Here is a 115343-nt window from a genome sequence, read left to right on the forward strand (position 1 = left end):
TGGCTGCTCTGGCTGCTCTGGCTGCTCTGGCTGCTCTGGCTGCTCTGGCTGCTCTGGCTGCTCTGGCTGCTCTGGCTGCTCTGGCTGCTCTGGCTGCTCTGGCTGCTCTGGCTGCTCTGGCTGCTCTGGCTGCTCTTCAGCGTGCAGTCCCTCCACTAATTCCGCATAGCCTTTTTTGATGAGTTCGCGACCGTGTTGCTCTCGGGTTTCGAAAGTCTCTCCGTCGTTGATCACCCGGCTACCGAACAAGATTTGCACCAATGCCTTAATTTTCATGGCATAACTCCATTGGAAAGCGGCCCGCAGGCCGCCAGGGGAAGGATTAACCGCCAGAAGCTGGCGCAGTGAATGGGCCAGTTACGAAGGCTTCAGGACGTTTCACCGCCAGGGCAAGACGCTCTTCGCAACGGATGGTGACCATGTTCTTTTCGAAGTCGTCGGTGTTCTCGGTACTGATCACCACGTTCGTTTCTTCACGGTCGAAGATCTGAGCGCCAGCATTGAATGCGCCCGTCAGGAATTTACCCTGGAAAGCGGCAGATTCGGTTGCCACAACCGGTAAGCCCCACAGAGTCGGGCCGGTCAATGCCGCTGGGTTTGACAAGATGTAACGGCCCAAGGTGTCCTTGATCAGTTCAATCTTCGCCCAATCGATAAAGTGCAGCACATGCCCGGATGAAGGGTAGCGAGCCAGCTGCGCTTGCAGCATGGCCAGGCGTAAATCATCAATGCCGTTTTGTTTATCGACGGTGAAGGCCGGGCTATAGCGTGAAGCCTGCGGCATGATGCCTTCCAGGTGAACGCCGGTACCATCGCCAAACAGGATTTCCAGCTCTTCAACGTACTTCAGGCCATAGCGCATCTCTGCATCGACCTGAGATTGCAGTTGGGAAAAGTCATCCAGGATCTGTTTGGACGCCTTAAACAGGTGCGCAATGGTACGGACTGGGGTGATCTTCTCTTCAAATTCAATGCTGCTGTAGGGTTTTTGGGTGTTTTCCGCCACAACCGACGCTTTATTGGTAAAACCGGTCTGTTGCACCCAATAAATGGTGTTTGAACCGGTAGTGCCCGGAGCAATCAGATCGCGGATGAAAAGACGCTGCTTTGGCGCAACATCAATACCTGGCTGGCGATCCGGGGCAATAATTTGCCCAGGAACATCCGAGGAGATCATCGCCGCCTTCACAGGTGCGGTAAATCGCTTTCCGCTTTCAAGACTGGCTGAGAAATCTTTCAGCCCTTCGGACGAAATAACCTGCTGGCCAACCGACTGCACAACCTGAATGGCATTATTGAAAGGCATCTGAGCAACATGCTGTTCCAGGTCTCCCACTGCTGCCTTCAGCGTTTTCTCTGCCGCGACCAGGGCGTTGAACTCGGTCGCCATCTTATCTACTGCCGCCTTGGTTTCCTCTGAGAGGGCTCCAGACTTCTTAGCCTCTTTCAGCGCATCCTCTGCCTTGGCGTTAAATTTGCTGGTTGCCTCTTCGATAGAAGCGGTTACTTTCTTAAGAACTTCATTAACTTCTGACATAAATACTCCAGATTATTGGCACGCCGAAACCAGCCCGTTCAATGCGGCATCCAGTTTGGCTAAGGTTTCAGGGGTTGCTTCTTTGGCAGCGCTCGGCGTACCGTCGGGATCGGTAACAGCGCTTGGCGTATTACCTTTTAATGCTTGGATCAGTTTCCTGCGCTCAGAGCGTGGTGTATTGGTTTTCGCCAGCAGGGCATCCAGTTTGCGTAGCGCCGCAGCGGGTGAATCATCGTCGCCGGCTACCGCATCAGCGGAAAGCAAACGATCGGCCAGCCCCTGATCAACGGCATCGCTGCCACCAATGTAGGTTTCACCGTCCATCATGCTCTGAACTGTCTCAATATCGAGGCCAGAACGGGCGGCGTAAATATCCGCCATGGCCTTGTCGAACGGCTCCAGATAATCGGCCAGGGAGGCGAAATCGTGGCGGTTGCCCATCGATACCACCCAGCAGTTATGGATCATAAGGAAAGCCCCGCGCCCGATTTGTATCTCATCGCCACCCATGGTGATAATTGAGGCTGCACTGGCGGCAATGCCCAGGACTTTAACGGTAACCTTGCCAGGGTGCTCCCGCAGCAGGTTATAGATCGCCAGCCCTTCAAACATGTCTCCGCCAGGGGAATTGATGTTTACGGTAACGTCGGCACCGTTCATTGATCGCAAGGCACCGGCGATCCGTTTGGCACTGACACCTTCGCCCCAGTAGTCCTGCCCAATAACGTCAAATATGGAAATGCTGTTATCGTCGGTGGTGGATGCTTTGATGCCACCATTCCAGCGCTCGAGCGCCGAAGGCATGGGCTCACTGGAAACACCCGCGCAGGGGCGGCCCACCGGCGCTGCCGGAAGTTGTTTCTTTGTCATGGGGTATTGCTCCTACGCCGCTCGTTTCAGCGGTGATTGCTCGATCGGGACATCGGGGAATAGATAGTTATGCAGTTGCGTAATATTGGCGGTCTGTGCGCCGAGGTTGTTTTGCTTCAGATCTTCCAGCGGCGTCAGGTTCAACTGAACCGTGTAGATCTCGCCCCCTGGGATCGGCGGCATGTTTTCCAGCTTGCGCACATCGTTGCGACTCATCCAACCGTTTTGCAGCGCGGTGGTGTAGTACGCAGAACGGCCCACACTGTCAGCACGCAAAAGCCCTTCAACAGAGAACTCCGCAAAATAATCCTCATCGCCATCAAGCAGACAACGGGCGATTTCTTGCTCGATGTTCACCAGCAGCGGGCGCAGCGTGTTGGTAAGGAATATCAGGTTCATCCCCTCAACACTGGAGGCCCAGCTGCTTTGCTTCGTGACATGTCCCACCATAAACGGGGGAACTCTGAACCAACGGCAGACCTCTTCAATACTGAACGCTCTGCTTTCCAGAAGCTGCGCGGCTTCCGGGTTCATGGTCACGTTCTGGTAGGTAAGCTCATTTTCCAGCACCATCAGCTTTCCGGCATTTTTGGAGCCGATAAACGATTGCAGACTTTTGCGAAGGCGATCACGTTGCTCTTTGTTCAACGCCGTTTTTGAAGACAGAAAACCAGTGCTCTGCAAGCCATTTTCGAAGATCTTGGCTGCGGCTTCATCCACCGCCATCGCCGCCCCGATCACATCCCGGCCGGAACTCAGTGGCATCATGCCGCAAACACCATCAAGGCCAAAGCCGCGGATATGCATCATACGGTCAACGGGGATCACCCGCTTAGCTCCATTCTCCGTATAAGTGTATTCAAGCCTGCCACTGGGCAACCGCTTCACCACCATGTTCTGCGGCAGCAAAGGATCGAGTGCCACCAGCTTGCGCCCTATCATTTTCTTCTCAACGAAGGCATTACCCCGCAAGCAGATGCTGGCCACCACTAGCAACATAAAGCGCGAAGGTGTCATTTCCATATTGGGACGGCGGCACAATACCTGGTATGCCGGATGCGCCTGCGCCAGCTTGCGGGAGCCGTCAGCCTCCCTACTGTATACCTTCAATGGCAGCGTAGAGATCGACTCACTGAGCAGACGAATACAGGCCCACACGGCAGAAAGCTGGATCGCCTTGTCGGCGGTTACCACCTTGCCGCTGCTGCTGGTACCAAACCATTCCTGCCAGAATGTCCCGGTGGTGAGACTGATCGGCACTCCCAGCCAATTTAAAAGGGCGCTTTTTACGCGCCCCGGTTGTTTGTTTTTGTCCATCAGATACCCACTATGATCGGATCATCAAAAAAGCCTTCTAAATCGCCGTCGTCTTCCTGTATGTCCTCCGCTGCTCCGACTGACATGGCCAGAGAGACAACACCATCTATTCGACCGTTACTACGGCGCTTGCTGAATACTCGGTTTTCGCTCTTGTCCGTCTCAGTCACGGCGTTTGCCGCATTCCAACGCAGGCAGGGATTGAAAAGAATGGTGATTTTCTTATCAATAATGAGTTTTTCTAACAACTCGATAGAGTGTGGCATCCAAAGGCCGGATTCTTTGGATTTACCGAAACCCTGGCCATGAGGCACCAGCGGGACAGTAACCCCTTCATCCACCAGCTCCGGTTCCAAGTAATCTATGTGATAACGGTCGAACGCTATGGACTGGATATCGAACAGCGCGGCCAATTGGGCGATCCGTTTAGATACAAAACCGTAATCAATGACACTGCCCACTGGCGCATGCATGTATTTTTCACGCACCCAAGAATCATAAGGAACACGGTCATTCCTGGCTCTGTCCATCAGGGTGTCTTTCGGTGTCCAGAACTCCACCAGCGCAGTTCTGATATCGGGGAAATACAGCGCAAGTGAAGTCAAATCCCGCTTACCTGACAAATCCAGGCCGCCATAGCACTTCTGCCCTTGTAACTCGCCAATGTCGAATTCCTTCTCGCAGGCCATCCAGACATCACCACCGATCCATGGGTTTTCAGCATCTACCCACTCGCAAAAGTTGAGACGACGCACCAGGCTTTCTTTCGATGGCATGCCCCGCGCATCCTCAACCTGTTCGCGCAAATATTCCGCATCAAAGGTATGCCCCATAGAGGGGTTAGCCTTTGGCCAGCAAGATTCATCCTTGAAAGGATCGTCGCCTTCGTCCAACGAACAGATGAAAGCAAAGAAGGCATCATTGGTTTTTTGTTCGGATGCCAGCTGCTGGCCGTACTGGTGATACTCGTAGCAAACGCTGGTTTTATCGTGGCCACTGTTAGTGATCATGAAAATCAGCGCCTGGCGGCGGCCCTTGGTACCGGCGCGCATCATCTCTACGGCCTTGTTATCTTTATGCTCGTGAACCTCGTCAATGAGAGCACAATGAGGGCGCGGGCCTGACTGGCCATCGTCAGAACTGATAGGCCGGAAGAAAGAACCGGTTTGGAGGAAAGCCAGGTTCCATTCTTTGCCTGCCCCGCCAGAGGTCGAAATTCGCTGCGATAGTGCCGGGGATTGGTTGACCATCGCCACCGCATCACGGAACAGCACCATTGCCTGGTCTTTTTTCGTCGCTGCCGCATACACCTCAGCACGAGGCTCTTTGTCAGCCATCAGGCAATACAGACCTATACCCGCAGAAAGCGGGGATTTGCCTGATCCCTTGCCAGACTCTACATAAGCCGTACGGAATCGCCGGGAACCGTTGGCCCTCTTCCAGCCAAATATGGAGCCAACAACGAAAGCCTGCCAGGGCAAAAGGATGAAAGGTGCGCCTTCATGCTCCCCGCCGTTCAGTTTGAGGACTTTGGCAAAGAAATCGATAGCACGCTTGACCGATTCAACATCCCAGAAAAGCCCCCTGCTTTCCCCTTGCTCCAGATCGTTGAGATGACGCCTGCAGGCGTTACGAATATCAGGACCAGCGATAATGCGCCCTTCGGTAACATCGAGCGCGTACTGTGTTGCCGGATCAGGTGCCGAAGAACTCGGCGAGCGGATCCGCTTCTTTTTCTCCACCATTTACATTCACCTTTGACCTGGCCGCAGGTGTCAGGCCAAATTCCACCAGGTAGCTTTTAAAGCGCCGATCGGCATCGGCCAACATAGCTACTGCCGGGTTGGCTTTAATCAGGAAATCACCCATCTGGGTTTTAGTTGTGTAAGTGCGCCCTTCGATATCCACGATCTGGCGCAGCTGTAAAATCTCCGCATACAGATCACAAAGACGTTCCAGGGCAAAAGTATCTGCAACTGTCAGAATGCCCATGCCATCGAGCAAGACGGTCATTCGGCCCCAGGCCGTTTTTCCCCAATCAGTAAGATGAGCTGGCGGGCTGGGGATCTCCCTCGAGGGTTGAGGTTCTTTGTCGTTGAGTTTGCGTTTGCCCGGATTGCCTGTGACCACTTTCAAATGGGTGGGCTTTGGGCGTCTTCCGGCCATGTTTTGCCTCCAGAAAAAAACTTTTCATTTCGCGGTTGTGCACAGAAATGACTAGCGGCGGTCTTTCAAAGAAAAAAATGGGAACTTTCCACCCGCCCCACCTGATAATGGTTATTATTCACAATAATATGATTTCAATTTGAAATCATTGCAAAATAAATGATTTTATTATCATTTAAACCAGTGAGAGTTGGGATCAAGTGGTAGACCATCAGTTGAACAGCCCGCCACCTTGCCGGTCTTCTCCATGCGCTGCTTAGTCGAGTTGTGGTGTGGGGTGCATAGCCCTTGCCAATTCCTGCGCCCCCAGAACAGTCGCTGTGCTGCCTTCATCTCTTCCGGCGTCTTCGCCTCTTTCATCCGATGGGGAACGATATGGTCCACTACTGTGGCCGGTTCTATGCGCCCCATCTGCTTACACATCACGCACAAGGGATTAGCCCGCAAGAACTCCAGACGGGCGGCCTGCCACTTGCTGCCGTAGGGTTTAGGTTTGGTCATGGCCACCTCAAATAGAAAAGCCCCGGACTATGCCGAGGCTCTTGGTTGACCCGCCGCTGCGGGTTAGTGTTTGGTAGCTGGGGTGGGATTCGAACCCACGGTCGATACTGTATAGGCCACGTGCACCACAGTTCGATCTAGCTCATGTCACGCTTAGTCCCGTCAGAAGCAAAAGCTTCGGCCATCTCGCGCACCCAACCATATTAGAAAGCATCTTACAACATTATCGAGCGCCCACGTATAGACACTCTGTGATGGACAACAAAAAACTACCCGGAGGCGATTAGAGTTCCTTAATGGTATAGATTAATCGGTCACCGCTGGGGGTTTCTCTGAAAAGAACTGTAATAAACATCTGGTACGAAGTTCCTCTTTGTATTACCGATGCCGATGTGAAGTGATAAGCCCCACGCTCATAATGAATCTTGGCAGGTTCATCAAATTGCACTGACCATGTACCGTTTGCAGCATGTCCATCGTTTGTACGTTCAACGTTCGCATCTGGGCCGTGTATGAACCAATAAATAGAATCCATTCTTTCGCCATCACCATCAATAAACGTTGTTTTGATGGATGAGCCGAAAGGTAATGCTGCATTTCTGAATGTCAGTTTCATTTAAATCTCCTTATAAAGATAAAGAGATTGTATCTCATGCCACTATACGTGGCACTCTGTGAATGCCACCTGCAATGCTTGCGTAGCAGTTAAAAATGATTAATATTTACACTTTGCGCAAACGAAAAGGATTTCCTATGAGTAAAGCGAATTTGATCCGCACCTGGTTTGCTGGTGCCACCGTTTATACCTGCATCGACCTCAGCAATCGGATAACAGATCAGTATTGCTGTGGTGCGCAATGGCCCAACTTCGTAGGAATGGCCATCATGATTGCTATCTGTTGGGCTGCACGCTCAAAACTTAAAGAGTTAAGTTAAGCATTATCGAGCGCCCACGCATAGACGCTCTGTAATGCTAACGATGCTACCCATCAGATTGAGCACCATTAGCCACATCAGTAGTAGTTTCTAATCGCCTTTTCTACTTTATGCTCGGGGACATCAGCATCCCAACGAGCAAAGTGATATGTTTTACCATCTAAAACATATTCCTCGATCGGTAAGCTTAAACGGGCATGCTTTTCATCGGTGAAAGTGACTGAAGTAAGGTCATCAGCAACAGCCACATGATCTAATTTATCGTTAGGTAAGATTACAACAACATTTTTTGACATTTTCCACATCTCCATATGATGAAAGATAACATTACCATAGGATTTAAGTGGATTCCCGCTGTAATGCTACTCACCAGAATTATCTCTCTGCCACTTAATCAGCCCCTCGATCCGAGAAGCGCACACGTCCAGCTCGCTCTGAGCTACCTGTAGCGATATCACCGCATCACCAAACGTCGAGCCGGTGAACGGGGTTTGCTCGCACTTTTGAAGCAGTACAGCAGGCGGGTATACGTAGATAAGCTTAGGGGGCGCTGGCGGGGGTTGTATCCTCTCGGCGCAGGATACGCTTAACATCATCAGGCAAAGGCTGGTTGCCAGCGTCACTACGCTCCAGAACCTTGCGTAACGTTCGGTTTTCAACATCAGCCTTTTCCCTTTTCTGCTGTTCAATCTTGAGTTGCTCTTCCGTGGCGCGCCGGTCAGCGGCGATGGAATCTTTCAGCGCAGAGATCGTTTCGTCACGTTCGACCACCGCCTTGTTGAGGTCTTTGTTAGCCTTACTCAGCACCTGGTTTGCTTTGTCGGCTTGATCTAGCCGGTAGGTCAGCACTCCGTTAGTGCCACCAAGAGCTATAGCCACCAGCAGCGCACCGATTAACCCGTATTTGTTCAGCGCTATCATGCGGGGATCTCCACATGCGGCGCGTCCAAGAACTTGGCGGGCTTATCGTGCGGGTTTCCCGTCCAAGTGATACCGAAGCGCAGCTTAATACCCAGCTCGGCACCAGCTTGGTTCATGGCGTCGAGCACCGGCAGCCAGCACTTATAGTTATTCCAGTCACCACCAACGGGGAACAGATCAACCGCGTGACCGGTTAGGTGTCGGCTATCAAGCGTTTTACTGGCACCCGCAGCCTTCAGCGCCTTTTGCCGTTCAACCGTGCGGAACCCTTCAATAACGATAAAATCGACGGCGGTGATCTCCAGGGCTCGGCGTACCACTTTGACCAGGGTGGGATTTACACCTACGAGGTTTCCCTCACTGCGTTTGCTGAAACGGAAATTATTTGTCTGCATTTGAATTACCTCCGCCGAATCGATTACCCACGTAACCGGATAAAAACGAACCCAGCTTCTTCACACCGACGAAACCAATGAAGCCGCCGATCCCTACCGTTAAAGCCCTTGGAACGTCGAAGAAGTCCAGAGCGGAATAGATGGTCAAGGCAACGGCACCGCACATCAGCCCTTCAAAGAGTGTTTCCCTTCCACTGCTGCCTGAATAAGCCATCCTTAATACGGCCATCACGATAGCCATTAGGACGCCGCCGATCGGCACATCACCGCGCCACCATGAAGCCAGGATCTCGCTAATGTCTGCCCAGCTATGGGGATTGTTTGGCATTCTCATTACCTCCCCCTGTCGGGGCTTTGCCCGATCATCGGGTGATAGAAATAGAAAAGGCCACATTTTGTGTGGCCTCGGTCTAGGTCACGACGAAATATTCATCGCGCCCTTATAATGTGTTTTTCCCCTTACCAAGGAGTTCTCAATGTATTTACAAACCGCTTACTGCCCGGCCTGCCTCAGTTCAAATGTCACCGTCGTTAACAAAGCTGCTGGAGATTCTGCGGGGAAAGTCATTGTGTGTAAGGACTGCCCAGAAGCAAGTAGTATCATTCAGGAAACAAATAACCCTGAAGGGAACTGGCTTGTGGTGAATAAGTTAGAGTCTTAACCAGCTTCGTCTAATCGACAACAAACCACATCTAAGGTGAGCTTTAGGGTACATCTGTGGGGTAAACAGTTTGGCGTAGCGCTGAGATGAAACAATCACAGTTCATACCTAGGCTCGTTTATCCCTCTGGGTTTATCTCCCTGAAGGTTTGATCGAATCGTTCCTTTTCCAGCTCCACGCCCAGGCCAATACGGCCCAGCTTGATCGCCTCTTTGATGGTGGAGCCAGATCCCATAAAGAAATCGGCCACCACATCACCAGGACGACTGCTGGCACTGATAATGTGCGCCATCATAGCTGCTGGCTTTTCACAGGGGTGTTTTCCTGGGTAATACTGCACTGGTGGGTATGTCCATACGTCGGTATACGGTACATCTACCGATACGGAGAAAGATCGCCGCAACTGTTTGTACTCCCGGCAAAGCTCCTTATATTCCCGGTTCAGTGAGGCATACTCACGAACAAGAGCATGATGCGGCTTTTCAAGTCCGGCAGCCTGGTGCCGCTCGGCTGCCTTACGCCGGAGAAGGTGCTGTAACGTCAGATACTGATCTTCGCTGGGCAGTTGCCATTGGCTTTCGCTAAACCAGTGGCTGGCCATCTGGCGACCTGTGGCAGCGTTGATTTCTTTGGCCGATACGTTCAGTGCCTGCCGTGCCGATCTGAAATAGTCGATCAGCGGCTTGAAGACGTTTTGCTTCAACTCGGAGCACTTGGCGGCGTGGCCGGTATCTTTTGGCTGATATGGCCCGGCGTAATGCCCTGCAAAGATGATCCGCTCGGTGGCCGGGAAGAAAGCACGTAAGCTCTCTTTGTTCTGCCGCTTCCATGGGCCTGATGGTTTTGCCCATACGATGTGGCTCAGCACGTCGAACCGCTGGCGCACTAGCAGCTCAGTATCTGACGCCAACCGGCTACCGCAGAAAATGTACATGCTGCCATTCGGCTTGAGTACCCGCCAAAACTCAAGCAGTAGCGCATCTAGCCAGGCTAGATAGTCTGCCTCTGTCTTCCATTGGTTATCCCAATCACAGCTCTTTACCCGGTAATACGGTGGGTCAGTCGCGATCAGGTCGATGCAGTTATCAGGCAGAGTTTTGATGTATTCGATTGTGTCAGCGTTGACAAGACTGGTATCTGAGATCATGAGCGCCCTCTTTGATAGGCTCATACCGCTGTTATGCAGCATGGGCAAAGGTTCGCTTGTGACCAAAAAGCATGAGCAACTGGCGGTTAGTGTGGTGATGACATGCTAACCGTCGCCCAATTCACAAACTCTTAAAGTAGCAAAACCCCGCCTTAGCGAGGTTTTTAACAAGGTAAGCTACTGACTGCGTACTACTCTTATCACAATACAACAATATTTGCGTACGCATTAATGAAATTTAATTGTTTTTTTTGTACTCTGGTGACACACAGCATACAAAGGAATAAATATGTCTATCTCTGCTTTCTCTTTTGAAGGTCTAATGATCGAGCGTGTTATCGCTCACAAGATCTTACCTAAAACAGCCGACAAACAGATGACACCAGCTAAGCTGAGCAATAAGATCATTCACTTTAAGCAGGATGCAATGGACACACTGCAGCTTCGTATCACCGAGGCATTGGCCAACAAATCACATGGGTTAGAAATGTCCATTCGTGATAGTGATACTGGTAGCTTCTTCTCATTGGCTTCATCAATACTTCACTCTGATGAGCAAACGTTCATTGCAGTGACTCAGCGTTTGGCTGACAAGCTTACCTCTAGTCAGTTTAGCTCGAATGCTCCAGGAGGTTTACTTGCAGTAATAAGTGGTAGGGTGGGAGATGACGCGTTGCCATTCATTGCTGCAATTAAAGCAGAAACCCAAAATGGGTTTAGAACGAATGAAACCAACGAGCAAATAACAATAGAATATATTGCAGAGCTTTTACTGACTCCCTCACAACGGTTTTATAAAATCGGTTTCCTTGCACAAGTTGCATCTAGTAGCACAGGCGTGGCTGTTGAAAATCATAGAGCGTTCTTATTTGATCATTTAATGTCGTCAACTGAAAGCAGTAAAGCAGCTGGATATTTTTATTCAACATTCCTTGGAATGAGCATTGAAAAATCATCCAAAAAATTAACTCAGGATTTTTTTGAAAATACTAGGAAATTTATCAACACGGCTCTATTAGACGAAGACTCAAAATTAGAATTACATGAGTCACTAAGAAGCGAGTTACGCTCTAAGAAAGCAATAATAAGCACATCCGATTTTTCAAAGGAACACTTACCAGAAGATCTTAAGGATAAATACTTAGATTTCATGAGGTTGGTAAACTTCCCTCAGCATGCAGTATCAAAAGATATTGAGTATATTCAAGCAAAATTGAAAAGAAGAAATAAATTGGTATTCAGTAGCGATGTATGGGTATCTGTGCCACCTGATAAAATGAAAGACCTTGTTCAATTTGAAGAATCAGACGATAATAATTTTACTATATTGAAAATCAAAGGCAAATTGAAGAGTCAAGAATGATGGGACAAGATGAGTTCGAAAGGTATTTAATTGAAAACCAAGTAGCTTTTGCTGCTTGGGGTACCTTTGTTAGCTCAAAAATCAAAGAGGAAATCTCTCAAAAACTAGGGGAAGGTGAGGCTCTTATGTTTTTGAAGGTACCTCCAACGCCCAGAGTCAAGGCAGTTTCGTCAGCACTTGGTAAAGTAAGCCGGAAGGGTTACGAAGATCCGATTAGTCAAATGACTGATCTTGTTGGGGTTAGATTTGTTGTATTGCTTTCTAGCCATATTGAAGAAATTAGTTCAATAGTCGAATCATCTTTAGAGTGGAAAGCTTCATTATCAAAAGATTACCTTTCTGAGATCGATAAAAACCCCAAACTTTTTGACTATCAGTCAAAACATTATGAAATTCGGCCTAACAGCGACTTTGTTTATGATGAGATAATGATAAACAAAAATATCTGCTGTGAAGTCCAAATCAGAACTCTTTTGCAGCATGCTTATGCTGAGTTAGTTCATGATAGTGTTTACAAACCAGTAGGAGAGGTTCCAAAAGCAGCTGAGAGACAAATTGCAAGAAGCATGGCTCTTATGGAAACCACTGATGAATTATTCTGTAATACGATGGCAATTTTATCAAATGTGAATAAATTCAGAAATGATTTCCTTGATGATTTAGTAAAATTATTCAAGGAAAAAGTCGGTAGCCACTACTTAAAATGCGATTTGAAAATAAACTATCTTTTACTAGATGAATTCAGGGATTATTATGACGATAAGTCTATAAATCAAATATCCACGTATATTGACAGTAAGAAGTATATAGTAATAAAAGTAAAGCAAAGAGCAGAAACAAGGCATACTTTCGCTCAGCCATGCATACTTTTTCTATACTGGTTAACTACGATTACAAATACCGATACAATAAAGTCACGCTGGCCTTTACCTGGGAGTATTGAGGATCTTGAGATTATATTGAGCGATACTGGGAACAGTACCGCCCATTGAGTACTTATCTAATCAATCGAAGCTGAATTTCACATCTAAAATTGCCAAGCATCCCCCAATAAATCCTTCTGCCGCCTGCATCATCTTGCGTATTGTTCCATCTGAACACTTCAACTCTCTTGCAATTGACCGTAGAGATTGGCCGTAAAAATGGTGTCTTATGATAAGTTCATGCTCAACCGGCTCAAATTTAAGTAGGCGAGCGATGCATCCATCAATCATTAAGCCATCATCATCACTGCAGGCTTGCTTTCCACTGGATTGCGGCGGCAAAAGCCCTTTAAACCCGGCTGCTATGCTAGAATAGCCAACACCTTTGTTATCGCGAGCCCACACACCCCAGCGCGACAAAACTTCGTACATATCTCTCATGCTTATTCTCCAGGTGTCTGGCCCGCATGCCAGCCCACCAATTACTCCACGTTAAGAAATTGCGCCCAGCGCAACAGACAAATCGAAAAACTCGTACCACAGATCCACCTGGCTTCCGTGCTTTGCTTCCCATCGTGACATGTCACGATGTAAATCATCATGATGCTGGCGGCATAGCGGAATCGTGAGAAGGTCATGAGCCTTGGTTCCCATACCGCCCTGCCCGTGTCCTATGATGTGGTGTGGATCGTCGGCCCTGGCCCCACAGCAGACGCATGGCTGCGATTTAACCCACTGCAGATACTTCGGGTTCACCCAGCGGTGACGCTTCGGGATCTTCATGAAAGCCTGTGGCGGCTCAGGGTCTATCTTCATCACCTTGATTGCCTTGCTGGCCCTTGCCGCCACAATCTCCTGCGCCGCTGGCGTATGGGTGATATCAGCCTCCCTTTTGATTCCTGCTGGTACCGTGTAGGGCTTCACACGTAAAGAGGCGGCTGATACATCCTCTGGCAGAAGATCGGCCAGGTCATGGAGTGCAGCCCACCAGCACAATTCAGGTAAGGTTAGCTGGTGGCCTTCCGGCAGCAGGAAATGGCCGCGCACCCGATCGACAATCCAAGCGGCCCTGTTCGCGTCGGCTATTACATCAAGCTTTGGTAGTGTTTGCCCAGTATAGAGGTTGTCGTGGCTCTGACAGAGACACAAAGCGCTGCTGCCATAGCGGAGGGTTACCGTATGCCGAGAATGTTCACCATCAACCTGGCAGGCTGATTTCTGAGATACCCAGTATTCCAGGGCGTTAATGCCACCAGCAGCGCCGATCACTCTGTCTTGCTGGTAGAACGGCTGGAAGCGTGGATCGTTCGCTATCAGTTGATCGACAACAGGCAACGCGCCAGATGGCAACTGACTGAATTCGTGCGGTTCGGTTGATATTAAGACACGCCCACCGAACATAGGCAGTAGCGCCTTGCCTGGCTTGAGGAAAACCAGCCCTAACTCGGGCTGGATGATTGGTTTCAGGAGTGCCCTCACGCTGCCACCTCTTTACGCCTTACGCATAGTTCGGGCAGATTGGCACGAACTATAGCCTCGGCGAATGGAGGAGGTACCGCATTGCCACAACGGGCTACCTGCTTATCTTTCGCGTATTTCTTGCCCTTATAGTCCTGGTCGATGATGTACCAAGCCGGGAAGCCCTGGGCGGCGTAAAGCTCATGCGGTTGCAGCATGCGCATGCCGATATCAATGATCTGGTAATCCACACCTTCGACAGTGACCAGGCCAAAGCGATGTTTAGTGGTGACCGTCTGTAATGGCTCGTCAGCAGCATGCCCAATGTTTGTGCCGTAGTATTTCAACAGGAAGGCGCGAACTTCACCAAAGTGATTGCCACCGGCGGTTACCGTCTGCAGAGGTGCGGTAACTTCTTGCCCAATATTGGTGCCGCGCATCTTGATGAGGTTGGACGTAACCAGGGCATGGTGATCTACAGTCGTCACGGTGTGGGCTGGTTCAGCCAGATCAGCGCCGGGGCCGGTATAGTTACCGCCAAAGTGTTTGGCCAGGAATGCGGATACGAGTTGGCTCTTGCCACCGCCGCCTGCAGTGATCGTGCCGTTTGGCTCATCTACAGCATGCCCTACGCTGTTACCGAACTGGCGAGCAATGACTGGAGCCACCACCAGGTGTTCAGCTTTAGTCGTGACGGTTGTCAGCGGTTTATCTGCCTCATAGGCCAGGCGATCACCACCAAAGCCGGTCTGGCCAATACGGGCGATAATCGGCGTTAACTTGGCTTCGACCATTCCCAAAGCATGCCCGTTGCCGCCTGGGCGTTCTGAACTGCCCGCCGTGATAGTAGAAAGAGGCTCGTCGCATTCCTGGCCGGTGGCCCCGGTGCGAAACTTGGTGATGTGTGGCGAAACCAAAGCATAACCAGGTGATTTAGTGATCGTCTGCAAAGGTTCATCAAGCGGCTGCCCGCGGAAACAGTTGTAAACCGTTTTGGTGCTGGTGTGGTTGCACTTCACGATAAACGGCGTCGGATTATCGATCACAAAGCGATGAATGCCACGAGCAATGCGGCGCAGGGTGTTCTCCGCCAGCGGGCGCTTACGCTCGAAGATGCTCGGGCACGGGATAGACCAGTCAATGCACTCTGCCGCTGTGCGCCATGGCTTCAACTTGCCGCTTTGCACTTCCAGCGATTTCGGATCCCCATGGGTAGGCTCTGGCCAGACAATTGGCTGCCCGTCGCAGCGCATCAGCATGAAGAAGCGTTTACGGATGGTTGGCGCACCATAGTCACAGGCCCGCAGTTCACGGTAATCAACAACATACCCCAGACCAGCAATCAGCCGGTGGTGATCGTCACTACCCTCTTCAATGCCCAAAATGTCGCAGCATTCGGCAAGCGCCGGGTGATCTGCTGCTATGCCGGTGGTCAGCATTGCCACAAACCCTGCGAAAGTTTCCCCTACACGGTCAGGACATGGGTAATCACTGCCGCTTTCGTCGGTGACCAGCGGCCCCCACGTCTTGAATTCTTCCACGTTTTCCAGCGGGATCACCCGAGGGCGGGCCTTTAATATCCAGCGGATAACGATCCAGGCAAGTCCGCGAATTTCTTTCTTAACCGGCGCACTGCCTTTAGCCTTGCTGAAATGGCGGCAATCCGGGCTAAACCATGCCAGGCCAACTGGCTGCCCGGCGGTCGCCGCTACCGGATCGATATCAAAGACCGATTCACAGTAATGCAGGGTTTCTGGATGGTTGGTCTCATGCATAGCTATGGCGTTTTCATCGTGATTAATAGCAATGTCAACGCTGCGGCCAGTGGCCATCTCAATCCCTGTGGAAGCACCGCCGCCACCTGCAAAGTTATCTACAATCAGTTCGCGGATCATGCTGCTACTCCCATGGCGTGTGACAAAGTGGTAATGGTGTGAACGATCACCGGCTCAGGCATCCCTTCAAGCTTCAGACGGTTGATGTGCTGACATAGCTTCTGTTGCAGGTGATCGGGTAACTGGCTGGCACCCTCCACTTTTTGGAGAAGGAAATTCACTTCTTTTGGCCAGACGGTTCCAGGGGGAACTTGCAACTCGATTTGCGGGACAAACCGTGATGCCTCGCGGCGGATTTGAGCCATGAATGCTTCGCCCTGAGCCTCCAACTGAGCGCGGCTGATATAGCTGAATGCAGGCCCGTTCCACGCTTTATCGAACACAGCAACAGCGCCAGCGAAGAAAGCACCGGAAGGAACCTGTTTTTCATCGGCTGGCACGAACCAGACTGGAAGATCGAAACCTACGCGACCACGGATAAAGGCGATGTGATCGGCTTGTTCTGGCCACCATGTTTCAGATGTCGCTGCTTTGATCAAGAAAACATACCGGCCACCCCGCTCACGCATCTCCATCACGTAAGACATGATGTGCAGCATGCCGGTGATGTGCTGGCCCTCATGCTGTTGGGCGCGGGAATAAGGCGGGTTGCCGAATGCAGCACCATTGAGAGCGTCAAGCTTTTCTGACCAGTCCTGTGTAAGGGCGTTGTCTTCTGCCGTGTAGAACGCAGGGCATTTACTATTTTCGCCATCGCTGAACAGATCCAGCACCAACGGGCCAAACATTGCATTGATGCCCCACCACAGCGGATCAGGTGTACGCCATTGATCGCCGACCTCTTTCAACATGTGTGCTGGCTTGGCGCGCAACGCGGCGAGATTCTCACTGTAGAAATTCACGCGGCCTCCTGCTCTACAGCTACCAGGCGGTAGAAATAAACCATCTTCCCGGATTCAGCTCTTACCATCTGGCGCTCTTTGATCAGGCCGTTACGTGGCTTGCTGAATTCACGCAACCGGGCGCTGATTGCTGACTGGGTATCTGCCACGCCGTACATCTGCAAAACCAGCAGCTCCAAATCACGCAGAGTGCGCCACGTTGCCCCAGCGGCGGCAAGCATTACCCTGGCCTGTTGGCTGTCTGGGTTGTCTTTGAGCATACCAGCGCGAACCAAGCCACGAATGCCGGTGTTGATGCGGTCGCTTTCGAATACGTCCACAGGGATCGTTAATTTTTTCATGATGATGTCCTCCCGGTTTTCGCCCGGATACGTGCCAGCATTTCTGAGCCAATGCGCTGATAATCGCCGTTGGTGTCCAGTAACTGTGCTGGAGCTGGCGGGCGCTGTTTATTGGCGATCTGGATAACGGGCGTGGGAATGGGTTCACCTGCTGCCAGTTTCTTGGCCCACAGATTGAGTTGGGTTTGTGCCGCTTTACGGGTTTCGGCCTCGGTGTGGTTGTAGCGGTGCATGGCTTTGCGTACATCAAGCACGATCCAGTACATGACAGGATGTGACCAGGGGAAAGCCTCAGCTGACTCATGGAGATCATGCTGGGCGCTGTATCGGTCAAACTCTGCTATCACATCGTCAATCGACGGCAACCCGGCAACAGCCGCGGCCCCTTCCCTGCACCAGCCGATGAACTTGCCACAGCTTGGCCAGAAGTCTGTAGCCTGCTGCCGCGCCATACGCATACCGGCCTTGACCTGCTCCAGTGAAGTGATCCCGTTCTCGGCGAACGCCAGGATCCATTGGCGCTTGGCGGCGGCAACATCTTCCGGTGTGCTGAGTGCGGTCTGTCGGGCTGCAGGGAATATCTGCATCAAGTTGGTGAATAGCGCATCAACCAGCTTTTCAGCCTGATCGTTCACCACGCGGCGCTGTGGCTCTTTTGGCATCATGCTGGCCAGTGCGCCACCATCGCGGTTTTGAACAACTACCATAAGTTTATTCATAGGGTGTTCTCCCAGGCTTCAGCGCTGTTCCAGTGGCCGCCAGTCACTGCGCCGCCTTGGGGGTTGGCTCGCAATTTGAGGGTCAGTTCATCCCATTTTTCCCGCAGTTTTGACGGGCTAAGGACGTTCTTGCACCAGAAGGCATCCCGATTAACCAGGCCGTAGAGTTCGCAGATCTGGCGGTGGGTGCGGTTGTCGATCGAGCACATCAGGCGGATCTCGTTTGCCCATGACACCCAGCTAGGTTCTTTGGGGCGGGAAATCTCGCCATCGCTCTCGGCAGCCTGTTCGTACATCCGGATGATGCGGCCCCAAATCCACTCAGCGCAGCGTAGGTCTTCAACGCTGCCCCACTGGCGTTTCTTGGCACTGAATACGGCGGACTCTGGGTGGAGAGCCAGGAAAGCATCAGCCTCTGGTTCGTCGGGTTGCTCGGCAACCGGACAAGAAAGGTTTAATGGTGGATCTGTTTTAACTGATGGATCGGCTGTACCGGGTACAGGCTCACTCTGCGTTTTTTGGCCGTTCTGTGCAGGGTCACCGTGTGAGCCCTCACCCTGTGAGCCGTCATGCGGTGAGCCTTCACCACGTACAGGCTGAGCGGGTTTCTTTGAGCCTGTATACTGTGCAGGCTGAATATTCCCCTCTGCGTAAAGCTTCGCCAGATTCAGCTGGTACATGTTCGTATCCTGCTGGTGTTTGCCTTTTCGCTCTTTGCTAGGACGCTCAATTTTAGTGAGCCACCCCAGCTCAACCAGTTCGTTAATGGCTCTGCGGGTACCGCTATCAGAACGGAGGCTACACTTGCGCATCAGTGTTTTTACGGCAGGCCAGGCTAACCCCTCATCACTTGCATGGTCAGCGATCGAAAGGAGTAGCATTTTTCTGGGCTGAGTCAGGCTCTGTAGCTCCCAGACCATCGACATCAACTTAATGCTCATCCTGCACCTTCTTGAATTTTTTACCGAAGTCCCGGCGCGGGCAGGCGCAATCATGCTCATAGCCCGGACGCCGGAAAATGACTCGGTGGTTAAGTTGATCAACCCCAATCACGCGAACTATCACACCGTGACTGTCACGACAGAGCATCTCAAACGGCACGATTACCTCGTTTTCCATTCGATCCTCCTTTGGGCTTTTTCGGGGTTTGAAAGCGGCAGTGCTGGCGCGCTTGAGCAAGGCAGTCGTCGAAGCAACGCCCTTTGCGGCTGGCTTGTGACATGCGGCGGTAGAGATCCACGCCCTCTTCTGCCCCCCCCCTGGCGACATCTTCGGGAAAGCCCTCGCCAACGAGCTGCGTCACGATGTTTTTACGGATGAATTCGATCGGGTTCATAAACCCTCCGGAACCGGCAATCCGAGGTAACGACTACGAACCACAACATCAGCGAGGGTCTTGTGGGTGACAACCCAGACACAGCCCGGTAATTTGATTGCATAACGCAGCGGCTGAAGTGGCTTAGTACAGCTCGCAGGCATGCAGCGAAATTGCCCTTTTAGGCACGATTCTGTTAATCTGACCATGCGTTAATTACTCCACACGTTTAATTGATGCGACCGACGCCCGGGACCGCATATCCTGGGCGTCACCCTCTCCAAACATCATCACTGTCACGGCATAGATTTCTGCCACCAGTGATTGCACTCGGTACCCTTTGGCCTTAAGCCGCTTACTCTCGCTTTTATCCAGGACCCCATCGGATGTGAATTCGTTATGTGCCTGGGCAAACTGCCCCAGCGCCGCCATCAACTCGTTGAACTTGATCAGCAGCTCTTCGTTATCCACTTGGCCGACTTCCGGCAGCTTCACGAACACGCCACCAGCACGACGACACATTGCTTCGGTGATATCAGTCCGGCCCGAGATCGATTCCATCTCGACAGCCATACCCAACGGCACTACCTGGCCAGCGATCTGGCGTACCCGGTTACGCAGCGCGTTTTCGGTACCAGTTAGCGGATCCAACTGCTTGGCCATGGCGCTGTATTTGCCAGGCGTCAGGGTGATCAGCTTGTGTATGGCTTCGCTTATATCGTCCTGAGTTGGAAAATCTCTGTTGTCCACAAGGTTTCTCCCCTTCTGTGGTTTTGATTAAGCCGCAGGGGCGGTAAGGTGATTACCACTGAGGTCGCCAGGTGATTGCTCTTGCAGAGATGCAAGGATTTCCGCTGCTGTGAGCTGGTCATTTGTAGCTGCTACAATTGCTGGAATGTACTGCGAGCGAATTCCTCCGCCGTTTAACCATTTACTGACTGCCGACTGATCTACGCCAACCTTACGCGCGAGTTCTTTCTGAGAGCCGGCAAGGGTTATGGCTTTTTGAATGACGCCGTTCATCGTTAGCTCCTATTACCTATGGAAATCAAAATATGACTCAAGTAATAGATAAAGTCAATTACGGTGGTCATTTGACTAGCGATTACTTAGGGAATATTTTCAACGCATGAAAACACTATGCGAACGACTTCAGATAGCTATGCAGAAGACAGGGATCACTTCTCAGAGTGAGCTCTCGCGACTGTCTGGCGTAAACCAATCCATAATTTCCAAGATTCTTACGGGGAAAAATGAAACCTCAAAGTTTTCAGGGAAGATAGCTGCGGCCCTTGGCATAAGTGCTGACTGGCTAATCAATGGCTCTGGTAGCATGGAAGGGGACGATGCCCCTCTACAAATGGTAGATGTTTCGCGGTTGGTGTCGGTTTGGGATGAGTCGGGAAAGACGAACGATGTAATCTCTTGGCATGAAAGAATGCCTGATTATTACCGGGCATACATCATGCGTAAAAATACCGGCATCAGTAAGGTCCCATTGGGGGCTATAACGCTGGTTGATCCAACCATAGCGCCAGGTAATGATGATCTAGTGGTGACAAACATCCGCGGTGAAATCTCTACCTATCGCTTCCTTGAGGGTGGTGCAAGCCATGGATTCTTAGCTGTTGATGATGATAGGGTGCCTCTTTTTGAGGTAACTGACCCATCCTGCATCATTGGCGTTGTTGAGCAAATTCTGATCCGGAAGTTGCGGTAATAGACTATGTCCCTTTCATCAATAATGATTGCTTCGTAACTTCCTCGGCCTTGTCTTTTGAGTAACACCCCCATAACCGTCTCTCCATCTCCTGCCACTACGGGCATTTGAGCCCGTTGCTGCGCTCAAAACTACTGTATAAATAAACAGTATATTAATCACAAGATTAAAGATAACGCTTTTTTTAGTGCCATCCCTCAGTAACATATTACTCAAGTAATAATTTTAATTACCTCCCCTTGACTTTAATTATTACTCAAGTCATAGTCATTACATCAACAGCGAACAGGCAGGACGACCACGAAGTAGCCGCCCGAGGCGTATGAAGGTCGGGATGATTCGCTCAGTGGTGGTACTCGGTAAGGAAAGCAGAGTATGAGTAAAAACGGATGTAGAGCAGTGGTGTTGAGCGTTTTGGCGGGGTCTGTATTTTGGGGCGCGCTTATTGTCGCAGTGATGCGCATAGCTGGATAAAGGGGGATCTTAACGATGAAACCAACAGCACTTAAGCCCGGTATGCGGGTACTGATTCAGTCACATTATGCCCCTGGTGAGAAATATCACGGTACGTTTATAGAACGCGTACCACGCCATTACACTCGAGCCGCTTACAGCATCATTCGGGTTGATGAGTTTGCGGGGGCTAAGGGCTCTGATGATCTGGGTGATACACCATATGGTGATTACGACGTTTCGCGCAGAGTGTCACCGCTGAAATAGAATGCGCCGTGTCGGCGGCACCGTAGCGAAAGCGAGCGCGGATATCCGACGAAATTACATATCAGGTGGCGTACTGTCCGGTCCCTTAAACCTGGATAGTCTAAGAACCACCGGAACGGTGCGCCACCTGATGTGTGAGTAATTAACCGGGAGGATCTGCGCTATGCGGGCGCCCTCCCATCTTTAAACCCGATTTTCCCTCAGCGAAAAGCTGCCAATCCTGGCGGGGCTTCGCTTTGCCGAAAATCAGTGTGGGGGTAATTAGCGATGTTCAACACAATCACGATTGATACAGAAACAATGGATGTAAAGCCGTCGGCAGTGATCCTTTCTATCGGTGGGTTTGCTTTCGATATTCAGGATGTTAGTGGCGTCCAAGCGTCGATCCTTGAAATAGCCCGTAACCCCGAACTGGCGAACTACTGCCCCGCCGCTTTTTATGGATTGGTTGATACCTTCGGACAGTTGATGCAGGGCAGGACAGTTAGCGCCCAAACGCAGCAATGGTGGCAAAAGCAGGAAGAGGAAGCGCATGAAGCGCTTGCCGGCCAACGTGAACCGCTAAGTCAGGCACTGGTTAGCCTTACCGCATGGATCCAGCAACATCCCGATGCGCGAATATTCTTCCGCGGTACCGACTTTGATGGATCGATCCTCGAAAATGCTTACCGTACCTGCGGCCTAACCTGCCCTTGGCATTTTGCCGGTAAGCGCGACGTGCGCACGTACATTGATGCCATGGTGAAAGGCACTAAGGGCTACCTGCCTAAAACCCACCAGCCATGCTTTGCCATGGTTAAGCACCACTCCCTGCATGATGCCATGAATGATGCAGAGCAGATGGCTATCGCCTACCAGGTGAATTCTCAACAGGTAGGTGCAGCATGAACAAAGCTCCGACCAAATCCAGCATGACGCACTTTTTTGAATTCCCTGCATCGTTCGGCTTCCAGGGTGATACGCAGATCCTGCTGATGAGCGTTCCGGGTAGAACGCTTACCCGTGTCTTGGCATCGGATAACTTTGGACATGCTCTCGAGCGTTCTCAGCGGGAGATTAACAAGGCCCGGGTGAAAAAATTCTACAACTACTTGGTCGAATCTACTGAGAAAGGTTTGCCTTTCATCATTCCTCCGCTCGTTGGCAACTGCGATAGCGATATTGAGTTTGAACCATTCGGCAATACAAACGTGGGTGTTGTGCGCTTCCCTATGGATGCCGAGATCCTACTGTTCGATGGTCAGCATAGAGCTGCTGGTATAGAAGAGTTCTGCCATAGCTATAGCTCGTTATTAGCTGTGCCTTTGATGCTTACGCAGAAATTACCGCTGAAAATCAGGCAGCAATTCTTCTCTGATATCAACAACAACGTTTCCAAGCCGGCGGCTGCGATCAACATGGTATACGACGGTCGCGACGACGTGGCGCAAACAATGGTGTCGTTCCTCCGCAAAAATGACACCTTTGCACGAATCACTGACTTTGAGCACAACGTTGTCCCTTCCAAAAGTTCTTACTGGGTCAGCTTTAAAGCGCTGTGTGATGCCACATCCAAGTTTATTGGTGAGGGTGACAATAAGCTGGCCACTGAAGACATTGAGTCAATCTGGCAATCGTGGGTAAACCTTACTGCGATCAATGACGTTCGTGTGGGCACAAACCAGAGCGATTACAAAAAGGATTATCTTCAGTTCCACGCTGTAATGATCAACGCGTTCGGCTTCGCGGTGCAGCGACTTCTGCAGGACCGTACTGTCAGCGACATTACCCAGTTAATAGATAACCTCTCCATCAACACAGATACCGGCGATAGGGAAGATTTCTTCCTGATCAGCAACTGGGGCGGCATTTGCGCGAATGTTGATAAAGAGCGCCCTACTGTTGTGGCCAGTGTCGCAGCCCAAAAAGCAGCTGCAGAACGCCTCGTTGAAGTCATTACAAGCCAGTCATTACCGCAAGGGGAAAAAGCATGACCACTTTAATCAAAGCAATGGAACCGCAGCGCGATGGGTGCGGCTTCTGGACCCACCCAGATTTCTTTGAACCGGCAGACGGCCGAGAGTACGGCTACCCCGGTGAATTTGCAGCGTGGCTAGATGCTAACCGCGTTACCGGTCTTCTTCAGTGGATGGAAAACGATGTCACCGATGAACAGCTTAAAGCCCTGGAAGCTGGTGATGGCGATATCAGTAAATGGATCCCTACCCCACCAGCAGGTGAAGGCTGGTTTATCGGTTCTATACACGATACCGAGGACGGCCCGGTATGTCACTGGCTAAGGCCCGTTGAGGGTAAACCGACTGCCCTGGCAGACCTCATCAGCAGGTGCCACGTTGAGGCGCTAAAGCTCGAGTTACTCCGACAGCACCAGGCATGCACAAAAGCAGCTTACGCATATTTCTGCGCCTGCGATCTAGGTGAAGAACGTATAGCAGCAGATGAAATATATCAGCAGATCAGATGTGCCACTAGGCGCGGAGGATATTGATGGCTAAACCATCTGCTGAACGTAAAGCAGAACAGCGCGCCCGGCAACGGGCCGCTGGTGATGTGGTTCGGGAATTGCGCCTGGATGCGCAGGAAAATCAAATGGTCGAGGAGGCTTGCGTGATCCGCCGTCCAGGCCGGGAGCCGTATGACTTCAATGAGTACGTTTCCATGCTGATCCGTAAAGACCATGCGGAACTGAAAGAAAGGCTCACTGAGCTGAATGGTAAGAAGTGCCAGCGGTGCGGCGAACAACTGCCGGTCGGTAAGTGCTGTCTCGATACTGAGGCGGCATGCTGGGTAAATCTCGGCTGGCATGACCTTAAATTAATGTGACGTGTCACACCCGTATGCGGCGGGCTATTTGTGGAGATAATTATGGCCAAAGAAGCAAAGCTGATGAAGGCAAGCGCTTGGGGCAAAAGAGAGTTTGAAGTTGGCTCAATACCTGATAATCGAACTATCAGGCGTTGGATAGAAATAGGTGAACTGCAAGGCAGAATTGTTGATGGCGCAGCCTGGGTGATCTCTACCGAGAAATGGGGCGTTAGTGCTGCAGTTTCTCAGCGCGTCCACCAGCTTATTAACGAGGTTTGATTATGGCCGCTCGCCCTAGGAAACGTGAAAATAGGCATCTGCCGGATCAGCTTTACTATGATCTTTCCTCTAAGGTTTACCGGTTTACACTTGTTACCGGCAAGCGGAAATCTCTGGGATCTGATAGAGCAGTAGCCATTGCGATCGCTCGCGAATACAACATCCGCATGCGGCCAGAAAGTGCGATATCTATCGACTCTCTGATACGTGACTCTGGAGGGATCCAAGGCGAGGCGCTTCCGTTTGCTGAACATGTTGATCATATTATGGAGCGAGCAATAACCGATGAACAGCCGTCTGAAAGTACCCGTGACGACTGGAATAATGACGCGATCCGTGTGAAAGCCTTTTTCAGCAATATTCCGGCATGCGATATAGAGCTGGAACACGTTAACGCCTATATCAAGGAATATCATGCTGAAGCATCGGCAAACGTGCAAAACCGCAAAGTTAGCTTCCTGAAGAAGTTATTCAGCTATGCTGTCGATGAATCTCTTATGTTGGATAACCCAGCAACACGCAAGAAAATGCGCCGAATCGATGAGAAAAAGCGGCAGCGTTTATCTATCGATACATTCATGGCCATCCGCCGTGCTGCGGCTCCTTGGCTGAGAACGGCTATGGACTTAGCACTACAAACGACGCATGCCAGGTTAGAGGTATCCCGGATCCGTTACTCCATTAAGGAGCCTAAGAATGGTATATGTGGCTGCGTGTGGCTGGAGCAGCCAGAGAATGGGATCTATGGCACACTGTATATCCACCGCCAGAAAGTGCAAAAAAAAGAAGCATCACACGTCGCAATACCGATCGGCGCAGAGTTGAAGCGGATTATTGACGACAGTCGCGACAACGTGGCCAGCCCGTATGTTGTGCACAGGATCCCGCAACGAAGTGTGAAACGCAGCAAAGAGGTGGCTCACCCGACACAAGTAGCCCCAGACTATCTCAGCCGGTCATTTTCAACCCTACGGGATAAGCTCGGGCTATGCGATCATTTAGAAATGGACGAGCGGCCAACGTTCCACGAGATCCGCGCTCTGGCCGCACATCTATTTGATAACCAAGGGATCGATCCCCAAGGTCGTATGGCACATAGTGATGCGAAATCTACAAAGGTGTATACTAAAAATCATATTGAATGGGTCGAAGTACCTCATGGCGAAATCGCTATTTAACTTATGTTGCGTGCAAAAATAGTTCATAGAGGAAACTTCTCTTTGTACATTTTTATAATTATGACACATTATTAAATAGTATTATTTATCATAAACTTAATTCACAAATCAAAGTCAAAAGATCCCTTTTAGCACATCTTCGACTGTTCTGGTTTGCGAAGCATTCTCCATAGCGACTTCATAACTATACACATCAAACCAGCCGGAGTTGACGACAGTGAATCAACAAGTATCCCAAAGCCCATCCAAGCCAGAAACAGTTTTATATCTCCCAGATATGGACAAACGTTACCTGCTCACACCGTATAAATTTTATCTTGAAGAAGCCCGAAAACGCATTTTTCCACCATTTGCGGACATTGAAGGGGAAATGAAAGCACACAGTGAAGAGTGGTGCCAGAAAGCCGGGCAGTGGTTTAATCCAGAAACAGATGATGAAGGTTCCTTTACGGAGCGCGCATATGATGAAGGAATTGCCTATGGCTTAATGCTCGATGAAATGAGTATGAATGTCAGGCTAGCTGTCCTCGCAGGGCTGCTTCATAGGTGGGAAAAGGACTTGCGTGAATGGATGGTGAAAGAGTTGAGGCACACAGTGCGGCACAAAAATCTGAAACGGGAAATCTGGCGGGCGACAATACCGAGCCTTACGGGACTTCTGGACGCTCTAGGGGCAGAAGTGACAACACAGCCCCACTGGCCACGCCTAGAAGCTTATTGCCGCGTGGTGAATGTGTATAAGCATGGTGATGGCCGGTCATTGGATGCACTGAAGGAAGCAAACCCGGAATACTTTGGCCGATGGGAACTCCCATTAAAGCGTGACTGGAGATATGTGGACCACAGTGACATGCATATCACAGAAGAACAATTCGACGAATTGGCAGATACAGTTACGGACTTCTGGAAAAACATTCCTGAACGCATAACAAAGGATGATCAAAAAAGTAAGTTGCCGGATTGGTTTGCCAAGTTGAACGAATAATACAGCTATCTAGGGGACAGCCTCACAGCTATCCCCCTTGCTTCCCTCTAATGAGATAGCTCAGTAAAGTGAAGACGAATCAACTCTTCGCCTTCACAGACTCACTTGATAATCAGTGAGTACGAAGATTTTAAGGATAGAAGCAAAGACATAAGAAATTCTGTCCTAATCTTCTGAATCAAAGTTAAATTCCCAATGGTAAAACTCGACCTAAGTCATTGATGTATATATGTTGGATTTAGCGCAAAATGCACTGTATGTATATACAGTTAAATTCAATGAAGGCCAGAGCTGGAGCGGCTTACAGAGGATTTTAAACGGTGACATGGGGTGTCGGGGGTCGGAGGTTCGAATCCTCTCATGCCGACCAACTATTTATAGAGAAACCAACCACTTACGGTTGGTTTTTTTATGCCTGGAATTTGGCAATGGTACCGCCTACCAAAACCCCCGTATCAATGGATTAGCTAACGAACCTCAACGCTGTGGGCATGCAACCAGATACAGATCGTGAACAGGCATGCTCGCATCAAAACCACGCACTCTTTCTGGATCATCAATAGCCGGTTCTGCAAGTTGCTTAGCTATATCGTCCACACTGACCTCTTCGACATATAAAGTCGCATCGGTCATTTTATTACAGTTAAAATACGTGCCCATTAATACCATTTTCCCTGGCGTCGTATAGCTCTCCTGTTTGTTAACCAGGGCAACAACCCCATCCGCCCGCTTGGCTGCAACAACATAGCTTTCCTCTGAGCGATCAAAAACATAGGCGTCATTTGCTGGATAATCCGTCCAAAGATTGGATTTTTCAGCAAACAGTTCTTCCAGTTTCACCAGCGGCTTTAATGCATTTGTTTTGTCCGCGTCCTGGGCCAATGCTGAAGTCACCACACCAATGTAGCCGACCGATAACACACCGAAAAAGAGTAATGATTTTTTCACGGTTTTAATTCCCTTTTGCAAAAGTTTAAACAATAACCTTATGAGATGTAAAAAGAAGGTTTGAACAAACGAGCATCTTGGCGCCCAATTATGATGGGGGCATTCAGACAGACATGCATATATCAGTATGCAGAATAAATACCGACGATGAATACCTTGACAGCTCGTGTGTAATGGCGATATCGGCATCCATGCTGTGCGCCTCTGCTGGCAGAGGTCACTATAAAATTTTCCGCCTGCCCTCTTGCACTTACCCCGCCCCTTCGGTCAGAATAACTGTATACATAAACAGTAACGTTAAGGTTGGGCTATGTTCGTTGAATTGGTGTTTGATAAGCGCAATGTCGCAGGGATCCCGGGTGCCGATGAAATCATCAAGGCCGAGCTGACCAAACGGGTGCATCGCCTCTTCCCGGATGCCGAGGTGAAGGTAAAACCGATGCAGGCCAACGGCCTCAACTCGGACGCCAGCAAAAGCGATCGTGAAAAGTTAAACCGTATGCTGGAAGAGATGTTCGAAGAGTCTGACCAATGGCTGGCCAGCGATATTTAAAGGGCCAAGGCGCAGTACGAACGCTGCGCCACAGCATAGTTGCCCAAAGACAAAAAACCCCAGCATTTCTGCTGGGGTTTCTTATATGGTGCCGGCTACCGGAATCGAACTGGTGACCTACTGATTACAAGTCAGTTGCTCTACCTACTGAGCTAAGCCGGCGAAATCTGTCGGAACAGGTACTGTTTCCGTGGAGCGCAATATAATACAGCCAAGCGGGAACAATCAAGCGTAATCAACAGATTATTTATCCCATTGATTAAAAAACAGCTTATGTGCCGATTTTGTCATCGATGGCCTGTTGTTGACGACTTAACGTCTGATTAATAAAGTCCACAAACAGCTCTAAAGCCGTGCTCCGCTGCCGCCCCAGAGGCAATTGCAGTTGCAGGGTACGCGGGCTTTGCTGCTCGACAGCAAAAGATTTAAGGATCAAGCCTTGAGGCTGTAACAGCGGCATCGCGGTAAACTGGCTACAGATAGTAACCGCCAGCGGAGAACCCTGTAAAAAATAGTACAGCGTGGAGAAGTTATCACAGGTTAGCACTGGTTCAATGAAGGTGCCATTCATCTGACAGGCAATATCAAACAGTTGCCTTATCGTAGAACCAGGTTCCGGCAAACACACCGGATACTGGCAGAGATCTGCCAATACTACCTGCCTGTCAGCTAATGGATGATCCTTACGCATCAACAGCAATACCGGCGCTGGCCATGAAGCCGCTACCTCAACACCCCGCTCAGGGTACAAACTAAACTGTAGCACCATGTCACACTCGCCATTACGTACCAAACGCGCCAACGTTTTGCTATCTGCTACCGTCAGCGTAAAGGTGACCGCCGGGTACTGCGCGCGAAAATTTGCCATCAGTTGCGGCATCAACATAAAAGCGATCCCGTTGCTACAGGCCACGCGCAACGCGGTACGCCGCACGGCCTTTAAGCCTTTGATTTCTGCCACCGCCTGCTCAATATTCAGCAGGCTCTTACGGATGTGATTTTCAAAAATCTGCCCGGCCTCGGTCAGCACCATCCCCCGCGCGTGGCGTTCGAATAAGGGTGTCCCTACCTGCGTTTCCAAGCGCTGGATCTGTCGGCTGATCGCCGATACCGCCACAAAAAGTTGTTCGCTGGCCGCGCTCAGTGAACCGCAGCTGGCGACCACCAGAAAAAAGCGAACTTCGCTGCTCAACATACGGTGCCTCTCCTTGGTGCATTGCTTCGCATCAGAGCAAACAACCGTTGCTTTTATAGCAAAGCTTGTTTGTTAAATGGACAATTGTGACAAACCCCGATTTTAGCTTAGATAACCAACACAACAAGTAAAACAACACAATGCAAACACAATGGGGAAAATACTCATGACGGGTGAACAGGCCGTCGCTTTGGCGACAGCGTATTTTGACAGTGGCGAATTCCGCCGGATATTGGCACGCCGTATAGCTCTGGCCACGGAAAGCCAACGGCATGAGGACGATGCCGCCATTTTGCTTTACCTCGAACAGGAAATCATGCCGCCGTTACGGGCGTTGGGTTTCGAACTACAGCTGTTCGACAATCCGCAAGCGACCAACCGCCCATTTCTGATTGCCGTGCGTATTGAAGATCCTTCATTACCCACCCTGCTAAGCTATGGCCACGGCGATGTGGTCTTCGGTGATGACGAGAACTGGCGTCCAGGCCTTTCGCCCTGGGAACTGAGCGAAGAAGGCGACCGTTGGTATGGCCGTGGCAGCGCGGATAACAAGGGGCAGCACAGTATCAATCTGGCGGCGCTGGAGCAGGTATTCCAGGCACGCGGTGGCAAGCTGGGGTTCAACTGCAAGCTGATATTCGAAATGGGTGAAGAGATCGGTTCCCCAGGGCTGGCGGCTATTTGCCAGCAGCACCGTGAATTACTGCAAGCCGACCTGTTTATCGCCTCCGATGGCCCACGGCTGAACGCCACACAGCCGACGCTGTTCCTTGGCTCGCGCGGTTGTATCAATTTCCGTCTCAGTATCCACGCCAGGGACAATGCCTACCACTCGGGAAACTGGGGAGGATTGCTCAGCAACCCCGGAACCCAACTGGCTAACGCTATCGCCTCACTGGTCAATCAACATGGGCAATTGCAAGTTGCCGCACTGAAACCCGCGCCTCTGAATGACAATCTGCGATCTATCTTGCGCGAACTCAGCGTGGGTGGCCAAACGGGTGATCCAGAGATCGATGAAAACTGGGGGGAAGCCGGTCTGACCCCTAGTGAGCGGTTGTATGGCTGGAATACGCTTGAGGTGCTGGCTTACCAAACCGGCAATCCAGCCCGGCCAATGAACGCCATCCCTGGCAACGCAACGGCGGTGTGCCAGCTACGTTTCGTCGTAGGTACCGACTGGCAAAATCTGGTCAGCCATATCCAACAGCATCTGCAACTGCACGGCTTTGGCAATGTCGAGGTGGAGTGGCTGCACGGCTCACCGGCCACCAGGCTCAACCCACAGGATCCGCTGGTTCCTTGGGCGCTGGAGATCCTGCAACAAACCAGCGGCGAAAAACCCGCTTTGCTGCCCAACCTGGGCGGTTCGCTGCCAAATGACGTTTTCGCCGATATTCTGGGATTACCAACGCTGTGGATCCCCCACTCCTACCCGGCATGTGGTCAACACGGGGTCAATGAGCATATGTTGCAATCCATCGCCCGCGAAGGATTGCAGATCATGACTCGCCTGTTCTGGGAGTTAGGAGAAAGTGGCAGCTCTATCCTGGCACAACGCCGGGCAGGAGAGATCTCATGAGCGCGATAGCCCAACAGGACAGCGTCGCTGCCAAGCCCAATCTATATAAGACGCTGTTCGCCACCTGCATCGGCAACGCGCTGGAATGGTTCGATATCGCGGTTTATGGCTTTTTCGCCAGCTATATCGCCCATGCTTTCTTCCCGACGGAAGATCCGGCCGTGTCGTTACTGCTGACCTTCGGCAGCTTTGGCGTCTCGTTCCTGATCCGCCCATTGGGTGCCGTGGTGCTCGGAGCCTACGCCGATCGCGTTGGCCGCAAAAAAGCCTTATTAATGTCCATCAGCCTGATGCTACTCGGCGGCGCGATTATCACCTTTATGCCGTCCTACGCCACCATTGGGCTGACAGCTCCGTTGATGACCCTGGTTGCCCGGTTGATCCAGGGGTTTTCCGCCGGAGGAGAATTTGGCAGTTCAACCGCCTTTTTGGTCGAACACTTCCCGGAGCGCAAGGCGTTTATCGCCAGTTGGCAGTTCGCCACGCAGGGAGCTAGCACCCTGATGGCCTCGGCCTTCGGGTTAGGCATGACCCACTGGCTGACGGAAACACAAATCCAGGACTGGGGATGGCGTATTCCCTTTGCTTTTGGGTTGCTGATTGGCCCGGTGGGGCTGTATATCCGCCGTCACGTGCATGAGCCAGCCAGCTTTGTGCAACAGCAGAAACCCGTAGCACCGCTGAAAATGTTGGTCGGTAAACAGAAAAACCTGCTATTGCTGGCAATCGGGTTGATGGTGATTTCCACCGCCATCAATTACATGCTCAATTATGTGCCAACCTATGCCACCAAGAACCTGAATCTGTCAGGATCTGCCGCGTTTAGCGCCACTCTGCTGGCCGGCGTGATTTTAACGGTCGTGACGCCGATAATGGGATTGTGGGCGGAAAAAGTTGGCCGATTGCCGCTGATGTGGGGCTCGCTGCTGCTGTTGCTGCTGACGATTTACCCGGCATTCCTGCTGGTGGTGAACCACACCTCACCCATGATGCTGATGTTGATGGTTGGCTGGCTGGCCTTGTTGAAATCCATCTACTTCTCGACGGTGCCTTCGGTGATGGCCGATCTGTTCCCGATGGCAACCCGCGCCAGCGGCATGGCGATCAGTTACAACGTGGCCGTCACGGTCTTCGGTGGCTTTGCACCGCTGATCTGCACCTTGCTGATCACCGCAACCGGCACCAGCCTCGCACCAAGCTATTACCTGATGATGATGGCACTGCTGAGCGGCTGGGCATTGTTAGGCAGTAGAAAGCATTTGCGAACCCATTGATGTTCCAAGCGACCCTGCGTTAAAAACCGGTGAGGACAATCTCAGGCCATCAAACGATGGCCTCTTGATTACATCATGGGAGAAGCCAGGCATATCGACTGCGAATACCTGCAAACCAACAACTTTGCCTTTGGTGGTATCAACACCTTGATTGTGATCAAACGCTGGGCTGAATAGCGGTGACACACCTGGGAGGCGGGTTCCTTGAATTCGCCTCCCATCTTTTCCTGTGCAGTTAATTCTAAAACATTCTCATGCTCCGGCACACAGAACTTATTAATAAATTTCCTTTAACTTTAGCGTCATCACGCGCTGTCGTTGTAAGTAATTTGTTGTTTAGAAGGCCTGACACTGCACTAATGAACAACATATCACCCCATAAGTTAACACTAAAGTTAATATAAAAGTGTATTTGCTGTGACCCTACTCAATATCTAACCGCACGGAATAGCATATAATTAACTAATAACATTCATTAGTTAATCCTGTAAATACATAAAATGAATAACAAATACAAATTACATGAGTTCCTTGATGTAACCAGACTCCAAACTTTGCAGGATAATTTCAGCAAATCAATGATGATTGCTTTGGTCGTGGTAGATCAGAATGGCGTGCCCGTCACCAGACCCAGTGGTTTTTCCGACTTTTGTGCTCGTTCCCGTCTTAACACAACCTTGGCCAAACACTGTTATGAATGCGATAACGCCGGTGGACGGGCTGCCATGCAAGCTTGTAAACCGGTGGTTTATCGCTGTTATTGTGGATTTGTCGAGTTTGCGGTACCCATTATGATTAACGACCATTATCTTGGGGCGTTCATTTCCGGGCAGGCAAAGGTCGAAGAGGAAAAAGAAAAAACCATACCTTACATATTGAATAATAGTCAGGTATGGCAGGAAAACCCCTGGCTGATAAATTTGCATCATAACACCCGGCGTGTTCCTTACGAACGTTTTGAATCTACGGCCTTTACCTTGTTACATGTTGCATCCTATCTGGTTGAGCAGGCGCATACTAATAATATTCAACGTGAGCTGCGTAAAAAAGACCTTGAATTAACCAATGAACTGCGCAAACGCGTTGAAATAGAGCGCTCACTCCACGAAGCCGAATTTAAAGCCTTGTCCTACCAAATCAACCCTCATTTTTTATTTAATGTACTGAATACCATTGGTCGGTTAGCTTATCTGGAAGGTGCCCAACGTACCGAGACGATGGTGCATGATTTTTCTGACATGATGCGCTATTTATTACGTAAAAACAATCATGGTTTAATCACTTTGATCCAGGAAATAAACTATGTAAATAGTTATATGTCGATTCAAAAAGTCAGAATGAGGGATCGTTTCGACTACCTTTGTGACATCCCAGAGAAATACCATGATGTCGTATGCCCGTTCCTGATTTTGCAGCCGTTGGTTGAGAACTTCTTCAACTATGTTGTCGAGCCGCGTGACACCAGTAGCCACCTGCTAATCCGCGCCACCGATGATGGTCATGACGTCATCCTGGAAGTGACCGATAATGGTGACGGCATTTCTAAAGAGGAAATTGCCAACATTTTGTCCGGCGATGAAAATCGCCAGAAAGGCGGGATTGGTATTAATAATATAAAAAAACGCCTCCAGTTGTTATTTGGTGAAAGTTATGGCTTGGATATCTCCAGCCCTTGCAAACCCAGAATGGGCACCACAATCAAACTGAGATTTCCCATGCTGGAAGCCTGATAATACGGAGAGTTAGCATGTACAACATTGTTATTGTAGAAGATGAACTGATTGAGTCCGAAGCGTTGCGTCGGATCATTTGCCAATGTGTAGAAAATGCGGTGGTTCACGAAGCGGCCACCGGTAAAAAAGCGATCCAGTTAATCGATAATCTTGAACGCATTGATATGATTTTTGTTGATATCAATATCCCACTACCCAATGGGAATCAGGTGATCCAGTACCTGAAAAAAAAGAATACCGATACCAAAGTGATTGTCACCACAGCCAATGACGACTTCGACATCGTACGCAATATGTTGAGCCTCAAGGTAGATGACTACCTGCTAAAACCGGTAAAGCAAAGCATTTTGACCGACACGATAAAGAAGACATTGGACTTTAACGAAGCGGATATTGTGGCATCCAAGGCCCTTAAGCAGCAGATCGGAGGGATGATAGAACGCTGCGATTATGCCCAATGGCACAGCTTTTTGTTTACCACGTTGGATGAAGCTTACGCATCCCCGCAATGCTCGGTCGAGCGGTATAAAAACGTCACGGAAGTGCTGGAGTTGTTAAACCAGCATGTTGCAGCCCAAGGGGAAAAGCTGGCCCCAACCAGTAAAAAGATCAGCGTATTAATTCAGGATATTGCTCAATCTAGCCTCAACGGTAATGCCTACTTCCGCATCATGACCAACCTGCTCGCCATCAGCGAAGAAGTGTTTGACCAAGCGTTGAAAAACTTTAACGGCAGCATGGATTTCATTGACCGAGCCAAGTTTCATATTGAAAAAAACATCCTGAACAACCTCACTCTTGACGATATTGCGACTAAATCCTTCGTTAGTTCCTGTTACCTGAGCCGGGCGTTTAAAAAAATCACCGGTACCGGTTTCTCAAACTACATCGCCAACAGAAAGATCGGTATTGCCAAATCACTGCTGCAGTTCAGCGATCTCAAGGTCAATACCATCGCGCTGGAGTTATCTTATCAAGATGCCAACTATTTCTGCCGTATCTTCAAAAAAGAGACGGGTCTGGCCCCTTCAGATTTTCGCTGTCGGGTTTGCGCACCGCGATCCTAGCGGCTTTTCAGCCCGCCCTGTCAATTTTGCGCTAGCGGCGGCGGGTAAGGCAAAAAAGTCCACCATGCCAGCAAGATAGTTTACTCGCCGGGTCAGGATCACCCCCTAAGATGAGGGTAATCTCTCAAAAAAGTGACGTGACCTTGGACGATTATCTGTTTACCTCTGAGTCGGTTGCCGAGGGGCACCCGGATAAAATGGCCGACCAGATTTCCGATGCCATTTTGGATGCTTTCCTGTTACAGGATCCATGGGCGAAAGTCGCCTGTGAATGCCTGGTCAAAACTGGCGTTGCTATTGTTGCGGGTGAAATAACTTCCCACGCCAGTGTCGATATTGAATCTATTGTTCGCAGTACCATAAACGCCATCGGCTACAACAATTCCAATCTGGGCTTCGACGCCAATACCTGCGCGGTACTCAATATCCTTGGCAAGCAGTCTGCCGATATCGCCCGTGGAGTCTGCGGTTCCTCACCCCAACAACTTGGTGCAGGCGATCAAGGCATCACCTTCGGTTACGCCTGTAATGAAACAGCGGAAAGGATGCCGGCCCCTCTGCTCTATGCACACCGAATGATGGAGCGGCAGGCAGCGCTACGTAAAACGGGACAGTTGCCCTTTCTATTACCGGATGCCAAAAGCCAGCTAACGCTGCGTTACTACCGTAATCAGGTGCAGTATGCCGACAGCATTGTGGTGTCCACCCAACATCGCCCAGAGATTTCACAGGCCGAGTTGCGGGAGGCGGTGATCGAAGAAATCATCAAACCGGTGATCCCGAGATGCTGGATCACGCCACAGACCCGCTTTCTGATTAACCCTGCTGGCCCCTTTGTTATCGGGGGCCCCGTTGGCGATTGTGGACTGACAGGAAGAAAAATTATCGTGGACACCTACGGCGGGACCGCGCCTCACGGCGGTGGAGCATTCTCCGGTAAAGATCCATCAAAAGTCGATCGTTCGGCTGCCTATGCGGCACGCTATGTGGCAAAAAATATCGTCGCTGCGGGGCTGGCCGATCGTTGTGAAGTACAACTCGCATGGGCCATCGGAGTGGCACGCCCGATTTCAATTCGTATCAATACCTTCGGTGGTGGCAGGCTTGCACCTGAGCGGCTCCAGCAGTTGGTTGAGTCCCATTTTGATCTCAGCGTATTCGGCATCATTCAACGGCTGGATCTGCTGGCCCCACGCTATCGTCAAACCGCCTGCTACGGCCATTTTGGCCGCGATATCTTCCCATGGGAAAAAACAGATAAGGCAGCGGCACTGCGCGAAGAGGCTAACGTTTGAAATCGTAGCCAACGCAACGCTCACAAGATCATGAACACATCAACAGGAGATAATTATGTCAGGGCAGAGTTTAGGATTGATTGAAACCGTCGGTATGGTCGCGGCGGTAGAAGCCGCTGACGCAGCGGTGAAATCCGCTAATGTGCACCTCATCGGCTATGAGTTAACCAAAGGCGGTGGGATGGTCACGGTCAAGCTGGAAGGTGAAGTCGGCGCCATCAATGCCGCCGTTGCCGCTGCGGTCGGGGCTGCTAACAGGATTGGCCAGGTATATGCCTACAAAGTCATTGCCCGCACCGCACAATATATTGAGGGTATAGTTCACTCGGCCGAAACCGTTGGGGCGAAACCCGAAGTACAAGCTATGCCTGACCTCACTATTCCACTGGTGCAATTGGAAGAGCCGCTATCGGTATCTTGCATGGGTAGCTCCGAACAACCTCAAGAGCAGGTAAAAGAAGCGGTTCCCCCAGTACAGCAGGCCGCCAGCGAAACAACCGTTACCGAGCCAAAACCAGCAATGCCGAAACCTGCAGCAGTAAAAAAAGAGCAGCGCACAGGCGGAAATAAAAGGCGGTCATAAATAACTCTGCCGTGTTGATAAGGACGCGGCATGTGTGAACGAAGCGGTTGAGATGTAGGCCAGCAGAGACTCTGCTGGCCTATAGCACTTACATTAGCGGGAGCAAGGTAAAGAAGCCAAGGGTCGCCAACAGATTAACCATGGTTGTCATCACCGCAATAGTCAGCGCAGGAGGGTCGATATGTGTATCGCCGTGGATCAGGAACAGGCGTGAGACCAACTCTCCCAACAGGGCACAAATTATCCCCACCAACGCAGCCCAAATCAGGCTATGCGACAATACCGCCACCAGCGCCGCCGGCAGGGCAATATGGTGCGATACGGGGACTTGGGTGTTGAAATGCAAAAATATCAGGGAGAATGCCGCTAGGCCAAATGCTAACAGTGCGCCATCCCCACCAAATTTTTGTCCAAGAAAACCCGCCAGCAACCCAATACCAAGACCGAGTACGGTCAACTGCGGAATGCGGCTGTGATAAGGCATCCAGCATTTATCCTGGGGTGGATAGCAGTGACGTATCCCCCTTTCTGGCTTTCCGAACAAACCGGTGTTGCCGAACATCAACCGGCTGATCACACCTGAAATAACCACCGTGAGTGCGACGGTATCCGTCCAGGCAAAGCCGGAAGAAAAAGCAGGTATCAGGTTAAGCCCCCAGGCAATCAGATAGCCAAGAGCACCAAATATGCCCCCCACTAGCAATACATCATATTCCCCCAGGCCACTCAGCCCAGCGGTAATATCACGTCCAGAGCCCAGTTTGCCTCTTTTGGCGGCGTAAGCGGTGGCAGCCACCCCGGCGGCAAATCCACCGGTATGCGGCCCAAACAGGCCAAAGGGGAACATAATAAAATCAGATGGCGTACCCGTAATAATTTGTACCACAGCCATAACAATAACCAATAGACCAACAAATTCAAATGCGGCCAGTGCTCCAACCGCTGCACCAAAAATCCCCCCGCCAAATGCCACTAGAATATCAAAGCCACTCATATAGCTCACCTCTGTAATGATGGAAGTCAATAATATTTTTATGTTATGGGATGAAAGACGATCGCAGAATGGCCCCGTTAGAGACGGCACCTGTTATTATGGTATTGATATAAAAATGCTACGACCTAGGTATTACTATCAGCCGCCAATCTGGCAATTAAAACCTAATGACTCAACTTCACGCTTCAGTAATGCCATTTTGCTATCCGCCATCTCCTGAGTCTGCCCCATCGGATAGTCACGACCCAATAGGCCATATTTATTTTCACCATACGAATGATAGGGCAACAAATGAATAGTATCGACATTTAACATTAAAAGTGCGAATTCAGCGATGCCATGAATTTCCTCCACATTATCATTGATGCCAGGGATCACCGGAATACGTACGATCGCTTTCGTCAGGAAAGAAATCCGTATCAGGTTTTCAAGGATCTGCCGGTTTTCCACCCCCGTATTATGCAGATGCAGGCCAGGAGTGATGGCTTTGATATCGGTGAGCGCCAGGTCCACATAGGGAAACACTTCATCAATCACCGCCGCCGTAGCCAAGCCGGTGGTTTCGATGGCCGTGTGCCATCCCTTTTCCTTGCAGGCTTTTAGTAATTCACGGGCAAATACCGGTTGCGCCAAGGGTTCTCCCCCTGACAGGGTAATGCCACCACCAGAGCGCCGATAGAGGTTTTCCTCCTTCTGTAACTCGTGCATCACCTCGGCCACCGTCATACGCTTGCCTTTCATTTCCAGCGCCTGAGTTGGGCACACCCTGGTACACTCACCACACTGAATGCAACGCTCGCGGTCAATAAAGAAACGATGCTCAGCCGATAACGCATTCTGCTGACAAGCATCGATACATTTGCCGCACCGAATACAGTCATTCTTTTTGAAAATCAACTCGGGTTGCGGGCGCTGTGACTCCGGGTTACTACACCATTTACAGGATAATGGGCATCCTTTAAAAAAAGGGATAGTACGAATGCCTGGGCCATCATGCAAAGAATAGCGCTGAATATTAAATAATACGCCTTGCGTACCGTAATCGACTTTATTCATGAAATTACTCACAATCAATGCTGAAGATAATCCTTCTCAACCGCAGAGAAATCACCCGAAGAATAGTTTTGTCATTTATCCAACCAAGAGGATAACCGTTAACACACGTTATTTTAATAATGAGCCATGCACCAAGGCATGGCCCATTAACGGAGATAACTCCGTTATAGCGTTTGAATTAATTAAAGTTGCTGCTCGGTACGGCTGATAATGTCATCCTGAACCTCTTTCGCCAGCACCACAAACTGGGCGCTGTACCCAGCCACTCGCACCACTAAATCCTGGTGCTGCTGTGGGTTTTTTTGTGCCTCAAGCAGGATATCGCGATCGATGACGTTAAACTGAACATGCATCCCTTTTTTGTCGAAGTAGTTTCTGACCAGGCCACTGAAGTGACGTAGTCCATTTTCGCCAGCTAACGAAGATGGCAGGAATTTCTGGTTGTAAAGCGTGCCATTGGAAGCAATAAAGTGGTCGAGTTTTGCCACTGAGTTGGCCGCTGCAGTCGGCCCAAGCGTATCTTTACCCTGGCGCGGTGACACACCATCGGCCAACGGTTCTTTCGCCAAACGCCCATCAGGCAGTGCTCCAACATCCTTACCAAACAGCACGTTAGCAGATACCGGGTAGATCCCGGCCTGGAACTGACCGCCACGTGGGTTGGTGTACTTTTCGACTTCCTGGCAATAAATCAGTGCACAACGGCGTGCGACCAGATCGACATCATCGATATCGTTACCGAAACAAGGGGTGTTTTCCAGAATATGACGGATCTCTTCATGGTGAGAAATTTTCTCCGCCGAAGCGGTAACCGCCCCACCATTTGAAAGTTGACGATAGACTTCATTCTTGATGGCCGCAGGATCCAGAGAACCATGCTGGTCAATAATCCGCTTGACCACGTCATAAACATCTTGCTCGCCCAGCGAGGATTTCCCGGCAACGGCTTGAGGTGCTGCACTACCCACCGAGTAACCGAAGTTCGCATCAAGGGCACCTTTGAGATCATTGAGCGTCAGCTTGCGATCCTCAAACACCTGTTTCTGGATGGCGTAAACAGAATCCCCAGTATCGGCGATGCCAAAGGCCTGTGGACCGGTGAAGTTATAGATTGCACCGCCTTCCTGTAGTGATTTGCCGCGACCAATACAATCATCCACCAGAGCCGACAAGAATGGCAGCGGGCAACGCTCGCCATGGGCAATATCCACGCTGTTGCAGGCTTCTACCAGTTGATGTACAAAATGTGCCATCTGTTGCTTGAAGGCCACATAGAAATCATCCATCCCGGTGTATTGCGTCAACTCTCCCGTTACCGGCCCCAGCTGTTTATTCCCTACTCGCCCGCCATTAAGCGTGATCTCCAACACTTTGGCCACGTTGAAAAATGCCGCATCGTGCCAACCTTCGGTACGATGCGGTGCCTGCGGTTCCACACAGCCGATAATGCAATAATCACGAGCATCACGCAGTGTGACCCCCCGGTTTTGCAGCGCGGGAATGATCACTTCGTCGTTATACATTGCCGGAACGCCCAGCCCCATGCGCACCAGTTCGCAGGCACGATACAGGAACTCGTCAGGTGTCCCTTGCCAGACACGGATAGAGAATGACGGTTGCGGCAGGCGTACGTGTGCTGTCGCTTCCATGCACATGTAGCTCAGAGGGTTAGTCGCATCACGCCCGTCCTCTGTTTGCCCGCCCACGCACAGGTTTTGGAATACCGCATACCCTGCAAAAGCTTGCGCCGACACTTCATCACGCGTTTTATTGATGTCGTTGAGTTTGATCCAGCAACAATCGACCAGTTCCTGAGCAAACTCTTTGGAGATCGACTTATCCGCCGCCAGGTACGGATACATATATTGGTCAAAACGCCCTGGGGAAATGGAGTGACCGCTGGATTCAATTTGCAGCATGCTCTGGATAAACCAGAAGGTTTGGCAGGCTTGCCAGAAGGTTGTAGCGCCGTTCTCAGGCACGCTGGAACAGTTTTGTGCAATCTGTTCCAGTTCACGTTTACGCACCAGGTCACTTTCCTGTTGGGCCAGGCGGGTAGCCTCTTGAGCGTAGCGGTGCGCAAATTTAATCGCGGCGTTATAGCTGATCAGCACCGCTTTATAGAACTGCTCTTTCTTGATATAGCCCGGCTCGTTGCGATCCAGCGCTTCCAACGCTCTGGTGACTTCGTTAATAATGCCACGAAAGCCGATTTTCAATACTTTGCCATAATCCACGCTGACATGGCCGACCCCACCAAAGAAGTAGTTCCCAACGGTGAATACCCCGCTGGCCATACTCTCTTTGGTACCTTCCGACATATAGGATGCCGCAAGCGAGCTGGTGGTTTTACCCGGCCAATATTTAAACGCTTCGTGCAGCTCCTGCGCGGTTTTCTTTGGAATAATAAACGGATCGGCAACACGGTGCTCCATGCTGTCGAACTCTTTCTCTACCCAGTCGTAGGAGAATTCAGGGCAAATTTCGGTCGAACGTGGATTAATGGTGACCGCGCCCACAATCAGCTCATCCGGGCGGATGGTTATCGGCAATTGGTTAAAAATCTTCTCGACCACTTTTGCCCGGCGCATAATGGCTGGCAGTTGTTCGCTTTCTTTATAAGCTTCGGTAGCCAGCACTGCACGCTCAGATTCAACATAAGGCTTGGCCTGTAAAATCATGTTTTTGAGTCTTACAACACGTTCGGTCGGATTAGAAAAACCTTTCTCTAACATACAATAACTCCCGAAATTAATGATTTAACCTTGCGGCAGTGCAGGGCTTAATGGATAATTCTGGTACCCATCAGATTAATAAAACTGCGTAATATGGCAGGATGAGCCATCCAGGTTGGTGCGGTGATCAAGTTGCCATCCATCACCGCCTCATCGTCAGCGGTGGCAACCCAAATGCCACCCGCCAACTCAACCTCGGGTTTCACCGTGAAATACCCCGTCAGTTTTTTTCCTTTTAAAATTCCCGCGGCGACTAATATCTGCGGGCCATGACAAATAGCGGCGACAGGTAATGATAGACTCATGGCTTGGCAAACAAGACTCAGTACGGATTTATTGAGACGCAGATATTCTGATGAGCGCCCACCTGAAATATAAAAACCGCAGTAGTCCTGTAGCCTTATTTCATTGAAAGAGGCCGTCAGCCGAAATAAATGGCCGGGCTTTTCACTATAAGTCTGATCGCCTTCAAAATCGTGGATCGCCGTCTTGATATATTCACCTTCCCCCTTTCCTGGGCAAACTACATCGACTCTGAAACCTAACATGGTTAACGCCTGCCAAGGCACCATGACTTCATAGTCTTCAGAGAAGTCGCCTGCAAGCAATAAGATCTTCTTCATCAGCGAACTCTCAGAATATGTTAGTATCGTCCTCGATAACTCGCATGGCCTCATTAACCGCGGAGACCTCACCAAATATCGCCAAGGTAGTAATATGCTGTGGGCAACTGCCAAAGATTTCCGATACCACCACATGGGCACTTTTACTGGCGGCATCCGCATAAAAATAGAGATCGGGCACCGGCAACATCACCAGACCAATGGCATCAACACGAATCAAATCAAGCCTGGTGCGAAACTCGCCAGGCATCCGGCGTTTTAGCATTGCCACAATGTCTAGAGTCGGTGCGTTTATGATGCGTTTTTTCATCTTCAGGTTACCCTCAGCCTTGCTCAACGAATATGTAGCGCTTCGACCATGACACAGCGGCGATTTCTTGCGAACGCCCGTGCGGATGTCAGCCCTTCACCGGTTGGCCCTGCGATGGTAAAGGTGGCATATCCCTCGCCCCCTACGCCCAATCCTGCATAGGACGGTCCATTCTTCACAAAAATGGTGGTCTGGATCTGACGAGCCATCTTGGTGAGCTTTTCGACATTGGTTGAGTGCATAACGGCAGTATGGCGATTGCCATGTTCTACCTTCACCGCCAGATCGATCGCTTCATCCACGTTGTCCACACGGACGACGGGCAGCACCGGCATCATCAACTCATGCACCACAAAAGGATGATCCTTCTCGGTTTCAACCAGGATAACCTTGGTCTCCTCCGGCGCACGTACCCCCAGTTGTTGCAGGATATACAGTGCATCTTTACCGACCAGGGCGGTGTTCGGACCACTTCCCTTTTCGTTCAACACCAGCGTTTGCAATTGCTGGATCAGTTTTTTATCGCACAATAGATAGCCGCCACTCTTCTTCATGCAATGAATCAAATAGTCCGCGACCTGATTGACCACAATGACTTCTTTTTCGGCTACGCAGGGAAGATTGTTATCGAAACTGCATCCCTTGATAATGTCCTGGGCCGCCTTTTCGATATTGGCCGTTTCATCCACCACGACAGGGGGATTGCCAGCCCCGGCTCCGATAGCCTTTTTGCCAGAAGACATCACGGTTTTCACAATCGCCGGGCCCCCGGTAGCCACCAGCATATTGATCCGCGGATCATTGATTAACGCATTGGTGTTTTCAATGGAAGGCGTGGTTACCGTCACCACCATATTGGCTGGCGCCCCCAAACTGGCGAGCTTGTTATTAATTAACTCGACAGCATATAAAGAGACCTGTCGCGAACGAGGGTGCGGACTGAACACCACGGTGTTACCCGCAGCCAACATGCCAATGCTGTTATTGATGATGGTTTCCGTCGGGTTGGTTGTTGGCGTAATAGAACCAATGACCCCATAAGCGGAATACTCCATTAACGTTAAACCGCTATCGCCACTTAGCGCGCTGGTGGTCAAGTCTTCCAGACCCGGAGTTTTCAGCGCCGCTACGCGGTTTTTTATCAGCTTATCGTGATAGTTTCCCATCCCGGTTTCTTCTACCGCCATGCGGGAGATGGCCTGCAACACCGCCTCCTGCAGAAAGACTTCGCGAATACCGTTAATAAAAGTCCCGCGATCCTGCATGGAACAATGACGATACTGGATTTGTGCCTGCACGGCTGCGGTAATCGCTTCATCCATGGTGGCAAATGCACCGTTACCCGTAAAGGAGGTAGCGGTTGCGGTTTGCTTGGCCAGCACCCTGGCAATAATAGCGTCCAGGCTGTCAGTCTCATTCCCTTGGCTGACAGCGGACGCGACCGCTGAAGTAACCTCTGGCTTCGCCTTGGTGTACTTGCTCAGAACAGTCGAGACGGCTTGAGCAATTTCAATATCATTCATGCTGTTGATTCCTTACTTCACATCGCTTCGCACACACAATAAGCCCGAAGAGTCAGATATAAGGCTTGGTCGTGGATTTAATCGGTGTCGGATCCAGCGTGGAAAGCAATTGTAGCCCCACTTCACGCGCAGCGATCACAGCCTGGCGAACCGCACCGGAATCACCAGCAAAGGTAAAGATCACCTCATTGCTGAAACTGGTACCTTTAGCCGGGCTGGCATAGCCAATAGGCTCAATCACCGCTGACTTAGCGGCGGTATCGGCAATAACCACGCCAATCGCCGCCGGGGAAGCACAGGTCATGCCAAAGGATTTGCCGATGGGTGCGCCAAACGCTTTATTCAGGGCATTACTGGCACGGGCGGTATACTGGAATTCAAGGTGGCCCGCCGGGGAGCCGTACACATCGCCCATGGTACGGTCAATTTCGGACAGAGCCACCTCAACGGCACGGCGCACATCGGAAACATCTTCGGCACCAAAGATAATCAAACAACCGTGGCCACCACCTCCCTCAGTATCGCGAGCCAACTCGATGGTCAAAATTTCGCTGTTAGTCGCTTTAACGGCTTCATCAGCAGCAAAAATATGTGGCCCGGCACCGGTGCGTGCGCCCAGAATACCGATAGAACGATATTTTTTGTCGATATTCATAACTTCATGCAACTGATGATCGACATTGGCAATTACCAGACCAATAGTATGCCCCAGAGCCGTGCCCACAAACTCCGTTAAACCACACCCGTTAAAACGATCGGCAGTCTTGTTATTGGCACTGTCATCGGTCTGTCTATTCATTACTTCAGATATAATCTGCTCGACAAGATTATCTTTCATGATCGGTATCCTCTGGCGTTATTAACCGACGGCTTTCGGCAGAATTTTTTCCACTTCAATATGAGGGCGCGGAATAACGTGTACGGAGACCAGTTCACCCACTTTGGTGGCAGCCGCAGAACCCGCATCTGTAGCAGCCTTAACCGCCCCTACATCGCCACGCACCATGACGGTAACCAGGCCAGAGCCTATCTTCTCGTAACCCACCAGAGTCACGTTGGCGGATTTCACCATGGTATCTGCGGCTTCAATTGCAGAGACCAGGCCTTTAGTTTCAACCATACCTAACGCTTCTTGTTGCATAACGACCTCATTTATTCCATTGGGATAATAAATGCAGAGGAATAGCCGATACGGTTCTTTCCCTGCACGTCATCTATTCACGCAAGATAATATTATGGATATCAAGACAAAATGTTTTGCCCGTCTGCGAGACTATCTTGTTATCTCAACAACCGGCTGGACAATAAAATCCACCTGAAGTTAAACCGCCATCTCTCTATGCTTACCCTGAATAACGGCCAGCACTAAGCACGGGTATTCATTGCCCTAATCTCGTAAGGTTTAAAGAATTAAAGCGCGCCAGCAATCGCAGCAGCATCCCGGGCGATCATTTTCTCTTCATTAGTAGGAATAACGGCGACGATAGGGGTATCTGGTAGAGAAATCACCTCGTGGAGGCCACCATAGGTTTGCTGGTTTTTCGTCTCATCAAGTTGCAGGCCAAACACGCCGAGCCGTTTGATGGTCAACTCCCTGACCAGGGCTGAGTTCTCACCGATGCCGCCGGTGAATATCAGCGCATCCAACCGTGGGAGAGAAGTGAGATGTGCGCCCAGATGGCGGGCCAAACGGTGCACCATCACATCGATGGCCAGGGAAGCACGCGGGTGACCTTGGCTACGCGCTTCCTGCAACGTGCGGCAATCGCTGGACAACCCCGACAAACCATACAATCCAGATTGGTTATTCACCATCTGGTAAAGCGACTCGATCGACTGCCCTGTACAGGTTGCGATATAAGCCGCTGCACCAAAATCCAGATCGCCACAACGCGTGCCCATTACCAGGCCTTCCAGCGGCGTCATCCCCATCGATGTGTCCACACTTTGACCATTTTTGACCGCACATACCGATGAACCATTACCCAAATGGGCAATAAGGATGCCGTGATCGGTGGGATCCAGGCCGAGCACCGTAATGGCCTGTGCGGCAATATAACGATGGGAAGTACCATGAAAACCATAACGCCTGACCTTATAACGCTCCAGATATTCGTGTGGGATCGCGTAGGTATAGGCCTCTGGCGGCAGCGTCTGGTGATAAGCCGTATCAAAAACAGCCACCTGCGGTAGTGTAGGCAACAGCGCTATCGTAGCTTCAATGCCAATCAGGTTGGCCGGATTATGTAACGGAGCCAACGCCGAGAGCGCGCTGATTTTCTCCATCACTTCACGGTTGATCAACGCAGAGTGGCTGAACTCACTGCCACCATGAGCAACCCGATGACCAATGGCACCGATCGAAGGCAACCATTGCCGCTGATCCAATTCGCCAAACAGGATTTTTAGCGCAAAATGATGGCTGGTTTCCGCCAACATCCGCGTAGATTTAGTACCAGCCTGATCCTTAAATGTGATGCTGGCATTATCTGATCCCAATCTTTCAGCCAGCCCGGAAAATACCGGTTCTCCTTCTGCCAAGGGGAGCAGTGAAAACTTCAGCGAGGACGAACCACAATTAATAACCAGAATCAGTGAAGCTAAGGACATGTTGACCCCTGTCAGTAAAAACCAATTTAAAAAAATCGTTATGTTCTAGAAGCCGTGAGCGCATAGTATTTTGCGCTAAACCGTTCAAGCGCCTTACAGGCGATGTTAAGATCTTGTTCGACGTTGCCACCGCTAATGCCAATAGCACCCAATAACTGCCCTTGCGACCAGCAGGGCAGACCACCGCCAATACAACAAATCCCATTCTCATTTTGCAGGCCATAAAGTTCAGCTCCGGGTTGCACTTGAAGAGCGAGTTCATGGGTGGGAATTCTGAGCGCCGCGGCGGTCCAAGCTTTTTGATAAGCCAGGCTATGACTTACCAGCAAGACGTTATCCATGCTGAAGAAATAGCGCTGGTATCCACAGGCATCCACCAGGCTAAACACCACTGCAACATCACAAGCCTGCGCCTCCTGGCTGGCAAAATATGCCAAGGCAGAGGCGTCTTCCAGGCTTAGAGAGAGCTGCCGTTCCGGCAATTGATTGGCAATGGCCGAACTAATCCAACGATCAAGCCGGGGATCAGGAAAACTACCGTGTGCAGGCATATCTGTTTCTCCTAAAATATATCGCTCAGCACCCGCTATCTGTGGTTAAACTCCAGAGCGTCCACAATGCCTACGACGGCAGCATCGATAACAGAGTGCTCTTTGCTGTTGCTCATACGTGCCGAACTGCCGGTAGTGACAATAACAATCTCGTCATTACCCGCCCCGACGAAGTCCACCGCCACCTGGGCGGTACCGGTTGGTTGATAATGTTCATCGAGTCTTGCTACAAACAGTAATTTGCAGCCATTTAATGAAGCATGCTTGGTGGTTGAGACCAGCGCGCCTGTGACCTTTGCCAGATACATAACTCCCCCTATGAACCACGAATTACGGTGATGTTCTGGTCGCGGATCTCATCCTGCGCGGCAGGTGTCACCAATGTGTGGCGAGCGATAAACAACGTTTCCCCTACCGCAAGCAGGCGAACATCCTTTAGTGTGATCAGTTGATCCCTCTTGCCGGTTAATACCTCACCGTTAGCCACCGATCTGGACGAACTGGTCATTTCCTTACCGGAAATCACAATGCCAAACTGAACCAACGTAGCAACATACTTGGCAATTGTTGCCAATAACGGTGCCGGTAGCACAGTGGTGCCGCTGTGACATTCAGGGTTTAAAGTAACAATGATCTGTTTTTGCCTGCTGAGCGCATGAAATGCCCACATGCTGGCAATGTTATCTCTGATCCCCAATGCAATTTTCGTCAGGCTATTGGTGGAAAGTGCCGGTAAAAACAGGCTGCAATAATCTTCATCATCTGGCTGGGGCCCTCGCTCAGTAAACAACGCCCCAGCGCATTGTGCTGCCACCGCCTTGATACAGGCGCCTTGCAGTCCTGAAAGACTGGCACTATGGGAAAACGTTACCAGTAGCTGATAACCCGCCTTATCCAAGGCCAACAGACTGGTCAGGGTAACGGGCAAAGCACTGAGATCTTCCCCGGTAATGACAACCCGAACCTTTTTACGCCCGGCGTTAAGCGAACGATGTTTCTCGGCCAGCAGTTGGGAGATAGCCTTGTCCAGCAACCGTGATAACGTCAGACTGTCCATAAATGTCCTCTTTTCACTCCACATTCATGGCCATGTGCCAGCGCTGAGTGGCGTGGCTTGCCTCAGCCATGGCTGATATCCGCAAACACCCGATGCACGACATCCCCATTGCGCAAGCCGAACCCATTGGCCTCCTCCACATCAATATGCAGTTCCAGCACCGCATCCGCGCTGACACGCACCACCACATGACTCAGCATCCCGGCGCGCAGTCCTTCAGCCTGGATAGTGATTTCCATCCCATCACGTAGACCATGCCGCTCTGCCTCTTGCGGTGATATATGAATGTGGCGCCAGGCAACGATCGCCCCCTGTGGCTTCACCACACTGCCGTGCGGGCCAATAATTTCAATCCCCGGGGAGTCCTCCAGATCGCCTGACATACGCACCGGAGCCTTGATTCCCAATACGAAGCTATCTGCAACCGAGAGCTCCACCTGAGTCACCTTGCGCAACGGCCCCAGCACTCGTACTTTGGCTATCTCCCCTTTGCAGCTGCGCAGCGTTACCGTCTCTTGAGCAGCAAACTGGCCCGGTTGTTTGACCGCCTTCATCCGCGTAAGCGTAGAGCCATAGCCGAACAGTGCATCCATATCTTCACGACACAGGTGAACATGGCGGTTAGAGATGCCAACAGGGATCGCCAACCGTTGATTGATATCAACGGATGTTGAACGTAGCTGGCTTTTCCCGGCCGCCAGTTCCTGCATAATTTGTTGCGTGATCCATTCAGCCTGTTGTTGTTGGTAATTCATAACGTGAAACCTGATAAATAAGTGATAAAACGGTGCCATTCCGCGGGTGTATTTCAGGATATTCAGACTCGCAAAACGCTTTTTGCCTTTAGACTGGATTTTTTTTACCCGCTGCGTCCACAGGGACAATCTTGTCCAGACTAGCCAACGATCAGGGACAGCAGTTGGTTGATGTCCTGCGGTGAAGCCTGCCGAGGATTTGAGGCAGTGCACCCATCCGCCAGCGCGGCATCAATGAGTTGCTCACGCAACCGTTCGAAGGCGGCAATATCAATACCTAGCTTTTTCAATGTTGCGGGAATGGCAAACTGCTGGTTGAGATTACGGATCTGCTGCACCAACTGAGCAATACTCTGACGCGGGCAGTCATGCTGTATTCCCATAATAAAAGCGCATTTCAGATAACGCTCGAGCGTCTGTGGCGAGGCTTGCTCAGCATTAAACTCAATCAATAAAGGAAGCAGCATAGCGTTAATTTTGCCATGAGGAATATGCAACATACCGCCAATAGCATGAGCCATACCGTGAACCAGCCCCAGCCCTGCGGAATTAAAGGCCATTCCAGCCATGCAGGAGGCATTGTGCATATGCATGCGCGCCTGAATATTTTTCTCGTCGTTGTAGATCAATGGCAAATTACGCCACGTCAAATCGATCGCCTTTTCCGCCAACGCATCGCTAAAATCATTAGCTCCGGTAGAGACCAGCGCTTCGATCGCATGGGTTAATACGTCCATCCCCGTATCCACCGCGATATGACGCGGCACGCTCAATACCAGGTGCGGATCCAGAATGGCCACATCTGGCATAAGAGCCTGAGCAATCAATGGGTATTTACGGCCATTTTCCGGTTCGGAAATAATGGCGTAGGACGTCACCTCGGAGCCTGAACCGCTGGTGGTGGGAATGGCAATCAACTCAATCCGATGGTTTTGATCGAGGGCTTCAAGGGTCACCTTAATGCCTTTGGCGGCATCCAGTGACGATCCTCCCCCCAAAGCAACAATGGCATCGGGCTTAAAGGATTTAAATTGTGCAGCACCGGCCTTTAGAATATCGACGTTTGGATCGGGTTTTACCTCCCCAAAAACGGACACCGAGGCATGGGGCATCGCATCGATCAGATAGCGAGTTTTGCCCGAGCTCACCATAAAATCATCGGTAACGATCGCCACTTTTTTATGATTCAGATGACTTAAAAACGTAATTGAATCTTCACCAAAATAAACTTTAGGGCTGAAAAAAGAAGAAGTTGCCATTATTGAAATACCTTGGTTTTATTGCCTGTATTGCGAATATACGGCTCACAATGAGATGCAATTAACCTAGCATGGCGATATCTTATAAAGGCTACCCATGGTTGTGCAGCTGAAGGATTTTTTTGCGCAGTTGGTTTGCCGTGAGCAAAAAAGTGCGGTTCGGTGAGTTCAGGTAATTCTGACTTGGTTACACAAAGCGTTTGTCGCTTTCACACCTCCCCTTGCTGTGTGTAGTGGCCCATGACCTCCAAGCAGCCAATCCGGTTGCGCTTACGCGTAACGCGCCGTGCCCGGTGCACAAACAAAAAACCCCAAGCTCTTGCGAGCTTGGGGTCAGTATTTGGCGGAAGGACAGAGATTCGAACTCTGGGAGCTGTTACACTCGACGGTTTTCAAGACCGTTGCCTTAAACCACTCGGCCATCCTTCCAATGGGCGCAGATATTAACGATACCGTTATGAAATGTCTATCGTTTTCGCGTAAAAAAATGCGTCAACAGGTTCGTTCGCTTAAATTTCAGGCCGATTGTGGTTAAAAAAACCAAAAACCCCGCACTGGCGAGGTTCTTTTGCACGAAAAACATTCAATTACTTGGGTTGAGTATCATACTCTGAACAACTCTGATAACCCTTGTTCATCACGTGGCCAGTATCGTTGTAGCTGACAAAATAGGTCTGCGCTTTGCCGTCTCGTGGTGCCACGGCGTAAGTATCACAGGTACCCTGTGCATGGATCAGGGATGCAGAGGTCGATGGTGGCCCGGCAATGGCGCGTACTTGCTGCTTGGTCATCCCGACTTTAACATCGCTTACCACAGGCTCGTTCACATAGCTCGCGGCCCTGTCATAAGTGGTACACCCAGCCAGTACGGTAAATGCCGCCGCAGTGCATACGGCCAAAATCAGTTTCTTTGTCATAGCTTATCCTCTTAGCATGCTTATTGTTCTCTAAGTGTAGAAGCTAAAAGGCTTTTCTGCCAATATTGCATCACTGCGGCTAATAGTTGGCCCAGATGCCCGGCGTAACCAGCTCCAACAGGTGGCCATCCGGGTCGCGGAAGTAAATACTCTCCGCGCCTTGTTCCCAGCGCATGCGCCCTTCTATCTCAATGCCATGTTCAGCCAATTGCAGCTCCCACAAAGGTAATTGGGCCTTGCTCACGGCCAGGCCAAGATGCTGTGGACCACTGCCGTCATGAGGGGGGATATAGCCTTCAGGATAATAAGCGCCGTTCAACGAATCCCCCGCGACAAACAACAACAGCACGCTTTGCTCGGCGATGTTATAGGCCCGGAAACGCTCATTGGCTACCATCGCTGGCAGTTTCAACACTTGCTGGTAAAAAGCCGCAGCACGCTCAATATCGCCAACATAGAGTACCGTTTCAATCACACGTTCAATCTTAAGTTCCATACCACCCCCTGATTTATCGACTTATAACCAGGATAGGTAGCTACGGGTTCAGTTGAATAGCAATCAGTGCCGCATAAAGATCAATCCGTGCGGCTGGCGAACAGGCAAAAAAAACGCGGCCCAAAGGCCGCGCTGTCACATTCACGGTGTGGCTTAGAACTGGTAAACCAGGCCTACAGCAACCACGTCGTCGGTATTGATACCGGCTCTGTCGGTAAATGTGCTGTCGTCCAGCAGGTTGATTTTGTAGTCAACGTAGGTGGACATGTTTTTGTTGAAGTAGTAGGTCGCGCCCACATCAACATATTTCAGCAGATCTTCGTCGCCATAACCGCCGCCAATGTCCTTGCCTTTAGACTGCAGGTAAGCCACGGATGGACGCAGGCCGAAGTCGAACTGGTACTGGGCAACCACTTCGAAGTTCTGTGCCTTGTTGGCGTAACCATACACAGAACTATTGCTGCTACCGAAACGGGTAGCATTGTAAGACTGGGTATACATTGCCGCCAGGTAGACGTTGTTAGCGTCGTATTTCAGACCGCCACTATAGGCTTCGGCTTTATCACCACGACCCAGGATAGAGGAGTTACCGTTAGGACCCCCGTTCTGATCGTTGGTACGATCTGAACTGAAGTAGGCAGCGGCAGCGCTGACGCCATAACCGATATCGTAGGATACGGACATACCGTAGCCGTCACCGTTCTGGTTCAGGACATCACGGCCATTGTTGCTTTCTTCGCCGTTGCCATTTTTACCCTGGTACTGCAGGGCAAAATTCAGGCCATCAACCATACCGAAGAAGTTATTGTTACGGTAGGTCACTACACCGTTGGTACGCTGGAACAGGAAGTTGTCCGCACCATAGGTATCGCCACCGAACTCAGGTAACACGTCGGTCCATGCGCCGATGTCATACATCACACCGTAGTTACGGCCGTAATCCAGTGAGCCGTAATCGCCGAATTTCAGACCAGCGAAGCCCACACGGGTGAAGGCATCATTTTCAGCTTCGGTTTGATTCAGTTGAACCTGATATTCCCACTCACCATAACCGGTCAGTTGATCGTTGATCTGAGTTTCGCCACGCAGGCCAAAACGCATGTAAGACTGATCGCCGTCGGTTTTATCGTTGTCGGAAAAATAGTGAAGACCATCGATTTTACCGAACAAATCCAGTTTATTGCCGTCTTTGTTGTAGATTTCTGCTGCACCTGCTGTGCCTGCCATCAACAGAGCTGGGACGATCAGGGAGAGTACTCGAAGTTTCATCGTTATTATCCTCTATAATTATGTCGAGCTACGGCCACTGCTCTTCTGAGCATTATTAGCGCGACTGTGCATTACCATTCTGGTAACAAGGGCTATATTAATCCAGAAAGAAAATGATACCAAGTATCCGATAGTGTTTCATTTCAATAATAAAAGGTATCGAAATGTAAATCTGGGCGAACTTTAACAAAAGTTTACCGACAATAGCAATAAGGCACCGAAAGATAAAAAAATAAATTAAACCATATAAAACAACAATATATACAAATCTTTATAAAAATAGAGATAACGGTACAAAAGTATTAATCAATAAGCACGTTGTGCCAAAAACCCGGCGTGAGCCAGGCGCTATAATCACCCCGCTATCATCATTATTTTCATTATTACCTTCATTTATCCGTATGATAATTTTTGTAGTTACAACCGGCCTCTGGCCGGTTTTTTTATAGCCAAAATCAGGCCGAATATGGAACATAAAAAGCATTTTATGCACAAATATAATCACGCGCCGATATCATAAACATATTCAACCACAGCACTAATAGCTAAATTAATAGGTAAAAACTCGCCCTAAAATTAACCAGCGGATAATTCCTCATCATTAAACGCTTAAATACCCCACCATCACATACAAAATAAGTATCTATAGTAATCAAATACTCATTTCAATAAATTTGTTACCTATGGAAATTATCTCCCTCCCCCGTCCGGAATGATTTAACACCCCCACCTCCTCCTGACAGGCTAGATAGTTAACGCGAATCCTTTCGACCCCGATCGCAGATTGTGATAAAAACAGGGGTCAATTTTAGCCACCACCCAGAGCCGATCCCGATACCTACATGACAGTGACTTGCAACGAACAAAGTAAGCCCGGTGTACCCGAGCAGAATGCCACCCGCCTGGCCTTTTTTATCGCCGGCCTTGCCATGGCTACCTGGGCACCGCTGGTGCCTTTTGCCAAAACGCGTATCGGTATTGATGACGGCTCGTTAGGCCTGTTGCTACTGTGCATCGGGGTGGGGTCAATCATGGCAATGCCCCTCACTGGACTGTTGACCGGCAAATTTGGCTGCCGACGCGTGATCCTGTTGGCGGGTGTTGCCCTGTGTATCGATTTGCCACTGCTGGTGCTGATGGATTCCACCTTGGGAATGGCATTGGCGTTGCTGCTGTTCGGGGCGGCGATTGGCATGATTGATGTTGCCATGAACATTCAGGCCGTGGTGGTCGAGCGCGCCAGCCATCGTGCCATGATGTCAGGCTTTCACGGTTTCTTCAGCGTTGGCGGGATCGCGGGGGCTGGTGGAGTCAGCGCACTATTATGGCTGGGGCTAGGGCCGCTGCAAGCTACGTTGATTGCCGTCGTGGCGATCCTGGCCCTGCTGTCGCTTGCCAGCAAAAACCTGCTGCGTGAAAGCGGCGGTGATAAGGAAGGCCCGATGTTCGTTCTGCCACGCGGATGGGTGATGTTCATTGGCCTGCTGTGCTTTATCATGTTCCTGGCGGAAGGTTCGATGCTCGACTGGAGCGCCCTGTTCCTGACCACCTCGCGCGGAATGGATCATAATCAGGCAGGATTGGGTTACGCGCTGTTCTCTATCGCCATGACCATCGGCAGACTAAATGGCGATCGCGTGGTGAATGCCATGGGTAGATATCGGGTGTTGCTGCTGGGCAGCCTGTGTGCGGCCATCGGCCTGGCGTTGGCCATCGCCATCGATAGCGTCATGGCCTCTTTGATCGGTTTTATGCTGGTTGGCGTCGGAGCATCGAATGTGGTGCCTATTCTGTTTAGCGCTGCCGGGAACCAACGCATCATGCCTGCCAACCTGGCCATCGCTTCGGTCACGACGGTGGGCTATGCCGGTATTCTGGCCGGCCCGGCAGTGATCGGGCTCATCGCCCAGATCTCCAGCCTGACGTTTGCCCTGGCCTGTGTTGCTGCATTACTGCTGATCGTCACTGCCAGCGCCAAAGCGGTCACCCGCTAATTTCAGGAATACCTAGCCATGTTGCAAGAGAGACAGCTGACCATAAACTCCCGCTACATCACCCGCAGCTTCTGGCTGTTTATCGTGTTGCTGGCCACGGCGATAGGGTTATACAGCTACAACTACACCAACGCCTACCTGACCGAGAAAAAACACGCCGTCAGCACCATTGCCAGTGTGCTGCAAAAGCGTATCGACAGCTACCGCTCGCTGACCTACCAAATCTACGATAAATTTGGTAACAGCGCATCGCTCCCTAGCGAGAGCAACCTGCAGGAAACCCGCCTGCGCCCGGATGTGTATTACGTCGAGAAGCCGCGCAGCAAAACCGATGCGGTCATTTTTGGCAATCACGACAACGCCACACTGGCGACGATTGCCAATATCTCGGAGTTCCTGGATAACCGCTGGGGAACCGAGACCGAAAACTATGCGATGTACTTTCTCAACGGGCAAGATAACAGCCTTAGTCTGGTGACGACCCAGTCGCTGAAAGAGCTGACCTCGCGATTGAAAGAAAACTACCTGACCACCTCGGTGTCGGATCGCCGCACCGAAATGCTGCAACAGGCCAATATGCTGGACGAGCGCGAAAGCTTCTCCGGCCTGCGCAAACAGCGCTTTCAGAACGCCTATTCGTTTTCTATCCGTACCACCTTTAACCAGCCTGGGCATTTGGCCACGGTGATCGCCTTCGATCTGCCGGTTAACGATATCATTCCGCTGAATATGGCCCGCGCCAATTTCCTGCTGCTGCCCGATAATGAAGAAATCGACGACAGCGTGGCGCCAAGCGAAACGGCAGTCAACGCCCAGGCCGCCTTGAAAGGCAGTTGGGTCGAATTCAGTGTTGCATTGCCCAACTCACCGTTGCAGCTGATTTACCGCGTTTCAGCTTTCAATCTGGCTATCGACCTGCTGCGTAATAATATCTGGCTACTGGCGGTCAATCTGCTGTTGCTGACGCTGTCGATGGTGGGCATTTATTTCCTCCGCCAGCAATACATCCGTCCCAGCGAAAACATTGCCGCCGAGCTGGAGTTGCAACGTTCGCTCAACCAGGAAATCATCGCCAGCCTGCCTTGCGGGCTGCTGGTTTACGACTTTGCCGATAACAGCGTGATCGCCAGCAACAAGATCGCCGAACATCTGATGCCACACCTCAGCCTGCCCAAAATTGCCCATATGGCGGAGCAGCACCATGGCGTGATCCAGGCTACGGTCAATAACGAAGTGTATGAGATCCGCATCTTCCGCAGCCAGCGAACGGCTGAAACCTATCTGTTCCTGCTCAACGATCAGGATAAAGAAGTGATGGTGAACAAACGGCTGCAACAGGCTCGGCGCGAATACGATAAAAACGTGCAGGCCCGTAAGCTGATGCTGCATAACCTGGGGATCGAGCTTAATCAGCCGGTGCGCCAAATGCATGAGTTGGCCGTGAGCCTTCACCACCCCTCAGATAGCGAGCAGCAACAGAGGTTACTCAAACAGCTCAATCTGGCCTCTGCCTCGGTATTGGAGCTGATCGACAATATCACCCTGCTCACCAGGCTGGAGACGCAGGATTGGCAACCGGTGCGCCAACCGTTCAACCCTTCGGCCCTGCTGGATGAACTGCTGCTGGACGTTCTGCCCGCCATTAATCAGAAAGGGCTGGCGCTGTTCAACCACGTTAATCTGGATGTTAACCAACAGTACATTGGCGATGCCGGTGCGCTGCGCAAAATCCTTTCATTGCTGCTGCGCTATGCCATCATCACCACGGCCTACGGTAAAATCACCCTGGAGGTGGAACAGGAAGCCGATCGCCCTGAACACCTGGTATTCCATATCAATGACACCGGAACCGGCATCTCCAATGAGGAAATCAGTAATCTGACCTACCCGTTCCTCAGCCAAACGCTGGTCGATCGCTTCGATCACGGGTCAGGGCTGACGTTTTTCCTGTGCAATCAACTGTGCAAAAAGCTCAATGGCCAGTTGGATATCCGCAGCAAGATCGATATTGGCACCCGCTATACCATTCGTGTAACGATGGAACGGGAAAAAGCAGAGGAAGAGGCGACGGAGAAACTGCTCGATGGGGTGACGGCACTGCTGGATATCACCTCCGACGAGATCCGCCGTATCGTGACTCAGCTACTGGCAGGCTACGGGGCCAACTGCATCGTGGCCGAGGAGCACCAGAACAACCGGGAATACGACGTATTGCTGACCGATAATCCGCAGCAGGCCGATGACTACACGCTACTGCTTGCCAGTGATGAAGCGGGCTGGCAGCAGCTTGATAATGGCTACATTCGCGTCAACTATAACCTGCACAGTGCCATGATTGACGCTATTCTGATCCTGATAGAACACCAGATGGCGGCACAAGAGCAGCAGGAAAACCCTGTAGAATCATTGACCGATAACGTTCAACTGTATGAAAAACAATTGAGATCAAGTGATTACTATGGTTTGTTTATTGATACAGTACCCGATGATATCAAAAAACTGTATACTGAGGCGGGCAGCGGTGATTTTGCAGCGCTGTCTCAAACTGCACACCGCCTGAAGGGCGTGTTTGCTATGTTAAATCTGCTTCCCGGCAAGCAACTGTGTGAATCGTTAGAACAGCACATCGCGGACGGTGATGCGCTCAAGATCGAGAATAACATCAGTCAGATTGATTTTTTCGTCAGTAGACTGCTGCAGCAAGGTAGCCAACAACATGAATAACCTGAACGTAATAATTGCCGATGACCATCCTATCGTACTGTTTGGCATTCGGAAGTCACTTGAGCAAATTGAGTGGGTGAATGTCGTTGGGGAGTTCGAGGACTCGACAGCACTGATCAACAATCTGTCCAAGCTGGACGCCAACGTACTGATCACCGATCTTTCGATGCCGGGTGACAAGTATGGCGACGGCATTACACTGATTAAATATATCAAACGCCACTATCCGCAATTGTCGATCATCGTCCTGACCATGAACAACAACCCTGCCATTCTCAGCGCAGTGTTAGATCTGGACATCGAAGGCATCGTACTGAAACAGGGTGCGCCTACCGATCTGCCAAAAGCGCTGGCTGCATTGCAAAAAGGCAAGAAATTCACGCCAGAGAGCGTCTCGAAGCTGTTGGAGAAAATCAACGCCAGCGGTTACGGTGACAAACGCCTCTCGCCAAAAGAAAGTGAAGTGTTGCGTCTGTTCGCCGAAGGTTTCCTGGTGACCGAAATCGCCAAAAAACTCAACCGCAGCATCAAAACTATCAGTAGCCAGAAGAAATCAGCCATGATGAAACTGGGTGTTGATAACGATATTGCCCTGCTGAACTATCTCTCTTCCGTCAGCATGACGCAGTTGGATAAAGACTAAACCGGCAGGTCACGTTGGGCGCAGCATGCAGCGCCCCTACCTGGTCACTAAAAAGGGCGCTCTTATGCGCCCTTTTGTGTTTATGGGTTTTCCGACTCGGCTCTGATGCGCCTTACCCGTTGGCTGTAATAACCCAGCGACTGTTCCAGCGTCTCCAGCGTGACCGGTTTCGACAGGCAGTTATCCATCCCGGCCTCAAGACAGCGCTGTTTCTCTTCCGCCAGGGCATTGGCCGTCACCCCAATCACCGGGGCCGTGAAGTTCGACTGGCGCAGTTTGCGAGTCAGCTCATAGCCATCCATATTCGGCATATTGACGTCGGTCAATACGATATCCACCGCGTTACGCTCCAGTACGCCAAGCGCATCGACACCGTCATTGGCAGTAATCACCTGATACCCCAGCGATGTCAGTTGATCGGACAGTAAGCGCCGGTTAATCGGATGATCGTCCACCACCAGCAGGCGAATATCTCCGTTGTCTGCCTTATTGGCCTTAACCGGTAAAGGTAGTTGTACCAATGCCTTATCATTTTCGGTCACCACACCAAACAGTCGATTCAATAGCTGAATGGCATCCCGAGGCGTAGAAGTGCTATGCAGCCAGTATCCCGGATGCGTCTCCAATGATGGCCCAATGTGCGCAATGGAGAGCTCGATCTGTGCCAACAACGGGGTATCGACCTGCATAGGATAATCGCTGAGTAAAACGTCCCCCGGTGCAGTTGGTTGCCCCTCATAGCGTGATACCGTGGCCCCGTAGCCGCCAAGAATGGCTTGCAGATAGCTTTCCAACCGTTGATTGCGAATTTGCAGCCACAGATTTCTGCCCTGCCAGGTATCGCTGGCCTGCGGCGTCGGGAACAGCGCCCCGAACAGCGGAATACGAATGGTAAACAGGCTGCCAAGACCCGGCTCTGACTCTACTGCGATGTCACCGTCCATCAGGTTGATCAGCTTTTCACAAATCGCCAACCCGAGTCCGGTTCCCTGGAAATGGCGCTGCACCCCGCTACCCACCTGGAAGAACGGATCAAACAAACGCAGCACCTCTTTTTCCGGGATGCCAACGCCGGTATCGCGCACGCTGAATTCCAGATAGCTGTCACGGGTACAGACCTGCAGGATGATACAACCGGTGTCGGTAAACTTGATGGCGTTATTCAGCAGGTTGGATAACACCTGCTGCAAACGCACCGGATCGCCATTGATACGCTCAGGTACGCCTTGTTCAATAAAACAGTACAGGCCGAGCCGTTTCTTCACCACCAGCGGCAAATAGTTGCCCGCAATGTGGGTGATCACTTCCAGGCAAGAAAACTCTCGTGGCTCGATCTTCAACTGCTCCGACTCAATCTTGGAGAAGTCCAGGATGTCGCTGATGATCTTCAGCAACAGCCCCGAAGAGTTGTTCATCGCGTTGACCAGGCGATCGACCCCTTGCGGTAACGCCTTGGTTTGCAGCAGATCCAGGTTGCCGATGATCCCGTACAGCGGCGTGCGCAGCTCATGGCTGACGGTAGCCAGGAACATCGATTTTGACTGGCTGGCCTGCTCCGCCGCCGCCGCCATTTCCTGCAGCGACTCTTCCATTTTGACGCGGGCGCTGACGTCAACCAGCACGCAGATAGCCACATCCTCATTGCGGTAGCGGGAGTGCACAAAGCTGATTTGCAGATTGTTGTTATTACTGGTCATCACATCAACAAAGTTGACCTGCTGCTCGCAAATTATGCGCGTAATGCGATCGCGGTCCTCGTTGGTCAACAGGTTGATATAGTTGTGCGCCAGCTCATTACTCAGAATGTTGGTGCCATCACTGATACGTAAAATGCAGATGCCCACCGGCGCCGAAGCCACGATTTTTCGGTTGAATTGTTCATGCTCTTCCAACCGGAAGGCATTCTCCTCCGCGGGCAGGAACATCTTGCGTTCGAACAGCCACGCCAGGCTGAACAACACCACGGCGGACAGCAGATTGAGCAGCACGGCGTTGAGGATCAGCATCCTGAAGCGTTCAACCACGCTCTTCACCGGCAATGAATAGACGATGCTGAGCGACGAAGGCGGTAGCGCCTTCTTCATGATCAGATCCTGGTAACTATCAACGTAGCCAAAATAGGTGTGCTCCTGCGGATAAACGTTGAGCGAGGAGGCATAGCGATCGCCATTGGCCAGCTGCAGCACCGATTCGTTGTTCTCATCCAGCAGATTGACCCCCACCGGCAGGTTGCTGGTGGTGACAAAGTCCTCCAGACGGATGGTCTGTTCAATCCCCAGCAGCGCTTCCAGCTTGTTGCCGACATAGACCGGTGTCATCACATACAGATAACCCACGTCAGGCCGCTGCTGGCTGGGGCTGACCCAGTAAAGGTTGTTGTCTTTATCGGCGCTGTTGGCAGCGTTGCGGTATTTAAGGATGCGCTCATGCAGCGCCTTCAACACGTTTTGCCGGTCGGAGATACCGTTGCTGCTGCCGAACTCCGTCATACACAGGCTCTCGCCGCCGATAAAAAATACCCGGTTCAGGTCATAGGCCGCGACAAAGTTTTCTTTCCAGTATTGGATCAGACCGTTTAGCGAGGTGATGGAGTCACGGTAGTTGGAATTCAGCGCACAGTTGGATTCCGGGTACAGCGGCTTTAGCTCAGGCTGGAGATCTTTACCGTTCATCATGCCGGTAAACAGTTCGAGACTCCCTACCGTGCCGTTGAGGCGGTTTTCCGCCATATATTTAATGTCGCGGATAATATCCGCCGAGTGACGAATGTAGCCCTGGGCCTGGTCAAAGTTGAGATTATATTCCTGCCTGATATCGGATTCTTTCTCATGCACGATATCCAGAATATAAAACGTGGTCAGCAGTGCGCCCAGCGACCACAGCATGAACGCCAACACCCGAAACAGATAACGGGAAATTTTTAAGGTGGTACGAAAGGAAGCTAAGTATTTCAATCTTGTACCATGCAAGAAAAAGGGGTGACGAGCATAATCATAGCAAAACAACCATCCCGTTAAGCACCGACAAACCATTGCGGCAATTAAACCATACAACTGAAAAAGGGCCTAGCATCGCTGCCAAGCCCTTTCTGATCCAACCAGACTCTACGATCGGTCGTACGTCTTAGTTCTCTTCATCCATATCGTCTACGGCGCCGGTATCCTCATCACCCTCATCGAGTGGTGTGGTATCTTCTTCCGCTTCTTCTGAACCCGGTTCAAGGCTATCAAGCTCTTCATCTTCAACCGGCTCAGCCACGCGCTGCAGGCCGACGACGTTCTCGTCTTCCGCAGTACGGATCAGGGTGACACCCTGGGTGTTACGGCCAACCACGCTGACTTCCGCAACACGGGTACGCACCAGCGTACCTGCATCGGTGATCATCATGATTTGATCGGTAGTTTCTACCTGAACAGCCCCAACCACCTGACCATTACGCTCACTGACCTTGATAGAGATAACCCCTTGGGTCGCGCGCGATTTGGTCGGATATTCCGTTACCGCAGTACGCTTGCCGTAGCCGTTCTGAGTGACGGTCAGGATATCGCCTTCACCGCGTGGAATGATCAACGAGACAACGCGATCGCCTTCGCCAAGGTTGATACCGCGTACGCCGGTCGCGGTACGGCCCATCGAGCGCACCTGCCCTTCCGGGAAGCGCACCACTTTACCGTTGGCGGAGAACAGCATGACCTCGTTGCTGCCATCGGTCAGATCGACACCAATCAGCTCGTCACCCTCATTGAGGTTAACGGCGATGATGCCAGCACTGCGTGGGCGGCTGAACTCGGTTAATGCGGTTTTCTTCACGGTACCGCTGGCGGTAGCCATAAACACATGACGGCCTTCTTCGTATTCACGCACCGGTAGAATGGCGGTGATACGTTCGTTGGCTTCCAGCGGCAACAGGTTGACGATCGGCCGGCCACGGGCACCACGGCTGGCTTCAGGCAGTTGATACACCTTCATCCAGTACAGGCGGCCACGGCTGGAGAAGCACAGGATCGTGTCGTGGGTGTTGGCCACCAGCAGACGATCGATAAAGTCTTCTTCTTTAATACGGGCGGCTGACTTGCCTTTACCACCGCGACGCTGCGCTTCATAGTCGGTCAGAGGCTGATACTTCACGTAGCCCTGATGCGACAACGTCACGACCACATCTTCCTGGTTGATCAGGTCTTCGATGTTGATATCAGACGTGTTGGCGGTAATTTCGGTACGGCGAGCGTCACCGAACTGATCGCGCATGGCCACCAGCTCTTCACGGATCACTTCCATCAAGCGGTCTGGGTTTTCCAGAATAAAGATCAGCTCAGCGATGATGTTCAGCAGCTCTTTATACTCGTCCAGCAGCTTTTCGTGCTCCAAGCCGGTCAGTTTCTGCAAGCGCAGATCCAGGATCGCCTGGGCCTGTTGCTCGGTCAGGTAATATTTACCATCACGGATGCCGAACTCTGGCTCCAGCCACTCTGGGCGTGCAGCATTATCACCGGCACGTTCCAGCATCGCCCCAACGTTGCCCAGATCCCAAGGCTGCGCGATTAACGCAACTTTCGCTTCGGCCGGAGTCGGCGCGCGGCGGATCAGTTCAATAATCGGATCGATGTTAGCCAACGCAATGGCCAACGCTTCCAGGATGTGGGCACGGTCGCGGGCTTTACGCAGTTCGAAAATGGTACGACGGGTCACCACTTCGCGACGGTGACGGACAAATGCACGCAGAATATCTTTCAGGTTCAGCAACTTTGGCTGGCCCTGATGCAGTGCCACCATGTTGATACCGAAGGTCACCTGTAGCTGAGTCAGCGAATACAGGTTATTCAGCACCACTTCACCCACGGCGTCACGTTTGACTTCAATCACGATGCGCATACCGTCTTTATCAGACTCGTCACGCAGCGCGCTGATGCCTTCAACGCGTTTTTCTTTTACCAGTTCGGCGATTTTCTCGATCAGGCGCGCTTTGTTCACCTGATACGGAATTTCATGCACGATGATGGTTTCGCGGCCGGTTTTAGCGTCCGCCTCTACCTCGGCACGGGCGCGGATATATACCTTGCCACGGCCAGTTCGGTAGGCTTCTTCGATACCGCGACGGCCGTTGATAATTGCCGCCGTTGGGAAGTCCGGGCCTGGGATGTGTTCCATCAGCCCTTCAATGCTGATGTCTTCATCCTCAATATAGGCCAGACAGCCATTGATAACTTCAGACAGGTTATGCGGCGGAATGTTGGTCGCCATGCCCACGGCGATACCGGACGAGCCGTTGACCAGCAGGTTCGGGATCTTGGTTGGCATAACGGCCGGGATCTGCTCGGTACCGTCATAGTTTGGCACGAAGTCGACGGTCTCTTTTTCCAGATCCGCCAGCAGTTCGTGGGCGATTTTCGACATGCGCACTTCGGTATAACGCATGGCTGCGGCGGAGTCGCCGTCCACAGAACCGAAGTTACCCTGGCCGTCCACCAACATGTAGCGCAACGAAAACGGTTGGGCCATACGGACGATCGTGTCATACACCGCGCTGTCACCATGCGGGTGATATTTACCGATCACGTCCCCAACGACACGGGCCGATTTCTTGTATGGTTTATTCCAGTCGTTACCCAGTACATTCATCGCGTACAGAACGCGGCGGTGCACCGGCTTCAGTCCATCACGAACATCTGGCAACGCACGGCCGACAATAACGGACATCGCGTAATCCAGATACGAGCTTTTCAGCTCTTCTTCGATATTTACCGGTGTGATTTCTCTGGCAAGGTCGCTCATGGAGCTGCTATCCCTCATACTGAATGATTCATCTGCCTTGGCATATTGCCAAAGGTGTAAAACTATATCACAAAGCGCGCTTTACGGGGAAATTACCGGCGCTGTTTCGCTGAAATGTGCAGGTCTGTGAGCTAAAAAAGCCCCGACAACAACAGCGCTGCGCCAAGCGTGCCGGAACATGTATAATCTGCGCCATAACAGAACCAGGAGCCAATAACGCCCATGAATGCTGAATCATCCCGTCACGCACCAAACGTTGATCACCAGGAAATCGCCAAATTTGAAGCTGTCGCCTCACGTTGGTGGGATCTGGAAGGTGAGTTCAAACCGTTGCATCGCATCAACCCGCTGCGCCTGAATTATATCATGCAGCGTGCAGACGGCATTTTTGACAAGCAGGTGCTCGACGTTGGCTGTGGTGGCGGCATTCTGGCAGAAAGCATGGCGCGTGAAGGCGCGACGGTAACCGGGCTGGATATGGGCGCGGAACCGCTACAGGTCGCACGTCTGCATGCGTTGGAAAGCGGTATGCAGGTCACCTACGTACAAGAAACCGTGGAAAGCCATGCACAGGCTCATCCGCAGAAGTATGACATTGTCACCTGTATGGAGATGCTTGAACACGTGCCAGATCCGGCTTCCGTGGTTCGCGCCTGTGCACATCTGGTGAAACCGGGCGGCCACGTGTTCTTCTCCACCATCAACCGCAATACCAAAGCCTGGCTGATGGCGGTCATCGGCGCCGAATACGTGCTGAAGATGGTGCCACAGGGTACCCACGACCATAAGAAGTTCATCCGCCCTTCTGAACTGATCGGCTGGGTCGACGGCACCGAGCTGCGCGAGAAACATATCATCGGCCTGCATTACAACCCGATCACCGATCATTTCAAGCTGGGCCGCAATGTAGACGTGAACTACATGGTGCATACGCAGCACGAGTAATGCCCCTCACCCTAACCCTCTCCCACAGGGAGAGGGGACCTACCGTGCCACAAATTGACACCTGCGCTTAACCACTATTCCATGCGCTGCCAAAGCTCGGCTCTCATACCTATCACGACACCGATCGGCGCCCTCGCCTTTTGGGAGAGGGAAAATGACTATCTTTGGATAAACATCTATTTACGCACTTTTGATCAAAATAGCCGATGTAAACCGTTTTTAAGAATATAAAAGCAGATCAATATGCGGTTTTTTTCTAACGTTTAATAAAGCGGCAAACGATCGCAATTTTGACAATATCAGCAAAATCTCATCGCGCTTATTGACAAGCTTGCCACCCCAGATAGGGCGCGCACTAGGAACAAACCGTAACATTTCACCCCCAAGTTATCCACAAGATAGGCAGGTTTTGTTCACTTGCCAACGGCCCACTTTATCACTATCTTGTTACCTCACCGACACACACCCCCTATATATAGTGTTTACATCCTGAGCAGAGCGACTACACTTTCTGCCTAGGGGAATCTCACGGACAGGTAAAAATGAACCAAAGCCTACTTGTAACTAAACGCGATGGCAGTAAAGAGCGCATCAACCTCGACAAAATCCACCGGGTCATCGACTGGGCCGCAGAAGGTTTAAACAACGTCTCGGTCTCTCAAGTAGAGTTACGTTCACATATTCAGTTTTATGACGGTATCAAGACTGCCGACATTCATGAAACCATCATCAAGGCCGCCGCCGATCTGATCTCCCGCGACGCACCGGACTATCAGTATCTGGCCGCCCGCCTTGCCATCTTCCATCTGCGTAAAAAAGCCTACGGTCAGTTTGAGCCACCGAAGCTGCTCGACCACGTCGCGCGTATGGTAGAGATGGGCAAATACGATAAACATCTGCTGGAAGACTACACCACTGAAGAGTTCGAGCAGATGGACTCCTTTATCGATCACTGGCGTGATATGAACTTCTCCTACGCTGCCGTCAAACAGCTGGAAGGGAAATATCTGGTGCAGAACCGTGTCAGCGGTGAGATCTACGAGAGCGCCCAGTTCCTGTACATCCTGGTCGCCGCGTGCCTGTTCTCCAACTACCCGCGCGCCACCCGTCTGGATTACGTAAAACGTTTCTATGACGCGATCTCCACCTTCAAGATCTCGCTGCCTACGCCAATCATGTCTGGTGTGCGCACCCCAACCCGCCAGTTCAGCTCTTGCGTGCTGATCGAGTGTGGTGACAGCCTGGATTCTATCAACGCCACCTCCAGTGCCATCGTGAAATACGTTTCACAGCGCGCCGGTATCGGTATCAATGCTGGCCGCATCCGTGCCTTGGGTAGCCCAATTCGCGGTGGCGAAGCCTTCCACACCGGCTGTATCCCGTTCTACAAGCACTTCCAGACTGCGGTGAAGTCCTGCTCTCAGGGCGGCGTGCGCGGCGGTGCAGCCACGTTGTTCTACCCAATGTGGCATCTGGAAGTTGAAAGCCTGCTGGTGCTGAAAAACAACCGTGGGGTTGAAGGCAACCGCGTTCGTCATATGGACTACGGCGTGCAGCTCAACCGCCTGATGTACCAGCGCCTGATCAAGAACGAAGACATCACCCTGTTCAGCCCGTCTGACGTCCCGGGGCTGTACGACGCATTCTTCGCCGATCAGGATGAGTTTGAACGTCTGTATACCAAATATGAGAAAGACAGCAGCATCCGCCAGCAACGCGTGAGAGCGGTAGAACTGTTCTCACTGATGATGCAGGAACGTGCGTCTACGGGCCGTATCTACATTCAGAACGTCGACCACTGCAACACCCACAGCCCGTTCGATCCGCAGATCGCCCCGGTACGTCAGTCAAACCTGTGCCTGGAAATCGCGCTGCCGACTAAACCGCTGGATGACGTCAACGACGAAAACGGCGAAATCGCGCTGTGTACGCTGTCGGCATTCAACCTGGGTGCGATTGAAAGCCTGGACGATCTGGAAGAGCTGGCCACGCTGGCCGTGCGTGCTCTCGACGCCCTGCTGGATTATCAGGATTACCCAATCAAAGCCGCTCACCGTGGCGCGATGGGCCGCCGTACCCTCGGTATCGGTGTCATCAACTTCGCCTATTATCTGGCGAAGAACGGCGTACGCTATTCCGATGGCAGTGCCAATAACCTGACCCACAGAACCTTCGAAGCGATCCAGTACTACCTGCTGAAAGCCTCGAACCGTCTGGCTCAGGAGCAAGGGGCTTGCCCGTGGTTCAATGAAACCACCTATGCGCAGGGCATCCTGCCAATCGATACTTACAAGAAAGATTTGGACGCGATCTGTAGCGAACCGCTGCATTACGACTGGGAAAGCCTGCGTAAAGAGATCAAGGCAACCGGCCTGCGTAACTCCACGCTGTCTGCCCTGATGCCGTCGGAAACCTCGTCGCAGATCTCCAACGCGACCAACGGCATTGAACCGCCTCGCGGGCATATCAGTATCAAGGCGTCCAAAGACGGGATCCTGCGTCAGGTGGTGCCTGAGTATGAGCGTCTGAAGAATGACTACGAACTGCTGTGGGAATTGCCAAATAACGACGGTTACCTACAGTTGGTTGGCCTGATGCAGAAGTTTATCGACCAGTCGATCTCGGCCAACACCAACTATGACCCAACCCGTTTCCCGGGTGGCAAGGTGCCAATGAAGCAGTTGTTGAAAGATCTGCTTACCACCTACAAGTTCGGTGTGAAAACGCTGTATTATCAGAACACCCGCGACGGTGCAGACGATATCCAGGAAGACATGCAGCCTGCTCAAGGCGGCGATGACGACTGTGAAGGCGGCGCCTGCAAGATCTGACGTTTGACACAGCGGGCCGGAACTCTTCCGGCCCCTTTAATTTCAGCCCGGCACTAATTGGATCCAAGCTCATGGCTTACACGACTTTTTCTCAAAACAAAAACAACCAGTTGCTTGAGCCGATGTTCTTCGGCCAGTCGGTCAACGTGGCGCGTTTCGACCAGCAAAAACATGAAATCTTCGAGAAGCTGATCGAAAAGCAGCTCTCCTTCTTCTGGCGTCCGGAAGAGGTAGACGTCGCACGCGATCGTATCGACTATCAGGCGCTGCCGGAACACGAGAAACACATCTTCATCAGCAACCTGAAGTATCAGACGCTGCTCGACTCCATCCAGGGCCGTAGCCCTAACGTGGCGTTTCTGCCGCTGATCTCCATTCCGGAGCTGGAAACCTGGATCGAAACCTGGTCATTCTCCGAGACCATTCACTCGCGTTCCTACACCCATATCATTCGTAACATCGTTAACGACCCGTCGGTGGTGTTTGACGATATCGTCACCAACGAGGAGATCCTCAAGCGTGCGAAAGATATCTCCGGCTACTACGACGATCTGATCGAGATGACCAGCTACTATCACCTGCTGGGCGAAGGTACGCATCAGGTGAATGGTAAAACGGTGGTCGTGAACCTGCGCGCCATCAAAAAGCAGCTGTATCTATGCCTGATGAGCGTCAACGCGCTGGAAGCCATTCGTTTCTACGTGAGCTTCGCCTGTTCGTTTGCTTTCGCAGAACGCGAACTGATGGAAGGCAACGCCAAGATCATCAAGCTGATCGCCCGCGACGAAGCCCTGCACCTGACCGGCACGCAGCATATCCTGAACCTGATGCGCTCGGGCGCAGACGATCCAGAGATGGCGGAAATCGCCGTAGAATGCCAGCAACAGTGCTACGACCTGTTCGTGCTGGCCGCACAGCAAGAAAAAGAGTGGGCCGAGTATCTGTTCCGCGACGGTTCCATGATTGGCCTGAACAAAGACATTCTGTGCCAGTATGTGGAATACATTACCAATATCCGTATGCAGGCCGTCGGCCTGGGCTCACCGTTCCCAACCCGCTCCAACCCAATCCCATGGATCAACGCCTGGCTGGTGTCGGATAACGTGCAGGTGGCTCCACAGGAAGTTGAAGTCAGCTCCTATCTGGTCGGCCAGATTGACTCCGAAGTCAACGCCGACGACCTGAGTGATTTCGAGCTGTAAGTGGCTATACCAACCATCACGCTGCGTGCCACCGGTACGCAGCTCTCCTGCCCCGAAGGTGAAAAATGCCTGCTCGACGTGCTCGAACTGCATGACGTGGAGGTGGAATACCAATGCCGCTCCGGCTATTGCGGTTCCTGCCGGGTAAAACTCCTGAAGGGCCAAGTCGCTTATCACCAGCAGCCTTTGGCTTTTATCAATCACGGCGAGATCCTGCCCTGCTGCTGTATGCCGCTGGTGGATATTGAGCTGGAAATCTAACTCAATAAAATAATCATCGATCACTGAATACCCTAAGAATTTCAAGTTGGCCGCTCCAGTGCATCCGTGCACTCGCGGCATTTGTACATCCCTGTACAGCACAGCTAGGCGACAACTTGAAATCCATAGGGAAAAACTGCCATCAACAAGTTTCTACTCGATAATTTCCACAATTTCCAGCCAGCTGTTGTTGCCACAAACCGGGCCGCCGTTCAGCCAGCGCCGCAGCATATCCAGTGCCAGCATCGCCACCGACTCCTGACGTAAACGTAGGCCATGGCGTGACGCACGATAGCTCACCGTCTGGCCAATACCGCCTTTAGGTGTATGTAGCGCGATGCTGACACGATCCCCTGCCATCGCGCTGACCGCCAGCACCAACTGCGCCCCAGTAAGCTGAGCCAACGATTGGGCACGCACCAGCACCGTTGCCAATGCCTCCGAACAATGTGCAGGTAACAGCTCGCCACCAGCCAACGGAGCCGCCTCACTCTGCAACTGCAGGTTGATTAGCCCGGCGGTAAATTGCTCGCTCAGCGCCAACGTCAGGTGTTGTTGTTGTAAGCGCTGCGTCAGCTCTGCCGGCAGTCCGGCCGTACCTTCAAAAATCGTATTGTCGCCCGCTACCTGCCGTACGCGCTGCCAAGCTTGTTCCATCGAGCTACGCTGCTCCTGTGGACCGGTCAGCTTCAGCTCGATAATCGGGCTGGAGGAACGGTAGCCCAATACCACGCCCGGAGGTAACGGCATGCCGTCCAGTTCGGCAGCCAAATCGCTTTCCGAAGTCCCGAAGGTGGTTAGACGAAGGCATAACGGCGGCTCAGGTAAAGTAAAGTCCTGGCGCAGGCGTGGCAGGATCTGTTCTTCTACCATCACTTTAAATTCGGAAGGGACTCCCGGCGTAAAGAACATCCGGCACTTGTTCAACGTTAAGGCAAAACCGCAGGCAGTACCGACGCGGTTATCCAACATTTCCGCGTTGGCCGGGATCTGTGCCTGTTTACGGTTGGAAGCCGCCATCGGACGGCCACGTTCAGCAAAGTAGGCCTCCATACGGGCGATCCATTCAGGATGTTCGACCAGTTCAGTCCCGCAAGCTTTCGCTGCTGCCAGCGCGCTCAGATCGTCGCTGGTTGGCCCCAGACCACCGTTGACGATCAGGACATCGGCGATATGGCTGCGTTCCTGAAGGATTTCGATCAGAGAGGAAAGGCTGTCCCCCACCGTTTCACGCCCGCTCATCGGTAAGCCTTGCTGGAACAGATAATCTGCCAGCCAGGCGGCATTGGTATCAATAATTTGCCCATGCAGCACCTCATCACCGGTGCTGAGCATTTCCACCCTTAACATTGATCTCTCCCTTATGTTCAGATCTCTCCACTATAGAAGCTTTTCATTACGTACCGAACGATATTGTTGTTGAAAGGCATTTTTTATTGCCGCTTTCGCCCGCTGCTTTGTGTAAACTTTATTGTACATCAGTCGTAACGTCGGTTTGACACAAAATCAGCAATCAACTATTCTGCCGCACTAAAAATAGGGTCGTGAAAACGCCTAAAAATCATCCAAAAGCAGAGAGTAAAGTGAAGAATCGCACGCTGGGCAGTGTTTTTATCGTGGCAGGCACCACCATTGGTGCAGGGATGCTGGCTATGCCCCTGGCGGCGGCGGGCGTCGGGTTTGGCGTAACGCTGGCACTGCTGGTTGGGCTGTGGTTATTGATGTGCTATACCGCGCTGCTGCTGGTCGAAGTTTATCAGCACGAGCAGGCGGATACCGGCCTGGGAACGTTGGCCAAACGTTATCTGGGCGGCGGTGGCCAGTGGCTTACCAGTTTCAGCATGATGTTTTTGATGTATGCGCTGACCGCAGCCTATATCAGCGGCGCGGGGGAACTGCTGGCAGCCAGCATCGCGCAATGGACAGGCCAGGAGTTCCCGGTCTATCTCGGCGTGCTGCTGTTCACCCTGGTAGCCGGGGGCGTGGTCTGCGTCGGCACCCACTCGGTGGATCTGTTCAACCGCATTCTGTTTACCGCCAAGTCGATTTTCCTGATCGTGATGCTCGGCCTGATGATGCCGCATATCCAGCAGACCAATCTGCTGACGCTCCCGTTAGAGCAAGGACTGGCGCTCTCGGCCATTCCGGTGATTTTCACCTCGTTCGGTTTCCATGGCAGCGTACCCAGCATCGTCAACTACATGGGTGGCAACATTCGCAAACTGCGGTGGATCTTTATCATCGGCAGTGCCATTCCGCTGATCGCCTACATCTTCTGGCAGTTGGCGACGCTGGGCAGCATCAGCTCCACCACCTTCGTCGGCATTCTGGCGCAACAGGCCGGGCTGAACGGTTTATTGCAAGCGGTGCGTGACGTGGTCGCGTCGCCTCATGTTGAACTGGCGGTGCACCTGTTTGCCGATTTGGCATTGGCAACCTCATTCCTGGGGGTTTCACTCGGGCTGTTCGACTTTCTGGCCGATCTGTTCAAACGCCAGGATAACGTGCGGGGCCGTTTGCAGACCGGGGCCATCACCTTCCTGCCACCGTTGGCCTTCGCGCTGTTCTATCCGCGTGGTTTTGTGCTGGCGCTCGGGTTCGCGGCAATCGCGCTGGCCGTGCTTGCCCTGTTGCTACCTTCGCTGCTGGTCTGGAAAACGCGGCGCCAACATCAGGCCAACTATCGAGTCTGGGGCGGAACGCCAGCATTGGCGCTGGTGTTTGTCTGTGGGGTGGCGGTGATCGCCATTCAGATCGGTATTGCCAGCGGTCTGTTACCCGCCGTCGGCTAAAGCGGGGAACATGGGGGCGAAAGCCCCCATAACAGGCAGAATTAGAAGCCCACACCCACGCCGATATAAGGCCCATCGGCAATCGCATTGTCACGGTTGCCGTCTTTACCTTCGATGTTGATATAACGATAACCGACATCAACGTTGAACGGACGAACATTCAAGCGCACGCCGCCATTGGCTTCGTTATAGGCTTTTGCGCCGCTGGTCATCGACTCTGGCGCAAAGTAGCCTTCGCCATACAGACTGAGATAGCGGTTGAGATCCCATTGCAATCCGCCCCCTAACGCCAGCGCGCCGCCATCCTTGCCATCCTCCGGGCTAAGATAAATCGCCTTGCCACCTACGGTAGCCGTCAAAGGTCCCACCGGCAGGCTGAAGCTCAGGCCCAGACTGCCGATATCCCCATCATGATCGCTACGGATCCAGTTGCCACTGAGCCCCAGACCCGCCGTCGAAGTTCCCAAACCTACACCAAGGTTGGTGTAATGCTCCCCTGCCTCACCGCTCACGCTGATCGCATTGGCAGAGCCAGCCACAAACAGCAAGCCTGCTGCGCACGCGACTAAAGTTTTGTTCATTATTGATCCTTTTCATTCTTCATCATCAGGTAGTGATGATGCCTGGCACCGGAAAAAAACACGCTGACGAGTGTAACCGAGTTGTCATCATTTCCCGGCTAATTTAAAGCAATAAACTGTTAATTTTTCAATAAACTGTAAAAAATTAAAAATCAGTTGCCCGCAAAATTACAACGATAAGTGCTGCCTATTTGCCGAGCGCTGAGAATAAGTCTACAACTAGTACTGTCTTTGATGGAGGTCAGCAGGGCAGACCTTTTCATTAGTTATCATTAATGAAGATTTACAGCACCCGAAACTGAGCTATCAACTTAACTGCAACACAGTAAGGAGCAATTGATGAGCAAGAAAGGATTAACCACCGCGGCTGGCGCGCCCGTTGTTGATAATAATAACGTGATCACCGCCGGAAAACGCGGCCCGATGCTACTTCAAGACGTTTGGTTCCTGGAAAAACTGGCCCACTTTGACCGCGAAGTGATCCCAGAACGTCGTATGCATGCCAAGGGCTCTGGCGCCTACGGCACCTTTACCGTCACCCACGATATTACCAAGTACACCCGCGCCAACATCTTCTCAGAAATTGGCAAGCAAACCGAGATGTTCGTCCGCTTCTCTACCGTTGCCGGCGAACGCGGCGCTGCCGATGCCGAACGTGATATCCGTGGCTTTGCCATGAAGTTCTATACCGAAGAAGGTAACTGGGATCTGGTGGGCAACGATACGCCGGTGTTCTACCTGCGCGATCCGCTCAAATTCCCCGATCTGAACCACGTGGTAAAACGCGATCCGCACACCAACCTGCGCAACCCGGTATACAAGTGGGACTTCTTCTCCCATCTGCCAGAATCCCTGCACCAGTTGACCATCGATTTCAGCGACCGCGGTCTGCCGAAATCCTACCGTCACATGCACGGTTTCGGCAGCCACGCGTTCAGCTTTATCAATGCCAATAACGAGCGTTTCTGGGTTAAATTCCACTTCCGCTGTGAACAGGGTATCGAAAACCTGATGGATGATGAGGCAGAAGCCATCGTCGCCAAAGATCGTGAGAGTTCTCAGCGCGATCTGTTCAATGCTATCAAGGACGGTAATTTCCCGCGTTGGAAACTGCAGGTCCAGATCATGCCTGAACATGAAGCTTCCCAAACCCCGTACAACCCGTTTGACCTGACCAAAGTCTGGCCGCACGGTGACTATCCGCTGATCGATGTCGGCTTCTTCGAGCTGAACCGCAACCCGGATAACTACTTCTCCGAAGTGGAGCAAGTGGCGATGAACCCGGCCAACGTGGTACCAGGCGTGAGCTTCTCGCCGGATAGAATGCTGCAGGGTCGTCTGTTCTCCTATGGCGATGCGCACCGCTACCGCCTGGGCGTCAACCACCACCAAATCCCGGTCAACGGTGCCAAATGCCCGTTCCATAACTATCACCGCGACGGCGCGATGCGTGTCGATGGTAACAGCGGCAACGGCGCAACCTATGAGCCAAACAGCTTTGGGGTGTTCCAGGAGCAGCCAGATTTCAGCGAGCCGCCATTGAGCCTCGAAGGTGCCGCCGATCACTGGAATCATCGTGAAGACGACGATTACTACAGCCAACCGCGTGCGCTGTTTAATCTGCTGAGCGCAGAGGAGCATCAGCGTATGTTCACCCGCATCGCCGGTGAGCTGTCGCAGGTGCCAGAACAGATCCAACGCCGTCAGGTTGAGCTGTTCACCAAGGTGCATCCGGATTACGGCAACGGCGTTGCCAAGGCCCTGGGCCTGAAATAATCGGTTACACCAAAAGCAAGGCCGCCCTTGGGCGGCCTTGCTTTTTCTCGATGAAATGCGTTTTATTCCCGCAGTTGGCTACTAGCCCACAATTGCAGCCGACGGCGTGAAATCTTGATGCCGCCGTTTTTTAGCTCATCGGGTAACGGCAATGCGGCAATCGGCCGTTGGAAGTTGGCCAGCCGGTCTTGCGCCCACAACAGTAACGCTTCCAGCGTCAACTCGCCTTCCAGATCGACGACCGCCACTGGCCGTTGACCAAACTCTTCATCGTCAATTGGCACGATAAACACCTGCAACACCTGCGGGTGCGCCGCGAAGACACGTTCCACATCTTCCGGCTGCACGCCTTCCCCACCGCTGAAGAACAGGTTGTCTAGCCGGCCAATAATACGCAGTTCACCGTGCTCCATCGCACCACGATCGCGGGTATGGAACCATCCCTGATCGTCGATAATGGGCACTAATGCCCCCCGCAGCCAATAACCGAGCGCCAGGCTGGCGGAGCGGATCCAGACTTCCTGATCGACCAGGCGGATCTCCCGGCCTTGCAAAGGGACCCCAACACCGGGCAGTTCGTCGGCACGTTTGGCGCACACCGTCGAAGCCAGCTCCGTCAAACCATAACCGCACCAGCAGTGGATCCCCACCGCCTCGGCCTGTTGGGTGAGTGATACCGGGATCATCGCCCCACCGAGCAGCACTTCTTTCAGCGCATGCTTGGCCATCGGTTCAGACAGCAAACGCCAAAGTTGGGTCGGAACCAGAGAGGCATGAGTACATCCCGCCAGCGCATCGGCCAAGGGCTGCATTTCACGCACCACCAGCTGCGCCCCCACCGCCAGCCAGCGCCAGACAATGCCCTGACCAGAAACGTGGAACAGCGGTAGCGACAGCAGCCAGCTGTCCTGCGGCTGAAATTCCATCAGATGCAACACGCCATCCGCACTGGCAAGGTGCCCGGCATAGCTATGGGCGGCGGCTTTTGGCAAGCCGCTGGAGCCGGAGGTCAGCGTCAATGTCGCCAGCCGTTGTTCATCCCACGGCAACAACTGCAAGTCGCACTCGTCAACGCCCGGCGGCGACAAGACGATCGAGCCGGGGGGCAATTCAGGCAAACCATCCGGGCCGAAGGCAAAGTCGATATCCAGATCCGGCAGCAAAGCCGCCAGCATCGGCGCAGGCAGCGTAGGGTTGAGCGGCAACAAGCGTGCGCCACACTGTAATAGCGCCAGATAGGCTAACAGCAAGGGGTAGCTGTTCTTGCCACACAGCACTACACCGCTGCCGGGTAACACGCCCTGGCGCTGAAAGTCTGCGGCTAACACCTCTATCTGCCGTTGTAACATCAGCCAACTGACCTGCTGATGCTCAAAGATCACCGCGGTCGCCTGTGGGCGCTGTTTAGCCCAATGCCGCCACGGCCAATCACTCAACTGCGCCATACACACTCCAAGGTATCAATACCCAATAACGGCAAGGTGCTCTCTGGCCAGCCACGAACCAGCTGGGCCTGCATCAGACTCAACGTATCCAGACCCGGTACCGTCTGCGGCGTCAGCCAATGCGCAACTCGCGCCAGCTGAGTCAACCCAAGGCTGGATTCAATGCTGGAACTGATCACCGCCGCCAATCCGGCCTGGTGCGCCTGCGTAACCAATTCACGGCAGCGTGCCAGGCTACCCACCAGGCTCGGCTTGATGACGATAGCCGCCACGCCCGGCTCCGCCTGCACGACGAAATCGGCCTCACGCACGCTTTCATCCCAGGCGATGGCAATCCCGCTCGCCTGAGCAAATTCTCGCGATTCATCACGGGTTTTGCAGGGCTCTTCCAGAAACGCGATGCGATCGCGCCACGCCGGATTGACGTATTTGGCAAAACCGTCCGCTTTGGCGCGGGTCCAACTACGGTTGGCATCCAGCCGCAGCTTGAGATCGGGCAAAGCCTCCAGCAGGACATTGACGATCATGCCATCCCGCACCGCCTCATACAGCCCCACCTTCACCTTGGCAACTTTCTCCCCCGGCAATGCGGCCAACAGATCGAACAGCTCGTCGGGATCGCCAGTGCACAGCGGAGCCTTGCGATAGTCGGCCTGCGTTGGCAATTCTCCGGCCAGTTCTGCCAAGGCACAGCTGGTACCGAAAGCCACCGAAGGCCATTCGCTTGCCACCGACGATCCACCAGCAACCCAAGCCTGCACCCAGGCCAGCGTCGCCTGCTGTGCCTGATCGAGCGTCTCCTGGCTGAACTCCGGCAAAGGGGCAATTTCCCCCCACCCTTGCTGCCCATCCTGTTGCAGGTGGATCAGCAAACCATCACGGGTTTTCAGCCGCTGGTTGCGCAGCACCACGCCCGCCTCCATCGGCAGGCTATAGCGATAGATCGCAGCAACGCGGGTTAGCGCCGTCATTACGGATTACGCTTGAATTTGCTGAAGTCAGGCTGGCGTTTTTCGATAAATGCGTTGCGCCCTTCCTGACCTTCATCGGTCATATAGAACAACATGGTGGCGTTACCCGCCAACTCCTGCAGCCCGGCCTGACCATCACAGTCGGCATTGAGCGCGGCCTTCAGGCAGCGTAAGGCCATCGGGCTGTTCTGTAACATCTCACGGCACCAGCGAACGGTTTCTTTTTCCAGATCGGCCAACGGCACTACGGTGTTGACCAGGCCCATATCCAACGCCGCAGCCGCGTCGTACTGGCGGCACAGGAACCAGATCTCACGGGCTTTCTTCTGGCCGACGATACGTGCCATGTAAGAAGCGCCCCAGCCACCGTCAAAGGAGCCGACTTTTGGCCCGGTCTGGCCAAAGATGGCGTTATCCGCCGCAATGGTCAGATCGCACATCATATGCAGCACGTGACCACCGCCGATGGAATACCCGGCCACCATCGCCACCACTGGCTTAGGGCAGGTACGGATCTGGCGTTGGAAATCCAGCACGTTCAGGTGATGCACACCGCTGTCATCACGGTAGCCGCCGTAGTCACCGCGTACTTTCTGATCGCCGCCGGAACAGAAGGCTTTATCACCAGCGCCGGTAAGAATGATGGTGCCGATACCGTCGTCATAGCGTGCGTTCGACATCGCCTCGATCATTTCCTTCACCGTGTGCGGGCGGAAGGCGTTACGCACCTGCGGGCGGTTGATGGTGATTTTGGCAATGCCATCGCTGGACTTGTGATACAGAATGTCTTCGAAATCACCCGAGCAGTCCTGCCAGTCGATCGCGGCGTACAGTTGTTCTTCATTGGGATACAGCATGTTTGGTTCCTTTTTTAGCAAGAAATTCGTCGAGCGCGGCAGCAAAATCTGCCGGATTGGCCAGATGAGCGTTGTGACCCGCTTCTGGCACGGTTTGCAGTGGCAAACCGGCCTCACGTGCCAACGCCTGAAACTTATGATCGTCAGCACCGCATAACACCATCACCGGCAGTGCCAACTGTTGTAACTGTGGCACCAACCAAGGCTGTCGCCCGAGTGAGGTAGCCTCCAGCATGTCGGCAATCGCCGGGCCATGATTATCGGCACGAGCGGCGATCAACGCCTCACGGTGTACCGGGCTGAGGTTGGCAAATACCGGTTGGAGATACCAATCGGCCAACACCTTTCTGATCTTTTCCGTGCGGAAACGGTTCGCCCAAGCGGCATCATGCGCACGCCGCTGAGCACGTAAGTCTTCGTTCTCTAACCCTGGGTTGCCGCCTTCGATCACAATGCCTTGCAGCCCTTGCGCATCGCCGCAGCAAGCGTGGTACATAGCGATGCGCCCGCCAAGCGAATAACCCACCAGCCAGTAACGTTGAATATTATGCTGTTGCAGCGTGGCGGTGATTTGCCTGCTGACATCGGCAAAGTCCAGGCAGGATTGATCGGCGGAATCGCCATGGCCGGGCAAATCAATCGCCAGCGACGGCCACTGCTCGCAACGCGAGGCAATCACCCGCCACTCGTTGTTATTCCCCAGCAGGCCATGTAGCCAGATGATCCATGGACGTTGGCTTTCGCCCTGTTGTAACACGCGGGAAGCCAGCATCAGTTTGCCCCCATTTTTTGCACCAGATGTTGCAAGGTTGCTGCGCCATCGCTCGGTGGCACCTGCAACTCAATCAGCGTGGTGCCGCTATGACGCCAGGCTTTCTCCACCGCCTGTTGCAACTGCCCCCAGTTTTCCGGGCAAGCATAATCCAGCTGGAACATGGCGGCAGCATGGCTGAACTCCACGTCCTGGGGCATACAGTAAAACCGCTGGCGCTCGGGTTCCGGCGTGGGCAGCAGTGAGAAAATCTGCCCGCCGTTGTTGTTTACCACGATCAGCACCGTGGGGGCCGAACATTGGCGCAACAAAGCCAAAGCGTTCAAATCGTAGAGTGCGGAAAGATCGCCGACCACCGCCAATGTAGGCTTGGCTGTCGCACGCTGAACCCCGGCAGCAGTGGAGATTAGCCCATCGATACCGCTGGCTCCGCGATTGCTGAACACCGGATAGCCGGCAGGCAACTGGGTCAAGGCGTCGATCAGGCGCACGATCAGGCTATTGCCGAGAAACAGCTGGCCGTTCTCCGGCAGCAACTCAGGGAGGCGGTGGGCCAGTTGGGCCTCGCCAAACCGGTTAACCAGGTATTGTGACGTCGCATCCAGGGCATCATCCGCCAACGCGGACAGATCGCCAGCCCAAGGTGAGCGCGGTTGCGCCGGATGCAGGTCGAGCCACTCGCCAACGGTAGAGCGAATGCGACGGCCACGATGATGCGCAGGATCGAGGCGGCCAGGCAGATCGTCGATCAGCCAGAACTCCTCCGGCTGGCAGCGTTCCTGCCACTGTAGCAGGCGTTTGCCCGTCAGGCTGCTGCCAAACTGCACCACCAGTTGCGCACTTGCCAACCGATCGCGAGCCTGGGGGTTGGCCAGCCATAAATCGGCACAGGGCAGCGGTTGCCCGGTCTGCGAAAGAGCATCGCCGATCAACGGCCAACCGAGCATTCCCGCCCATTCTGCCAGTTGCACGCCCTCTTGCGCGCTCATCCTGCCTGCGATAATCACACCGCGCTTCTGCCGCCAGAAAAACCAGTCCGGCTGCTTGATCACCTGATGAGGATCCATTTCACGCAGCCAAGGGTGAGTATCCTGCCACCAGTCCCCTAATTCTGCCGACCACTGCTCATACTGCTGTTCATCACCACCATATAGCGGCTCGGCAAAAGGACAGTTGATATGCAGGGCACCTTGCCGCAGGCGTGCCATCGCACTGTCCAGAGTAGAGACCAGCCAACTGGCCGGAATATCCGGGCTTGGGCGCGGCAGATCGATATTCAAGGTAGGGTGGCTCGAATAGAGGCCGTTTTGGCGGATCGCCTGATTGGCACCGCAGTTAATCAACTCCGGCGGACGATCGGCGGTGAGGAACACCAGCCGCTCGCCGGTTAGCCCGGCTTCGATCAGAGCAGGATACAGGTTTGCTGCCGCGGTACCCGAAGTGACGATCACCGCCACGGGTTCGCGCGTAGCCTTTGCCAACCCTAGCGCTAAATGGCCCAGGCCCCGCTCATCGAAATGAGTATGACAGACAAAAGCGCGGTTCGCGGCAGCGGCCAGTGTCAAAGGCGTAGAGCGCGATCCCGGAGCGATACAGACATGCCGCACTCCATGGCGAACCAGCGTTTCCAGCAACAACGCCGCCCACCGACGATTAAAAACACTTGTCGACATATTTCGCTCACAAGTAGTAAACAGAGGTTATGCGCCGAGGCCTACCCAAACGAGGTAGCGAACCGGGGATCATAACTCTGAATTATATAAGTAATTATCTTTACGGCTTTTGCGCTGGCGCAAAAACGCCGTATATCCCTGTGACAGGTTTAATGCCCCTGACCCTTAATAAATCAATTTCGACCAGCAAAATTCAAATGGCGACCCGAAAGCGAACAAAAAACAAACATATAAAACACAATAAGTTTACACACGAAGATCGACCTGCTCAATGCGCCAGTTAGCAGCTCAGCGAGAAGGCTCAGGCTGCAACAGGGTGCGTAAACCTGCCGCCTTGTTTTCTATCTCTTGCCATTCCTGCGCCGGATCGGAACCGGCCACAATTCCCGCCCCGGCATACAGCTCTACCTGGGCATCGTCGATCTGGCAGGAACGCAGCGCAACACAGAACTCAGCCTGAGCTGCAGAAAGATAACCGGCAGAACCGGCATACCAACGACGGGAGAAAGGCTCATGCTGGCGAATAAACTCACGTGAGGCCTGACGCGGTAACCCAGCCACCGCCGCCGTCGGCTGCAGGCGTTGCAGGCAATCGGCATCATCGCAATGGTTCAGTTGCCCTTCAATACGCCGCCGCAGATGCTGCACTTTGCGCAACCGCACCACTTCTGGTGGTAACACATCCACCGCTCTGGCACCGCCTTGCAAACGCTGGCAGATATCATCGACTACCAGCAGGTTTTCCTGTTGATTCTTGCCGTCTTGCAGCAACCACTGGGCCAATGCCTGAGCCTGCCGCTCATCTGGATGGTTGGCAACGGTCCCCGCCAGCGCCTCGGTAAACAGTTGCTCCCCCTCGCGCAGGTACAATCTTTCAGGGCTGGAGCCAAGAAAAGCGGAATGTGCATCAAAGCGCAGCATAAAGTGGTAACATTGGTGATTCACCCTGCGGCTGGCGGCCATCATCGCGGGGGCAAACAACGGACTTTCCAGCGTCAATACCGAGCTGCGTGCCAAGACCACCTTATCCATCTGCTGCCGATTGATCGCCTCCAGCGCATCGCGCAGCATGATTTCCCACCCGGCTCGTTCCGGCTGATGCTGCACCGACAACACTTTCACCTGTAAATTCTCGATCGGTTTAGCCACCAGCAGATCCGCAAGCCAGGCTCGCGCCGCGTTGGCGTCCGCACTCAGTGCATCCTCGGAAAACAGGTTTAGCGTCAGTTCACTCTTACCTTGGCGGGTGAAAATTTCCAGACGCGGTAAAAACAGTTGGGCATCACCGTCGAAGGCCGTCAGCCCCCATAAACGGGCCGCAGGATGGGCATCCACGAATGCCTGCGCCAATGAAGGGTGCGAAAACTGCCGCAAGGAGCCGCACACCGCGGCCTCCTGCCGGCCTTGACGATGACACCAATAAAACTGGGGGAACAGGGACTGCGCCGCCAGCCACTCCAGCAACAGGTCGCTCAGATGACCAGGAACCGCCAGGGTTAACTGCCGAAATCCGGCCTCAGAGGGAAAGCCCTGCCCAAGCTGCTGGCCTAGCCGCCGCAGCAATCCCGAAAGTTGTTCCACTACCACCTCATTAACCAAACGCTATGTGGGGAATTATACGGTAAATCAATCATCACGGGCGGAAAAATAGCGCCTTTTAGCCCATACCCTCCGCCGCTAATTATTTATAAAAACTGAAGGTTGAGATTAAAAAACAACCGCACACGCACAGCGGAACTATACTTAGAAGTCATGTTCCTGCCGCAGTGAACTCTTGTCATATCAAATCGATAGTTAAATCAAGATGTTCACAGCCTCCCAACGGTTATAACCAGCTGTCCCTTGGGTCAGATGTAAGGAGCCTTTTGCGTGAAAGAAATACTTATCAATTGGTTAAAGAAGCAGCGTCGCGGCCCCAAAGTGGCCCGGTTACCGTTACGGCATAACCGGGCCGCAGCCGAAACGCCCCCCGCCAGCAACATCAAGGCAGAACTGTTTTCTGTCGACCAGATGGAGCGTTACGGCCAGCGCCTGGCGCGTTCCCATAAGCTGGCAACCCATAAGACGCCTTACCATTTGCTCAAACGCCTGGATAACAACGAGCAGGTATTGACGGACAGTTGCCGCAGATTAAGCAACGACAAGAAAAACACCATGACTCCGGCAGGCGATTGGCTGCTGGATAACTTCTATCTGATTGAAGAGCAGATCCGCGTCGTGCGTCATCATCTGCCGAAAACCTTTGGCCGCGGATTGCCACAGTTAACCGCGCCGCATAATTGCCCACGAATTTATGATATCGCTACCGAAGCCATTGCTCACGGCGACGGGCGATGGGATGCCGAGAGCCTGACGCGTTATATCGCCGCCTACCAGAAAGAGGCCAATCTGACTCTGGGAGAGCTTTGGGCACTGCCGGGGATGCTGAGGCTGGCGCTGATTGAAAACCTGCGCCGGGTAGCAGTGGAAGTCGCTCAGGCACAGGAAGAACGCAGCCTGGCCGATAGCTGGGTGACCAAAATGCTGGAGTCGGCGGAAAACGACCCGGCCAACCTGATCATTGTCATTGCCGATATGGCCCGCTCCAACCCGCCCCGCACCAGCGCCTTCGTGGCTGAACTGGTGCGTCGCCTGCAAGGACACGGCACCATGCTCGCACTGCCGCTGACCTGGGTGGAACAACGTCTGGCCGAAGTCAGCCTGACCTCCGATGAGCTCATCCATCGCTTCAACCAACAGTTGGCCGTCAGCCAGCTTTCCGTCAGCAACAGTATCGCCGGCCTGCGGCAGTTAAGTGAGATGGATTGGGCGGAATTTGTGGAGACCATGAGCAAGGTCGATCAAACGCTGCGCGATGATCCTGCCGGGGTGTATCCATTAATGCATTTCGATACCCGGGACAACTATCGCCATGTGATCGAAAGGCTGGCTCGCCACTGTTCTCATAACGAGGTCGGGGTTGCGGAACACGCTCTGAATATGGCACGTGTCGCTGCCGAAGATCCCCGCAACGATCCGCGCACTCATCATATCGGCTATTACCTGATTGACCATGGCCGCGCGCTGTTAGAACAACAGCTCGACGTTAAGCTTGGCCGCATCACGCGCATCCGTCATGCGTTCAGCCAATCCCCCCTGCTTTCCTGGCTCGGCAGCATCAGCCTGCTGACGACGGCCTGCTGGGCTTTGCTGCTACGCCATGCCCACCAAACCGGGCTTACCTGGGGATTGTTGATCTTGCTGTTCCCGTTGGGGATCGTGCTCGGTCAGTTCGTCCTTAACCTGCTCAGTGAAGTCACCACCCGCAGCCGTTCACCGCAGCCACTGCCCAGGCTGGATTTTTCCTGTGGCATTCCGACCGAATTCCGCACGTTGGTCGTCATCCCCACGCTGATAGGCAGCAAATCAGGCATTGACCAGTTGATCAACACGCTGGAAGTTTGTTATCTGGGCAATGCCATGAAACACCTGCACTTTGCCCTGCTCACCGACTTTAACGACTCGCCCCGGCAACAGCAGCCAGACGATGCCGAACTGCTGGCCTACGCCAGCCAGAAGATGACGGAGCTGAACGCGCAATATACCTGCGAAGGGCCAAGTCACTTTTTCCTGTTCCACCGCGATCGCCAGTGGAATGAACAGCAGCAGAGCTGGATGGGGTTGGAGCGTAAGCGCGGCAAGTTAAACGCGCTGAACGATTGGCTGCGCAACCGTGGCAATACGTTTACCACCCAGATTGGCCAAGAGCTGGAAGTGCTGAAAAACGTCAAATACGTAATCACCCTGGACAGCGACACCGTGTTGCCGCGCGAAAGCGCGCACCGGCTGATCGCCGCCATGGCACACCCCCTGAATCAACCCCAGTATGATGCCAAACAGCAGCGGGTGGTGGAAGGTTATGCCATCCTGCAACCGCGCATGGCCGAAGAGATCCCCGCCTATGGTCAGAGCCGCTATGCCGCCCTGTGCAGCAGCACCCCGGGTAACGATCCGTACACCCAAATGGCTTCAGATATCTATCAGGATCTGTTTGGCGAAGGTTCATTTATCGGCAAAGGCATTTATGATGTCGATGTCTTCTCCCACAGCCTGAAAGGCACCTGCCCAGAGAATCTGGTGCTAAGCCACGATTTGCTGGAAGGCTGCTATGCCCGCTCCGGTTTACTGAGTGACGTGTTACTTTATGAACAATATCCGAGCAATTATCTGGTCGACGTTGCCCGCCGCACCCGCTGGATCCGCGGAGATTGGCAGTTATTCAATTGGCTGCTGCCTCGGGTTATCACCGAAGACGGTTCGCGGGTTGCCAACCCGTTAAGCCCCCTTTCACGCTGGAAATTGCTCGATAACCTACGCCGCAGTCTGGTGGCCCCATGCTTCCTGTTGCTGCTGTTCTTTGCCTTTACCTGGTTGCCGGATACCCAATACTGGCTGGCGGTGTTCGCCATTATTCTGTTGCTGCCCACGCTGCTGGCACTGTTACAGGATGTGGTGCGCAAGCCGCCGCGTCGGCCGTTTATTCAGCATTTGCGGTTGGCTCTGAAGGGCTCATTGCACCGGCTTTCCCAGATTGGCCTACGGCTGGCCGAGTTGCCTCATGAAGCCTGGTACAGTCTGAAGGCTATTGGTGTCACCCTGTGGCGCTTGCTGATCAGCAAACGCAATCTGCAGGAGTGGACCAGCTTCGACCAATCCAAACATCATCTGACCGTTACGCTGGAGAATTTTTATCGCAGCCTGTGGTGTAACCCGTTTGCTGGCGTCCTGTTGTTGTTACTGGCCGCCTTTTCCAGCCCGGTGGCGCTGTTAGCCGCCATCCCGTTAGCCGCCTTGTGGATCCTGTCGCCGTACCTGCTTTATACGCTCAGCCTGGAACCACAGCGCAGCAAAACGGCCATCAACGAACCACAGCGGCGTTTCCTGCGCCAGACCAGCCGCGAGACCTGGGAGTTTTTCGCCACCTTTGTCAACCAACAGGAAAACTGGCTGCCGCCGGATAACTTCCAGGAGATCCCTGAGCCGGTGGTGGCACACCGCACCTCACCCACCAATATCGGGCTGGCGCTGTTGGCCGATCTTACCGCCTGTGACTTTGGCTATATCACCCTTAGCACGGCTTTACAGCGTATTACCCTGACGTTGAATACGCTCGATCGCATGGAGCATTATCGTGGCCACCTGTACAACTGGTACGACACCCGTACCTTGGAACCGCTCAATCCACGCTATGTTTCCAGCGTGGACAGCGGTAATTTCGCCGGCCACCTGCTAACCCTGAGCGCGGGCCTGCCAGCATTAGCCATGCAGCCGGTTATCGAGCCAGCGCGCATGCTTGCCGGGCTGGAAGATACGTTACTGATACTGGAGCAACACTGGGGTAACGCCGCGCCGAAAGGGTTAACCAAACTGCGTAAACATTGGGAACAGGCCCAGAGCGCCCATCCGGCAGCGCTACAGGCCGAACTCAATGAAATGCGTAACCATTGTAACGGATTACAGGAACCTGCTCTGCAACAGGGTGACGAGGTCAAACGCTGGGCCGGTAATCTGCACCAGCAACTCAATGAGTTCTGCACCGAATGGGCATTATGGTTTGGCTGGCTGAGCGACAGCATGCCGGAACTGGAACAGATCCCCAGCTTGCACTGGCTGGCCAACCCACCGAAGCGGCTGACGCTGTCCGCCGAGCAGCAAACACAGTTGGATGCCGTGATGCAATTGGCATCGGAACGCCTTGAGCAGTTGGCACAGTTGGCACGTCGCCTGACCGCCATGGCGCAAATGGACTTCAGCTTCCTGTATGACGAAGCCACGCATTTGCTGACCGTCGGTTTCAACTGCGATCAAAACCGGGCCGACAGCGGTAAGTACGATCTGCTGGCCTCGGAAATCCGCCTGACCAACTATGTCGCGATTGCCACCAACCAGATCCCACAGCGTAGCTGGTTTGCGTTAGGTCGGCTGTTTACGGTAATCGACAATGAGCCAGCGCTGATGTCCTGGAGTGGCTCGATGTTTGAATACCTGATGCCACAGCTGGTGATGCCTGCCTATCCCGATACCTTGCTGGTGCAGATGTGCCGTTCGGCTGTCGATCGGCAAATTGCCTGGGGCAAGGAGCGTGGCGTGCCATGGGGGATTTCCGAGTCCGGTTACTTCGGCTTTGATGCGTCACAAAACTACCAGTATCACGCCTTTGGCGTGCCGGGCTTAGGGCTGCGGCGCGGGCTGGGTGATGATATGGTTATCGCCCCTTACGCCACGGTGATGGCGCTGATTGTCGACCCGGACAGCGCCTGTAGCAACCTGGTTGAATTGGAAAAAAACGGTGCCAAGGGCCGCTATGGTTTCTATGAGGCACTGGACTACACCACCTCGCGCCTCAGCCGTGGGCAGCTGTATGTGATTGTTCGCTCCTATATGGCGCACCACCAGGGGATGAGCTTCCTGGCGTTATCCCACCTGCTGCTGGATGCGCCGATGGTGAAACGCTTTGCCAGTTACCCCGCCTTCCAGTCAACCCGTTTGCTGTTGCAGGAACGGGTGCCTGATGCGGTTGAGCTGTACAGCACCCGCCGTCACTTCGAAACCCATGAAGGTGCGATTAAACCGGCCAACTTCGTCGCCCGTGAGTTCACCCGCGTGGACACGCCAATCCCTGAAGTGCAACTGCTGTCCAATGCCAACTACCATCTGATGATCACCCAAAGCGGCGGCAGCTACAGCCGCTGGCAGAATCTGGCCCTCACCCGCTGGCGTGAGGATGCGACCTGTGATAACTGGGGTGCCTTCTGCTACCTGCGCGATCCGCAGACCGGCGAGGTGTGGAGCAATACCTGGCACCCTACCGGCGAAACCGAAAAGGGAGGCTATCGCGCCGTGTTCAACGATGCCGGGGCTGAATTCCAGCGTAAACAGGGGCTGCTATCGGTGAAAACCCAGGTGGTGATCTCCCCTGAGGACGATATCGAGCTGCGGCGCTTGACCTTGGTGAACCGTGGCAAACAAGCGCGAACCATTGAGATCACCAGCTATGCCGAAGTGGTGCTGGCCCCGGCCAGTAACGATTTGGCCCACCCGGCGTTCAGCAATCTGTTTGTACAAACCGAGCTGCTGCCCGATCAGGATGCCATTTTATGCCACCGCCGTCCGCGTGAGCCGAAAGAGAAATCGCCATGGTTGCTGCATATGATGTCGGTCCAGGGCACGGCTAGCCAAACCTCCTTTGAAACCGACCGCGCCAAGTTTATCGGCCGTGGCCGTACGGCGGCCAACCCGCAAGCGCTACATCAGAATCAGCCCCTGACCAATAGCGCCGGGCCGGTGATCGACCCGATCATCGCCATCCGCCAGCGGATCCGGCTGGAGCCCAACGTGCCGCTGAAGCTGGATATTTTCTACGGCGTTTGTGAAGACCGAGCCACCAGCCTGGCGATGTTAGAGAAATACCGCGACCGGCATATGGCCGACCGTATTTTCGAACTCGCCTGGTCGCACAGCCAGGTGGTGCTGCGCCAGCTTAACGCCAACGAAGAAGACGCCAATCTGTTTAACCGCCTGGCCAGCGCGGTGGTGTTCCCGGCGCAGGAGATGCGTGCCGCCAGCCATGAAATCATCAATAACCGCCGTGGGCAGTCCGGCCTGTGGGGCTATTCGATTTCCGGCGACCTGCCGATCGTGCTGCTGTCCGTGACCGACGGTGAAAATATCGCTTTGGTGCAACAGCTGATCCAGGCGCACAACTATTGGCGGCTGAAAGGATTGCAGGTCGATCTGGTGATCCTCAATGAGGACTCCGGTGGTTATCGGCAAGATCTGCAAAATCAGATCATGGGGCTGATCGCCGCCGGGATGGAGTCGTCCCTGACGGACAAACCGGGAGGGATCTTCGTGCGTTCCAGTGAGCATATGTCCCCGGAAGATCACACCCTGCTGCTGAGCGTGGCACGCATTTATCTGGATGACCGCCGTGGTGGCCTGACGGAGCAGCTCAATCAACGGCTGCAACTGCCGCAAACGCTGCAACAGCCATTGGGGCCACCGACCGCTTCCTCCAAACTGACTACCCTGGCCAATGTGCCGCGCAATCTGCATTCGCCGCAGTTGCCGATCATCGACAAGCTTCAGTTCTATAACGGGTTTGGCGGGTTTTCGGAGGATGGCAGCGAATATGTGATTGCCATGAACGAAAGCAAAGTCACTCCAGCGCCGTGGTCCAACGTTATCGCCAACCCGATGTTCGGCTCGGTGATCTCCGAAAGCGGCCAGGCTTACACCTGGTATGAGAATGCCCATGAATATCGCTTAACGCCTTGGGATAACGACCCGGTCAGCGATCGCAGCGGCGAGGCTTTTTATCTGCGCGATGAAGAAAGTGGCCACGTTTGGTCACCAACGCCGCTGCCCGCCCGTGGGCGCGGTCATTATCTGACGCGTCACGGCTTTGGTTACAGCGTGTTTGAACACCGGGAAGGCGGCATCGACAGCCAGTTGACGATGCTGGTTGCCAAAGACGCGCCGGTGAAGCTGTTCCTGTTGACGCTCACCAATGCCTCTGGCCGCACGCGTAAACTTTCAACTACCGGCTATGCCGAGCTGATCCTCGGTGATTTGCGCCAGAAATCGGCGATGCATGTCGTTACACGAGCAGCCACTCCCCCTGGCGGCTGCGGTATCCTTGCCACCAACCATTACGCCAGCAGCGGTTCGCCACGTACCGCGTTCTTTGGGGTTACCGGCGTCCATTGCTCCATCACCGGCGACCGGCGGGAGTTCATTGGCCGAAACGGGTCGTTGGCCGCCCCTGCCGTACTTAAGCTACGGCGGTTGTCCGGCAAGACCGGTGCAGGATTGGATCCTTGCGGGGCGGTGCAATCGGCCATCAGCATGATCGACGGCGATCAGCGCAGCTTTGTGTTTGTGCTTGGCCTGGGTCAGGATGCCGACGAAGCCGAGTCCCTGTTGGGTCAGTATCTTAATGAGGAGGCTTTGCAGCACGAGTTGCAGCAGGTCGATGCCCATTGGGACAAGATCCTCAACAAGGTACAGATCGCTACGCCCCATGCGGCGGTTAACCTGCTGGCTAACGGCTGGTTGCTATACCAAACCCTCTCCTGCCGCATCCACGCCCGCAGTGGCTACTATCAATCCGGCGGCGCATTCGGCTTCCGCGATCAGCTCCAGGATACCCTGGCTCTGACGCACGCTATGCCTGAGCGGATGCGCGAGCAGATCCTGCTGTGTGCTTCCCGCCAGTTTGTTGAGGGCGACGTTCAGCACTGGTGGCATCCACCGCAGGGCAACGGAGTGCGTACCCGCTGCTCCGATGATTACCTGTGGTTGCCATTGGCGATTTGTCATTATCTCGACGCGACCGACGACCAGCAAATCCTCGAACAACAGGTGGGTTATCTGGAGGCCCGTAAACTGGCCCCGGGTGAAGAGTCGTCTTACGAGCAGCCTGGCGTCAGCCCGGAACAGGAAAGCCTTTATCTGCACGGGGCCAGAGCCTTGAAGCATGGCCTGACGTTTGGTGAACACGGTCTGCCACTGATGGGCGCCGGTGACTGGAACGACGGCATGAATATGGTGGGCTTGGAAGGCCGAGGTGAGAGCGTATGGCTCGGCTTCTTCCTGTTCTACATCCTGCAACGTTACGGCAAATTGGCGACCCAGCGCGGTGACCAGGAGCTGGCTGAATTATGCCGTGAGGAAGCGGAAAAACTGCGTGCCAACCTGCACAGTAACGCCTGGGATGGCGAATGGTATCGCCGTGGTTATTTCGACAGCGGAGAACCACTCGGCTCACATCTGGCGGCAGAGTGTCGCATTGATGCCATTGCCCAAAGCTGGTCGATCCTTTCCGGTGCCGGTGATAAGGAACGTAGCGCACAGGCGATGGAATCTTTGGACAAGCACCTGGTGAACGATCAGGCTGGCATCATCAAACTGCTGACACCACCGTTTGACGGCAACGGCCCGAATCCTGGCTACATTCGGGGTTACCTGCCCGGTGTACGGGAAAACGGCGGTCAATATACCCACGGTGCGGTGTGGGCAGTGATGGCGTTCGCCGAGATGGGCAATATTGAGCGCGCCTGGGAACTGATGGCGCTGATTAACCCGATCAATCACAGCCTGGATAGTACCGCAGCCGAGCGCTACAAGGTCGAGCCTTATGTCGCCACGGCGGATATTTACGCGGTCGCCCCGCACGTCGGGCGTGGAGGATGGAGTTGGTATACCGGCTCGGCAGGCTGGATGTATCGGTTGATCGTCGAGTCGCTGCTTGGCCTGAAACGCCATGGCAATACGCTCTCCATCCACACCCGTTTACCGGCGGATTGGCCACCGGTCACCATGACCTATCGTGAAGGGGCAAGTGAATATCACTTAACCCTGCGCCAGGGCGAAGGAGAGACTCAGGTGATCATTGATGGTGTAGCGCAGCAGAAAGCGGTGATTGCGTTGACTGATGAGGCTAAAAGCTACCAGGTGGAGGTGATACTGGGAAAGTCATTAAAGACGCAGTAGTTTAATCGCTACAACTCATAGTGCTACAGATGGGGATCATACAGAACGCCGACACGCCGTAAACCCGTCCATGGGGGCTCGCAATCGCGCATCCTTGCGCTCAACGGTCGGCTAACCTGTATGATCCCCACCTGCCTCAAGCTTGGGGTGTTGCGGTAGGAAATACAGTTAGCGCCCTATTGGCTTTACTTACGAGCCAACAACAAGCCAAGCACCAAACCTACCGTGGCACCAATACCTACGCTGTGCCAAGGTTTGTCACGCACATAGTCATCGGCGCGGCACGCCACTTCTTTCGCCCGCACGTAGTAGCACTCAGTTCTACTGGTCAGCCGGGACTTAACGTCACTCAGCGCCCGCTCGGCATGCGCTTTGATATCCGTGTAGGCCTGATCGGCACGATCGCCGGAGTAGTCCAACACCTCTTGCAGGGTGTCGCTCAGCATTCTCAGATCGTCATCCAGCGTCGTTTGGTTCTCGTCTCTGTTTATTACCATCTTCAGGCTCTCCGTCATCAGTAAATTCAACGTTGCTTAACCATCACAACCCTTGGTCGTAGTCCCATGGTAGGACACGACCCGGATACACGCCATCGGAAAGTTGACTAAAAAAGAGGCAAGGCAGGAGACGGACGCACTTTCAGGCGTCGGTAGAGGCTCGTTCGGTCAGCGCTGCTACGGGAGATTTACGGCGTGCGGCCAGCCACAAACCACTGTTTTTCATCGCGTAGCCAAACAATAATCCGACCAGCAGTGAAGCCGTGATTAATGGCCAGTTGCCGTCGCCGGCAAAGGTCGCGCAGGCACCAATAAAAGTGCCGGGCACAAAGCCAAGCCACTGCTGTTTAGCCTGAATACACATCAGGAAGGCGACAATGCCGGTCAACAGATAGCCCAAAATGCTCCAGGCAGGTTCCAATGCGCTGCCATGAATGATGACCATCGCCCAGAATACGCCACTCAAACAGGTCAGCGTGCTGATTGCCAGGCCTTTAAGGCCACCTTGCGGGCAGGCAAAATAGGCCGTGCAGCCAAGAAAGCCCGCCCAACTGATTAGCCCCAGACTGATGGCAACCCAGCCCCATACGCCGGAAAGAATACCGGTAGTTATCGCAATGGCAAAAATGACGTTCATAACCCTGATCCGCTAAAAGTAATCCAGCCAGTTTACGCGAAACAAGCCGACAATATGTGATAAAAATCACATCATCAGTGCAATTTAACGTTATGAAATCATAATTATGTGATATTAATCACAATATTGGCGCATTTTTTCACCAACCCACGCTAACGGGCGGTTACCGGCAGCAAAGTCACACCGAAGCCGTTTCCGCCGTTTTGGCCGGTCCACGACGGCGTGATATGGCCAGCCCGCCAGAAAGAATAATCAGCACCATGCCCACCGCAGCGATAAAGGATAAAGTCTGGGCAAAGATCAGGTAACCGAGCAGCGTGGAGAAAATAATCGTGCTGTAGGACAGAATACCGACGGTGACCGCGTTGCCGCCACCATAGGCACGGGTCATGGTGATCTGCCCCAGGCTGCCGAATACGCCGATGGCGCAAACGTACAGCAAGCTGGTGGCATCCAGCGCGGCAAATCCTATCATTGCCGTCATCAGCAAACCAAACAGAGTGCCGACCAATGAGAAGTAGAATACCACGCGCAACTCCGGCTCTCCGGTTCGCACCAGCTTACCGACGTTGAAATAGGCCAGCGCGGTCAACAGACCCGAGAGCAGTCCGATCAAGGTAGCGGTATATTCCCCGTGCGGCACGTCTGGGCGCAACATGATCAGGATGCCGACAAAGCCTAACAGTACCGAGAACAGCAGCTTGCCGGTCAGTTGACCTCTGGCCGTAACGAAGGTGATCACCGACTGGAATATCGGGTTGGTATAACCCAGCGTCGTGGCGGTGGCGATAGGCAGGTGGATTAACGCATAGAAACCACAATACATGGCCGCATTGCCAATGGCAGCACGCTTCATGTGCAGGCCAAGATGTTGGGTGCGAAAGCCTATGTTTTTAAGCTGGATCAGCGCCGCTACAATCACCACGTTGATTAATGAACGGTAAAAAACGATATCGAAGAAGCCGACCTTGGTCGAAGCCAGTTTGATGCAGGCCCCCATCAGCGCGAAAAACACGCTGGCAGCAACCATCCATAATGCAACCATGATTTCCCCAGAATGCGGCCCGCCCGGGCTGCAAATACGCTGACGTAGCGGTACCCAGCAAGAATACCAGCATTTACCAGAAATATGAGTCGCTGACTAAAAATAAGGTTGCGATCTAATGGGCGCAGCATGCGGTGCCCCTAGGTAATAAGTCTCAAGTATGCTCAAAATAATAGCCGTGGAGCCCCTCACCCTAACCCTCTCCCACAGGGCGAGGAGACCGAACGTGCCACAATTTGATTACCGTGCTCGTCCTCGACACCAATCCTGCTACCTATTACCTCTGCCCCTGATTCCGACGCAGGACTAGCCCCCTCTCCCCGGCCCAGTGCTAATGAAATCTCTGCCTTTACATCGGGAGAGGGCTGGGGTGAGGGGAAACCGCCAACCTTAACTGACCGCATTACTCAAAAGGGGTTTTTATAACTGGCGTAAAGCTGAAAGCTTTACGGAACCTCCAGCCTAGCTGGAGGTTTTCTGTGCACAATAAAAAGGGCCGCCATCTGGCGACCCTTGTTGTCTAGCTCGAGATCGATCAGAACATCGGCTGCGCCATCTGCACCAGCGTGATCAACGGTTGCGGGTAGATACCCAGCAACAGCACCAACGCGGCAGAGATCAGCACCACCACACCACCGGCGGTCAACGCCCAGTTGTTTGGCGTATCGCGAACCAGGGTTTCCGGCGCACTGAGGAACAGGCTGACGGTCACACGCAGATAGTAGTACAAACCGATCGCACTACCCAGCACCACGGCACCGGTCAACCACCACAGGTGGGCACTGACGCCCATCGCAATCACGAAGAACTTACCGATAAAGCCCAGCGTCATCGGGATACCGGCCAGGGAAAGCATCATCACCGTCATCACCGCAGACAGGATTGGCTTGTGCCAGAACAGACCACGGTAAGAGAACAGCGAATCGGCATCCGGGCCACGGTACGGGCTGGACATCAGGCTAACCACACCGAAGGCACCCAGGCTGCTGAACAGGTAACCGGCCAGATAGACCCCGGCGGTTTCCAGTGACAGCTGATGGGTTTGCACCGCAACCAGCGCCACCAGCAGATAACCCAGGTGAGCGATAGAGGAGTAACCCAGCAGTCGCTTGATGTTGGTCTGGCTGAGCGCCATCAGGTTACCGAACAGGATCGAGCAGACGGCGATGATCGACAACACCATCCGCAACGCTTCGTTATCGGCAGCCGGTGCGTACAGGAACAGACGCATAACCACCGCGAAGATCGCAATCTTGCTGGCGGTAGCCAGGAAGGTTGAGACCGGCGCAGGCGCCCCTTGATACACATCCGGCGTCCACAGCTGGAAAGGTACCAGAGAGAGTTTGAAGCCCAGACCGACAATCATCATACCCATGCCTGCCAGGATCAGCGGCTGATGCACCAGGTGCTCCTGCATGCTTTTACCCAGACCGGCCAGTGACAGGTCACCGGATTCGGCGTACAGCAGCGCCATGCCGAACAGCAGGAAGCTGGAGGCCGCCGCAGACAGCACCATGTACTTGATGGCCGCTTCCAGCGAACGCTTCTGGCGATAGGCATAGCCCACCAGACCAAACAGCGGCAGCGAGATCAGCTCAATACCCAGGAACAGTGAAGCCAGGTGGTTGGCACTCGCCAGCAGCAGGCCACCCATGGCGGCAATCAGCACCAGCAGGTAGAACTCTTCGCGGTTATCCGGGTAACCCACCAGCCAAGGATAGGCGAAGGTACAGGTTGCCAGACTCGCCAGCAGCACCAGCCCGGAATAGAACATCGAGTAACCGTCAACCCGCACCAGCGGAGTGACGTCCATTGGGCCTACCTGGCCAACAAAGTAGAGTGAAAGCAGCGCCAGGTTAAGACCGATCACTGTCAGGGTGGCGTTGATAAAGTGGTCGCGTCGCCACGCAATGCACAGCATCACAACCACCACCGTCAATCCGACGATCAACAGCGGTAACAGTGCGATCAGTTGTTGAGGAGTTATTGTCATGGCGAATTACGGCCTTGTTGTTGAAATTGCTGAAACTGCCGGAGCAAACCAGTGTTGCACGTTGCTCATTGCCGCACTTGAGGTATCGAGGATTGGCTGAGGATACACACCCAGCAGCACCAGCAGTACCACCAACAGCAGAATGATAAACAGTTCACGTGCGGTCATGCCTGGCAACGGTTGGTCAGATTTTGGCGCACCGTAGTAGGCACGCTGCATCATGATCAACGAGTAAACCGAAGCAAACACCAGACCGAAGGTAGAAATCACGGTGATCACTGGCACAACCTGGAAGCTGCCGAACAGGATCATGAATTCACCCACAAAGTTACCGGTACCCGGCATCCCCAGGGTCGCTACCGCAAAGAACAACGACAGCGCAGGAATGAACTTGATACGTCCCCACAGGCCGCCCATCTGACGCATATCGCGGGTATGCAGACGTTCGTACAGTTGGCCACAGATGATGAACATACCTGCGGCAGACAAGCCGTGAGCGATCATCTGGATCACTGCACCCTGGTAAGCCAACTGGCTACCGGTGTAGATAGCGATCAGCACGAAGCCCATATGGGAAACCGAGGTGTAGGCAATCAGACGTTTGATATCGGTCTGTGCGAACGCCATCCAGGCACCGTAGAAGATACCAATCACACCCAGCCACATGGCGATCGGGGCAAACTCGGCGGACGCGTTCGGGAACAGCGGCAGGCTGAAACGCAGCAGGCCGTAGGCCGCCGTCTTCAGCAAGATCCCCGCCAGGTCGACAGAACCCGCCGTTGGTGCCTGGCTGTGCGCATCCGGCAACCAGCCGTGCAATGGCACCACCGGCATTTTCACCGCGAAAGCGATGAAGAAGCCCAGCATCAACAGATATTCAACGTTGTGCGACATCGGGGTTTTCAGCAGATCTTCGTAGTTGAAGGTCCACACGCCGGTCGCATTGTAGTGCACAAACACCAGGCCAAGGATCGCAATCAGCATCACCAGACCGCTGGCCTGGGTATAGATGAAGAACTTGGTTGCTGCGGTGATACGGGTTTTACCGTCCGATGCTTTATGACCCCACAAGGCGATCAGGAAGTACATCGGCACCAGCATCATTTCCCAGAAGAAGAAGAACAAGAACAGGTCGATGGCCAGGAACACGCCGATCACACCGCCCAGGATCCACAGCAGGTTCAGGTGGAAGAAGCCCTGATACTTCTGGATTTCACGCCAGGAACAGAGGATCGCCAACACGCCCAGGAATCCGGTCAGCACCACCATCAGCAGTGACAAACCGTCCAGCGCCAGGTGGAAACTGATGCCAAAACGTGGGATCCACGGCAGCATAAACTCAGACTGCCACTGTGGCATGCCCAGTGGTTTGATCAACGAATAGCCGCCCTGCAACCACAGTTGCAGAGAAAGCGCCAACGTCAGCCCCATTGCGATCAACGCTATCCAGCGCGGCACCTTAGTACCGAAACGCTCGCACTGCCAGCACAGCAGACCGCCGATAAAGGGGATAAGAATTAGCCAAGGTAATAGCATGGCGTTTTGTGTCCCTTATATGAATAATCTAAAAAACTTGTATCGGGCCCTTGTTCGCCAAGGGCCGAACCCAAAATGCGTCTGTTTAAATTATTCAGTTAAACCAGAATCAACAGAGCCAGTACGACCACTGCACCCACACCCATAGACGCGATATACCAGCGGATCTGACCGTTCTCACCCACCGCCAGACCACGGTTCCCCAAGCGGGAGAACACGGCTGGCAGGTTCATCAGCGAGTTCAGCGGATCGCTTTGCAGCAGCTTGGCAATGCCCAGGTAAGGCTTGACGAACACTTTGTCATACAGCCAATCGAAGCCCCAGGCATGGAACCACCAGGTCGAGAAGAAACGACCCGGAGCGCTGTTCGCGATGCTGTTTACCAGGCGACGTTGGCCCAGCCACAGCGCAGCCGCCAGCAGGATCCCGACGATAGCGACCACGCCAGAGGCGATCTCCAACGTCAGAACGCTGCCGTGTGCCAGTTCAGTCGTTTCAGGCAGTACACCCTGCAACGGCGGCACAATCATCGCGCCGACGAAGGTGGACAGCACCATCAGAACCAGCAGTGGCAGGTTGTGAGTAATACCTTTGCCGGCATGAGCTTTGATTTTCTCTTCGCCGTGGAACACGATGAAGATCATGCGGAAGGTATACAGTGAAGTCATAAATGCGCCAATCAGACCGGCAATCATCAGGTTGAAGTGGCCGTTCGCCATGGCGCCCGCCAGGATTTCATCCTTACTGAAGAAGCCTGCGGTGATGATAGGCAGAGCAGACAGCGCCGCGCCCCCCACCAGGAAGCACACATACACCAGCGGAATGCTCTTGCGCAGGCCACCCATCTTGAAGATGTTCTGCTCATGATGACAGGCCAGGATCACCGAACCGGAGGACAGGAACAGCAGCGCCTTGAAGAACGCGTGGGTCATCAGGTGGAAGATGGCCGCATCCCATGCCTGCACGCCCAGCGCCAGGAACATGTAACCAATCTGGCTCATGGTGGAGTAGGCAAGCACGCGTTTGATGTCGGTCTGCACCAGCGCGGCAAAGCCCGCCAGCAGCAGCGTAACGCCACCAATGATACCGACCAGATTCAGCACTTCCGGCGTCATCAGGAACAGGCCATGCATACGGGCAATCAGGTAGACACCCGCGGTCACCATGGTGGCTGCGTGGATCAATGCAGATACTGGGGTTGGGCCCGCCATCGCATCTGCCAGCCAGGTTTGCAATGGCAGTTGAGCCGATTTACCTACCGCGCCACCCAGTAACATCAGGGTTGCCCAGGTCAAGGCCGTGTCGCCAACCGCCAGTTTCTGCGGTGCCAGCACCATCAGTTCACGGATGTTCAGCGTACCCAGCTCGTGGTACAGAATGAACAGCGCAATCGCCAGGAACACGTCGCCTACGCGGGTAACGATGAAGGCTTTCATTGCCGCCGCGCCGTTGGCCGGATCTTTGTAGTAGAAACCGATCAACAGGTAGCTGCACAGGCCCACGCCTTCCCAGCCCAGGTACATCAGCAGCAGGTTGTCTGCCAGTACCAATACCACCATGCTGGCGATAAACAGGTTGGTGTAAGCGAAGAAGCGGGAATAGCCTTCTTCACCGCGCATGTACCAGGAAGCGTACATATGGATCAGGAAGCCAACGCCAGTCACCACCGACAGCATGGTCAGCGACAGGCCGTCCAATACAAGGGTGACGCCGATGTTGAAGTCACCAACGGCCATCCAGTTCCACAGGCTTTGCTCGTACAGCTGCACGCCAGCGGCTTTTTGACTGATAAAATCGATCGCCACATACGCCGTGACCACCGCCGCCAGGCCAATCGACCCAACGCCAACGGTAGCCGCAGTATTTTCAGACCAGCGGCCACGGGAAAATGCCAACAGCAGGAACCCGATCAGCGGTAGCAGAATAGTTAAATATAATAGGTTCATCCGCGCATCTCACTGACAGTGTCGATATCCAGGGTATGACGACGACGGTAGAGTTGCAGCAGTAACGCCAGACCGATACTGGCCTCCGCTGCCGCCAGACTGATTGCCAGGATGTACATCACCTGCCCGTCGGTCTGGCCCCAGTAACTGCCCGCCACGATAAACGCCAACGCCGCAGCGTTGATCATCACTTCCAGACTGATCAGCATAAACAGCAGGTTACGGCGTAAAATCAAGCCGGTCAGCCCCAAGACGAACAGGATCGCCGCCAGGATCAGCCCATGTTGAAGAGGGATCATGCTTGGTCCTCCGATTTTCTTTTCGCCATTTCGCTGCTTGGCGGGGTATTGCTGAACACTTCACCCGGTTTGTGCTCACGGCCAATGTGGAAGGCCACGACCAGGCCCGCCAACAGCAGCATTGAAGCCAGCTCAACCGCCAGTACGTAAGGACCAAACAGGCTGATCCCGACCGCTTTGGCGTCCACCATCTCACCGGTGATGCCCTGGTCAGATACGCTGCGGATCGCCACGATCAGTACCACCAGCAGAGCCAGTGACAGCAAACCTGGGCCAATCCAGACGGCCGGTTTCAGCCAATCGCGTTCCTGTTGCTGCACCGCGTTGCCGAGGTTGAGCATCATGACCACGAACACGAACAGCACCATAATGGCACCGGCGTAGACGATGATTTCCAGAGCGCCCGCAAAGTAGGCACCCAGTGAGAAAAAGACTGCCGAGATCGCCAGTAGAGAGACGATCAGATACAGCAGCGCATGCACAGGATTGGTATGCGAGATGACGCGAATAGTCGCGACTATCGCAATGAATCCTGCCAAGTAAAAGGCAATTTCCATGCTTGCTGGCTCCTTAAGGCAACAGACCTTTGACGTCGATCGGTTTGGCTTCGTTTTCGGCTTCGCCTTTAGCTTTGCCGTCAATCGCCATACCGGCCATCCGGTAGAAGTTATATTCCGGATATTTACCCGGCCCCGAGATCAACAGATCTTCTTTTTCGTACACCAGATCCTGGCGCTTGAACTCACCCATTTCGAAATCCGGCGTCAGCTGGATGGCGGTAGTTGGGCAAGCCTCTTCGCACAGACCGCAGAAAATGCAGCGTGAGAAGTTGATGCGGAAAAATTCCGGATACCAGCGGCCATCTTTCTGCTCTGCTTTTTGCAGGGAAATACAGCCAACCGGGCAGGCAACCGCACACAGGTTACAGGCTACGCAGCGCTCTTCACCGTCCGGATCGCGCGTCAGCACGATGCGGCCACGGTAGCGCGGCGGCAGGTAAACCGGTTCTTCCGGGTACATCTGGGTTTCGCGTTTGGCGAAGGCGTGCAGGCCAATCATCCAAAGGCTGCGCACCTGGGTGCCGAAACCAACCACTAACTCTTTCAATGTCATGGTTTATTCACCCCTTATTGAGCGTTGTACAAAATGACCGCGGCGGTTGCCAGCAGGTTCAGCAGCGTCAACGGCAGGCAAATTTTCCAGCCGAATGACATCACCTGGTCATAACGCGGACGCGGCAACGAAGCACGGATCAGAATGAACATCACCATGAAGAAGGCCGTTTTCAGCGCGAACCAGATGAATGGCGGCAGGAATGGACCCTGCCAACCGCCGAAGAACAACGTCACAATCAGGGCGGACACGGTGACGATACCGATGTATTCCCCCACGAAGAACAGACCGAATTTCATACCGGAATATTCAATGTGGTAACCGTCAGCCAGTTCCTGCTCGGCTTCCGGTTGGTCAAACGGATGGCGGTGACATACCGCGACACCGGCAATCGCAAAGGTAATGAAACCAAAGAATTGCGGAATGACGTTCCAGATGTGTTCCTGTGATTCAACAATCGCCTGCATGTTGAACGAGTCGGCTTGCGCCACCACGCCCAGCACGGACAGGCCGAGGAACACTTCGTAGCTCAGGGTTTGTGCCGAAGCACGCATCGCCCCTAACAGCGAGTATTTGTTGTTACTGGACCAGCCGGCGAACAGGACGGCATACACCGCCAGGCCAGCCATCATCAGGAAGAACAGAATACCGATGTTAAGATCGGCCACCGACCAGGTCGGGCTGACCGGCACGATGGCAAAGGCCAACAGCAGTGAGGTAAAGGCGATCACCGGGGCCAGCGTAAAGATCATGCGGTCGGCGAAGGTCGGAACCCAGTCTTCCTTGAAGAACATTTTGATCATGTCGGCGACCAGCTGCAGCGAACCGCCCCAGCCGACACGGTTTGGTCCGTAACGGTTCTGGAACAGGCCCAGCAGACGGCGTTCGCCGAAGCTCATAAACGCCCCGCAGGTGACGACTACCAGCAGGATCACCACCGCTTTCAACACGGCGATCAGGATGTCGATCACCTCAGGTGTAAACCAGCTCATAGTGCCGCCTCCCGCAGATTTTCAACCTTCGCACCCACCAGTACCGGCGGGATCCCTGGCAAGCCGAGCGGCAAACCAACCTGGCCTTGGCTCAGGGTTTCACTCAGGCGTACCGGCAAACGCAAGGTCTGGCCAGCACAGCTGAACTCGACCCAGGCACCGGCGTTAACGCCAAGCTGTGCGGCGTCGGCAACGTTGACCATCACATAAGCCTGCGGCATGCGCTGCTGGATCACGTCTGAGCGCTGCGACATTTCGTCACTGCCGAACAGATGGTAATACGGAGCAACACGCCAGCCTTCGGCTTTAAACGCCGCAGGGATAGTGGTGAAGTAACCGAGGCTACCCTCCCCTGCTTCGATCAGACGGATACCCGGATCGCCATGGCGCAGTTTGCCACCCACTTCGGCCTGGAACTTGTTCCATGCCTGCGGTGAGTTCCAACCTGGAGCCCAGGCGAATGGGATCTGCTGACGATCGGCCAGCGGGCTGTTGTTCCCTTCCATCGAGAAGGCGAACATGGTGTCTTTATCCTGCGGCTGACGCGGTTCATGCACGCTGATATCGGCACGCATCGCGGTGCGGCCACTGTAGCGGTGCGGTGAACGAGCCAGTTTCTGACCACGGATGCGGAAGGTCGCATCTGGCGCCGCCTCGACAATACCTTGCAACTGCGGCAATGCGCTCACGCAAGCGGCAATCACGTCATCGAGTTGGGTCCAGTCGACCTGACGGCTGGTATAGGTGGAGTGCAGCGAGTGCATCCAACGCCAGCTTTCCAGCATCACGCTGTAGATATTTTTCTTGGCATCATCGTAATAAGCCGGGTCATAGACCTGGAAGAAGCGCTGTGCGCGGCCTTCCTGGCTGACAAGCGTCCCATCGCTCTCTGCGAAACTGGCCGCAGACAGGATCAGGTTGGCTTTATCCATGATGGTGGTGCGCTGATGGTCGGCAACGATCAGGTTACTGACCTTGGCCAACGCAGCATCCACTTTAGCTGCCGGAGCGTGACGATAGAGATCGTTCTCCATCACGATGGCAGTATCGGCAGCGCCGCTTTCCAGTTGCACCAGTGCTTCATCAAGTGAACCACCGCCGATCATCGCCAGGCCCATGCTGTTGGCAGCGGCTGCAACGAAGGTGATACCCACGTTGGCACCGCGGCCTTTCAGTGCCTTGGCAATATTGGCCGCAGCTTCAATGATAGCTGTACTGCCCGCATTGCTGCCGGTCACGATCAGTGGCTTCTGCGCACCGGCCAGCGCCTGCACGATGACGTCGATTTTCTTGTTCAGGTCTTCGGCCAGATCGCTCACCGCCGGAGCAGAATCATCCAGCGCGTGGGCTATGGCGAAGCCTAAACGGGCTTGCTCATCGACCGGTGCACGGTAGTTCCAGGCGGCGATGTCGTCCAGACGGGTGTTATCGACGTTGGTGACGAACAGCGGGTGTTTGGCGTGTTGACCGATGGTTTGCACCGCCGCGATCTGCCAGTCGGCAACGCGGTGGGCCGCAGCCATCGCACGAGCTTTACCTTTCACAGCCTGACGTACCGACAGCGCAATACGAGCGCCGGTTTGGGTCAAATCTTCACCCAGTACCAACACCGCGTCGTAGCTTTCGATTTCGCGCAGGTTAGGCGTATACACGCCGCTGTTTTTCAACACGTTGAGCATCAGCTCCAGGCGTTGTTGTTCAGCCTGATTGATACCGGTGTAGAAGTTCTCGGCACCGACCAGTTCACGCAACGCAAAGTTGCTTTCCAGGCTGGCGCGCGGTGAACCAATACCGATGGTTTTGTTGGCCTGACGCAGAATATCTGCCGCACCTTGCATCGCCTGTTCGGCGTTCAGGGTGATCCAGTCGTTGCCACGCAGTTGCTGCGGCTGACGAGGGCGATCTTTCTGATTCACATAGCCATAACCAAAGCGGCCGCGGTCACACAGGAAGTAGTGGTTTACGCTGCCGTTGTAACGGTTTTCGATACGGCGCAGTTCGCCATAGCGCTCACCCGGGCTGGTGTTACAACCGATACTGCACTGTTGGCAGATGCTCGGGGCAAACTGCATGTCCCATTTACGGTTGTAGCGCTCGGAGTGGGTCTTGTCGGTGAATACGCCGGTTGGGCACACTTCTACCAGGTTACCGGAGAACTCGCTTTCCAGCGTGCCGCTTTCCGGACGACCGAAATAGACGTTGTCGTGCGCGCCGTAGACACCGAAATCGGTGCCATCCGCGTAGTCTTTGTAGTAACGCACACAACGGTAGCAGGCGATGCAGCGGTTCATCTCGTGCGAGATAAATGGCCCCAGTTCCTGGTTGTTGTGGGTGCGCTTACTGAAGCGATATTTACGGAAGCTGTGGCCGGTCATTACTGTCATATCTTGCAGGTGACAGTTACCGCCTTCTTCACATACCGGACAGTCGTGCGGGTGGTTGGTCATCAACCACTCGACCACGCTCTCGCGGAACTGTTTGGCTTCGGCGTCATCGATGGAAATAAAGGTTCCATCGGAGGCCGGTGTCATACAGGACATCACCAAACGGCCACGCGTATCGTCCGCGTTTTGGTATTGCTTTACCGCACATTGGCGGCAAGCGCCGACGCTTCCAAGCGCCGGATGCCAGCAAAAGTAAGGAATATCGAGGCCGAGGGACAGACACGCCTGCAACAGGTTGTCGGCTCCATCTACGTCGTATTCTTTGCCGTCTACATGAATCGTAGCCATAGTCAGCATGCTTCCAAGTGGCCTACCCATAAGGCAGGCGTTAATCAAAAATTCTGGCCGTGTTTCGGGGCGCGCTCACCGCGCCCAGGCAACGCGAAATTACCAGCGCTGCTTCAACAAGTTGTTTGGCTGAATGCCGCCAATCGCCTGGAGGTTGCCCAAATACTGTGGGGCAATCCCGGCTTCAAACTCTTCACGGAAATATTTAATCGCGCTTTGCAGTGGCTCTACGGCACCTGGCGCATGGGCGCAGAAGGTTTTACCTGGGCCAAGGGAGCGGCACAGCTGCTCGAGGGTTTCGATATCCCCCGGCTGGCCTTCGCCTTTTTCCAAAGCACGCAGGATCTTCACGCTCCACGGCAAGCCGTCACGGCACGGTGTACACCAGCCACAGGACTCGCGGGCAAAGAACTCTTCCAGGTTACGCACCAGGGGAACCATGCCGATCTCGTGATCCACCGCCATCGCCAGCGCCGTACCTAAACGGCTGCCCGCTTTGCCGATGCTTTCGAAGTCCATAGGCAGATCCAGGTGGTCGGCGGTCAGGAAGTCGGTACCCGCCCCGCCCGGCTGCCAGGCTTTAAATTTCAGGCCATCGCGCATGCCACCGGCGTAGTCTTCCAGGATTTCACGAGCGGTGGTGCCAAACGGCAACTCCCAGACGCCTGGGTTTTTCACCCGGCCGGAGAAGCCCATCAGTTTGGTACCGGCGTCGTTACTCTTACCGGCGGAGATCCCTTTGTACCAGTCCACACCATGCTCAAGGATGGCAGGCACGTTACACAGTGTCTCTACGTTGTTCACGCAGGTCGGCTTGCCCCATACGCCCACGGAGGCAGGGAATGGCGGCTTGGAGCGCGGGTTGGCACGGCGGCCTTCCAGCGAGTTGATCAGCGCCGTTTCTTCACCACAGATGTAGCGGCCAGCGCCGGTGTGGACGATCAGCTCGAAGTCAAAGCCGCTGCCCATGATATTTTTACCCAGCAGGCCCGCTTCTGTCGCTTCGGCAATCGCACGGCGCAGGTGAACTGCGGCCTCGATATATTCGCCACGCAGGAAGATGTAACCGCGATAGGCTTTCAGCGCAAATGCCGAGATCAGCATGCCTTCCACCAGCAGGTGCGGCAGTTGCTCCATCAGCAGACGGTCTTTATAGGTGCCCGGCTCCATTTCATCGGCGTTACACAGCAGGTAACGGATGTTCATGGACTCGTCTTTCGGCATCAGGCTCCACTTCAAACCGGTGGAGAAACCTGCACCACCACGGCCCTTCAGCCCGGCGTCTTTCACCAGGGTGACGATGTCGTCGGCGGCCATGCCTTTCAGCGCTTTTTCCGCGCCCTGATAACCGTTTTTGCTGCGATATTCATCCAGCCAGACCGGCTGTTGGTCCTCGCGCAGGCGCCAGGTCAGCGGGTGCATTTCGGCAGTACGTTTGATATCAATCATCATTTATACCGCTCCAACAGTTCGACCGCGTTTTCTGGCGTCAGGTGAGCATGAGTATCGTCATCGATCATCATGTTCGGGCCTTTGTCACAGTTACCCAGGCAGCAGGTTGGCAACAGGGTAAAACGACCGTCGAAGGTAGTCTGACCCGGCTTGATGTTGAGCTTGTTTTCCAGCGCGGCCTGAATGCCCTGGTAGCCGTTGATGTGACAAACCACGCTGTCACAGTAACGGATCACATGGCGGCCTACCGGCTGGCGGAAAATCTGGCTGTAGAACGTGGCCACGCCTTCTACGTCGCTGGCTGGGATGCCCAGCACTTCAGCGATGGCATAAATCGCCCCATCCGGAACCCAACCACGCTGCTTCTGCACGATCTTCAGTGCTTCAATGGAGGCGGCGCGTGGATCCTCGTAATGGTGCTTTTCGTGCTCGATCGCATCACGCTCTTCCGCACTCAGCACAAATGCATCAGCGCCGCTCTGGGGAGCGGCTGCATTGGTGGCCTCAAGCGCATCGTGACTCACGTGAGTGTCTTTAAGATCATGCATAGTTAGCGGTCCACATCTGACATTACAAAATCGATACTACCCAGATAGACGATCAGGTCAGAGACCAGGCTGCCACGGATCACCGCAGGGATTTGCTGCAGGTGAGCATAGCTCGGCGTACGTATCCTGGTGCGATAGCTCATGGTGCTGCCATCGCTGGTCAGGTAGTAGCTGTTGATCCCTTTCGTGGCTTCAACCATCTGGAATGATTCGTTGGCTGGCATCACCGGGCCCCAGGAAACCTGCAGGAAGTGGGTGATCAGCGTTTCAATATGTTGCAGCGTGCGCTCTTTCGGTGGCGGAGTCGTCAGCGGGTGATCGGCCTTGAACGGGCCTTCCGGCATGTTGTTCAGGCACTGCTCAAGAATGCGCAGGCTTTGGCGCAGCTCTTCCACTTTCAGCATCACGCGGGTATAGCAGTCGCTGTTGCCGTCGCCGACCGGCACTTCGAAATCGAAGTTTTCATAGCCGGAGTATGGACGCCATTTACGCACGTCAAACTCAACGCCGGTGGCACGCAGCCCAGCACCGGTGACACCCCATTCCAACGCTTCTTTTGCGTTGTAAGACGCCACGCCAATAGAACGCCCTTTCAGAACGGTGTTCTGCAGTGCAGCTTTCACATAGGAGTCGAGACGCTTCGGCATCCAGTCCAGGAAATCACGCAGCAGGCGATCCCAGCCACGCGGCAGGTCGTGCGCCACGCCACCAATACGGAACCAGGCCGGGTGCATACGGAAGCCGGTAATCGCTTCAACGACATCATAAACTTTCTGACGGTCGGTAAAGGCGAAGAACACCGGGGTCATGGCGCCCACGTCCTGGATAAAGGTACTGATGTACAGCAGGTGGCTGTTGATACGGAACAGCTCAGACAGCATGACGCGGATGGTGTTGACGCGATCCGGCACGACGATGCCGGCCAGTTTTTCCACTGCCAGTACGTAAGGCATTTCGTTTACGCAGCCGCCGAGATACTCGATACGGTCGGTATACGGAATAAAGCTGTGCCAGGACTGGCGTTCGCCCATCTTCTCTGCGCCACGGTGGTGGTAACCCACGTCTGGCACACAGTCGACGATATCTTCACCGTCCAGTTGCAGAATGATACGGAACGCACCGTGTGAAGACGGGTGGTTCGGGCCGAGGTTGAGGAACATGAAGTCCTCGTTCTCGGTGCCGCGCTTCATGCCCCACTCTTCCGGCTTGAACTTCAGCGACTCCATCTCCAGATCTTCTTTCTGTTTGGTCAACACAAAGGGATCGAATTCGGTGGCGCGTGCCGGGTAGTCTTTACGCAGTGGATGACCTTCCCAGCTCTGCGGCATCATGATGCGCGTCAGATGCGGGTGGCCGTCGAAGGTAATACCGAACATTTCCCAGGTTTCCCGCTCATACCAGTTGGCATTCGGGAAAATCTTGGTCACTGTGGGCACGTGCAGGTCTTTTTCAGACAGCGCCACTTTCAGCATGATGTCGCGGTTACGTTCGACAGAGATCAGATGGTAGAAAACAGAGAAATCCGCAGCAGGCAAGCCTTCACGGTGAGTACGAAGGCGCTCGTCCATGCCATGCAGGTCGAACAGCATCACGTAAGGCTTCGGTTGTTTTCTTAAAAACGTCATTACTTCCAGCAGCTGCTCAACCTTGACCCATACCACGGGCATTCCGGTACGGGTTGGCTGAACAGTAAAGGCTTCCGGCCCAAAACGGTTGCGCAGTTCGCCGATCACCGGATCATCTAAATGATCCCGGGTATGCCAAGCAGGCAGAGCTTCGTGCGTCGTTAAATCTGTCATAATTTTTTTCACCACACTAAAGGGTTATTTCGCCGCAAGTTCAACTTTTCGCTGTGTTAACCAATAGCGCACTAAGATGGACGTTAAATGAACGTCTTAAATCTCGTCAGGCGACCGAAGGTTGGTTACCGCAATACGCTCGGCGTGCTTACGTTCTTTTTCTGATGGCATATTGGCGCGGTATACGCCCTGATCGCCAACGACCCACGACAGCGGGCGACGTTCTTTGCCAATGGATTCCTGCAGCAGCAGCAGTGCCTGCATGTAAGCTTCCGGGCGCGGTGGACAGCCTGGGATATACACGTCGACCGGCAGGAATTTATCCACGCCCTGGACCACTGAGTAAATATCGTACATGCCGCCGGAGTTGGCGCAGGAGCCCATCGAGATCACCCACTTGGGTTCCAGCATCTGCTCGTACAGGCGCTGAATGACCGGGGCCATCTTGGTAAAGCAGGTGCCGGCAACGACCATAAAGTCGGCCTGGCGTGGGGAGGCACGCAGAACTTCCGCACCAAAACGCGCCACGTCGTGAACGGCGGTAAACGAGGTCACCATTTCCACATAACAGCACGAAAGGCCGAAGTTGTACGGCCAAAGAGAGTTTTTACGCCCCCAGTTCACCATGTCATGCAAAGCATGTTCGAGTTTACCCATGTAAACCGTACGGTGAACCTGCTGCTCAAGGGGATCGCCAACGATCTCCTGTTTTTGCAGGGGATAACGGTCGTTCTCACCGTTCGGGTCTATGCGGGTGAGCGTATAGTCCATCTTAATGCCTCGCTGTTACTGCGGATGACTGTTGCTAGCGTTCTTGATGATAGTTGGCTTACTCAAACGCTTGGAGCGCGTCGGAGTCCAATCCAATGCGCCGATACGCACCAGATAAACCAAACCAGCCAATAACACCAAAATGAAAATGGCGGCTTCGATAAAGCCTACCCAACCGCTCTCACGAATCGAGACCGACCAGGCGTACAGGTATAAGGCTTCAACATCGAAAATGACGAAGAACATGGCAACCAGGTAGAACTTGGCGGACAGACGCAGACGCGCCGTACCCACCGAGTCGACCCCGGATTCATAAGGGGTGTTTTTGGCGCGAGCCTGGGCTCTCCCACCCAAGAAGAACGCACCCAGCAGCATGAAGCCGCAGAGCCCGATAGCCATGATAAGAAATACGGCGAACGCCCAGTGATGAGCGATGACTTCAATGGTTGTTGACATACTCTATGCTTACTCATCAAAAGTGGCGTCGATCGCTCTGCTCTTGTAACTGGCAGTTAGTGCACCACATCGATTTAAGGGAAGGATAAATAACCACACAAACAAGCTGCTTTTACAGAGAGTTAGGCAGTGTTTTACTGTGGGCTTTTTACTCCTTTCTATAACCTTCTGTCAACTTTGACAAAAGTATCTACACACTAATTTACATACGAAGCATTTAATTAACATATGATGCGCTTGGCTTAGGCTAAATCGTGTCAGTTGTTTGCTCAACAGAAACAGATAGATATAAACCAAGGTGCCCATTTCACTTTTACTATACCATTCTCTCAGGAATTCCCTGTTGTTCCACTCACTACCTAGGGGTATTTTTTTGATCCAGGACACGTTTCAGACAGAAAACCTCAAAAAAAGTGTGGCAGTTTAACAATTTTTGTCAAATTTCAGAAAAAAAGAGCCAACGTAAAATAGCAAAATAACCCTACCGACTCCAGGTATTTACTCATTGTTATCAGTGAATAAAAAACGAACAACCTAAGAGAATTCCGGGTCTACCTCTGATGAGTCATAGAAAAATACCCCTTTAGCATCTGATTCCCGCTCAAGCGGGCAAAAGAGGCATTTTCCCTTTATTTGGGCTAAAAAAAACCTCCGCCTTGGCGGAGGTTTGCAACGTTCATTACGACTAGCTTAGGGTAAAAGGCTACTCTTCGCTATCTGCCAGGCTAGGCCCTTGTTCGACTACCGAAGATTCGCCGCCACCGAAGTGATAAATCTCACTGCCATTTTGTACGGCACTGAAGATCGCCATGGCCAGTTCATTCTCACACTTCATGTCTTTGCACAGCGCATACTGGGTATCAGGAAGATGCGGCAAGCCTTCTGCCGTACCCAGAACCCGCAGGTCTGGGCTCATCATCTCGATTGGCCGTGCGGTGATCCCCAAACCTGCCCGGCACGCAGCACGCACCGCAGACAGCGAAGAGGCCACGTAGGCAATACGCCAAGGAATACCCGCAGCATCAAGGTGCTTGATCGCCATCGAGCGGAACGGGCTTGGCTCATCCATCACCACCAGAGGGATCGGTTCCCCCGCCTGATAATGGTAATCCGCCGAGCAGTACCACAGCGTCGGTGAGGTGCGCAGCACGATGTGCGGATGCCCTTCGGTATCCACGGTGGTGATGGCCAGATCCACTTCGCCGTTCTTCAGCATGTCGATCATGAACGGGCTTCGCTTCACCCGCACATCAATCGCCAACTTGGGATAGACCGACGTCACGCGGTTCAGCAAGAAAGGCAAAATGGTATCGGCGGTATCATCGGATGCACCGATAGTCAGCACACCGTTGATATTGTTGTACATCAAGGAGGCACAGGCTTCGTCGTTAAAGCGCAGGATTTTCCTGGCGTAGCCGAGAAGCTGGATACCGTGTTCGGTCAACAACTTATTGCGCCCATGACGGGCGAACAACTCTTTGCCAACCAATTGCTCTAACCGCTGCATTTGTTGACTGACGGCGGACTGAGTACGACAAACGGCAACGGCAGCCGCCGCAAACGTATTCAAATCAGCAACAGCAACAAAAGTTCTTAGCAGATCGAGGTCGAGATTAAGTATCGGACGATTTGCACTTGTCATAGTGTTTTCTTCACTTTTTAAATTCTAATTTACAAACTACCCTGGTGTATTTCTAAGACGCAGCTAAAAAGGGCATGCGTCACTTATGACAGTACCCCACTCATTAGAAGAGGGCAAAAAAATTACTTATATTTCGTTATCTGCATCGCTTTTTATCCATGATCTATCGTAACGGCTTATTGATAGTGGTGAAAGTTACGACGAAAAGTGCTTAGCCTTATAAGATTTAATAATCCTCTCGTGGCATAATCTGCCCTTTCCTCCCGGTTACCGCGATCCCTGCCCGCCAGAGACCACGCCAGCATTGTTGTTTTCTGTACAAAATATTAACAACCCGCCGAATATTCAGCGAATCATCCATTAGCGAATTTAATAAATTCAAACAGTAAGATTTTTCACTATTAAAATGCGCTGGCGATTAGTTAAATAAAATTTAAGTTAATTACTAAAGCGGGTCTAATGTAATTCTACTCTAACTCAGAGTGATATTGTCGGTTCAGACAAGAATCCAGATAAATCCCATATTGTTCTTTTTATGTGGTCACGGTGCTTGCTGAGCCCAAACACTGCGTCTTTTAACACCTAACCGGTAAAAAGGCCTTAGGTTACGTACACTTCCCGCCATAGATAAACCTTAAAACACTTACCCAATCAGATTTAAACACTGAAAAAAACATATTTACAGATGGTTATTATCTTAAAAAGCGATTTTTGCCGATCGATTTCACCAAAGCAGTGCATAACCCTTCAAAAGGCGGGCTGCCAGGAGTACATTGGACGCATTGCGGTGTTCCACGGTAGGAACGGCCCTATCTTAGCAAAAGGCTCAACTTTCTATGTCCCCCATTGAGAAATCCAGCAAACTGGACAACGTCTGTTATGACATTCGTGGCCCTGTACTCAAAGAAGCTAAACGCCTTGAAGAAGAAGGCAATAAAGTCCTCAAACTGAACATTGGCAACCCTGCCCCGTTCGGCTTTGATGCTCCCGATGAAATTCTGGTCGACGTGATCCGCAACCTGCCAACGGCGCAGGGCTACTGCGACTCCAAAGGGCTTTACTCGGCACGCAAGGCGATCATGCAGCACTACCAGGCACGTAACATGCGTGACGTGACCGTGGAGGATATCTACATTGGCAATGGCGTGTCTGAGCTAATCGTGCAATCCATGCAGGCACTGCTGAATATCGGGGATGAAATGCTGGTGCCTGCGCCAGACTATCCGCTGTGGACCGCCGCCGTGTCGCTTTCCAGCGGCAAGGCCGTGCACTATATGTGCGACGAAGAATCTGGCTGGTTCCCGGACCTGGACGATATCCGCAGCAAAATCACCCCACGAACCCGCGGCATCGTCATCATCAACCCGAATAACCCGACGGGTGCGGTTTACAGCAAAGAGCTGCTGGAGCAGATCGTCGAGATCGCCCGCCAGCATGACCTGATCATCTTTGCCGACGAAATCTACGACAAGATCCTGTACGACGAGGCACAACACCACTCCATCGCCGCGTTAGCCCCAGACCTGCTGACGGTCACCTTCAACGGCTTGTCCAAAACCTATCGCGTTGCCGGTTTCCGTCAGGGATGGATGGTGCTCAACGGGCCGAAGAAACATGCCAAAGGTTATATTGAAGGATTGGAGATGTTGGCTTCCATGCGTCTGTGCGCCAACGTACCGATGCAGCATGCGATCCAGACGGCACTGGGCGGTTACCAAAGCATTAGTGAATTTATTCAACCCGGTGGTCGCCTGTATGAACAACGTGACCGCACCTGGGAGCTGCTCAACGAGATCCCTGGCGTTTCCTGCGTGAAACCTCAAGGGGCGCTTTATATGTTCCCTCGTATCGACGCCAAGCGTTTTAACATCCGCGATGACCAGAAGCTGGTGTTGGATCTGCTGTTGCAAGAGAAGGTGTTGCTGGTACAGGGCAGCGCGTTCAACTGGCCTTACCCAGATCACGTCCGTATCGTTACGCTGCCTCGTGTGGATGAATTGGAAATGGCGGTGGGCAAGCTGGGCCGCTTCCTGGAAACCTACCACCAATAGTTTTTACCGGGCGCAGCACGCTGCGCCCATTTCTCTGATTGGCTCTGACGCGTATACTGCGATCCTGCAGATCCAAAGAGAGAACATCATGAGCCAGAGCCACTTCTTTGCCCACCTGTCCCGTTTGAAACTGATCAGCCGCTGGCCGCTGATGCGCAATGTGCGTACCGAAAACGTTTCTGAACATAGCTTGCAGGTTGCCTTTGTCGCCCATGCACTGGCGGCGATCAAAAACCGCAAGTTCAACGGTAACCTGAATGCCGAGCGCGTCGCGTTGTTAGCGATGTATCACGATGCCAGCGAAGTGCTGACCGGCGATATGCCCACGCCCATCAAGTATTACAACCCGCAGATTGCCCACGAATACAAGAAAATCGAGAAAATTGCCCAGCAAAAACTGTTGGAAATGCTGCCGGAAGAGTTACAAAACGATTTCCGCTCGATCCTGGATGAGCACCATCATAGCGAGGACGAAAAGCTGATAGTGAAACAGGCCGATGCGCTATGCGCTTATCTGAAGTGTCTGGAGGAGTTGTCGGCAGGGAATAACGAGTTCAAACTGGCCAAGGCACGGCTCGAGAAGACGCTACAACTGCGTCACAGCCCGGAAATGGACTACTTTATGCAGGTGTTTATTCCCAGCTTCAGCCTTTCGCTGGATGAAATCAGCAGCGATTCGCCGCTTTGATAACAGAGCCAGGTACTTGAGCACCTGGCATCCTCAAGCACCTCTCATGCAACTCCCGCAGCAGAGGCTGGTGCTAAAACGCATATAGCCAAGGCACCAGGATCACACTGACAATCATCACCAGCACGGTAAACGGCACCCCGATTTTCAGAAAATCGCCAAACTTGTAGTTCCCCGGCCCCAACACCAGCGTATTGACCGGAGATGACACCGGCGTCATAAAGGCGGCTGAGGCGGCAATAGCGATAATCATGGCAAACGGATAAGGCGAAACCCCCATTTCACGGGCAGCGGCGATGGCAATCGGTGCCATCAATACCGCCGTGGCAGTGTTGGAGATAAACAGCCCAATGGTGGCACACAGGACAAACAGACAGGCCAGCATGATACGTGGTCCGGCATCACCCGCAACGTCCATCAAGCCACGGACGATCAGGTCTACCCCGCCCGTTTTCTGTAACGCCTGGGCAAAGGGCATCATACCGACAATCAGTATGATGCTCGGCCAATGGATCGCCTTATAGGCACTTTCCATATCGATGCAGCGAAAGCGCCCCATCAACAGGCAAGCGATCAGCGCAGCGATCGGATTGGGGATCTCATCGGTCAGCATCATCGCCACCATCAGTGCCAGGCAGAATAGCGCATGGGGGGCTTGGGTGATGGCTGGTGCCACTTCGTCCACTTCCGCGGGCAGATTCAGGACGATAAAGTCATGGGTTTTGGCCTGCAACTGACGGATCGCTTTCCAATCGCCGATCACCAACAGAATGTCCCCCAGACCCAGTGGTTCATCCACCAGCTTGCCTTGCAGGGTTTCACCATTGCGACGAATGCCGACCACGTTGAGATCGTAACGACTACGGAAAGTGACATCGCGCACGCTTTTGCCTAACAGGGCCGACTCCGGGATCAGCGAAACTTCAGCCATGCCCACGTTGCGCGACTGCTCGGAGAAATATTCCCCGCGCAACACCATCGGCTCGAGCAGTTGCTCACTACAGAACTGGCGTAGATCGATATCGCAATCCGTCATATCAATCAGCAGTACGTCGCCCTCACGTAGCTCCGTGCTGCCAAAAGCGCTGATCATCACCCGGCGAAAACGTTTCCAGCGCTCGATGCCAATGACGTTGGCGCTGTAACGAGCGCGCAAATGCAGCTCATCCAACGAACGGCCAATCAATGGCGAACCGCTGCGCACCGCCAAACGACGTGCCCGCCCGGTGAGTTTATAGTCGCGGATCAAATCGCGAAAAGTCCGGCGCTCCCAGGCCGATTTAGTCTTGGTGCCACCGCTGTCACCGAGCCAACGGCGGGCAACCAGCATGTAGCCTACGCCCAACAGCAAAACCACCAGGCCAATCGGCGTCACGCCAAAGAATCCGAAACCATTGATGCCTTCACGCACCAGTTCACTGTTGACCACCATATTCGGCGGCGTAGCCACCAGCGTCATCATGCCGCTGATCAAACCGGCAAAGCTCAGCGGCATCATCAACCGCCCCGGGGAGATTTTCATCCGCACCGCAACGCTCAGCACGACCGGAATAAAGATGGCCACCACCCCGGTCGAGCTCATAAAGGCCCCTAACCCGGCGACGGTAAACATCAGCAGCATCATCATTTTGGTTTCGCTGCTTCCCGCTACCCTCACCAACCAGTCGCCAACCTGATAGGCGACCCCGGTACGCACCAACCCTTCGCCAATGACGAACAGGGCTGCAATCAAAATAACGTTGGGATCGCTGAAACCGGCCGTGGCCTCTTGCAGGCTCAGGGTGCCACTGAGCACAAACGCGATGATCACCAACAGTGCCACCACATCCATGCGTAGTTTGTTGGTAGTAAACAGCACAATGGCTATTAACAGTAAACTCAAAACCCAAAGTAATTCGCTGTTCAAGACGGCCTCATTCTGCAGTGATCCCGGCTTAAGAAATTAGCACAAAAAAACCCCGCCGATGCGGGGTCTAATCAAATTGAGGTAAGAA

General features: G+C 53.1%; 103 protein-coding genes, 2 tRNA genes and 2 pseudogenes. 32 read left to right on the plus strand and 75 right to left on the minus strand.

What is annotated here, in order from left to right; all coding sequences use genetic code 11:
* The 8 genes from ACRDCA_RS25330 to ACRDCA_RS25365 all read right to left on the minus strand — a co-directional run.
* Positions 1-276: DUF7210 family protein (locus tag ACRDCA_RS25330; protein WP_438691987.1), on the minus strand; the 276-nt coding region annotated here is incomplete at its 3' end.
* 46 nt (positions 277-322) lie between these two features.
* The gene (locus ACRDCA_RS25335) at positions 323-1537 is read right to left on the minus strand and encodes a phage major capsid protein (RefSeq protein WP_438691988.1); all 1215 of its coding nucleotides are present in this window, start codon (positions 1535-1537) and stop codon (positions 323-325) included.
* 12 nt (positions 1538-1549) lie between these two features.
* Positions 1550-2407 (minus strand): head maturation protease, ClpP-related, encoded by an 858-nt coding sequence (locus ACRDCA_RS25340; protein ID WP_261155497.1) that lies wholly within the window; start codon positions 2405-2407, stop codon positions 1550-1552.
* A gap of 12 nt (positions 2408-2419) precedes the next feature.
* Complete coding sequence (locus ACRDCA_RS25345; protein ID WP_438691989.1) at positions 2420-3724, minus strand: phage portal protein; 1305 nt, start codon at positions 3722-3724, stop codon at positions 2420-2422.
* On the minus strand, positions 3724-5469 hold the full coding sequence (locus ACRDCA_RS25350; protein WP_438691990.1) for a terminase large subunit: 1746 nt from the start codon (positions 5467-5469) through the stop codon (positions 3724-3726). The genes ACRDCA_RS25345 and ACRDCA_RS25350 overlap by 1 nt, the downstream gene beginning before the upstream one ends.
* Entirely contained in the window at positions 5420-5890 is a 471-nt protein-coding gene (locus tag ACRDCA_RS25355; RefSeq protein ID WP_438691991.1) for a phage terminase small subunit P27 family, read from the minus strand. The genes ACRDCA_RS25350 and ACRDCA_RS25355 overlap by 50 nt, the downstream gene beginning before the upstream one ends.
* 171 nt (positions 5891-6061) lie before the next feature.
* Entirely contained in the window at positions 6062-6391 is a 330-nt protein-coding gene (locus ACRDCA_RS25360; protein ID WP_438691992.1) for an HNH endonuclease, read from the minus strand.
* 283 nt (positions 6392-6674) lie between these two features.
* Positions 6675-7007, minus strand: a complete 333-nt coding sequence (locus ACRDCA_RS25365; RefSeq protein ID WP_438691993.1) for a hypothetical protein — start codon at positions 7005-7007, stop codon at positions 6675-6677.
* Between the two features lie 137 nt (positions 7008-7144).
* Between ACRDCA_RS25365 and ACRDCA_RS25370 the strand changes: the two genes are divergently transcribed.
* Positions 7145-7327 carry a hypothetical protein gene (locus ACRDCA_RS25370; RefSeq protein ID WP_438691994.1) on the plus strand — a complete coding sequence of 61 codons (183 nt, stop codon included), beginning with the start codon at positions 7145-7147 and terminating at the stop codon, positions 7325-7327.
* A 77-nt stretch (positions 7328-7404) separates the two neighbouring features.
* Here the strand turns inward: ACRDCA_RS25370 and ACRDCA_RS25375 are convergent, their stop codons facing one another.
* From ACRDCA_RS25375 to ACRDCA_RS25395, 5 genes are all read right to left on the minus strand, one after another.
* Entirely contained in the window at positions 7405-7623 is a 219-nt protein-coding gene (locus ACRDCA_RS25375; protein WP_438691995.1) for a hypothetical protein, read from the minus strand.
* Between the two features lie 66 nt (positions 7624-7689).
* Positions 7690-7923, minus strand: coding sequence for an Rz1-like lysis system protein LysC (gene lysC, locus ACRDCA_RS25380; protein WP_438691996.1), 234 nt, complete (start codon positions 7921-7923; stop codon positions 7690-7692).
* Positions 7868-8248, minus strand: coding sequence for a hypothetical protein (locus ACRDCA_RS25385; RefSeq protein WP_438691997.1), 381 nt, complete (start codon positions 8246-8248; stop codon positions 7868-7870). Before ACRDCA_RS25385 ends, lysC begins: the two co-directional genes overlap by 56 nt.
* On the minus strand, positions 8245-8643 hold the full coding sequence (locus ACRDCA_RS25390; protein WP_438691998.1) for a M15 family metallopeptidase: 399 nt from the start codon (positions 8641-8643) through the stop codon (positions 8245-8247). The genes ACRDCA_RS25385 and ACRDCA_RS25390 overlap by 4 nt, the downstream gene beginning before the upstream one ends.
* Positions 8630-8977: a phage holin, lambda family gene (locus tag ACRDCA_RS25395; RefSeq protein WP_261288831.1), complete on the minus strand. Its 348-nt coding sequence runs from the start codon at positions 8975-8977 to the stop codon at positions 8630-8632. The genes ACRDCA_RS25390 and ACRDCA_RS25395 overlap by 14 nt, the downstream gene beginning before the upstream one ends.
* A 142-nt stretch (positions 8978-9119) precedes the next feature.
* On the opposite strand from ACRDCA_RS25395, the gene ACRDCA_RS25400 reads away from it, so the two are divergent.
* The gene (locus ACRDCA_RS25400; RefSeq protein WP_438691999.1) at positions 9120-9305 is read left to right on the plus strand and encodes a hypothetical protein; all 186 of its coding nucleotides are present in this window, start codon (positions 9120-9122) and stop codon (positions 9303-9305) included.
* 118 nt (positions 9306-9423) lie between these two features.
* On the opposite strand, the gene ACRDCA_RS25405 is transcribed toward ACRDCA_RS25400, so the two are convergent.
* Positions 9424-10452 (minus strand): DNA-methyltransferase, encoded by a 1029-nt coding sequence (locus ACRDCA_RS25405; protein ID WP_438692000.1) that lies wholly within the window; start codon positions 10450-10452, stop codon positions 9424-9426.
* 289 nt (positions 10453-10741) lie between these two features.
* On the opposite strand from ACRDCA_RS25405, the gene ACRDCA_RS25410 reads away from it, so the two are divergent.
* Complete coding sequence (locus tag ACRDCA_RS25410) at positions 10742-11815, plus strand: nucleoid-associated protein (RefSeq protein ID WP_438692001.1); 1074 nt, start codon at positions 10742-10744, stop codon at positions 11813-11815.
* A complete protein-coding gene (locus ACRDCA_RS25415) occupies positions 11812-12807 on the plus strand; it encodes a GTP pyrophosphokinase (protein WP_438692002.1) in 996 nt (331 codons plus the stop codon). Before ACRDCA_RS25410 ends, ACRDCA_RS25415 begins: the two co-directional genes overlap by 4 nt.
* Positions 12808-12819: 12 nt before the next feature.
* Here the strand turns inward: ACRDCA_RS25415 and ACRDCA_RS25420 are convergent, their stop codons facing one another.
* The 12 genes and pseudogenes from ACRDCA_RS25420 to ACRDCA_RS25475 all read right to left on the minus strand — a co-directional run bounded on the left by ACRDCA_RS25420 (position 12820) and on the right by ACRDCA_RS25475 (position 20331).
* A complete protein-coding gene (locus tag ACRDCA_RS25420) occupies positions 12820-13179 on the minus strand; it encodes an antiterminator Q family protein (protein ID WP_438692003.1) in 360 nt (119 codons plus the stop codon).
* 51 nt (positions 13180-13230) lie between these two features.
* The gene (locus ACRDCA_RS25425) at positions 13231-14217 is read right to left on the minus strand and encodes a DUF968 domain-containing protein (protein ID WP_438692004.1); all 987 of its coding nucleotides are present in this window, start codon (positions 14215-14217) and stop codon (positions 13231-13233) included.
* A complete protein-coding gene (locus ACRDCA_RS25430; protein WP_438692500.1) occupies positions 14214-16088 on the minus strand; it encodes a DNA cytosine methyltransferase in 1875 nt (624 codons plus the stop codon). Before ACRDCA_RS25430 ends, ACRDCA_RS25425 begins: the two co-directional genes overlap by 4 nt.
* A complete protein-coding gene (locus ACRDCA_RS25435) occupies positions 16088-16882 on the minus strand; it encodes a phage N-6-adenine-methyltransferase (protein WP_438692501.1) in 795 nt (264 codons plus the stop codon). The genes ACRDCA_RS25430 and ACRDCA_RS25435 overlap by 1 nt, the downstream gene beginning before the upstream one ends.
* Positions 16883-16929: 47 nt before the next feature.
* Entirely contained in the window at positions 16930-17274 is a 345-nt protein-coding gene (locus ACRDCA_RS25440) for a hypothetical protein (protein ID WP_438692005.1), read from the minus strand.
* Positions 17271-17993, minus strand: coding sequence for a replication protein P (locus ACRDCA_RS25445; RefSeq protein ID WP_438692006.1), 723 nt, complete (start codon positions 17991-17993; stop codon positions 17271-17273). Before ACRDCA_RS25445 ends, ACRDCA_RS25440 begins: the two co-directional genes overlap by 4 nt.
* Positions 17990-18673 (minus strand): helix-turn-helix domain-containing protein, encoded by a 684-nt coding sequence (locus ACRDCA_RS25450; RefSeq protein ID WP_438692526.1) that lies wholly within the window; start codon positions 18671-18673, stop codon positions 17990-17992. The genes ACRDCA_RS25445 and ACRDCA_RS25450 overlap by 4 nt, the downstream gene beginning before the upstream one ends.
* Before the next feature lie 69 nt (positions 18674-18742).
* Positions 18743-18994: pseudogene (locus tag ACRDCA_RS25455) on the minus strand (helix-turn-helix domain-containing protein); the annotation flags it as partial.
* Positions 18924-19112 carry a DUF4222 domain-containing protein gene (locus ACRDCA_RS25460; RefSeq protein ID WP_024530566.1) on the minus strand — a complete coding sequence of 63 codons (189 nt, stop codon included), beginning with the start codon at positions 19110-19112 and terminating at the stop codon, positions 18924-18926. The gene ACRDCA_RS25460 and the pseudogene ACRDCA_RS25455, both read right to left, overlap by 71 nt.
* Positions 19084-19329 carry a hypothetical protein gene (locus ACRDCA_RS25465; RefSeq protein WP_202728176.1) on the minus strand — a complete coding sequence of 82 codons (246 nt, stop codon included), beginning with the start codon at positions 19327-19329 and terminating at the stop codon, positions 19084-19086. Before ACRDCA_RS25465 ends, ACRDCA_RS25460 begins: the two co-directional genes overlap by 29 nt.
* Positions 19330-19524: 195 nt before the next feature.
* Positions 19525-20058: a YmfL family putative regulatory protein gene (locus ACRDCA_RS25470; protein WP_438692007.1), complete on the minus strand. Its 534-nt coding sequence runs from the start codon at positions 20056-20058 to the stop codon at positions 19525-19527.
* 27 nt (positions 20059-20085) lie between these two features.
* On the minus strand, positions 20086-20331 hold the full coding sequence (locus ACRDCA_RS25475) for a transcriptional regulator (protein ID WP_174332785.1): 246 nt from the start codon (positions 20329-20331) through the stop codon (positions 20086-20088).
* A 106-nt stretch (positions 20332-20437) separates the two neighbouring features.
* Between ACRDCA_RS25475 and ACRDCA_RS25480 the strand changes: the two genes are divergently transcribed.
* From ACRDCA_RS25480 to ACRDCA_RS25515, 8 genes are all read left to right on the plus strand, one after another.
* Positions 20438-21028, plus strand: coding sequence for a helix-turn-helix domain-containing protein (locus tag ACRDCA_RS25480; protein WP_174332784.1), 591 nt, complete (start codon positions 20438-20440; stop codon positions 21026-21028).
* 987 nt (positions 21029-22015) lie between these two features.
* Positions 22016-22636: a 3'-5' exonuclease gene (locus ACRDCA_RS25485; RefSeq protein WP_438692008.1), complete on the plus strand. Its 621-nt coding sequence runs from the start codon at positions 22016-22018 to the stop codon at positions 22634-22636.
* Positions 22633-23721, plus strand: coding sequence for a DGQHR domain-containing protein (locus ACRDCA_RS25490; RefSeq protein ID WP_438692009.1), 1089 nt, complete (start codon positions 22633-22635; stop codon positions 23719-23721). The genes ACRDCA_RS25485 and ACRDCA_RS25490 overlap by 4 nt, the downstream gene beginning before the upstream one ends.
* On the plus strand, positions 23718-24236 hold the full coding sequence (locus ACRDCA_RS25495) for a hypothetical protein (RefSeq protein ID WP_438692010.1): 519 nt from the start codon (positions 23718-23720) through the stop codon (positions 24234-24236). Before ACRDCA_RS25490 ends, ACRDCA_RS25495 begins: the two co-directional genes overlap by 4 nt.
* A complete protein-coding gene (locus ACRDCA_RS25500) occupies positions 24236-24571 on the plus strand; it encodes a hypothetical protein (RefSeq protein ID WP_438692011.1) in 336 nt (111 codons plus the stop codon). Before ACRDCA_RS25495 ends, ACRDCA_RS25500 begins: the two co-directional genes overlap by 1 nt.
* Before the next feature lie 42 nt (positions 24572-24613).
* A complete protein-coding gene (locus ACRDCA_RS25505) occupies positions 24614-24832 on the plus strand; it encodes a hypothetical protein (protein WP_438692012.1) in 219 nt (72 codons plus the stop codon).
* Between the two features lie 2 nt (positions 24833-24834).
* Complete coding sequence (locus tag ACRDCA_RS25510) at positions 24835-26010, plus strand: phage integrase Arm DNA-binding domain-containing protein (RefSeq protein WP_438692013.1); 1176 nt, start codon at positions 24835-24837, stop codon at positions 26008-26010.
* Between the two features lie 217 nt (positions 26011-26227).
* Complete coding sequence (locus tag ACRDCA_RS25515; RefSeq protein WP_438692014.1) at positions 26228-26995, plus strand: hypothetical protein; 768 nt, start codon at positions 26228-26230, stop codon at positions 26993-26995.
* A 477-nt stretch (positions 26996-27472) separates the two neighbouring features.
* Here the strand turns inward: ACRDCA_RS25515 and ACRDCA_RS25520 are convergent, their stop codons facing one another.
* Complete coding sequence (locus ACRDCA_RS25520; protein ID WP_438692015.1) at positions 27473-27943, minus strand: hypothetical protein; 471 nt, start codon at positions 27941-27943, stop codon at positions 27473-27475.
* A gap of 310 nt (positions 27944-28253) precedes the next feature.
* Between ACRDCA_RS25520 and ACRDCA_RS25525 the strand changes: the two genes are divergently transcribed.
* Positions 28254-28496 carry a DinI family protein gene (locus ACRDCA_RS25525; protein WP_438692016.1) on the plus strand — a complete coding sequence of 81 codons (243 nt, stop codon included), beginning with the start codon at positions 28254-28256 and terminating at the stop codon, positions 28494-28496.
* Positions 28497-28582: 86 nt separating this feature from the next.
* Here the strand turns inward: ACRDCA_RS25525 and ACRDCA_RS25530 are convergent.
* Both ACRDCA_RS25530 and ACRDCA_RS25535 read right to left on the minus strand, forming a co-directional pair.
* Positions 28583-28658: transfer RNA gene (locus ACRDCA_RS25530), tRNA-Thr, on the minus strand.
* Positions 28659-28767: 109 nt separating this feature from the next.
* Positions 28768-29691 (minus strand): LysR family transcriptional regulator, encoded by a 924-nt coding sequence (locus ACRDCA_RS25535; RefSeq protein ID WP_438692017.1) that lies wholly within the window; start codon positions 29689-29691, stop codon positions 28768-28770.
* A gap of 166 nt (positions 29692-29857) precedes the next feature.
* Between ACRDCA_RS25535 and ACRDCA_RS25540 the strand changes: the two genes are divergently transcribed.
* From ACRDCA_RS25540 to ACRDCA_RS25570, 7 genes and pseudogenes are all read left to right on the plus strand, one after another.
* Positions 29858-31273, plus strand: a complete 1416-nt coding sequence (locus ACRDCA_RS25540; protein WP_438692018.1) for a M20 family metallopeptidase — start codon at positions 29858-29860, stop codon at positions 31271-31273.
* Positions 31270-32547 (plus strand): MFS transporter, encoded by a 1278-nt coding sequence (locus tag ACRDCA_RS25545; protein WP_438692019.1) that lies wholly within the window; start codon positions 31270-31272, stop codon positions 32545-32547. Before ACRDCA_RS25540 ends, ACRDCA_RS25545 begins: the two co-directional genes overlap by 4 nt.
* Before the next feature lie 63 nt (positions 32548-32610).
* Positions 32611-32724 (plus strand): annotated as a pseudogene (locus tag ACRDCA_RS25550) (hypothetical protein); the annotation flags it as partial.
* A 323-nt stretch (positions 32725-33047) separates the two neighbouring features.
* The gene (locus ACRDCA_RS25555) at positions 33048-34277 is read left to right on the plus strand and encodes a sensor histidine kinase (protein ID WP_438692020.1); all 1230 of its coding nucleotides are present in this window, start codon (positions 33048-33050) and stop codon (positions 34275-34277) included.
* A gap of 17 nt (positions 34278-34294) precedes the next feature.
* Positions 34295-35347, plus strand: a complete 1053-nt coding sequence (locus tag ACRDCA_RS25560; protein ID WP_438692021.1) for a response regulator transcription factor — start codon at positions 34295-34297, stop codon at positions 35345-35347.
* Between the two features lie 143 nt (positions 35348-35490).
* Positions 35491-36642, plus strand: coding sequence for a methionine adenosyltransferase (gene metK / locus ACRDCA_RS25565; RefSeq protein ID WP_438692502.1), 1152 nt, complete (start codon positions 35491-35493; stop codon positions 36640-36642).
* 55 nt (positions 36643-36697) lie between these two features.
* The gene (locus ACRDCA_RS25570) at positions 36698-37225 is read left to right on the plus strand and encodes a BMC domain-containing protein (RefSeq protein WP_438692022.1); all 528 of its coding nucleotides are present in this window, start codon (positions 36698-36700) and stop codon (positions 37223-37225) included.
* A gap of 88 nt (positions 37226-37313) precedes the next feature.
* Here the strand turns inward: ACRDCA_RS25570 and ACRDCA_RS25575 are convergent, their stop codons facing one another.
* The 18 genes from ACRDCA_RS25575 to ompC form a co-directional block, all read right to left on the minus strand.
* The gene (locus ACRDCA_RS25575; protein ID WP_438692023.1) at positions 37314-38219 is read right to left on the minus strand and encodes a permease; all 906 of its coding nucleotides are present in this window, start codon (positions 38217-38219) and stop codon (positions 37314-37316) included.
* A 138-nt stretch (positions 38220-38357) separates the two neighbouring features.
* A complete protein-coding gene (locus ACRDCA_RS25580; RefSeq protein ID WP_438692024.1) occupies positions 38358-39275 on the minus strand; it encodes a glycyl-radical enzyme activating protein in 918 nt (305 codons plus the stop codon).
* A gap of 182 nt (positions 39276-39457) precedes the next feature.
* Positions 39458-42010, minus strand: coding sequence for a glycyl radical diol dehydratase GrpM (gene grpM / locus ACRDCA_RS25585; RefSeq protein ID WP_438692025.1), 2553 nt, complete (start codon positions 42008-42010; stop codon positions 39458-39460).
* 47 nt (positions 42011-42057) lie between these two features.
* A complete protein-coding gene (locus ACRDCA_RS25590) occupies positions 42058-42633 on the minus strand; it encodes a DJ-1/PfpI family protein (RefSeq protein WP_438692026.1) in 576 nt (191 codons plus the stop codon).
* A gap of 10 nt (positions 42634-42643) precedes the next feature.
* Complete coding sequence (locus ACRDCA_RS25595; protein ID WP_438692027.1) at positions 42644-42943, minus strand: BMC domain-containing protein; 300 nt, start codon at positions 42941-42943, stop codon at positions 42644-42646.
* Between the two features lie 23 nt (positions 42944-42966).
* On the minus strand, positions 42967-44466 hold the full coding sequence (locus ACRDCA_RS25600) for an aldehyde dehydrogenase family protein (protein ID WP_438692028.1): 1500 nt from the start codon (positions 44464-44466) through the stop codon (positions 42967-42969).
* A 52-nt stretch (positions 44467-44518) separates the two neighbouring features.
* Complete coding sequence (gene pduB / locus ACRDCA_RS25605) at positions 44519-45304, minus strand: propanediol utilization microcompartment protein PduB (protein ID WP_438692029.1); 786 nt, start codon at positions 45302-45304, stop codon at positions 44519-44521.
* Positions 45305-45325: 21 nt separating this feature from the next.
* Positions 45326-45607 carry a propanediol utilization system shell hexameric protein GrpH gene (grpH, locus tag ACRDCA_RS25610; RefSeq protein ID WP_438692030.1) on the minus strand — a complete coding sequence of 94 codons (282 nt, stop codon included), beginning with the start codon at positions 45605-45607 and terminating at the stop codon, positions 45326-45328.
* 269 nt (positions 45608-45876) lie between these two features.
* On the minus strand, positions 45877-47076 hold the full coding sequence (gene tdcD, locus ACRDCA_RS25615; RefSeq protein ID WP_438692031.1) for a propionate kinase: 1200 nt from the start codon (positions 47074-47076) through the stop codon (positions 45877-45879).
* 38 nt (positions 47077-47114) lie between these two features.
* The gene (locus tag ACRDCA_RS25620; RefSeq protein ID WP_438692032.1) at positions 47115-47627 is read right to left on the minus strand and encodes a GlcG/HbpS family heme-binding protein; all 513 of its coding nucleotides are present in this window, start codon (positions 47625-47627) and stop codon (positions 47115-47117) included.
* Between the two features lie 35 nt (positions 47628-47662).
* Entirely contained in the window at positions 47663-47935 is a 273-nt protein-coding gene (locus tag ACRDCA_RS25625; protein ID WP_438692033.1) for a EutN/CcmL family microcompartment protein, read from the minus strand.
* Positions 47936-47943: 8 nt separating this feature from the next.
* The gene (locus tag ACRDCA_RS25630) at positions 47944-48684 is read right to left on the minus strand and encodes a hypothetical protein (protein WP_438692034.1); all 741 of its coding nucleotides are present in this window, start codon (positions 48682-48684) and stop codon (positions 47944-47946) included.
* A gap of 62 nt (positions 48685-48746) precedes the next feature.
* Entirely contained in the window at positions 48747-49439 is a 693-nt protein-coding gene (pduL, locus tag ACRDCA_RS25635) for a phosphate propanoyltransferase (protein WP_438692035.1), read from the minus strand.
* A 140-nt stretch (positions 49440-49579) separates the two neighbouring features.
* Entirely contained in the window at positions 49580-50698 is a 1119-nt protein-coding gene (locus ACRDCA_RS25640; protein WP_438692036.1) for a 1-propanol dehydrogenase PduQ, read from the minus strand.
* 341 nt (positions 50699-51039) lie between these two features.
* Positions 51040-51127: transfer RNA gene (locus ACRDCA_RS25645), tRNA-Ser, on the minus strand.
* A 158-nt stretch (positions 51128-51285) separates the two neighbouring features.
* Positions 51286-51615 carry an osmotically-inducible lipoprotein OsmE gene (gene osmE, locus ACRDCA_RS25650; RefSeq protein WP_438692037.1) on the minus strand — a complete coding sequence of 110 codons (330 nt, stop codon included), beginning with the start codon at positions 51613-51615 and terminating at the stop codon, positions 51286-51288.
* Between the two features lie 79 nt (positions 51616-51694).
* The gene (locus ACRDCA_RS25655) at positions 51695-52111 is read right to left on the minus strand and encodes a VOC family protein (RefSeq protein ID WP_438692038.1); all 417 of its coding nucleotides are present in this window, start codon (positions 52109-52111) and stop codon (positions 51695-51697) included.
* 153 nt (positions 52112-52264) lie between these two features.
* On the minus strand, positions 52265-53380 hold the full coding sequence (ompC, locus tag ACRDCA_RS25660) for a porin OmpC (RefSeq protein ID WP_438692039.1): 1116 nt from the start codon (positions 53378-53380) through the stop codon (positions 52265-52267).
* A gap of 842 nt (positions 53381-54222) precedes the next feature.
* Here ompC and ACRDCA_RS25665 point away from each other — a divergent pair.
* Genes ACRDCA_RS25665 through rcsB form a run of 3 tightly spaced genes read left to right on the plus strand, consistent with a single transcriptional unit; the run spans position 54223 to position 58741 of the window.
* On the plus strand, positions 54223-55374 hold the full coding sequence (locus ACRDCA_RS25665) for an MFS transporter (RefSeq protein WP_438692040.1): 1152 nt from the start codon (positions 54223-54225) through the stop codon (positions 55372-55374).
* 21 nt (positions 55375-55395) lie between these two features.
* Positions 55396-58098: a phosphotransferase RcsD gene (rcsD, locus tag ACRDCA_RS25670; protein WP_438692503.1), complete on the plus strand. Its 2703-nt coding sequence runs from the start codon at positions 55396-55398 to the stop codon at positions 58096-58098.
* Positions 58091-58741, plus strand: coding sequence for a response regulator transcription factor RcsB (gene rcsB / locus ACRDCA_RS25675; protein ID WP_025122830.1), 651 nt, complete (start codon positions 58091-58093; stop codon positions 58739-58741). The genes rcsD and rcsB overlap by 8 nt, the downstream gene beginning before the upstream one ends.
* A gap of 80 nt (positions 58742-58821) precedes the next feature.
* Here rcsB and rcsC read toward each other — a convergent pair whose 3' ends face one another.
* Together rcsC and gyrA are read right to left on the minus strand one after the other, a co-directional pair.
* A complete protein-coding gene (gene rcsC / locus ACRDCA_RS25680; protein WP_438692041.1) occupies positions 58822-61695 on the minus strand; it encodes a two-component system sensor histidine kinase RcsC in 2874 nt (957 codons plus the stop codon).
* Positions 61696-61864: 169 nt separating this feature from the next.
* Entirely contained in the window at positions 61865-64513 is a 2649-nt protein-coding gene (gene gyrA / locus ACRDCA_RS25685; RefSeq protein ID WP_438692042.1) for a DNA topoisomerase (ATP-hydrolyzing) subunit A, read from the minus strand.
* 222 nt (positions 64514-64735) lie between these two features.
* Between gyrA and ubiG the strand changes: the two genes are divergently transcribed.
* From ubiG to yfaE, 4 genes are all read left to right on the plus strand, one after another.
* Positions 64736-65458, plus strand: coding sequence for a bifunctional 2-polyprenyl-6-hydroxyphenol methylase/3-demethylubiquinol 3-O-methyltransferase UbiG (ubiG, locus tag ACRDCA_RS25690; protein ID WP_438692043.1), 723 nt, complete (start codon positions 64736-64738; stop codon positions 65456-65458).
* A 542-nt stretch (positions 65459-66000) separates the two neighbouring features.
* A complete protein-coding gene (gene nrdA / locus ACRDCA_RS25695) occupies positions 66001-68289 on the plus strand; it encodes a class 1a ribonucleoside-diphosphate reductase subunit alpha (RefSeq protein ID WP_438692044.1) in 2289 nt (762 codons plus the stop codon).
* 71 nt (positions 68290-68360) lie between these two features.
* Positions 68361-69491 carry a class Ia ribonucleoside-diphosphate reductase subunit beta gene (gene nrdB / locus ACRDCA_RS25700; protein ID WP_438692045.1) on the plus strand — a complete coding sequence of 377 codons (1131 nt, stop codon included), beginning with the start codon at positions 68361-68363 and terminating at the stop codon, positions 69489-69491.
* Positions 69492-69752: a class I ribonucleotide reductase maintenance protein YfaE gene (yfaE, locus tag ACRDCA_RS25705; protein WP_438692046.1), complete on the plus strand. Its 261-nt coding sequence runs from the start codon at positions 69492-69494 to the stop codon at positions 69750-69752.
* Between the two features lie 153 nt (positions 69753-69905).
* Here yfaE and ACRDCA_RS25710 read toward each other — a convergent pair whose 3' ends face one another.
* Positions 69906-71102 carry a nicotinamide mononucleotide deamidase-related protein YfaY gene (locus tag ACRDCA_RS25710; RefSeq protein WP_438692047.1) on the minus strand — a complete coding sequence of 399 codons (1197 nt, stop codon included), beginning with the start codon at positions 71100-71102 and terminating at the stop codon, positions 69906-69908.
* 233 nt (positions 71103-71335) lie between these two features.
* On the opposite strand from ACRDCA_RS25710, the gene tyrP reads away from it, so the two are divergent.
* Positions 71336-72544, plus strand: coding sequence for a tyrosine transporter TyrP (gene tyrP / locus ACRDCA_RS25715; protein WP_438692048.1), 1209 nt, complete (start codon positions 71336-71338; stop codon positions 72542-72544).
* 41 nt (positions 72545-72585) lie between these two features.
* Here tyrP and ACRDCA_RS25720 read toward each other — a convergent pair whose 3' ends face one another.
* The gene (locus ACRDCA_RS25720) at positions 72586-73125 is read right to left on the minus strand and encodes a YfaZ family outer membrane protein (protein WP_025122822.1); all 540 of its coding nucleotides are present in this window, start codon (positions 73123-73125) and stop codon (positions 72586-72588) included.
* A gap of 339 nt (positions 73126-73464) precedes the next feature.
* Between ACRDCA_RS25720 and katA the strand changes: the two genes are divergently transcribed.
* Positions 73465-74901, plus strand: a complete 1437-nt coding sequence (gene katA, locus ACRDCA_RS25725) for a catalase KatA (protein WP_438692049.1) — start codon at positions 73465-73467, stop codon at positions 74899-74901.
* Positions 74902-74963: 62 nt separating this feature from the next.
* Here the strand turns inward: katA and menE are convergent, their stop codons facing one another.
* From menE to menF, 6 genes are all read right to left on the minus strand, one after another.
* Entirely contained in the window at positions 74964-76346 is a 1383-nt protein-coding gene (gene menE, locus ACRDCA_RS25730) for an o-succinylbenzoate--CoA ligase (protein ID WP_438692050.1), read from the minus strand.
* Entirely contained in the window at positions 76334-77317 is a 984-nt protein-coding gene (gene menC / locus ACRDCA_RS25735) for an o-succinylbenzoate synthase (protein ID WP_438692051.1), read from the minus strand. The genes menE and menC overlap by 13 nt, the downstream gene beginning before the upstream one ends.
* Complete coding sequence (gene menB, locus ACRDCA_RS25740; RefSeq protein WP_021805976.1) at positions 77317-78174, minus strand: 1,4-dihydroxy-2-naphthoyl-CoA synthase; 858 nt, start codon at positions 78172-78174, stop codon at positions 77317-77319. Before menB ends, menC begins: the two co-directional genes overlap by 1 nt.
* Positions 78158-78946, minus strand: a complete 789-nt coding sequence (gene menH, locus ACRDCA_RS25745; RefSeq protein WP_438692052.1) for a 2-succinyl-6-hydroxy-2,4-cyclohexadiene-1-carboxylate synthase — start codon at positions 78944-78946, stop codon at positions 78158-78160. The genes menB and menH overlap by 17 nt, the downstream gene beginning before the upstream one ends.
* Complete coding sequence (menD, locus tag ACRDCA_RS25750; protein ID WP_438692053.1) at positions 78946-80619, minus strand: 2-succinyl-5-enolpyruvyl-6-hydroxy-3-cyclohexene-1-carboxylic-acid synthase; 1674 nt, start codon at positions 80617-80619, stop codon at positions 78946-78948. The genes menH and menD overlap by 1 nt, the downstream gene beginning before the upstream one ends.
* 288 nt (positions 80620-80907) lie before the next feature.
* Positions 80908-82200, minus strand: coding sequence for an isochorismate synthase MenF (gene menF, locus ACRDCA_RS25755; protein ID WP_438692054.1), 1293 nt, complete (start codon positions 82198-82200; stop codon positions 80908-80910).
* Between the two features lie 288 nt (positions 82201-82488).
* Between menF and ACRDCA_RS25760 the strand changes: the two genes are divergently transcribed.
* Positions 82489-91152, plus strand: coding sequence for a GH36-type glycosyl hydrolase domain-containing protein (locus tag ACRDCA_RS25760; protein ID WP_438692055.1), 8664 nt, complete (start codon positions 82489-82491; stop codon positions 91150-91152).
* A 185-nt stretch (positions 91153-91337) separates the two neighbouring features.
* Here ACRDCA_RS25760 and elaB read toward each other — a convergent pair whose 3' ends face one another.
* The 17 genes from elaB to lrhA all read right to left on the minus strand — a co-directional run bounded on the left by elaB (position 91338) and on the right by lrhA (position 110610).
* Entirely contained in the window at positions 91338-91649 is a 312-nt protein-coding gene (gene elaB / locus ACRDCA_RS25765; RefSeq protein WP_438692056.1) for a stress response protein ElaB, read from the minus strand.
* 142 nt (positions 91650-91791) lie between these two features.
* Positions 91792-92286 carry a DUF1097 domain-containing protein gene (locus ACRDCA_RS25770; RefSeq protein WP_438692057.1) on the minus strand — a complete coding sequence of 165 codons (495 nt, stop codon included), beginning with the start codon at positions 92284-92286 and terminating at the stop codon, positions 91792-91794.
* 178 nt (positions 92287-92464) lie between these two features.
* On the minus strand, positions 92465-93331 hold the full coding sequence (locus tag ACRDCA_RS25775; protein ID WP_438692058.1) for a DMT family transporter: 867 nt from the start codon (positions 93329-93331) through the stop codon (positions 92465-92467).
* Positions 93332-93866: 535 nt separating this feature from the next.
* Positions 93867-95324, minus strand: a complete 1458-nt coding sequence (nuoN, locus tag ACRDCA_RS25780; RefSeq protein ID WP_438692059.1) for an NADH-quinone oxidoreductase subunit NuoN — start codon at positions 95322-95324, stop codon at positions 93867-93869.
* Positions 95325-95330: 6 nt separating this feature from the next.
* Positions 95331-96860, minus strand: coding sequence for an NADH-quinone oxidoreductase subunit M (gene nuoM, locus ACRDCA_RS25785; RefSeq protein WP_438692060.1), 1530 nt, complete (start codon positions 96858-96860; stop codon positions 95331-95333).
* A gap of 98 nt (positions 96861-96958) precedes the next feature.
* Positions 96959-98806, minus strand: a complete 1848-nt coding sequence (gene nuoL / locus ACRDCA_RS25790; RefSeq protein ID WP_438692061.1) for an NADH-quinone oxidoreductase subunit L — start codon at positions 98804-98806, stop codon at positions 96959-96961.
* The gene (nuoK, locus tag ACRDCA_RS25795) at positions 98803-99105 is read right to left on the minus strand and encodes an NADH-quinone oxidoreductase subunit NuoK (RefSeq protein WP_025122810.1); all 303 of its coding nucleotides are present in this window, start codon (positions 99103-99105) and stop codon (positions 98803-98805) included. Before nuoK ends, nuoL begins: the two co-directional genes overlap by 4 nt.
* Positions 99102-99662 carry an NADH-quinone oxidoreductase subunit J gene (gene nuoJ, locus ACRDCA_RS25800; RefSeq protein WP_025122809.1) on the minus strand — a complete coding sequence of 187 codons (561 nt, stop codon included), beginning with the start codon at positions 99660-99662 and terminating at the stop codon, positions 99102-99104. Before nuoJ ends, nuoK begins: the two co-directional genes overlap by 4 nt.
* 13 nt (positions 99663-99675) lie before the next feature.
* Entirely contained in the window at positions 99676-100218 is a 543-nt protein-coding gene (gene nuoI, locus ACRDCA_RS25805) for an NADH-quinone oxidoreductase subunit NuoI (RefSeq protein ID WP_021178518.1), read from the minus strand.
* Between the two features lie 14 nt (positions 100219-100232).
* Positions 100233-101210 (minus strand): NADH-quinone oxidoreductase subunit NuoH, encoded by a 978-nt coding sequence (gene nuoH / locus ACRDCA_RS25810; protein ID WP_025122808.1) that lies wholly within the window; start codon positions 101208-101210, stop codon positions 100233-100235.
* Positions 101207-103942 carry an NADH-quinone oxidoreductase subunit NuoG gene (nuoG, locus tag ACRDCA_RS25815; RefSeq protein ID WP_438692062.1) on the minus strand — a complete coding sequence of 912 codons (2736 nt, stop codon included), beginning with the start codon at positions 103940-103942 and terminating at the stop codon, positions 101207-101209. Before nuoG ends, nuoH begins: the two co-directional genes overlap by 4 nt.
* A 99-nt stretch (positions 103943-104041) precedes the next feature.
* Positions 104042-105394 carry an NADH-quinone oxidoreductase subunit NuoF gene (gene nuoF, locus ACRDCA_RS25820; protein WP_438692063.1) on the minus strand — a complete coding sequence of 451 codons (1353 nt, stop codon included), beginning with the start codon at positions 105392-105394 and terminating at the stop codon, positions 104042-104044.
* Positions 105391-105942: an NADH-quinone oxidoreductase subunit NuoE gene (gene nuoE, locus ACRDCA_RS25825; protein WP_438692064.1), complete on the minus strand. Its 552-nt coding sequence runs from the start codon at positions 105940-105942 to the stop codon at positions 105391-105393. Before nuoE ends, nuoF begins: the two co-directional genes overlap by 4 nt.
* A 2-nt stretch (positions 105943-105944) precedes the next feature.
* Positions 105945-107741, minus strand: a complete 1797-nt coding sequence (gene nuoC, locus ACRDCA_RS25830; protein WP_438692065.1) for an NADH-quinone oxidoreductase subunit C/D — start codon at positions 107739-107741, stop codon at positions 105945-105947.
* Between the two features lie 96 nt (positions 107742-107837).
* On the minus strand, positions 107838-108512 hold the full coding sequence (locus tag ACRDCA_RS25835) for a NuoB/complex I 20 kDa subunit family protein (protein WP_021178525.1): 675 nt from the start codon (positions 108510-108512) through the stop codon (positions 107838-107840).
* A gap of 15 nt (positions 108513-108527) precedes the next feature.
* On the minus strand, positions 108528-108968 hold the full coding sequence (locus tag ACRDCA_RS25840) for an NADH-quinone oxidoreductase subunit A (RefSeq protein ID WP_021178526.1): 441 nt from the start codon (positions 108966-108968) through the stop codon (positions 108528-108530).
* A gap of 703 nt (positions 108969-109671) precedes the next feature.
* Positions 109672-110610 carry a transcriptional regulator LrhA gene (gene lrhA / locus ACRDCA_RS25845; RefSeq protein ID WP_438692066.1) on the minus strand — a complete coding sequence of 313 codons (939 nt, stop codon included), beginning with the start codon at positions 110608-110610 and terminating at the stop codon, positions 109672-109674.
* 836 nt (positions 110611-111446) lie between these two features.
* On the opposite strand from lrhA, the gene ACRDCA_RS25850 reads away from it, so the two are divergent.
* Together ACRDCA_RS25850 and yfbR are read left to right on the plus strand one after the other, a co-directional pair.
* Positions 111447-112661: a pyridoxal phosphate-dependent aminotransferase gene (locus tag ACRDCA_RS25850; protein ID WP_025122802.1), complete on the plus strand. Its 1215-nt coding sequence runs from the start codon at positions 111447-111449 to the stop codon at positions 112659-112661.
* An 88-nt stretch (positions 112662-112749) separates the two neighbouring features.
* The gene (gene yfbR, locus ACRDCA_RS25855; protein ID WP_025122801.1) at positions 112750-113349 is read left to right on the plus strand and encodes a 5'-deoxynucleotidase; all 600 of its coding nucleotides are present in this window, start codon (positions 112750-112752) and stop codon (positions 113347-113349) included.
* Positions 113350-113422: 73 nt separating this feature from the next.
* On the opposite strand, the gene ACRDCA_RS25860 is transcribed toward yfbR, so the two are convergent.
* Complete coding sequence (locus tag ACRDCA_RS25860; protein WP_438692067.1) at positions 113423-115255, minus strand: SLC13 family permease; 1833 nt, start codon at positions 115253-115255, stop codon at positions 113423-113425.
* Positions 115256-115343: the final 88 nt, after the last annotated feature.

Origin of the sequence: Serratia sp. (in: enterobacteria), assembly GCF_051654945.1 — a bacterium.
GTDB lineage: Bacteria > Pseudomonadota > Gammaproteobacteria > Enterobacterales > Enterobacteriaceae > Chania.

Coding starts and splice junctions, on each gene's coding strand:
- ACRDCA_RS25345 (WP_438691989.1), bottom strand. CDS start 3,724: ATGGACAAAAACAAACAACCGGGGCGCGTAAAAAGCGCCCTTTTAAAT.
- osmE (WP_438692037.1), bottom strand. CDS start 51,615: ATGACAAAGAAACTGATTTTGGCCGTATGCACTGCGGCGGCATTTACC.
- nrdA (WP_438692044.1), top strand. CDS start 66,001: ATGAACCAAAGCCTACTTGTAACTAAACGCGATGGCAGTAAAGAGCGC.
- ACRDCA_RS25835 (WP_021178525.1), bottom strand. CDS start 108,512: ATGGACTATACGCTCACCCGCATAGACCCGAACGGTGAGAACGACCGT.
- nrdB (WP_438692045.1), top strand. CDS start 68,361: ATGGCTTACACGACTTTTTCTCAAAACAAAAACAACCAGTTGCTTGAG.
- ACRDCA_RS25435 (WP_438692501.1), bottom strand. CDS start 16,882: ATGTTGAAAGAGGTCGGCGATCAATGGCGTACACCTGATCCGCTGTGG.
- nuoN (WP_438692059.1), bottom strand. CDS start 95,324: ATGACAATAACTCCTCAACAACTGATCGCACTGTTACCGCTGTTGATC.
- menD (WP_438692053.1), bottom strand. CDS start 80,619: ATGTCGACAAGTGTTTTTAATCGTCGGTGGGCGGCGTTGTTGCTGGAA.
- ACRDCA_RS25450 (WP_438692526.1), bottom strand. CDS start 18,673: ATGTACCAGCTGAATCTGGCGAAGCTTTACGCAGAGGGGAATATTCAG.
- ACRDCA_RS25395 (WP_261288831.1), bottom strand. CDS start 8,977: ATGAGAATGCCAAACAATCCCCATAGCTGGGCAGACATTAGCGAGATC.
- ACRDCA_RS25640 (WP_438692036.1), bottom strand. CDS start 50,698: ATGGCAACTTCTTCTTTTTTCAGCCCTAAAGTTTATTTTGGTGAAGAT.
- menB (WP_021805976.1), bottom strand. CDS start 78,174: ATGCTGTATCCCAATGAAGAACAACTGTACGCCGCGATCGACTGGCAG.
- nuoM (WP_438692060.1), bottom strand. CDS start 96,860: ATGCTATTACCTTGGCTAATTCTTATCCCCTTTATCGGCGGTCTGCTG.
- ACRDCA_RS25410 (WP_438692001.1), top strand. CDS start 10,742: ATGTCTATCTCTGCTTTCTCTTTTGAAGGTCTAATGATCGAGCGTGTT.
- pduL (WP_438692035.1), bottom strand. CDS start 49,439: ATGAATTACCAACAACAACAGGCTGAATGGATCACGCAACAAATTATG.
- ACRDCA_RS25630 (WP_438692034.1), bottom strand. CDS start 48,684: ATGGACAGTCTGACGTTATCACGGTTGCTGGACAAGGCTATCTCCCAA.
- menC (WP_438692051.1), bottom strand. CDS start 77,317: ATGACGGCGCTAACCCGCGTTGCTGCGATCTATCGCTATAGCCTGCCG.
- ACRDCA_RS25420 (WP_438692003.1), bottom strand. CDS start 13,179: ATGAGAGATATGTACGAAGTTTTGTCGCGCTGGGGTGTGTGGGCTCGC.
- grpM (WP_438692025.1), bottom strand. CDS start 42,010: ATGTTAGAGAAAGGTTTTTCTAATCCGACCGAACGTGTTGTAAGACTC.
- ACRDCA_RS25475 (WP_174332785.1), bottom strand. CDS start 20,331: ATGAACGGCGTCATTCAAAAAGCCATAACCCTTGCCGGCTCTCAGAAA.
- ACRDCA_RS25440 (WP_438692005.1), bottom strand. CDS start 17,274: ATGAAAAAATTAACGATCCCTGTGGACGTATTCGAAAGCGACCGCATC.
- ACRDCA_RS25350 (WP_438691990.1), bottom strand. CDS start 5,469: ATGGTGGAGAAAAAGAAGCGGATCCGCTCGCCGAGTTCTTCGGCACCT.
- ACRDCA_RS25540 (WP_438692018.1), top strand. CDS start 29,858: ATGACGGGTGAACAGGCCGTCGCTTTGGCGACAGCGTATTTTGACAGT.
- nuoH (WP_025122808.1), bottom strand. CDS start 101,210: ATGAGCTGGTTTACACCTGAGGTGATCGACATCCTGATCGCCGTGTTG.
- ACRDCA_RS25490 (WP_438692009.1), top strand. CDS start 22,633: ATGAACAAAGCTCCGACCAAATCCAGCATGACGCACTTTTTTGAATTC.
- ubiG (WP_438692043.1), top strand. CDS start 64,736: ATGAATGCTGAATCATCCCGTCACGCACCAAACGTTGATCACCAGGAA.
- ACRDCA_RS25595 (WP_438692027.1), bottom strand. CDS start 42,943: ATGAAAAAACGCATCATAAACGCACCGACTCTAGACATTGTGGCAATG.
- ACRDCA_RS25340 (WP_261155497.1), bottom strand. CDS start 2,407: ATGACAAAGAAACAACTTCCGGCAGCGCCGGTGGGCCGCCCCTGCGCG.
- menH (WP_438692052.1), bottom strand. CDS start 78,946: ATGCTGGCTTCCCGCGTGTTACAACAGGGCGAAAGCCAACGTCCATGG.
- ACRDCA_RS25720 (WP_025122822.1), bottom strand. CDS start 73,125: ATGAACAAAACTTTAGTCGCGTGCGCAGCAGGCTTGCTGTTTGTGGCT.
- nuoF (WP_438692063.1), bottom strand. CDS start 105,394: ATGATGATTGATATCAAACGTACTGCCGAAATGCACCCGCTGACCTGG.
- ACRDCA_RS25335 (WP_438691988.1), bottom strand. CDS start 1,537: ATGTCAGAAGTTAATGAAGTTCTTAAGAAAGTAACCGCTTCTATCGAA.
- ACRDCA_RS25415 (WP_438692002.1), top strand. CDS start 11,812: ATGATGGGACAAGATGAGTTCGAAAGGTATTTAATTGAAAACCAAGTA.
- ACRDCA_RS25840 (WP_021178526.1), bottom strand. CDS start 108,968: ATGTCAACAACCATTGAAGTCATCGCTCATCACTGGGCGTTCGCCGTA.
- gyrA (WP_438692042.1), bottom strand. CDS start 64,513: ATGAGCGACCTTGCCAGAGAAATCACACCGGTAAATATCGAAGAAGAG.
- nuoJ (WP_025122809.1), bottom strand. CDS start 99,662: ATGGAAATTGCCTTTTACTTGGCAGGATTCATTGCGATAGTCGCGACT.
- ompC (WP_438692039.1), bottom strand. CDS start 53,380: ATGAAACTTCGAGTACTCTCCCTGATCGTCCCAGCTCTGTTGATGGCA.
- ACRDCA_RS25505 (WP_438692012.1), top strand. CDS start 24,614: ATGGCCAAAGAAGCAAAGCTGATGAAGGCAAGCGCTTGGGGCAAAAGA.
- ACRDCA_RS25710 (WP_438692047.1), bottom strand. CDS start 71,102: ATGTTAAGGGTGGAAATGCTCAGCACCGGTGATGAGGTGCTGCATGGG.
- ACRDCA_RS25370 (WP_438691994.1), top strand. CDS start 7,145: ATGAGTAAAGCGAATTTGATCCGCACCTGGTTTGCTGGTGCCACCGTT.
- ACRDCA_RS25535 (WP_438692017.1), bottom strand. CDS start 29,691: ATGTTGAGCAGCGAAGTTCGCTTTTTTCTGGTGGTCGCCAGCTGCGGT.
- ACRDCA_RS25365 (WP_438691993.1), bottom strand. CDS start 7,007: ATGAAACTGACATTCAGAAATGCAGCATTACCTTTCGGCTCATCCATC.
- ACRDCA_RS25400 (WP_438691999.1), top strand. CDS start 9,120: ATGTATTTACAAACCGCTTACTGCCCGGCCTGCCTCAGTTCAAATGTC.
- ACRDCA_RS25620 (WP_438692032.1), bottom strand. CDS start 47,627: ATGCCTGCACACGGTAGTTTTCCTGATCCCCGGCTTGATCGTTGGATT.
- ACRDCA_RS25590 (WP_438692026.1), bottom strand. CDS start 42,633: ATGAAGAAGATCTTATTGCTTGCAGGCGACTTCTCTGAAGACTATGAA.
- ACRDCA_RS25525 (WP_438692016.1), top strand. CDS start 28,254: ATGTTCGTTGAATTGGTGTTTGATAAGCGCAATGTCGCAGGGATCCCG.
- ACRDCA_RS25655 (WP_438692038.1), bottom strand. CDS start 52,111: ATGGAACTTAAGATTGAACGTGTGATTGAAACGGTACTCTATGTTGGC.
- ACRDCA_RS25545 (WP_438692019.1), top strand. CDS start 31,270: ATGAGCGCGATAGCCCAACAGGACAGCGTCGCTGCCAAGCCCAATCTA.
- ACRDCA_RS25770 (WP_438692057.1), bottom strand. CDS start 92,286: ATGAACGTCATTTTTGCCATTGCGATAACTACCGGTATTCTTTCCGGC.
- menE (WP_438692050.1), bottom strand. CDS start 76,346: ATGGCGCAGTTGAGTGATTGGCCGTGGCGGCATTGGGCTAAACAGCGC.
- ACRDCA_RS25405 (WP_438692000.1), bottom strand. CDS start 10,452: ATGATCTCAGATACCAGTCTTGTCAACGCTGACACAATCGAATACATC.
- ACRDCA_RS25375 (WP_438691995.1), bottom strand. CDS start 7,623: ATGTCAAAAAATGTTGTTGTAATCTTACCTAACGATAAATTAGATCAT.
- grpH (WP_438692030.1), bottom strand. CDS start 45,607: ATGCAACAAGAAGCGTTAGGTATGGTTGAAACTAAAGGCCTGGTCTCT.
- ACRDCA_RS25510 (WP_438692013.1), top strand. CDS start 24,835: ATGGCCGCTCGCCCTAGGAAACGTGAAAATAGGCATCTGCCGGATCAG.
- ACRDCA_RS25665 (WP_438692040.1), top strand. CDS start 54,223: ATGACAGTGACTTGCAACGAACAAAGTAAGCCCGGTGTACCCGAGCAG.
- katA (WP_438692049.1), top strand. CDS start 73,465: ATGAGCAAGAAAGGATTAACCACCGCGGCTGGCGCGCCCGTTGTTGAT.
- ACRDCA_RS25480 (WP_174332784.1), top strand. CDS start 20,438: ATGAAAACACTATGCGAACGACTTCAGATAGCTATGCAGAAGACAGGG.
- nuoG (WP_438692062.1), bottom strand. CDS start 103,942: ATGGCTACGATTCATGTAGACGGCAAAGAATACGACGTAGATGGAGCC.
- nuoC (WP_438692065.1), bottom strand. CDS start 107,741: ATGACAGATTTAACGACGCACGAAGCTCTGCCTGCTTGGCATACCCGG.
- rcsB (WP_025122830.1), top strand. CDS start 58,091: ATGAATAACCTGAACGTAATAATTGCCGATGACCATCCTATCGTACTG.
- ACRDCA_RS25460 (WP_024530566.1), bottom strand. CDS start 19,112: ATGGAAAACGAGGTAATCGTGCCGTTTGAGATGCTCTGTCGTGACAGT.
- nuoL (WP_438692061.1), bottom strand. CDS start 98,806: ATGAACCTATTATATTTAACTATTCTGCTACCGCTGATCGGGTTCCTG.
- ACRDCA_RS25390 (WP_438691998.1), bottom strand. CDS start 8,643: ATGCAGACAAATAATTTCCGTTTCAGCAAACGCAGTGAGGGAAACCTC.
- ACRDCA_RS25495 (WP_438692010.1), top strand. CDS start 23,718: ATGACCACTTTAATCAAAGCAATGGAACCGCAGCGCGATGGGTGCGGC.
- ACRDCA_RS25500 (WP_438692011.1), top strand. CDS start 24,236: ATGGCTAAACCATCTGCTGAACGTAAAGCAGAACAGCGCGCCCGGCAA.
- ACRDCA_RS25385 (WP_438691997.1), bottom strand. CDS start 8,248: ATGATAGCGCTGAACAAATACGGGTTAATCGGTGCGCTGCTGGTGGCT.
- ACRDCA_RS25850 (WP_025122802.1), top strand. CDS start 111,447: ATGTCCCCCATTGAGAAATCCAGCAAACTGGACAACGTCTGTTATGAC.
- nuoI (WP_021178518.1), bottom strand. CDS start 100,218: ATGACATTGAAAGAGTTAGTGGTTGGTTTCGGCACCCAGGTGCGCAGC.
- ACRDCA_RS25775 (WP_438692058.1), bottom strand. CDS start 93,331: ATGGTTGCATTATGGATGGTTGCTGCCAGCGTGTTTTTCGCGCTGATG.
- tdcD (WP_438692031.1), bottom strand. CDS start 47,076: ATGTCCTTAGCTTCACTGATTCTGGTTATTAATTGTGGTTCGTCCTCG.
- ACRDCA_RS25575 (WP_438692023.1), bottom strand. CDS start 38,219: ATGAGTGGCTTTGATATTCTAGTGGCATTTGGCGGGGGGATTTTTGGT.
- nuoE (WP_438692064.1), bottom strand. CDS start 105,942: ATGCATGATCTTAAAGACACTCACGTGAGTCACGATGCGCTTGAGGCC.
- lysC (WP_438691996.1), bottom strand. CDS start 7,923: ATGATGTTAAGCGTATCCTGCGCCGAGAGGATACAACCCCCGCCAGCG.
- ACRDCA_RS25600 (WP_438692028.1), bottom strand. CDS start 44,466: ATGAATGATATTGAAATTGCTCAAGCCGTCTCGACTGTTCTGAGCAAG.
- ACRDCA_RS25560 (WP_438692021.1), top strand. CDS start 34,295: ATGTACAACATTGTTATTGTAGAAGATGAACTGATTGAGTCCGAAGCG.
- pduB (WP_438692029.1), bottom strand. CDS start 45,304: ATGAAAGATAATCTTGTCGAGCAGATTATATCTGAAGTAATGAATAGA.
- ACRDCA_RS25355 (WP_438691991.1), bottom strand. CDS start 5,890: ATGGCCGGAAGACGCCCAAAGCCCACCCATTTGAAAGTGGTCACAGGC.
- ACRDCA_RS25625 (WP_438692033.1), bottom strand. CDS start 47,935: ATGTATCTGGCAAAGGTCACAGGCGCGCTGGTCTCAACCACCAAGCAT.
- ACRDCA_RS25570 (WP_438692022.1), top strand. CDS start 36,698: ATGTCAGGGCAGAGTTTAGGATTGATTGAAACCGTCGGTATGGTCGCG.
- ACRDCA_RS25465 (WP_202728176.1), bottom strand. CDS start 19,329: ATGAACCCGATCGAATTCATCCGTAAAAACATCGTGACGCAGCTCGTT.
- ACRDCA_RS25360 (WP_438691992.1), bottom strand. CDS start 6,391: ATGACCAAACCTAAACCCTACGGCAGCAAGTGGCAGGCCGCCCGTCTG.
- lrhA (WP_438692066.1), bottom strand. CDS start 110,610: ATGACAAGTGCAAATCGTCCGATACTTAATCTCGACCTCGATCTGCTA.
- nuoK (WP_025122810.1), bottom strand. CDS start 99,105: ATGATCCCTCTTCAACATGGGCTGATCCTGGCGGCGATCCTGTTCGTC.
- elaB (WP_438692056.1), bottom strand. CDS start 91,649: ATGGTAATAAACAGAGACGAGAACCAAACGACGCTGGATGACGATCTG.
- ACRDCA_RS25555 (WP_438692020.1), top strand. CDS start 33,048: ATGAATAACAAATACAAATTACATGAGTTCCTTGATGTAACCAGACTC.
- ACRDCA_RS25485 (WP_438692008.1), top strand. CDS start 22,016: ATGTTCAACACAATCACGATTGATACAGAAACAATGGATGTAAAGCCG.
- ACRDCA_RS25445 (WP_438692006.1), bottom strand. CDS start 17,993: ATGAATAAACTTATGGTAGTTGTTCAAAACCGCGATGGTGGCGCACTG.
- ACRDCA_RS25580 (WP_438692024.1), bottom strand. CDS start 39,275: ATGAATAAAGTCGATTACGGTACGCAAGGCGTATTATTTAATATTCAG.
- yfbR (WP_025122801.1), top strand. CDS start 112,750: ATGAGCCAGAGCCACTTCTTTGCCCACCTGTCCCGTTTGAAACTGATC.